The sequence below is a fragment of the Catenulispora sp. GAS73 genome (assembly GCF_041262085.1).
Lineage (GTDB): Bacteria > Actinomycetota > Actinomycetes > Streptomycetales > Catenulisporaceae > Catenulispora.
Map to the genome: position 1 here is coordinate 1 of NZ_JBGCCM010000007.1, position 115,343 is coordinate 115,343.

Consider the following 115,343-nt stretch of genomic DNA (forward strand, 5'->3'; position numbering starts at 1 on the left):
GATGCGGCTGGACACCACCGGACCGGGCTGGTTCCGTTTACGGCGACGACGCGGCGAGGGACCCAGAACCTCGGTGACCACAAGCAGCGACCGCCGCCGAACAACGCAACGCAGGCAACAGCGGATAGGAAGCCGACCAGTCCCGGACCGCCGCCAAACCGCCGGACGCGCGGGTCGCCCCCTCGCTGTAGAGCGCCCGCCGGAGGCCTCAAGGCGCCCACCACACACGACGATTGCCGCCTACGACATGCGCAGTGACTCGGACCGACGCGCGATCGTGCACACGCAAACCGCCAGCCGCCAACGCGCGCCGCAAATACCTGAGCCACCGCGCGGTCGTGTCCACGAACACCGGCGGCCGCCAGCGCGAAATGAGTCGCTCGACCGAACTGCGTCCCCCTGCGAGGTCATCGAACCATGTTCGAAGCCGTCAAAAAACGCCTGTAAATCCACAGACAAACCGCAGGCCGCCAGACACCAGCGCACCGCCTCAGCAAGCGCGCTGGTCCCGGCATCCCTGCCGCGAGTCAAGCCAAAGCTCGGCCCGAATCAAACCCCTGACTCAGCCCCAGCCCCTGCCTCAACCCCAACCACCCCCAACCGCCCCACGATCGCCTCCACCGCACCAATAATCGCAGGCCGCAGCTCCGCCGCCTTGATCACCGCGTCCACCGAGCCGACCTCGACGGCGCGGCGTATGTCGTGCACGCGGTCGAATTCCGCGGCCACCTCGCTCAGCTTCTCCGCGCGCACCTGGGTGCGCAGCTCGTCGAGTTCGGCGGTCATCGCGGCGCGGTCGGTGCCGGCGGCGGCTGCGGTACGGGTTTCGAGGCCGCGGATGCGGGGGTCGGCGGCGGTGCGGGCGTCGACGTCGGCGGAGAACACCACCGCGGCTGCCGGGGCGCCGCCGAGGACCGAGGCGTAGGAGCCCTCCAGAGCCAGCACCGTCATGTTCGGGTTCAGGGCCTTGGAGAACACGACGAATGCGCCGCCGTGGTAGCGCGAGATCACACAGAACACGATCGGGCCCTGGAAGTTCACGATCGCGCGGCCGATCTCGGCGCCGTACTCCAACTGGAGTTTGCGAAGCGACTCCGGGGAGCCGTCAAAGCCCGACAGGTTGGCCAGCACCACCAAGGGGCGGTTGCCGCTGGCGGCGTTGATGGCGCGCGCGGCCTTCTTCGAGGATCGCGGGAACAGGGTGCCGGCGGTGTAGGAGTCGGGGCCGTCAGCCGGAGGGAAGCCGCGGCGCGGCACCGGCTTGGACTCGATACCCAGCAAGCACACCGGACGGCCGCCGAGGCGCGCGTCCTGAACCACAGCTGTCTCGGCGTCGGCCATGCCGGCCCAGCGTTCCAAAACCGGGTGGTCCTGGTCGGACAACGCCCGCATCACTGTCCTGATGTCGAAGGCCTTCTTGCGCTCTGGGTTCGCGGTAGCCGAGAAGATATCGCCGACCGTCTTGAAGTCGCTGCCCTCGATCGCGTGCGGGAAGCCGGAGACGTCGCGGTCGTTCGGGTCGTCGGTGGTGGCGCGGCGCGGAGCAGTCTCGCCGGGGGCGATGTACGTGTGGTCGTAGTGCGCCATCAGCACATCGCGCGCCGCCGCGAGGTCGGGGGCCCAGTACTGCGCCTGGCCGTTGGGCCCCATCACCCGGTCGTAGCCGCCGATACCGAAGTTGTCCTCGGCTGAAACCCCGCCGGAGAAGTCCAGCGCCTGCTTGCCAGTCAGCACCATCGCCGAGTCCGGAGTCATCACCAGGACCCCGCGCGTGTGCATCAGCATCGTGGCCTCGGCGTTCCAGTACGGCTGCGCCCCGACGTTGACGCCCGCCGAGACGATGTTGATCTCGCCGCCGGCTTGGGTAAACTCCACGATCCGTTTCAAGGCCGCGGCGACCCAGTCCATGTTCTCAGTGCCCGACTCCATGGAGATACGCGCGCCAGCCGACAGCGCGTACCACTCCAGCGGCACCCCCATGCGCTCAGCCAGGTCCAGGGCAGCGATCACCCGGCGGCACTCCGGTTCGGAGAGCGCACCGAGGGATTTCGTGGGGTCGCCGAGCAGCAGGACCCGAGTAACACCCTCGGGATAGCGCTCGGTCGCGGTGCTGATGACGCCCGCCACGATCGCCGCCCGGTTACCACCCTTCGGACGCGACACCGGCACCAACACGTGCTCGTCGTCGAGGTCGTACTCGGTGAAGTCGCCGAGCAGGGTGGTCAGCTCGTAGGGGTAGACCGTGTTGCGGGCAGCCGCGCGCAGGACCTTCTGGCGATAGCCGTCAATCGGCTCGATGAGCTCGTCAGACGGAGCCTCGACGGTCAGCTCATGGCCGCCGGCCGGGTCGAAGGAGACGCGCATCGCCACCTTCGTCAACGCACCCGTGAGTGGATCGCCGGTGCGGCCGATGAACAGGATCTCCTCCAGCCCGGCCCCGTCGGTCGTAGGAAGCACCCGGCCGGCGATAGCCTCCAGCTCCGAGCGGGAGAAGACGATCGGCGGCCAGACGTAGACCACGATCCGGTTCGTGTTCGCGCGAAGCTTCGACGAACGCCGCGCACGAGCGTTCCGGATCGAGTCCAGGCAAGCAGCGACGGCGTTCTCGGCCGTCGGGAGCGCGACCAGGCGGCCGTCATCGTCGCGTAGCCCGGTCAGATCGCGGATCTGGGTGAAGGCGATGAGCCGGTCATCGGCGGCGTTCTCACGGGCCACACACTGGAACAGCTGAACGTCCTCATCGGAGGACGGCAACCGGGTCAGGTCGAACTTGCTCAGCCGCTCGATCTGCATGCGCTGCGCAATATATGGGTGCAGGCCGCGAATCAGCCGGTCCTCGCGCAGCCCCTCAGCCGACGGACGGAACGTCACGTGGTGGTGCGTCACCGAGCCGCGGTGCCCGGCGACGGTCGTGGTGAGACGCCGGATCCCGGGCGGCATCGGCAGCTCGGTAATGGCGTCGTACAGCGCGGCGACCATCGTGCCGTCGTCAGTGGGCTGCTTCTCCCACGACAGATATACATCGGCGTCGACCGGCGGTTCCTCATCACCGGCCACCTGCGCCAGGCCCTCCAGCGCGCGCCCGAGGTCTTCGAACCGAACAGCGACCGACACCATCCGTGCGTCGACGCGGTCGGCGACCACGAACCGGCAGCCAACAGCATCAGTGGTGCGAATGCCGGTCAGGCCAGTGTTCCCGTAGTACCGCCGGGTCAGCACCTCCAGCATCACCGTGTTGTCCAGACCAGCCCGAACCAGACGCTGCCCGAGCAGCCGGACCAGCGGCTCGGTGCTGCCGACCATCTCAGCGATCCGGTCGGCACGGTCCGCAGCCTGCGGATTCTGGTCCAGGTATCGCAGGTGCCTGCGAACCCGGTCGTAAACAAGAGCCCGGCGCCGACGCAGGAACGGCTGCCCGAGCCAGGCGAACACCACGCCGCGCGCCAAGTCGCTGACCACCGGGAAGCGAACCTGCGTGGCGGCCACCAGGTGCTCCAGCGCGAGCCCGACCCGCCGGCGCAGCGCCTCCGGCGGCGGCGCCTCCCGTAGCCACGTGCGCAGCAGGGTCGCGACAGCAGCAGCGTCGGAGGCGGCACGCTGCTGAGCCAGGAAGATGCGGAACACCGCGGCCTGCAGGTCCGGGCCCGGCTCCAGATCCGGCACGCCGTAGTGCGCCAGCGCCTTGGAGAGCTTGGCCTGGAACGCCGCCGGAAGCCCGGCGCGCTCGACATCAAGGCTCTGCAAATACGTGTGGAAGTACTCGCGGGCGCTGTGGACGTGGCCCTGGTTGTGGCCACCGAACTCCTCCCCCGCCGGGCGGTTGCGGCTGAGTTCGGCCAGGTCGGCGAAGACCTCGATGAGCGCGACCTCGGCGGCCAGCGGGCGGTCGCCGGCTTCGGCGGAGGCTTCCCGCGCGGCGAGGTAGTCGTCCAGGACGCGGCGCTCGTCGTGCGGGTCGACGTCGTAACCGAGCAGCAGGCCGCGCAGGTCCTCCTGGCCGCGGACCAGGCGCCGGGCAGTGGGGACGGCGTCGGGTTCGGCGGGCAGGTCCAAAGCGGCCAGCGCGGCGGATCCGGCACCATCGGAGGCAACAACGGAGGCGGCGACAGCAGCAGAATCAGAGTCCTCATCAGGCGCGGGCTCCAAACGCAGCAAGGCCTCACCGGCCTGCACCTGACTACCCACGGCCGCCGCGAGCTCCGCTAGGCGCGCCCGGAACGGCGCACGCAGCACCGTCTCCATCTTCATGCTCTCCAGCACAAGCACCGGCGCCCCAGCCGCGACCAGCTCCCCGACCCCCACCGGCGAAGCCACCACCAGCGCCGGGGCCGGGGAGCGGACCACGCCGCCCTCGTCGCGGCTCACGCGGTGCGCGACGCCGTCCACCTCGACCAGGTGGACCGGACCGTGGGAGGAGGAGAACAAGCGGTGCCGCCGGCCGTTGACGGTGATCCGGCCGAGGTGCTGGTCGAAGCGCTCGATCTCGACGTCGGCGGTCTGGACGGCACCGCCATCAGCCCCCGACTCGATCACAACCCGAAACCGCTGCGCATCGATCCGCGCAACCCGCACCCGATACCCCACCCCGCGCAGCTTCAGCTCCAGCGGACGCCCGCTGTCGTGGCGCACCTGCGGACGGCCGCCGGCGGCGGTGTCCAGCAGCCGGCGCCGCTCCAGCGCCTCGGCCTCGCCGTACGCCTCGATCGCGGCGGCCGCGAGCGCGACGCCGCTGTGCCGGTGCCGGACCAGGCCGCCGGCGGCGCGGACCCGGTCGATCCAGCCGGTGTCGGCGCTGCCGTCGACCACTTCGGGCCGGTCCAGCAGCTCCAGTACGAAGCTCTTGTTGGTGGCGCCGCCCTCGATCACGACCGTGGTCTCGGCCAGCGCCTGGCGCAGTCGGCCCAGGGCCTGTTCGCGGTCCCGGCCGTAGGCGATGATCTTCGCGATCATCGAGTCGAAGTCGGCGGGGATGACGTCGCCGACGCCGACCCCGGTGTCGACCCGGATGCCCGGTCCGGCCGGCAGGTCCAGCCGGAGGATCCGGCCCGGCGCGGGGGCGAAGTCGCGGTCCGGGTCCTCGGCGTTGAGCCGGGCCTCGACGGCGTGCCCGCGCTCGGTCGGCGCCGGGCCGTCCAAAGTGCCGCCGGAGGCCACGTGCAGCTGGGCCCAGACCAGGTCGAATCCGGTGGTGCACTCGGTGATCGGGTGCTCGACCTGGAGCCGGGTGTTCACCTCCAGGAACGCGAACGAGCGGCTCCCGAGGTGGTACAGGAACTCGACGGTCGCCGCGCCGCGGTAGCCGACGGCCAGCGCCAGCCGCTCGGCCGAGGCCTTCAAGTCAGCGGCCTGCTCCGGCGCCAGGACCGGCGAGGCCGACTCCTCGATGATCTTCTGGTTGCGGCGCTGGACCGAGCAGTCGCGGACCCCGAGGGCCCACGCCGTGCCCTGGCCGTCAGCGATCACCTGCACCTCGACGTGCCGGGCCCCGGTCACGAGTTGCTCCAGGAACACCACCCCGGAACCGAAGGCACGCGCCGCCTCAGCGCTGGTGCGCTCATAAGCGTCGACGAGTTCTGACTCGTCGGTGATCACGCGGATGCCGCGTCCGCCGCCGCCGGCGGTGGCCTTCAGCATCAGCGGATACCCGATCCGGGCGGCCGCCTCGATCGCGGCCGGCAGCGTTTCCACCGCGCCGCGGCTCCACGGCGCCACCGGCACGCCGACCTCCTCGGCCAGCAGCTTCGCGCCGATCTTGTCGCCGAGCTGCCGCATCGCCTCGGCGGACGGCCCGATGAACGTGACGCCGATCCGTTCGCAGAGCTCTGCGAACGCCGGATCCTCGGCGACGAAGCCCCAGCCCACCCACGCCGCGTCCGCGCCGGACGCCACCAGCGCGCGCTCCAGTACCTCAAGGTTCAGATACGGCCGGGCGGCGGCCGGGCCGAGGTCGTGGGCGATATCGGCCTCGCGCACGAACGTGGCTGCCCGGTCGACGTCGGTGTACAGGGCCACGGTCTCGATCCGCTCCCCGGTCTGGGCGGCCAGTCCCCGCACGGCTCGGATGAGCCGCATCGCGGGCTCCCCGCGGTTGACGATGGCGACACGCTTGAACACGTTACGGACCTTCCTCGGGGTGGATCAGGAAACGAGTTCGGGCAGGCACGCGCGGAGCTGGGTGCGGCGGCAGATGCCGAGTTTCCGGTAGGAGCTGGTGAGGTGCTGTTCGACGGTGCTGACCGTGATGAACAGCTTCCGGGCGATCTGCTCGTTCGTGGAGCCGCGGGCGGCCAGTTCGGCGACCCGCCACTCCGCCGAGCTGAGCCGGCGGGCCGGAGACGCCGGGGAGCCCTGAGGGATTGCAGAGACCGTGGATCCCGTGCCCGTGGACGCCGCCGACACACTCAGCGATCGCGCGGCCGGGCCTTCGTCGACCATCAGCTGCGGCGGTTCGGGCAGCGGCACCGCGAGGCAGCGTTCTGCCAGCGTCTTCGCCTTCTGGGCGTGCGCACGCGCCTGGGCGATCTCGCCCACCGACTCGTGCGCCCGGCTCAGATCGGCGAGCGTGTAGGCCAGGTTCAACGCGTCGCCGCAGCTGTCGAGCGAGGTCGCCGCCTTCTGCAACACCTGCGAACGCTCCTGCGGACGCAGGGTGGCGGCCAGGGCCCGATAGGCCAGGCCGCGGGCGCGCGGGTGGTCTGCGGGCAGCAGCGACAGCTGTTCGGTCAGCAGCTCCTCCGCCTGCTCGGACAGGCCTTTGTGCAGATAGGCGCGGGCCGCGTGGACCCGCCACGGCACCGCGGACGGACAGTCGACGCCCCAGACCTTCAGCAGGTGTCCGGCGGCCAGCAAGTCCTGGACGGCGGCGTCGTGGCGGCCGCGCGCCAGGTGGAACTGGCCTCGGGCGTCGAGGTAGGCGGCGCCGCCCAGGGTTCCGAAGGCTGCGCTGGGCACGGGGAAGGCGAGGTGGCTCTCGGCCTCCGCCAGGTCGCCCATCGCCGTGCAGGTGAGTACGAGCAGCGAGAGCGGGATGACGATGGCCGCTCCCCAGCCCTCGCGCGGCATCAGCGTGAACGCGGCGTGCGCGTTGGCCTTGGCGTTCGCGAGGTCGCCGAGGCGGTAGTGGATCTCGGCGCGCGCCGCGGTGAACATGGCGTACCAGACGATCCCGTGGGCCTCCCCCATGGAGGCACGCAGGGCGTCGCACCAGACCGCGGCCTCGTCGAGGCGGTCGGAGTAGACCAGGACCATGAGTGAGGCCAGCGCCGCGGCCGGGCCCGCGATGCCGGCCAGGGCCTGGCGCAGCACGAGTTCGGCGGCCGGGACGGTCTCCTCGTGGCCGGCGCCGCGCAGGAGCGCGCCGAGTGCGGCGGCGGCGCGGCTGTCGGGGGTGCCGGGGCCTGCTGTCGAGGAGTCCGCGGCCGCAGCTCCAGGGGCGGCCGCAATGCCGGGGTAGGTGAGCGGGAGCCAGGTGCGCAGCAGTTCGGCGTAGCGGACGGCGTCCCGGTCGGCCTGGCTCTGGTCGGCCCGGCTCTGGTCGGCCTGGGCGTGGGCGTCGTCCCGCAGCCGCACGATCACCCGGGTCGCCTGCTCCACCTGTCCGTTCCACAGCAGGCTGCGAACGACGGGGACCGACTGCGCGGCGGAGAGCTCGCCCTGCTCGGCGGCGGCGAGCAGATCGGGCAGGTAGCTCTTCACCGCCGCGGGGTTGTGTCGCCACATGACCTCGGCGAGCTTGGCGGCGGTGGCGATCCGGCCCGGCCCGCCGGCGGACTCCCGGTGGGCCCGTTCCAGGTAGCCGATGGCCGCCTCGGGTGTTCCGTCGGCGAGGGTCTGCTCGGCCGCTTCGCACAGCACTTGGCGGGCCCACGGAATCGCCTCGTCGATCCGCATCAGGTGTTCGGCCGTCACCATGGCCGGTGCGCCTTCCTGGTGCAGCAGGCGGGCGGCGCGCGAGCGCATGGGGTGCCGGTCGTGCTGCGGGATGCTGCGCAGCACCGCCTCCCGGACGCTGGGCTGCCGGAGCAGGTCGTAGTCCAGCAGCGCCCCGACGGCCGGGGACGCGGCGACGTGCCCGACGGCCTCGGGGTCCAGGCCGCACAGCCGCGCGACGACGGTCGGCGACCGGAACTCCCCCAGCGTGGCGGTGGCCTGCGCGATCTCCAGGACGACCGGCTCGGCCCGGTACAGGCAGCTGAGCACCGCGCGGCCGAAGGCCGGGCCGGCCATCGTCCGCCGTGCGGCGGACCCGCTGGGCGAGGCGGGAGAGGAGGTGGCCGAGGCGGCGATCGCGCTGGCGCGGTCCTCGGCCAGCGCGTGCACCAGCAGCGGCAGACCGCCGCTGAGCGCGCGGGCCTCGGTGGCGATCCGGCCCGCCGTCTGGAGGTCGAAGTAGTCCTCCAGCACCATCGCGACTCCCGTTTCCGAGAGCGGCTCGACGTCCAGCTGGGTGCAGTTCGGCATCCGGAGGAGTTCGGCCTGGATGACCCGCTGGACGCTGTCCCGACCCATGTCGGGGCAGTAGGTGACGACGAAGGAGACCGGCGCGCTGTCCAGCCGGCGCATGAGCGTGAGCAGGCACTGCAGCGACTCGGTGTCCATGAAGTGCGCGTCGTCGATCAGGATGATCACCGGCGGGCGGACAGCGAGGCGCTGGAGCGCGCCGTGCAACAGGCCGAGCGCCGGCGGGGCGGCATCGCGGTGCGCGCCGGCCCCGCCGACGCTCTCCACCAACGCGCGGACTTCGAGTTCCGGGCCGTCGGAATGAATCTGACACGCCCTCAGCAGCTGGTCGACGATCCCCAGCGGCTGATAGCGCTCCAGGCTCGACGCGGTGGCGGCCAGGACGGTCGCGCCGGCGCCGGCGGCCTCGCGGGCGAAGGACTCCAGCAGCGCGGTCTTCCCGCTGGCGAGCGGGCCGGCCAGGGCGACCAGCCGGCTGCGTCCTTCCAGGCACTCGTTGTGGATCCGGGCCAGGGTTTTCTCGACGACGTCTCGTTCGACCAGCTTATCCATCACGTCTCACCAGTTCGCAGCACAGGGACAAGGGTTGGCTCAGCACCCGACGAATGCACGCGATCACGGGGATGTCAGGAAGGGTCCAGAGCGCCGGTGGCGGCCGCCCGGTCGGGGATCCCCAGCGCCGTGGCGTCGCGCTTGTGGATCGCGGTGATGAGCGGCCCGGTCATGGCGGTGGTGATCAGGGCCATGAGGACCAGGATGGTGAACAGCCGGCCGTCGATGATGCCGGCGCGCAGCCCCACGTTGAGGGCGATGAGCTCGGTCAGCCCCCTGGTGTTCACCAGGGCGCCGATCATGGTGGAGCGCCGGTTGTCCATGCCCGCGAGCCGGGCCGTGGCGTAGCCGGCGGCGAACTTCCCGCCGATCGAGCACACCAGGATCGCCGCGAGCAGGGCCAGGTCCTCGCCCTTGAGCGCGCCGATGTTGGTCGTCAGCCCGGTGACCACGAAGAACAACGGCAGCAGCAGCCCTCCGGTCTGTTCCGTCGAGCGCAGCACTTCGGCGTCCGCCGCGCCTTCCGGCTTGGGCATGGCGAGCCCGGCGACGAAGGCGCCGAAGATCGGGTGCAGGCCCAGGTCCGCGGTGGCCCAGGCACCGGCCGTCGCGAGCAGCAGGGCGATCGGAACCTGGCTGACCAGCACCGAGCCGGGGCGCCGGTTCCACCACTGGAGCGCGGGACGGACCACCAGGAACATCACCGCGACGAAGAGCACGAGCAGCAGCGCCATCTCGGACCAGGGCCGGCTCCCGGCCCCCTTGGTGCCGATGAGGGCGACGGCCAGGACGAGCCAGGCCAGGACATCCATCAGCCCGGCGGCGGAGGTGGCGACGTCGCCGACGACGGAGCCGGCCAGTCCGCGTTCCCTGACGATCGCGGCGAGGACGGGCAGCGCCGTGATCGACGTCGCTACTCCCATGTAGAGCAGGAAGGAGCGGCCTACCGTGTGGTGGCCGTCGAAGGCGCCGACGTGCTCGACGCCCAGGGCCACGGCCGCGCCGAGCGCCAGCGGGACGACCATCGCGCCGATCGCGATCAGCAGCACCGGCTTGCGGTTGTTCCGGATCGACCGCGGCTCGATCTCGTAACCCACGCCGAACATGAAGACCACGACGGCGATCTGGGCGACGACGGACAGGAAGGGCACTGCGTCGGTCGTGAAGAGGCGATGCGACAGGTGGCCCGGGAACCTGCCGAGCAGGCTCGGCCCGAGGGCGATGCCGGCGACGATCTGACCGACCACCGTCGGCTGCCCGACACGGCGCGCCAGGGCGCCGAAGACATAGGAGGCGCCTAGGACGAGGGCGATATCGCCTATGACGTCTGCTGTGACTACATCCATGTTCATTTGCCACCCCAAGTGTTTGAGAGTTCAGCGCGCGGGACGATCGGCGCCGGTACGCGTCCGAAGGCGGGGAGCGGGCGGTGCACCGGATCGGCGGCAGACGTTTTGGCCGACGGCGGCGGGGGTCCGAACGGCGGCGGGCGTGGCCGACCCGCAACCCGTGCCCGACCTCGCGGTCGGCTCGGAAGACCCCCGGCACATCGCAGCCCGACTGCTTCGGATCGGCTCCGACCTGCTCTGGGAAGCGCACTTACAGCTCAGGCGAGACACCCCCCGATGCCCGGCGGCGGTCGTGCCGCCGACTTGAGGAAAGCTACCCGCTAGTCGATGTTGAGAGGATTAGCTACCAGCTATCTCGTATCGAGGCCTACAGTTCCGGAACTTGAGGAGGTTTGTCAACCGTCCGTGGCCGTCCTATCCTGTGAAAATTAGCTGACCGCGAATCCGGGATAGCTGGAGGTGAACGTATGCCCAGTACAGAGGACCCCGTGTCCGAGACCGAGGACCGCACCGACGCCGGGGACGGGCCGTCCTCCGCAGAAGAACGATCAACGTTTGCCGTCCGTCTGGACAGCCTGTTCCGGACGGTCCGTCCGCAGGGCCGGCAGTGGACCAACGCGGAGGTCGCCGAAGAGCTCAAGGTGCGGGTGCCGACCCTGAAAGTTGGCGCGGTGTACCTGTCCCAGTTGCGTACCGGCAAGCGGAGCAACCCTTCGCACGAGTTACTGTCGGCGCTCGCGGGGTTCTTCGGCGTGTCCGTCGCCTACTTCTTCGACGAGAAGCTGGCGGACTCGGTGCAGGCCGAACTCGCCGCGGTGGAGGCCATGAAGCACGCGGGTGTCCGCAGCGTGGCCATGCGTGCTGCCGGGATGAGGGAGGACACCCTGCAAGCCATCACCGCGATCATGGACCAGTACCGCCAGATGCAGGGCCTGCCGCCCATCGGCGACGGCGACAAGAAATGAAGCCCCCGGCGGGGCCCGAGGCGGCCGAAGGCGATCGCCGCAAACAACTGCGCCGGCTGCGGGGGCGCTGCGAGCGCCGGATCCGCGACCTGGACCTGCCGACCCCGTGCGACGTGGCCACCTTGTGCCACACGCTTGAGGACCAGCGGAACCGCCCGATCGCGCTGGTCCCGCTGGCGATACCGGCCGCGTACCCGTGCGGGCTGTGGGTCGCCGGCGTCGTGGAGGACCTGATCTTCTACGACACCAACACCACCAGCGCCCACCAGGACCACATCATCCTGCACGAGCTCGGCCACATCATCTGCGGCCACCACGGGCTGGGTCTGCCCGACGACACCAGCTCCCGGCTGCTCTTCCCCAACCTCGATCCGGCGATCGTGCGCGACATGCTCATGCGCACCACGTACGATGACGTCCAGGAGCAGGAAGCCGAGGTCGTCGCGCACCTGCTCGCCGAGCGCGTCGACACCTCGCTGCGGCCCGCCGGCCCGGAGTCCGGGACCGAGGAGAGCGTCATCGGACGCATCGAGCGCACCCTGCTGTAGGGCCTCTCCCGAAGCCCTACAGCACGATCTGATGCACGTTCTGGCGGCTCCCCCGACCCCGCGTCAGCCGCCGAGTCCGGAGAGCTCCTCGGTCAGCACATCCACCGCGTATCGGACTTCCTCGCTGTGGTGCTCGCTGGTCATGAAGAACCGCAAACGGGACAACTTCTCCTCCACCGCGGGGTGCAGGATCGGGTCGACGACGATGCCGCGCTCGAACAATCTGCTCGCGAGCCTCAACGTTTTTGCGGAATCTCCGATGATGCACGGCACGACCGGAGTGGCCCGGCTGGACCCGATGTTCACGTTCCCTTCCTCGGCCAGACGCCGGAACAAGTCAGCGTTCTCATGCAGGGCCGTCAGACGTTCCGGTTCGCTCCGGATGAGTTGGACGGCGGCGAGCGCCGCGGCGGCGTTGGCCGGCGTGAGACCGGCGCTGTAGACGAACCCCGGCAGCGTGTATTTCAGCCAGTTGACCGTTCTCGCCGATCCGGCCAGGTAGCCGCCGCAGCTGGCCAGCGACTTGGACAGGGTGCCCATCCACAGATCGACGTCGGAGCGGTCGACGTCGAAGAAGTCTCCGACACCGCCTCCGCGCCGCCCCAGAACTCCGACGCTGTGCGCTTCGTCGACGAAGAGCAGAGCGCCGTACCGCTTCTTCAGCGCGATCAGGCCGGGGAGGTCGGCGATGTCGCCGTCCATGCTGTACGCGCCCTCGACCGCCATCAGGACCCTGCGGAAGTGCGATCTGGTCCGCCGCAGGATGTCGTCCAGTTGCTCGACGTCGTTGTGCGCGAACGGACGGCGTGTGGCGCCGGACAGGCGGCATCCCTGCAGGATGCTGTCGTGGGCCAGCGCGTCGTGCACGATCAGGTCCTGCGGTCCGACGACGTGCCCGATGGCGGTGACGTTCGTGGCGTGCCCGCTCACCAGCGTGACGCAGTCCTCGGTGCCCAGCAGCCGGGACAGCTCCTGCTCCAGCTGCCGGGTCAGCGGCCGTTCGCCGGCCAGCACCCGGCTCGCCGAGACCGAGGATCCGTAGCGCTCCACCGCGGAGCGGACCGCTTCGGTCACGACCGGATGGCCGGACAGCCCGAGGTAGTTGTAGCTGCTGAACGATATGTACTGCTTGTGGTCGATGGTCGTGGTGTTGCGGATGTTGCCTTCGTGGATGCGGAAGTAGGGGTTGGGAAGGCCCAGGCTCCGGATCTCGCGGACTCGCGCCTCGAACTGGTTCAGCTCGGCGAAGCCCTCGATGCCGGCGCTGTCCGGCTCCCAGGTGATCCGCGGCGCGGGTTCCTCGGCGACCGGGCGAATCAGGGTACTGCTCATCCCGACCACGGCCGGATCGGCCTCGATCAGGGCGGCGATCTCCGCGATGGTGACCTTCCCGACCAGCTCGTCCAGCATCTTCCGCAGACCGGGGACGCGCTTCTTGATGCTGACGTCCAGTTCGCGGATCATCAGGGAGTCGAATCCGAGGTCTTCGACCAGCCCCATGTGGTCCTGGAGGTCGGAGACGGAGAACGCGCTGATCCGCGCGACCTCTTCGAGGACGAGCCCGGGGATGTCCACGCCGGCGGGCGCCGCCTCGGGCCGTGCGTCGGGCCCTGCTCCGGACGGTACTGCGGATGCTGATTCGCGCCCTGCTTCGGGAACACTCGGAAGAGTCGCTGTCGGAAAGGGCTCGATCTCGTCGATGCTCTGCTTGCTCTCGTCGACGATCCAGTAGTGCTTCGGGGCCAGCGGGCTGGGCGGCAGAGTGCACAGCTGCGGGGCCACGTCGGCGTCACCGCGCGGGACGTCCAGATCCGTCGGCACACTACCGAAGAACACCCCCTGCTCCGGCCTGCTTGTCGCCTCGGTTCCGACGAGCGCCGCAGCCAGGGTCAGCTTCCTGCTCGCATCCTGCGCGTCGATGGCGACAACCGCCATCTGCTCGCCCAGAGGCGACCGCCGGGCCAGGGTCTCGGCCACCGCCGAGAGCGGCAGGCAGTCCTCTGCGACGGCCTTAGCCACTCCCGCGGCGTATGTGGCCAGACCCGCGCGGTCCCGGGCGCTGAACACCAGCACTTCCGGTCGCGGAGCCAGCTGGGGATCCGGTTGGGGATCCGCCGCCGACATGTCCTGCTCGATGACGACGTGGACGTTCGTCCCGCCGAACCCGAACGCGCTCACCCCGGCCCGCAGCGGTCCCTCCGGCTCGACCCACTCCGTGAGCTTTTCGGGGACCGTCAGTCCGGCGGCCTCCAGGCCCAGGTTCTCGTCTGGCCGGACGTCGGGCTGGGGCACGATCTGCTTCTTGTGCACGCTCAACACCGACTTGATCAGCCCGGCGATGCCCGCCGCGCCGAGCGCGTGCCCGACCACCGACTTCACGGCGCCGAAGTGAGCCACGCGCGAGGTGTCCTGCCGGAGCTCTCGCAGGGCACTGATCTCGACCCGGTCTCCGACGGAGGTCCCGGTTCCGTGGGCCTCCAGGTACCCGACGGACTCCATGGAGACCGCGGCGTCCTGGTACGCGCGCCGTAAAGCCAGCATCTGCCCCTCGGCCTGAGGAGTCATACCGCCCTCGACCAGGCCGTCGTTCGACAGTCCGACGCCGCGGATAACGGCATAGATCCGGTCGCCGGCCGCCTTGGCGTCCGCCAGCGGCCTGAGCACGAGGATGCCGGCCCCCTCGCCGAGCACGAAGCCGTCGGCCCTGGTGTCGAACGGCCGACACGTTCCCGACGGGGACAGCGCACCGATCCGGCACAGCCCGATGAGCAGGTCGGGAACCAGGATGAGCTGCGCGGCCCCGGCCAGCGCGATCTTGCATCGGCCGGTGCGCAGGGCGAAGACCGCGTTGGCGATCGCCGCGAGCCCGCCGGAACACGCCGACTCGATGGCGTAGCTTTCGCCGTGCAGGCCCAGGGTCGAGCTGATCGAGCTCGGACCCATGTTCATCAGCAGCCCGGACAGGGCCGTGCCGTGGAGTCCTTCGACCGCCGCGCCCGCGGCCGTCCAGCCCGGGTCCGACGAAGCCGTCCCGAACTCGCCGCGGGCGATCTGCCGCAGCCGGAGGTTGATCGTGCTGAGCTCCCGGTAGCCGCTCTCGCCGAGCCCCACGATCACGGAGGTGTTCTCGCGGTCGAAGCCCGAGGCCTCCCAGCCGGCGTCCTGGATCGCTTCTCGCGCCAGGTCCACCAGCAGGCGGTGCTGCGGGTCGAGGGCCCGGGCCCGGCGCGGCGGGATCTTGTAGTGCTTGGCGTCGAACATGCCGGCGTCGGCGACCGACGCCAGCCGGTCGACGTACGCGGTGTGCGTATCTCGTCGGTCGTCGCTGAAGAAGGAGTCGTGAACCCACCTCGCCCGCGGGATCGGGGCGAACTGCGGTTCCGGATCCTTGAGCAGGTTCCAGTATTCGTTGACGTTCTCAGCTCCCGGAAAACGACAGCTCATCCCCACGATGGCGATGTCGTCCCGGTTCGGCGCACGGTCCAGCGATAGCAAGGTCTTCCCCTCCCTGCGAAACCTGCTCGAAGGGCAGTGGCGTCTGCCCGGAGCAGTGGCGAATGTTCACTCTCAACAGACGTGCGGATCCGCGGGCCGGGGGGTTCGCCCCGGCCGCCGGTCAGCCGGCCGTCGGAAGGCCGACACGCTGCCGCCACCAGGCGGCAGTGGTCTGAATCTGGTCGTCGAGCGGAGTCGGTCCCTCCCCGAACCTCGCGCTGTAAGCGCTCGAATCCACTACGAACGGCCGGTCGAACTGGTAGCGCACCTCCCGCAGCTCGCGCAGCAGAGGTGAGGTCACCGACCCGACGCGCAGGACGGCGGCCGGCACCGGCCGCAGCGGCGGCACGGCCACGCCGGCCTGCGCGGCGAGCTTCCCGATCATCGCCCGGGCGGACAGGGCCGGCGCGGTCGGGACATGCCAGGGCCGCCCCCAGGCCTGCTCTTCCTGTGCCAGGCGGGCCAGCGTCCGCGCGACGTCCGGCAGGTAGGTCCAGCTGTGCGCGGCATCCGGATCACCCATGCCCCGGATCGTCTTTCCCTGGAACAGCTGCGGCATGACCCGGCCGGCCAGGTGACCGCCGTCGGTCACCCCCGGACCGAAGAAGTCCGAGGACCGCGCCTCGGTCATCCGGACCCGCCCTCTCTGGTGGGCTTCCCAGGCCTGGCTCCACACCGCCGCGCGGGTACGGCCCTTCGGGCCGTCCGCCGCGAGCGGAAGGTCCTCGGTGAAGGCCCCGTCGACCGGTCCGTAGCCGTAGAGATTGCCGAGGATCACCAGCACCGCGCCCGAAGCCTCGGCCGCGGCGAGCACCGACGAGGCCAGAACGGGCCACTCCTGCGGCCAGCGGTGGTACGGCGGGGACGCGCAGTTGATGACGGCCGAGGCCCCGGCGGCCACCGCGGTGAGCGCGGCGGTCTCGGTCGCGTCCAGCCGCACGTGCTCGATCCCCGGTCGGGGCGGCTGGTCCGAGCGGCTGACCACCCGGACCCGGTGACCGGCGGCGGCCAGGTGCTCAGCCGTGGCCGCCCCGGCCGGACCGTTGCCGACCACGAGGTGGAAACTCATATCTCAACTCTCACTGTTCTCCAGCGCGCGGCCCTGAGACATGCCGTTCCAGGACCCCCTTGCCGCATCGAAGCTGGGCAGTTTCGCGTAGGCGGAGGAGACTTTCGCCAGCCAGGACACCTCGTCGGCCAGAGTCGTGGCGTCCCGCTCCTCGAATCCGGGCCGGCGGCGCTCGGAGTCCGGCGCGTGTCCGTCGCGCTTGGCGCGGATCGCGTCCCTGATCCGGACCGCCTCGGCGAGGGCCTGGTCGTTGTTCGGGCCCGGTGCGGCGCCGTTCGCGGTCCCGGCGTCGGGCTGCTCGGCGACGTCGGCGACGTCGGCGACTTCGGCGACGTCCATGTACGGACGCAGAGCCCGCCATCCGTCTCTGATCTCGACCACCCGCCGGTGCAGCCGGTAGTGCAGGTTGGACACCCCGGAGTTGCGGGGCTCCAGAACGATTTCCGGCGACTCCTGGCACACCGCGTTCCACAGCGGATAAAGCGCCCGGTAGGACAGGATGTTCTCGATCCACTGCCCGAGGTCCGACAAGCGCGGTCCCCAGGACGGCATGGTCAGGCCGATCGAGACCACGATGATGCCCAGACCGCTGAACACCGCGGGCACGATCTTCAACCCGTTGACGTTGGCGCCCGCCGCCGCACCGATCATGTTGATGGTTCGCGTCACGCAATACATGAACAACAGAACCGAACCAACCGTGAGGAACCGCAAAGCACGGCGCAGCCAGATCTTGTCCGTCAACTTCGCGTACGACAGGCATGCCCGGAAGATCGTCACGCAGGGGATCGTCTGCGAGACGATGAACACGACAAGGTAAGCCAGCAGAAGAAGATCTTTGCTGCCGGTGGTCAATGCCGCCGCCGGCTTGTGCGGGGCACCTGAAACGAAGAACAGCAGAACCAGGAGTACATCGGTTCCCAACCCGAAGAACACCCAGTTCCGGATACCGCTCCTGATGGCGGGCAATGGTTCTGCCCATTGGAGCAGCAGGATCTCGGCACCGACGCAGTAGGCCACGGCGGCCAGGTGCATGACGAGAATCGCCGAGTTGCCCACGCCGAGCAGGTTCGGCGAGCCCGTCGCCACCGCCCCCATGGTGAAGGTGAGGCACTGCAGGAAGAGCGTGGCCATCAGGGTCCGGTAGACCGCGTCGCGCCACCCCCGGCGTGCGTGGCTTGCCTTGTAGACGAAGGCGGCGTACGAACACACCGCCGTGATCATGAATAGAGCCATCCTGGAACTGAACACAGCGCCCCCTAGTGACTTTCGCCCGATCGAGATGTTCAGTTGTTCAATTGTCAATCAATGCGGTCGCCCGCCGGCACACTCAGCCCGATGTGCTCGGCGGTCACCGCGATCGCGTAGTCGAAGAACGCGCCCTGGTCGCGGACACTGTCATGGGTCCGACTGAAGACCTCGAAGACCAGCAGGCCGATGAGGTTGCTCCACAGGACGATGCCGCGCTCCAGCAGGTCGGAGTAAGGCTCCGGCGGCAGGCCGCCGAACACCTCGATCGCCTCCTGCCGGATCAGCGGCGGCCCGGGGATCGGGCGGCGCGGCGGCTCCAGCGCGCCCTCCTCCAGGGCTGCGCGCACGATGCCGGCGAGCACCGCTGGCGTGCGGGCCGCGGGCGGCACCGTCTCCGGCGGCGCGTCGTAACCGGGCACCGGAGAGCCGTAGATCAGCGCGAACTCGGCGGGGTTCGTGATCGACCACTGACGCAGTCCCCGAGCCGCGGCCAGCAGCCGCCCTCCGGGACCCGCCTGGCGTTCGTGGGCATCGCGATCGGCTTCTTCCATCGCGGTACCGGACGCGTCGTAGGCATCGATGATCAGTGCGGTGAGCAGATCGTGAGGATGTGCGAAAGTGATCCGATCCGGCGCCACGTCGAGTTCTTCGGCCACGGCGACAATTGACAGACCGTTCGCGCCGAGTTTGGCGAGCAGCCGCCGGGCGGCTTCCTTAACCGATTCCTCAGGAACTGCTTGCGACTGACTGATGTGCTTTTCGGACGCGTTCACGATGAGTGAGTCTTCCAGCACCGACGGCACTGCGGCAAGGACTCCAAGCGAAAATCTCGTGACTTTGGGTTGTCATCGGCGTTCTGGTTCACGTCTGATGATGTGTCACGGAACCGAACCAACCAAGGCCGGTCCGCGAATCTACTAGGCCGCCATATACGCGATGGAACGGACTTCCGCCAGGTCGGAGAGTCATATATGCGGACCCTCCGATCGGCAATCTCTGCCTGACAAATTCCCCGCGACGTGGGACCGAGGCCGGGATGCCCGAAAATGTCGGTTCCGCGCTCCGGCCTCGGCAGTCCACTATGCGGAATAGGTTGTCAAGAATTCACAGAACTGTCTGTCAAGTTCCGAACACCGCCGGGAGCCGGGCCGGACCCGCCGGCGGGCGGCTCGATCGCCAGATGCGGCATCCGGCGGTCCAGCCACTTCGGCAGCCACCAGTTGGCCGCGCCGCACAGATACATCACCGACGGCACGAGCACCGTCCGCACGATGAAGGCGTCCAGGGCCACGGCGGCGGCCAGGCCCACGCCGAACTCGGCGACGTCGCGCTGGCTGGTCAGGGAGAACGCGGCGAACACGGCGATCATGATCAGCGCCGCGGCGGTGATCACCCGCGCGGTGTGGGTCAGGCCGGCGATCACCGCCCGGGTGTTGTCCCGGGTGTGCGACCACTCCTCGGCCATCCTGCTGACCAGGAACACCTGGTAGTCCATCGACAGGCCGAACAGCACCGCCAGCACGATCTCCGGCATGTAGCCCATGATCGGGCTGGCCGCGCCCTGGCCGAACAGCCGGGTGCCCCAGCCCCACTGGAAGTACGCGGTCAGGACGCCGAACGAGGCCGCCGCGGCCAGCAGGTTCAGTGCCGCCGTCAGGGTCGGGATCAGCAGGCTGCGGAAGGCCACCAGCAACAGCAGGAAGCTCAGGCCCACGACGGTGACCAGCAGCAGCGGCAGCTTGGCGTTCGTCATCGCCGCGAAGTCGTCGTTCGAGGCCGTCACGCCGCCCACGTAGACCTTCAGCGCGGTGCCGTCCGCGTACTCCGGCACCACTGAGTCCCGCAGATGGTTGATCAGATCAGGGGTCGCCTGGGCCTGCGGCGCGGTCTTGGGCAGGACCTGGGTCACCTCGATCGCGGAGCCCGCGGCGGCCGGGGCGGGCGCCGGCGGGGCCTGCACGGCGGCGACCCCGGGCACGGTGGCCAGCGCGTGGTTGAGCCGGTCCAGCGCGGCCTGGTCGGCCGGGGAGTGGACCTCGGAGACCAGGAACAGCGGGCCGTTGAAGCCCGGCCCGAAGCCGTCCGCGAGCATCTCATAGGACTTGTACGAGGTGCTGGACGTGGCGTCGTTGGAGGCGTCCACGAAACCCAGCTTCAGGTGCAGCACCGGAGAGGCGATCAGGAGCATGGCCGCGAGCCCGACGGTCGCGAGCACCGGGGCGAACCGCGGCACGGCCTGCGCCCAGCGGGCCCAGAGGCCCTGGCCGCTCTCCGCCCGGCCCTGCTCGCCGGCCAGGAGCGCACGGCGCCGACGGCGGCCGAGCACGCGCAGGCCGAAGACCCCGAACAGGGCCGGCAGCAGCGTCAGGGAGGCGATCACGGTGCACACCACGGTCATGGCCGCCGGGACGGCCAGGCCGTTGATGAACCCCACGCCGATGGTGAGCAGGCCGAGCAGGGCGACGCACACCGTGCCGCCGGCGAACAGGACCGCGCGGCCGGTGGAGTTCAGCGCCTCCACCGTCGACTGCTCCGGGTCCAGCCCGGACTCCAGACCGCGCCGGTGCCGGGTCAGGATGAACAGCGCGTAGTCGATGCCGACGCCGAGGCCGATCAGCGCGCCGAGGACCGGCGCGACGCCGTTCACGGCCATCACGTGACTCAGGGGGCTGACCAGCAGCATGCCGCTGCCGACGCCGGCCACCGCGGTGACGATCGGCAGGGCCGTGGCCAGCAGGGATCCGAAGACCACGAACAGGATGACGGCGGCCGCGGCGATCCCGATCGCCGACGAGGTGGACGACGGCGGCGTCTGGACGCTCTCGATCGCCGCACCGCCGAGTTCGACCGCCAGGCCCGGCTCACGGGCCGCGGTGGCCGTCGAGATCACCAGCTTGACGTCGTCGTGGTTCAGGGTGTCGGCCTGCTTGGTGAAGTTCACCGTGGCGTACGCGGTGCGCTTGTCCGAGCTGAGCTGGACCTCGCCGCCGGCGCTGTAGGGGCCGGCGACCGAGGCCACCTCGGGCAGGTGCGACACCTGCGTGAGCATCGCCGAGATCCGCTGCTGGACCGCCGGCTCGGTGACGCTGCGGCCGGGACCCACCTGCCAGACGATCTGGTCGGCGTCACCGGCCTGCGCCGCGCCCGACCGCTGGAGCAGTTCCTGGGCGGAGTTCGAGCCCGTGCCCGGCAGCACGAGGGAGTTGTCGGTCTTGTTCTTCACCACCCCCGACATCACCCCCAGGCCGACGAGCAGCGCCACCCAGACGGTGATCACGACGAGACGGTGTTGATAACACCAGCGTGCGAGGGCAGACATGGTCAACCAATCCTTAGAGGGTGGAAAGTAGCGATTTGCCGCATACGGAACTGCCGGCTGGCCTCGAAAACGAGCGAAACGGTCTAGGAGCAAGCGTGGCTAGACAGGTGGCCCGCGCATCCTGGTTGGCTGTAAGGGCCACCTGGCGACGCCAGGCGCCGCTCATAGGCCACTGCGGCCTTGCCGCCATATGATTCAGCGCGCGGCGAATTGCCACTTTCCACCCTCCTAATTCTGCTTGCCGTAGAGGTGCAGGGCGATCGGAGTGCAGGCGAAGAAGACGACAGCGGTGGCGATGAGCGACCAGGCGACGGCGCCGCCGGTACTGCTCGTCCCGCCGGCACCGTTCATCAGGTCCCGGGCCGCGGTGGCGAGGTGGCTCAGCGGGTTGACGTCGACGAAGTCCCGGAGCCAGTGCGGCATGGTGCCGGGCGAGACGAAGATGTTGCTGGCGAAGGACAGCGGGATCAGGACGGCGTTGGCGATGCTGATGACGACCGCCGCGTCCCGCACGAGCAGGGCGACCACCGCCCACAGCACGGACAGCGCGATCCCGAAGGCGACGACCACGGCGACCGCGGCCAGCACGCCCGGCGCGCCGCCGTGCGGGCGGTAGCCCATGGCCAGGCCGAGGACGATCACGATGGCCGAGGCGAACAGGTAGCGGAAGGCGTCGCTGAGCAGGCCGCCGAGAACGAAGGCGCCGCGCCAGATCGGCAGGCCGCGGAAGCGGTCGAAGGCTCCGTTGTGCATGTCCTGGGCCAGGCGCGCGCCGCCGTACATGGTGACGATGGCGATGCTCATGGTCAGCACGCCGGGCAGCAGGGTCTTGAGGTAGTCGCCGGTGGAGCCGCTGATGGCGCCGCCGAACAGGTAGGTGAACAGGACGGTGAACAGGATCGGGATGGCGGCGGAGTCGACCAGCTGCTTGGGGTCGTGCTTGATCTTGAGCAGGGCTCGGCTGCCGAAGGTCGCCGAGGCGGTCACCGGACCGGCTCGGCGGCCGCGCTTGCCCGAGGCGAGCAGGGCGTCGATGCGGTCGGTCTTGGCCTCGGCGGGGGTGGGGGCGGCTGCGGGGCCGGTTCCGGGGCCGGGGACGGTGGTGGTGCTCACGCGTTCACGTCCTCACGGTTGGCGGGGGCGGGCCGGCCCGGCCGGGGGAACCGGGCCGGCCGCGGGGGTGGGGGCGGTAGTCAGGTCGGTGGCCGGGCCGGCGCCCGGATCAGTGGCCGATTCAGTAGCCGGATCAGTGGCCGAATCAGTGGCCGGGTCGGCGGTGTGGCCGGTCAGGGTGAGGAAGACCTCGTCGAGGCTCGGCTGGCCGAGGGCGAAGTCCGCGACCGCGACCCCGGCCTCGGCGAGCCGGACCAGGGCCTGCCCGACCAGCCGGTTGGCGTCGGTGGGATCAGCCGGCGTGCCCAGCAGCGTGGACAGGGCCAGTGGGTCGGCCTCCACGTGGACCGTCGCGCCCAGCGCCGTGGTCAGGATCTCCTGCGCCAGCGCGCGCTGGCCGCCGTCCAGGAGCCGCAGGTGCAGCGCGCCGGAGCCGACGCGCGCCTTGAGCTGCGTCGCCGTGCCCTGAGCCACGATCCGGCCCTGGTCGATGATCGCGATCTGCTCGGCGAGCTGGTCGGCTTCCTCAAGGTACTGAGTCGTGAGCAGGACCGTGGTCCCGGCCGCGGCGATCCGGCGGACCAGCTCCCAGACCTGGTTGCGGCTGCGCGGGTCCAGCCCGGTGGTCGGCTCGTCGAGGAACAGCAGGTCGGGCGTGACGATCAGGCTCGCGGCGATGTCGAGCCGGCGGCGCATCCCGCCGGAGTAGCCGCGCACCGGGCGGCCGGCCGCCGCGGTCAGGTCGAACGCGTCCAGCAGGTCGTCGGCCCGCGCTCGGCCGGCGGCCCGGGACAGGCCCTGGAGCCGGCCCAGGATCAGCAGGTTCTCGGACCCGGTCAGGTCCTCGTCCAGGGAGGCGAACTGGCCGGTGACCGAGATGCGGGCGCGGATGGCGTCGGCCTCGGTCGCGACGTCGTGGCCCAGGACGCGGGCGGTGCCGCCGGTGGGCCGGGTCAGGGTGGCCAGGATGCGGATGGTGGTGGTCTTGCCCGCCCCGTTGGGGCCGAGGAAGCCGAACACCTGGCCCACGGGGATCGTGAGATCGATGCCGTCCAGCGCGCGTTTCTCGCCGTAGGCCTTGACCAGACCACGCATCTCGATCGCCGGACGACCCTCGTCAGCGTTCTTCGTTGGCATGCTGCCAGCGTTCTCTATCTCTTACGCGCTGTCAAGGTTATCTCACCCTTATCTCTGACAAGTTGTCAAAGTTAAGCGCCGCGGGATATCCTTCCGAAGATGGCCGACCTGCGCGACACCACCAGCACCGGCACCGAGAACGGCACTGCCACCGGCACGCCCACCCGGCGCCGCCGAGCCGACGCCCGCCAGAACATCGACGCCATCCTCACCGCGGCGCGCGTCGTCCTCGGCCGCCAGCCCGACGCCGGCATGGAGGAGATCGCCGCGACGGCAGGCGTCACCCGGCAGACCGTCTACGCGCACTTCCCCTCGCGCGACGCCCTACTGGCAACGGTCGTGCAAACAGCAGCCGCCGAATACGCCGCCCTCCTCGACGACGCCGACCTGGACACGGCCCCACCGGCCGAGGCGCTGGCCCGCTTCCTCGCCGCCGGCTGGGAATTCATGCACCGCTACCCGCTCCTGCTCACCGCCGCCGCGTCCTCGGTCCCCCGGCCGGCCAGCGACGACCCGCACGACGTCGTGCCCCCGAGGCTGGAGCGGATCATCGAGCGCGGGCAGGAGGAAGGCGAGTTCGAGTCCTCACTCCCGGCGACCTGGCTCGCCGCCGCCGTCCTGGGGCTGCACCACACGGCCGCGGCGCAGGTCGCGGGCGGGCAGCTGAGTGCGGAAGAGGCTCAGTCGCTGTGTCTGGAGAGCACGCTGCGGGTTTGCGGTGCGGCGGGAGTGGGATCGCGCTGAACGCACGACATACCGGGCCGGCGCGCATCACGCGCCGGCCCGGTGTGTCGTCTGTGTCGTCTGAGTAGTTCAGTAGTCGAGGCGTCAGGTCACTCGGTGCCGGTGACACCTCCGTCGATCAGCGCGAACAGCTCGTCGTCGGTCGCGGAATCGACGGCGATCTCGCCGCCGGGCAGCTCCCCACTCGTCGGCTGGACTTCGTTCCATCGGCTCAGCAGCGTCTGCAGGCGCCGGGTGACTCCGTCGCGGAGGTCCGGCTCGTCGCGCAGGCGCAGGAGGGTCTTCTCAAGGTTCTCAATCTCGTCGAGCACCGGTGCTGATCTGGGCGCCGCCGCGTCGGGGACGACCTTGGTGCGCACGTAGGCCGCGAGTTCGGCCGGGGTGGGGTGGTCGAAGACCACTGTCGCCGGGAAGCGGCAGCCGGTCGCGCCCGACAGCCTGTTGCGGAGGTCGACCGCGGTGAGGGAGTCGAAGCCGAAGTCGCGGAACGGGCTGTCGGCGTCCATGGCCGCTGCCTCGCCGCCGCCGAGTGCGGCGGCGGCGTGCGAGCGGACCAGGTTGAGCAGGAACTCCCGCTGGTCGGGCTCGGCCAGCGAGGACAGGCGGCGCGCCAGGTCGGCGGCGGGGTCGGCGGACGCGGAGCGGGTTCGGGCGGTCGGCACGGTGACCAGGCCGCTCCAGAGCGCCGGGAGTGAGCCCTCGCGCGCCAGCGAGCGGAGCCGGGCCGCGCGGACGGGAGCCGCCAGCAGGACCGGTTCGGCGCTGCCGCGCGCGGCGTCGAACAGGGCCAGGGCCTGCTCGGTCGACAGTGCGGCGAAGTATCCGCCGACGCGCGCGCGGTGCGAGCCGGTCATGTCCGCGGTCAGCTCGCTGGTCTGCGCCCACAGGCCCCACGCGATCGACGTCCCCGGCAGGCCCAGCGACCTCCGGTGCCCGGCGAGCGCGTCGAGGAAGACGTTCGCCGCCGCGTAGTTGCCCTGCCCGGGAGCGCCGGTCAGTCCGGCGCCGGAGGAGAAGAGCACGAACTCGGCGAGACCGGCCTGCGCGGTGAGCTCGTGCAGGTGCAGCGCGGCGTCAACCTTGGGCCGCATGACCGCGTCGATCTTCTCCGGCGTGAGCGAGGACAGGATCCCGTCGTCCAGGACGCCGGCGGCGTGCACCACCGAGGTCAGCGGATGAGCGGCCGGAACCGCGGCCAACGCTCGGGCCAGATCCGCGCGGTCGGCGACATCGCAGGCAACGATCTGCGCCTCGGCACCCAACTCGGCCAGCTCGGCCCGCAGCTCCTGCGCACCGGACGCCTCAAGCCCGCGCCGGCTCAGCAGCAGCAGATGCCGCGCGCCCCGCCCCGCGAGATGCCGCGCGACGACGCCGCCCAGCGTGCCGGTGCCGCCGGTGACGAGCACCGTCCCCTCGGGGTCGGGCGTCGCCGGAATGGTCAGCACGATCTTGCCGACATGCCGCGCCTGGCTCATATACCGGAACGCCGAGACCGCGTCGCGGACGTCCCAGGTGGTCACCGTCGGCAACGTCAGCGCGCCGGCGCGGAACAGGTCCAGGACCTCGACCAGCATCTCGCGGACCCGGTCCGGCCCGGCCTGGCGCAAGTCGAAGGCCTGATAATCGATGCCGGGGTGGGCCGCCACGACGTCAGCGGCGGAGCGGATGTCCGTCTTCCCCATCTCGATGAAGTGCCCGCCCGGCTTCACCAGCCGCAGCGAGGCGTCGACGAAGTCCCCGGCCAGCGAGTTCAGCACCACGTCGACGCCGCCTCCGGCCGTAGCCTCGCCGAACCGCTGCTCGAAGTCGAGCGTCCGGCTGGACGCGATGTGCGCGTCGTCGAGCCCTGCGGCCCGCAGCACCGGCCACTTGCGCTCGCTCGCGGTCGCGAACACCTGCGCGCCGCGATGCCGCGCGAGCTGCACCGCGGCCGAGCCGACGCCACCGGCCCCGGCGTGGATGAGCGCCGACTGCCCGGCCGCGAGGCCGCCGAGGTCGAAGAGCCCGTAGTACGCGGTCAGAAACGCCACCGGCATCGACGCGGCCTGCTCGAAGGACCAGCCCTCGGGGATCTTGGCGAGCAGCCGGTGGTCGGTCACGGCCACCGGGCTGAACGCATTAGTCCAGAAGCCCAACACCCGGTCTCCGGGCACCAGGTCGGTCACGCCCGCGCCGACCGCGGTGACCACCCCCGCGCCTTCGCTGCCGAGCTCCGTCTCGCCGGGGATCATGCCCAGCGCGGTCACCACGTCACGGAAGTTCAGCGCGGCGGCGCGCACGGCGACCCGCACCTCGTCCGGGGCGAGCGGAGCGTCGAGCGCCGGGCATTCGGCCAGCGTCAGGCCCTCCAGGGTCCGGGCATCGGTGGCTTCCAGGCGCCAGGACGCGGCGCGCGCCGGGGGCAGCAGACGTTCGCCGCTCTCGGCGTCGGCGAGGCGCGGGGCGAGCAGTTGCCCGGAGCGGATGGCTACCTGGGGTTCGTCGGACGCCGCCAGGGCCGACCAATCGGCCGAGCCGTCGTCGTCGGCCAGGACGAATCGGCCGGGGTGCTCGGTCTGCGCGGTGCGGATCAGGCCCCATACAGCGGCAGCGGCCAGGTTCGGCGCTTCAGCTCCGGCCTCGACAGCACCCTGCGTTCGGATGACCAGCCGCCCGGTGCCGAAAACATCGCCGGCCAGCCACTGCTGAGCGACCTCCAGCGCGGCCGCCGTAGAAAAGCGAGCGCCTGCCGCCAGATCGTCGGCACCGGTGCCGCCTTGCCGAGCAGGCACCGACCACAGCACCAGATCCGGCGCCGGTGCTCCGGCCTCAATCGCCGCTCGCAGCTCGGTCAGGTCGCGATAGCCGGTCACCGCGGCGCCGGAGCCGCTGAGCTGATCGATGGTCTCGGTCCCATCTGTGCCGAGCACCGCCAAGCTCTGCCGAGCTGCCTGCGCCGGGGCAACGGGCACCCACGTGGGCCGGAACAGCGCGTCCCGCAGCGCGGTCGAGGTCGTGGCCCGCTGCTGCCAGGACGAGGCCGGCCGCACCACGATCGCTCCCGCCGAGACCACGGGCCGGCCGGTGAGGTCCGCGGCGGCCAGCGCGACGCGGTCCGGGCCGAGGCGCCGGATCCGGACCCGCAGGTCGGTCGCGCCGGGAGCGGCGAGGGTCACGTCGCCGAACACGAACGGCAGCACCATCGCCTCCCCCGGCACGGCCAGCCCGGCCACCTGCGCGGCGGCGTCCAGCAGCGCCGGGTGGACGCCGAACCGCTCAGCGTCGCCGCGCAGCTCGGAGGGCAGGGCGACCTCGGCGTAGATGTCGTCGCCGAGCCGCCAGGCCTTGCCGATCAGTTGGAAGCTCGGGCCGAACCCGTATCCGTGCTCTGCGAATCCCGCGTAGATCTGGTCCGTGGGCAGCGGTTCGGCGCCGGCCGGCGGCCAGATCACGAAGTCGCCGGTGTCCTCCTCGGGGGTATCGGTCGTGCCCGCCAGCTCGCCGACAGCGTGTGCCGTCCACTCGCCGTCGAGGGAGGCTTCCTCAGGCCTCGAATACACGGTCACCGGACGCCGGCCGAGCTGATCCGGGGTTCCCGCGACGACCTGGAGCTGGACGGCGCCGGCCGACGGGAGGATAAGCGGCGCCTGGAGCGTCAGCTCCTCAATCCCCTGACAACCGGCCTCCGCCGCCGCCCGCAACGCGAGCTCGACGAACGCCGTCCCGGGCAGCAACGCCTGGCCCGCGACCTGGTGGTCGGCCAGCCAGCGCTGCCCGTGCAGCGCGAGGCGACCGGTCAGCACCACGGACTCGCTACCGGCGACGTCGACCGCCGCGCCGAGCAGCGGGTGCGCACCGGCACGCAGCCCCGCCCTGCCGAGCGCGTCGCCCGACGGCACCTTGGGCTCCTGCCAGTAACGCTTCCGCTGGAAGGCGTACGTCGGAAGGCTGACAAAGTGGTCCGGCTCCGGCCCTAGCAGCTTCTGCCAGGCGACCGGCACGCCGCCGGCCCAGGCCTGCGCGACCGAACCGAGGAAGTCGTCCTGACCGCCACGATCGCGGTGCAGTGTGCCGACGGCGATCGCGGCGGCCTGTGCCTGCTCGATCGACTCCTGCAGCGCCACTGTCAGCACCGGATGCGGGCTCGCTTCCACGAACAGCCCGTAGCCCCGGTCGAGCAGGGTCCGGGTGACCTCGTCGAACCGAACGGGCTCGCGCAGATTGCGGTACCAGTAGTCCGCGTCGAGCCCGGCGGTGTCCAGCTGCGTGCCGGTGACCGCCGAGTAGAAGGGGATCTGCGAGGCAACCGCGTCGATGCCCTTCAGCTGCGCCAGCAGTTCCTCCTTGATCCGCTCGACGTGCGGAGAGTGCGAGGCGTAGTCGACCGGGAGACGCCGAACTCTGATATCGGAGTCCTGATACTCGGCGACCAGTTCCTCGATCGCGTCGATGTCGCCGGAGACGACCACCGATCCGGGCCCGTTCACCACCGCGATCGACACCTTGCCAGTCCACCGCACGAGCAACGCCGAAGCCGCCTCGGGCGTCACGCCCAACGACGCCATCGCGCCCCGACCGGACAGCGACGCCAGCGCGCGGCTGCGCAAGCAGACCACGCGCGCTGCGTCCCGCAGCGACAGAGCCCCGGCCACGCACGCGGCGGCGATCTCGCCCTGCGAGTGCCCGACCACCGCGGCCGGCACGATGCCCGCCTCCCGCCACAGCTCGGCCAGCGACACCATGACCGCGAACAGCACCGGCTGGACGACGTCCACCCGCTCCAGGTCCGGAGCCCCGGGCACCTCGCGCAGCACATCGCGCACCGACCAGCCGGTGACCGCCGCGACCGCCTCGTCGCATTCGGCGATCCGGTCACGGAAGACCGGGGACGCGTCGAGCAGCCCGAGGGCCATCCCCCGCCACTGCGTCCCCTGCCCGGGGAACACCAGTACCGCCTCACCGGGACGGTTACGCGCCAGTCCCTGGACCAGTCCCGCGCCGGGCCGTTCCTCGGCCAGATCGCTCAGCCCGGCGAGCAGTTCGGCGCGGTCGGCGCCCAGAACCACAGCCCGGTGAGTCAGCGCCGAGCGCCGGATCAGCGCGCTCGCGACGTCGCGCGGCTCCAGCTCGGGACGGTCCTGAAGGAACGCGGCCAACTGCGCGGCCTGGGCACGCAGCGCGGCCTCTCCCCGCCCCGACAGCACCCAAGGCACGGGGCCGTCCACAGGCACCGTATCAATCTGCTGCGACTCCGACGCAGCCTCTTCTGGGGCTTCCGGCTCAGGCGCCTGTTCGAGGATCAGGTGAGCGTTCGTCCCGCTGATACCGAACGATGAAACCCCGGCCCGGCGCGGACGGCCCGTCTCAGGCCACTGCTGCGCCCGGACCGCCAGCCGCACCGCGCCGGACGTCCAGTCCACGTGCGGACTCGGCTCGTCCGCGTGCAGCGTCGCCGGCACCACGCCGTGCCGCATCGCCAGCACCAGCTTGATCACGCTGGCCACACCTGCAGCCGCCTGGGTGTGGCCGATGTTCGACTTCACCGAGCCCAGCAGCATCGGCGCGGCCCCGGCGTGCGCCTGGCCGTACGTCTCCAGCAGTGCCTGCGCCTCAAGGGGGTCGCCGAGTCCGGTCCCGGTCCCGTGCGCCTCCACCACGTCCACCTCGGACGCCGCGACCCCGGCGTTCGCCAACGCCGCCTGGATCACGCGGCGCTGCGACGGGCCGTTCGGGGCGGTCAGCCCGCTGGACGCGCCGTCCTGGTTCGTGGCCGACCCGCGGATGACGGCGAGCACTTCGTGCCCGCGCCGCCGCGCCTGCGACAGCGTCTCGACGAGTACCAGGCCGACGCCCTCGGCGAACCCGAACCCGTCCGCACCGGCGCCGAACGCCTTGGACCGGCCGTCCGGAGCCAGCGCCCGCATCCGGCTGAACTCGATGAACACCTTCGGGCTCGACATGATCGCCGCGCCGCCGGCCACCGCCATGGTGCACTCGCCGGTCCGCACCGCGTGGCAGGCCTGGTGCAGCGCCACCAGCGACGACGAGCACGCCGTGTCGACGGTGACCGCCGCGCCCTCCAGCCCGAACACGTATGCCAGCCGCCCGGAGACGACGCTCGGCGTGGTGCCGGTGACGACGTACCCTTCCACGCCGGTCGGGTAGTCCGACGGTCCGGCGCCGACGAAGACCCCTGTCTTGCTCCCCTTCAGGGTCGCCGCATCGACACCCGCGTCTTCGAACAACTCCCAGCAGGTCTCCAGCAGCAGCCTCTGCCGCGGTTCCATGGACAGCGCCTCACGCGCGGAGATCCCGAAGAAGCCCGCGTCGAACTCCGTCGCGTCCTGCAGGAACCCGCCCTCGGAGACATAGGAGGTGCCCGAGTGGTCGGGGTCCGGGTCGAACAGCTCCGTCAGGTCCCATCCCCGGTCCTGCGGAAAGCTGTCGATGGCGTCGCGGCCCTCGGCCAGCAGCTGCCACAGACCCTCCGGGGACACCACACCCCCGGGATAGCGGCACGCCATGCCGACGATCGCGACCGGCTCGCCGAGCTTGGCCTCAAGTTCGTCGTTGCGCCGGCGCAACCGCCGGGTCTCCTTCACCGATTCCCGCAGGGCGCCGGTGATTTCTTCGATCGATGCGCTCATGGAAGCCTCTACTCCTCGGTGCTGTGAACGGCGCGGATGAGTTCGCCGAGATCCATGTCGTCCACGGCGTCGATCTCGTCTTCATGGCTCTGCTGGTCCTCGCCGCCGTCGTCCGTCGCGTCCGGCAGCTCCTCGGCCGGGCCGGACAGCTCGCCCAACCGTTGGGCCAGCGCGGTCGGGGTCGGGCAGTCGAAGATGAGGGTCGCGGGCAGCCGCAGGCCGGTCGCCGCAGCGAGGCGGTTGCGCAGCTCGACGGCGGTCAGGGAGTCGAAGCCGACGTCCAGGAAGCCGCGTTCGGCGTCGACGGCGGCCACCGAACCGTGCCCGAGCACCGCCGCGGCGTGCTTGCGGACCAGGTTGACCAGCGCCTGCCGGCGCTCGGCCGGGGCCAGCCCGGCGAGCAGTTCGGTGAGTCCGCCGGCGGCCTGGTCCGAACTCGTCTCAGCGGCCTGACGACCGCCGCGCGGCACCAGCCGGCTCAGCACGGCCGGGAGCGTGCCGGCCTCGGCCTGGGCTCGCAGCGCGCCCCGGTCGATGTGCGCGCCGACGACCATCGGCAGCCCGGACTCGATCGCCTCGTCCAGCATGGCCAGCGCCTCGGGCACGGACATGGCCTGCGCCCCGGCCCGGGCCAGCCGCTCCCGGTCCTGCTCGTCCAGCTTGCCGGTCATCCCGCTGTCCGGCGCCCACAGACCCCAGGCGACCGACGTGCCGGCCTGCCCTCGGGCGCGCCGGGCGGCGGCGAGCGAGTCGAGGAAGACGTTGGCGGCGGAGTAGTTGGCCTGCCCCGGATTGCCGATCACGCCGGCGGCCGAGGAGAACGTGACGAACATGCCCAGCGGCAGGTCGTCGGTCAGCTCGTGGAGGTGCGCGGCGGCGTCGACCTTGGGGCGCAGCACCCGGGCCAGCCGGTCCTCGGTGAGCGCGGTGAACACCACGTCGTCCAGCACGCCCGCGAGGTGGACCACCGCGGTGAGCGGATGCTCGGCCGGGATGTCGGCCAGCAGCCCGGCCAAGGCTGCGCGGTCGGCGACGTCGCACTCTGCGACGCGCACGTCCGCACCGAGCTCGGTGAGCTCCGCAGTGAGCTCCCCGACGCCCTCGGCCGCCGCGCCCCGACGGCTCGCCAGGACGATGTTCCGCATCCCCCACGGACCGGCCAGGTGCTTGGCGACCAGGCCGCCGAGGGTCCCGGTGCCTCCGGTGATCAGCACCGTGCCCTCGGGGTCCGGGGTCGGCGGGATCGTCAGGACCAACTTGCCGACGTGCCGGGCCTGGGCCATGTAGCGGAACGCCTCGGGCGCTTCGCGGACGTCCCAGTCGCGGGTCGGCAGCTCGGTCAGCATGCCCTGCTCCAGCAGCGGGACGACGTCGTCCAGCAACGAGCGCATCACCGCCGGAGTGGTATCGCGCACCAGGTCGATCTGCTCGTACAGCACGCCGGGATACGCCTGCCCGACCTCCTCCGGGCTGCGCACGTCGGTCTTGCCCAGCTCGATGAACCGGCCGCCCTTGGGCAGCAGCCGCAGCGAGGCGTCGACGAGCTCGCCGACCAGCGAGTTGAGGACCACGTCCACGCCCGCGCCGTCGGTGGCGTCGAGCATCAGGTCGGCGAACGCCGCGTCGCGCGAGGAGGCGATGTGCGCGTCGTCCAAGCCCAGCTGCCGGAGCACGTCCTGCTTGGCCGGGCCGGCCGTGGCGAAGACCTCGGCGCCGAGGTGGCGGGCGATCCGGATCGCCGCCATGCCGACGCCGCCGGTCCCGGCGTGGATCAGGACCCGTTGTCCGGCGCTCAGCGCGGCGGTCTCGACGAGGGCGTAGTAGGCGGTCAGGAACGCCGAGGGGATCGCGGCCGCCTGCTCGAAGGACCAGCTCTCGGGCATCGGGGCGAGCCAGCGGTAGTCGGTCACCGCCTCGGTGGCGAACGCGGCCGGGATCATGCCCAGGACCCGGTCGCCGGGCTTCATCCCGACGACGTCGGGACCGACCGCCTGGACGACGCCCGCGCCCTCGCCGCCGATGAAGTCGCCGCCGCCCGGGGCCATCCCGAGCGCCACCATGACGTCGCGGAAGCCGATGCCGACCGCGCGCATCCGCACCCTGACCTGGCCGGACGCCAGCGGCTCGGGATCGGCCGGGAACGGCTTGAGCGCCATGGCGTCGAGCACCCCGGACGGGTCCGGCTCCAGCCGCCACCGGCCCCCGGGCGGCACGGTCAGCGCGTGCCGCGAGGCGGCCAGCGGCGCCAGCCGGGGAATCAGGGCGACGCCGCGGCGGATCGCGAGCTGCGCCTCGTCGCCGGCCAGCGCCTGCACCAGCGGGGCGACGGCGTCGGTGCCGTCGAGGTCGGCCAGGACGATCCGGCCGGGGTTCTCGGTCTGCGCCGAGCGGAGCAGGCCCCAGACGGGAGCGGTGGTCAGGTCCGGCGCACCGCCGCCGGGCGCGGTCGCGACCGCGTCGCCGGTGACGACGACGAGGCGGGAGTCCGCGGTGCGGTCGTCGGCGAGCCAGGCCTGGACCTCGCGCAGGACGCCAGCGGTCGCGGCGAAGGCCGAGTCCGGCAGAGCGGCGTCGGCGGCCGAGCTGACGGGCAGCACGACGATGCTCGGGCACGGCCGACCTTCGGCCAACAGAGCACTGAGATCGGGATAGCTCTGCGGGGAGATCCCGGCCTCCGCCAATCCGGCGACCAGACCGAACGGATCAGCACCGAGCAAGTCAGCGCCATGCACGCCCGCACCAGCAAGGTCCGCACCGCGCAAGTCCGGGTCAGCCGGATCCGCACCGGCCAGGTCGGCGCGATACCTGCCGGCGCCGAGCAGCGCCCAATCCGCGGCGACCTTGCCGGTGGGCCGAGCCGGCGGCGCGATCCACTCCAGCTCGAACAGCGACCGGTCGGCCGGGGCCGCGGCCAGCGCCAGCTGCTCGGCCGGCACCTGCCGGCTGACCAGGCGCTCGATCACCAGGACCGGGTCGCCGTTCTCGTCGGTCGCGGTGATCGACACGGTGTCCGGACCGATCGGCGAGATCCGCGCCCGCAGGTCGCGGGCGCCGGGGGCGAACAGCGACACGCCGGTCAGGCTGAACGGCAGCCGGATCACCTTGGCCGCGCCCTCGGGCTGCCCCATGGCCGGGGCGAGCATCATCGCCTGGAACGCCGCGTCGAGCAGCGCGGGGTGCACGCCGTACCGGTCCGCCTCGTCGCGCACCCCGGCGGGCAGCGACACCTCGGCGTACACGTCGTTGCCGTGCTGCCAGGCCTGGCGCAGTCCGCGGAACGAGGGCCCGTAGACGTACCCGCCCTCGGTCTCGGCCTTGGTGTAGAAGGCGTCAGGGTCCTGCAACACGGGCTCGGCTCCGGCCGGGGGCCATTCGGCGGTGCGGGCCGGCGCGGGCAGGCTGTCGGCGGTCAGGACCGCCGAGGCGTGCCGCGTCCAGCTGCCGGGACCGCCGGACTCGCCGTCCCCGACCTCCGGCCGGGTGTAGACGGCCAGCGGACGGCGTCCCGGATCGCTCGGCGGGCCGACGATCAGCTGGATGCTCACCGCCTCGCTGTCGCTCAGGAACAGCGGCGCCTCCAGCGTCAGCTCCTCGACGCGAGGGTGCTGCGCCTGGCTGCCGGCGCGCAGGGCCAGTTCGGCGAAGCCGGTCGCAGGCAGCAGCCGCGCCCCGGTGACGCCATGGTCCGCCAGCCAGGGCCGGGTGCCGGCGGACAGCCGTCCGGTGAGCACCAGGCTGTCGCTGTCGGCGAGCTCCACCGCCGCGCCGAGCAGCGGATGGGTCGAGGCCTGCACGCCGAGCGCCGCCGGGTCCGCGGCGGTGGGCGCCTGGCCCCGCCAGAAGCGCTGCCGGTCGAAGGCGTACGTGGGCAGCGGAACCCGCTCACCGCCGGGGATCAGCTTGGCCCAGTCCAGGTCCACGCCGTTCACCCAGGCCTGCGCCAGCGAGGCGACGAACCGGACCAGGCCGCCGTCGTCGCGCCGCAGCGAGCCCACCGTCAGCGGCTCGGCCAGGCCCTCCACCGCCATGGCGGTCTCGGTCACCGCCGAGGTCAGCACGGAGTGCGGGCTCGCCTCGATGAACGCGGTGAAGCCGTTGTCGAGCAGCTTGCCGGTGGCGTGCGTGAACAGCACGGGCTCGCGCAGGTTGCGGTACCAGTACTCGGCGTCGAGCTCCGTGGTGTCGATCGGCTCGCCGGTCACCGCGGAGTAGAACGGGATCCGCGAGCGCTGCGGGGTGATGTCAGCGAGCTGCTTCAGCAGGTCCGCGTGCATCGGCTCGACCTGCGGCGAGTGCGAGGCGTAGCTGACCTCGATGCGGCGGATCCGGACGCCGCGCCGCTCGCACTCGTCGGTCAGCTCGTCCAGCGCGCCGGTGTCGCCGGCGACGACGACCTGCGTCGGGCTGTTGACGGTCGCGATCGTGACCCGCTCGCGCCACGGGGTCAGGAGGGTGGTCACCTGCTGCTCGTCGGCGTGCAGCGACGCCATGCCGGCCGAACCGGTCAGGCGGGTGATCGCCTGGGCCCGCAGAGCCACGATCTTGGCGGCGTCCTCCAGGGAGAGCGCGCCGGCCACATGCGCGGCCGCGATCTCGCCCTGGGAGTGCCCGACGACCGCCGCCGGGCTCACGCCGTAGTGCTGCCACAGCCGGGCCAGCGAGACCATCACCGCGAACAGCGCCGGCTGCACCACGTCGACCCGCTCGAAGCCGGGCGCGCCGTCGGCTCGGCGCAGCACGTCGGTCAGCGACCAGTCGGTGTGAGGCGCCAGAGCCTGCTCGCATTCGCGGATGGACTCGGCGAACTCCGGGCTGGCGTCGAGCAGTTCGGCGGCCATGCCAGACCACTGACTGCCCTGTCCGGGGAAGACGAAGGCGATGCGCGGCTTGTTCCGCGCGGTGCCGCTGATCAGTGCCGCGTCCGGCTCGCCGTCGGCGAGCGCGGTCAGCAGGCTGTCGTAGTCGTCCCGGTCGGCCCCGAGGACGACCGCGCGGTGCTGGAGCGCGGCCCGGGTGGACGCCAGGCTCCAGCCGATGTCGCGGGGTAGCACCTCGGAATCGTCGGCGAGCATCCGGCGCAGCTTCACGGCCTGCCGGCGCAGCGATTCCGAGGTCGCTGCCGAGATCGGCAAAGGAATAGGTGCGATAGGGGCCTCGGGCTCTCGCACCGGCACTTCTTCTTCCAGCGCCGGTGCCTGTTCGAGGATGACGTGGGTGTTGGTGCCGCTCATGCCGAACGCGGACACACCGGCCCGGCGCGGACGGCCCGTCTCAGGCCACTGCTGCTGCTCCACCGCCAGCCGCACCGCGCCCGAGGACCAATCGACGTGGGCGCTCGGCGCGTCCACGTGCAGGGTCGCGGGCACCAGGCCGTGCTGCATCGAGAGCACGAGCTTCATCACGCCCGCCGCGCCCGCGGCGGCCTGGGTGTGGCCGATGTTCGACTTGATCGACCCCAGCAGCACCGGTCGGTTCGCCTCCCGGCCCTGGCCGTAGGTCTCCAGCAGAGCCTGGGCCTCGATCGGGTCGCCGAGCGAGGTGCCGGTGCCGTGCGCCTCCACCACGTCCACCTCGGACGCCGCGACCCCGGCGCGCGCCAGCGCGGCCTGGATCACCCGGCGCTGCGACGGGCCGTTCGGCGCGGTCAGTCCGTTGGAGGCGCCGTCCTGGTTGACTGCGGAGCCGCGGATCACCGCGTGCACGTGGTGGCCATTACGGCGCGCGTCGGAAAGCCGCTCGACGAGGAACAGCCCGACGCCTTCGGCGAGCGCCATGCCATCGGCAGCGTCGGCGAACGCCTTGCAGCGTCCGTCCGGCGCCAGCGCGCCGAGGCGGCTGAACTCGGTCAGCTCCTTGGGGCTGGCCATCACCGCCGCGCCGCCGGCCACGGCCATCGTGCACTCGCCCGAGCGCAGCGCTTGGGAGGCCAGGTGCAGCGCGACCAGGGAGGAGGAGCAGGCGGCGTCGAGCGTCAGGGCCGGTCCCTCCAGCCCGAACACGTAGGACAGACGCCCGGACATCACGCTGCCGGTGGTGCCGGTCGCGGCGTAGCCCTCGGCCCAGTCCGGGACCTGGATCGCCGCCGACGCGTAGTCCGTGGGGTTGCCGCCGATGTAGACGCCGGTGCGGCTGCCCTTCAGGCTCGGCGCGGCGATTCCGGCGTTCTCGAACAGCTCCCAGCAGGTCTCCAGCAGCAGCCGCTGGCGCGGGTCCATGGCCAGGGCTTCACGCGGGGAGATGGCGAAGAACTGCGCGTCGAAGTCGGCTATGTCCTCCAGGAATCCGCCCTCGCGGACGTAGGCGGTCCCCGAGCGGTCGGGATCGGAGTCGAACAGCTCGGCCAGGTCCCAGTCGCGGTTCTCCGGCAGGCCGCCGATGGCGTCGCGGCCCTCGACGAGCAGCCGCCACAGCTCTTCCGGCGACTCCACGCCGCCGGGGTACCGGCAGGCCATACCGACGATCGCGATCGGCTCGCCGTCGTCGGCGACGAAGCCGACCTCGCCGGCATCGGCAGCCGACCCGGCCAGCTCGCCGAGGACCAGCTCCAGCAGGTGCTCGGCGACGGCGGTCGCGGTGGGGTAGTCGAAGGCGATGGACGCCGGCAGGTGCATACCGGTCGCCGCGTTCAGCCGGGTGCGGAACTCGACCGCGGTCACCGAGTCCGAGCCCATGTCGGTGAACGGCCGGTCGGGGTCCACGTCGGAGGCGCGGTCGTAGCCCAGGACGGCTGCGGCCTCGGTTCGGACCACGTCCAGGACCGCCCATTCGCGTTCGGACTCGGTCACCCCGGACAGCAGCCGGCCCAGGGCGGTCGCCCCGTCCACGCCGTCGCCGCCTGCCGCAGCCCGGGCTTCGGGAATGTCGTCGAACAACGGCTGCGGACGGATCGAGGTGAACAGCGACGCGAACCGGTCCCATTCCACGTCGCCGACCACGACAGAGGTCTCATCCTGGTCGAGCACCCGCTGCAGGGAGCGCAGCGCCTGCTCCGGATCCAGGAGCGGCAAGCCCTGGCGTTGCGACTGGCCTGCGAGCATCGCCAGCAGTTCCGGATCGTCGTCCTGTTCCCCGAACGGGTTCCACACACCCCATGCGACGGAGGTTCCAGCCAGGCCGCGCGCGCGGCGCTGGGTGGCCAGGGCCTCCAGGTGCGCGTCGGCGGCCGCGAAGACACCATGGTCGCCGGCCCCCCAGACGCCTGCGACGGACGAGTACAGGACAAAGGCGTCCACGGTGTCTTCGGCGCCCTGGCCGAGCAGTTCGTCCAGGACCTGCGCGCCGGTCACCTTGGCGTGCAGCGCGTTGGCGAGCTGGGCCGTCGTGGTCGTCGACAGCGGGTCGCGCTCGGGGGACACGGCCGTGTGGACGACGCTGCGCACCGGTCTCCCGGCGGCCCGCGCTTCGCGCAGCACCTCCGCCATGGCATCGCGGTCCGCCACATCGCAGGCCGCGAACGTCACCGCCGCTCCGGCGCGCCCCAGTTCAGCCTGGAGCTCGCGCGCGCCCGGCGCGTCCGGACCGCGGCGGCCGACCAGGATGAGGTGTCCGGCGCCCCGCGACGCCAGCCACCGGGCAAGCCGGCGGCCGAGCCGTCCGGTGCCGCCGGTGATCAGGATGCTGCCGCCGGGTTGCCAGCTCCGCGCGGCCGGGAGGTCGGTCACCGGGTCGCGGACCAGTCGGCGCACGTGCACATCGCCGTCCCTGATCGCCATTTGGTCCTCGTCGCCCAGGGCGCCACCGAGCACCGCACACAGATGCTCCAGGGCGTCCGCGCCGAGCGCGCCCGGCAGGTCGATCAGGCCGCCCCAGCGCTGCGGGGACTCCAACCCCGCCACTCGTCCCATACCCCAGACCTGGGCCTGTGTCGGCGATGCCGGATCACCGTCGGCCACGGCCACCGCGCCGGTGGTCGCCAGCCACATCGGGATGTCGGCTTCGAGGTCGCCGAGGGCCTGGATCAGGGCCAGGGTGCCCGCCGTGCCGGCCGGGACGTCCGGGAACTCCTGATGCGGACGCTCGTCCATCGCCAGCAGGGAGAGCACTCCGGCGGCCTGCGTGGCCGACTCGTTCCGCAGCAAGGCGGCGACGCCGTCGCGGTCCTCGCGCGTCGGGTCCAGTGTGATCAGCTTCGCGGTCGCGGTCCGGGCGGTCAGAGCGGCGCACACATCCTGCGCGGCGGCGGTTCCCGGGCCGTTGTCGGGGGCCACGATCAGCCAGGTTCCGGCCGGCGCGGCGCCGACGAGGCCGTCGGCGGGCCGCCAGGCGACGCGGTACCGCCAGGCGTCGAGTTCGTGGCCTGCGATGTCCGGGATCGCGGTGGCCTCGGCGGTGTCCGGCCCGAACGCCGGCTGCCAGTCCACGTCGGCGCCCCGGGTGTAGGCCTCGGCCAGGGAGGTCAGGAGCCGTCCGGTGCCGCCGTCGTTGCGGCGCAGCGTGCCCAACGCTCTGGCGGGGCTGCCGGCCTGCTCGATCGTCTCCTCGACGGCCGGGGTGAGCACCGGGTGCGGGCTGGTCTCGATGAACAGGTCGTGGCCATCGGCCAGCAGCGCGCTGACCGCGTCCTGGAAGCGCACGCGCTCCCGGAGGCTGCGGTACCAGTACTCCGGACCGAGCTCGGCGGTGTCCAGCAGGCCGCCGGTCGCCGAGGAGTAGAACGGAGTCGTCGAACGGCGCGGCGTGATCCCGGCCAGGACGTGTCCGAGCCGTTCCCGGATCTGCTCGACGTGCGGCGAGTGCGAGGCGTAGTCCACCTCGACGCGCCGGAAGCGAACGCCGTCGCCGTCGCAGATCGCCGCCAGCTCGTCCAGGGCCGCGACGTCGCCGGCCACCACGACGCTGCTCGGGCCGTTGATCGCGGCGATCGACACCCGGCCGGCGAAGGGCTCCAGCAGGCGGGTGACCGCCTCGGAGTCCAGGGCGATCGAGGCCATGCCGCCCTGGCCGGACAGCCGGGTCAGCTCGGCGCTGCGCAGGGCCACGACGCGCGCCGCGTCCCGCAGCGACAGCGCGCCGGCGATGTAGGCGGCGGCGATCTCGCCCTGCGAGTGGCCGACCACGGCCGAGGGCACGACCCCGCGCGAGCGCCAGAGCTCGGCCAGCGAGACCATCATCGCGAAGAGCGTGGGCTGCACGACGTCGACCCGGTCCAGCGACGCCGCTCCCGGCGCGCCGGCGATCACGTCGGCGAGCGACCAGTCGGTGAACTCCGCCAGGGCCTGATCGCACGCGCGCATCTGGTCGGCGAAGGCGGGTTCGGCGGCCATGAGTTCGGTGGCCATCCCGGGCCACTGCGCGCCCTGGCCCGGGAAGACCAGGGCGATCTTCGCGGCGTCGGTGACAGTGCCCTGAACCAGGTTCGCGTTGCTCTTACCGTCCGTGAGCGCGGTCAGCCCGTCGCCGAAGCCCGCCGACTCCTTGGCCAGCACGACGGCCCGGTGTTCGGCCGAGCCCGGCAGCGCGGCGAGGGCGGATCCGACCTTCTGCGGGTTGAGGTCCGCCTCGCGGGCCGTGTGGTCCCGCAGGGCCGCGGCGCGGGCGCGCAGGCCGGTGGCGCTGGCGGCGGACAGGACCCAGGGGACGTCCGGCAGGCCGGAGGTGTCGGCGAACTCGCGGTACCAGAACCGGCGGCGCTGCCACGGGTAGGCGGGCAGGCTGACGGGCCGGCGCGCGCCGGGAGCCGGAGCGGGCACGGCGCCGGTGGCGAACAGCTCGGCCGCGGTGGCGGCGAGCTCATCAGCATCCTGAGGCAGGACGTCGATGAAGACGTCGGCGTCGCCGCCCCAGCTGCCCCCGCTGTCCACGGCACCGCCTTCGGCAGCGAGCCGCAGAGCCTCGTCCAGCCCCAGCACTCCGGCGGCCCAGGCGGCTGCGATCTGGCCGGAGCCCTCGCCGGCCGCCGTGTCCGGGACGAGCCCGACCGTGGCCCACAACCTGGTCGCCGCAACCTGGTGGCAGAACAAATACGCCGCGCCGGCCGGCGGCTCGGTGGTCAGCTCGGTAGCGCGCGCCACGACAGAACTCAGTGCACTGGCATACTCCGGCAGCTCTGCGAGGCGCGCTCGCACCTCCGCGGAGGGCAGCTCACCGCCGAATCGGAATCCGACAGTGTTCTCGACTCCCTCGGCGACCGTCGCCATCCGGGCGGCCGGCGTGGCCTGGCCGCGCGCCGCCGCCTCCAGGGTGGCCACGATGGTCGCGGCGTCGGTGCCGGTGACGGCGAGCCGATGGCCGAGCCAGGTGCGGCGGTAGGCGCTGGTGTAGACGATGTCGTCCAGCTCGTCCGGCGCGGTACGCAGCCGCGCGGCCAGCCGTCCGGCCGCCTGCCGCAGCGCCGGTTCGGAGCCCGCCGTGACCATCAGAACGTAGGGGATGCGACGCGGCGCGCCGCTGGTCTCGCGGTCGGGCTCGACCGCCGGCGCCTGCTCGACCACCACATGCGCGTTGCTGCCGCTGAACCCGAACGAGCTCACTCCCGCGCGGCTGGGGCGGCCGCGCTGCGGCCAGGGCCGCAGCTCGGTCACCACCGAGACCGGGAGCCGGTCCCAGTCGATCTGCTTCGACGGGCTGCTCATCAGGTGCGGCGGCAGCTCGCCGTGGTGCAGCGCCAGGACCACCTTGAGCAGGCCGGTGACGCCGGCCGCCGCTTCCAGGTGCCCGATGTTGGCCTTGGCCGCGCCGATCAGCACCGCCTCGTCCGCGGCGCGCCCCGGGCCCAGGGCCTCGGCGAGGGCGCGGACCTCGATCGGGTCGCCGAGCTGCGTGCCGGTGCCGTGGGCCTCGACGTAGTCGACGTCGCGCGGTGCCCAGCCCGCGGTCGCGACCGCCTGCTTGATGACGTCGATCTGCGCGGAGGCGTTGGGGACGGTCATGCCGCCGCTGGCGCCGTCCTGGTTGACCGCGGTCCCGCGGATGACCGCGTAGACGCGGTCGCCGTCCCGCTTCGCGGCGCTCAGCGGCTTGAGAATCAGCGCCGCCGCGCCCTCGCCGCGTCCGTAACCGTCGGCCGCGTCGTCAAAGGTCTTACACCGCCCGTCGGGGGCCAGGGCGCCGGCCGCGGACATCGAGACCGACACCGTCGGCGCGACGATGACGTTGGCCCCGCCGACGATCGCGATCCCGCAGTCCCCCTGGCGCAGTCCCTGGCACGCCAGGTGGACGGCGGTCAGCGAGGAGGAGCACGCGGTGTCGACGGCGATGGAGGGCCCGCTCAGCCCCAGGAAGTACGACAGGTGCCCGACGGCCGCGGCGAAGGTCGTGCCGGTCCCGAAGAAGTGGTTGACCTCGGCCATGTCCCGGGTCAGGAGCTGCTGGTAGTCGGCGGTGTTGAGGCCGAAGTACACGCCGGCCGCCTGGCCTTCGAGGCGCGCCGCGCTCTGGCCGCCGTCCTGGAGCGCTTCCCAGGCGACTTCGAGCAGCAGGCGGTGCTGCGGGTCGAGCGCCTTGGCCTCGCGCGGCGAGACCCGGAAGAAGTCGGCGTCGAAGCCCTCGATCTCGTCGAGGTAGCCGCCGCGGGTCGGGACGCCGACGCCGGCCTCGGCCCAGATCGGGTCGGCCTTGCGGGCGGACGGCAGGTCGCGGACCGCGTTGCGGCCCTCGGCCAGCAGGGACCAGAACTGGTCGGGCGAGTCCGCGCCGGGCAGCCGGCACGCCATGCCGATGATCGCGACGGCGTCGTCGGACTCGTCGGTCTCGTCGGTCTCGTCGGGCGCCTCGCCGGACGCCACCGACGAGGCGCCAGTCTCATCGCGCGCGCCGGCGTCGGCGAAGAACGCGCTCAGCGCCTCGATCGTCGGCTTCTCGAAGACGATCGTCGAGGGCAGCTCCATGCCGAACTCGGCCGACAGCCGGTCCCGCAGCTCGACCGCGGTCAGCGAGTCGAGGCCCTGATCGAACAGGCCGCGGCGGCGGGGCAGGCTCTGCCCGGCGGGCAGGCCCAGGACCGCGGCGACGTGCGCCTCGACCCGCTGGACCGAACCGCGAGCCGAACCGCGATCGGGCTTCGCGCCGGCCTTCGGCGCGGCGGCCGAGGCCGGGACGACGGCGGGCACGGGCGAAAGCGTGGGGGTTGCCCGCGCGCCGCCGTCGTCGGGCGCCACGCCGGCCGTCGGGTGCGCGAGCACCTCGCCGACGACGTGGCCGTCGCTGTCGACCAGGCTCAGCCGGACCGGCTCGGACGCCGCTCCGGCGGCCGGGCCGCTCCCCTGGTCGCCGAGATCGACCCCCGGCAGCCAGTACGAATCGCCGCCCCAGGAGGGCACGGGCAGCGTCCGGTAGCGCCCCGGCCGGCCGGTGATCGCCGTCCAGTCCACTCCGACGCCGGCGACGTGCAGCTGCGCGAGGGTCCTGCGCAGCGAAAGCTCTCCGGACTCGCCGCGGCGCAGCGTCGCCACCGCCGGCCCGCGCCGCTCGCGCAGCCGGCCGGCGTCAGCGAGCTGACGGATCAGGGTCGGGTGCGGACCGATCTCGACGAACGCCCGGTCGCCCCCGGCGAGCAGCCGGTCGACGGCCGGCCACAGGAGCACGGGGTCGGTGAGGTTGCGCTCCCAGTACGCGGCGTCGAAGCGGACGTCCGACTCGTCCGGCAGCACGCTGGAGACCATCGGCACCGAAGGCGTGCGGGCGGTCAGCTCGTCCAGAGCCTGACGCAGCCGCGGGCCGCACTCGGCGACCACCGGGCTGTGGAACCCGTAGCCGCCGGCCAGCGCCTTGCATCGCAGGCCCCGTTGTTCGAACACCGCCGCAGCCGCTTCGACGGCCTTCACCGGGCCGCTGAGCACCACCGCACCGGGCCCGTTCACGGCGGCGACCACCACCGGCAGACCGGCCTCGGCGATCAGCGCCTCGGCCATGGCGCGGTCGGCGCGGACCGCGAGCATGGCGCCGCGGCCTGCGGTCTCCTGCAGGATCAGACCACGTCGAACCGCGAGCTGGACGGCGTCGGCGCGGGACAGCGCGCCGGCCGCGTGCGCGGCGGCGATCTCGCCGACGCTGTGGCCGACCACGGCGACCGGCCGGACGCCGGACTCGGCCAGCCAGCCGGTCACCGCGGTCTGCACCGCGAGCAGCGCGGGCTGGACGACGTCGGTCAGTTCGAGCCGGCCGTCCGAGCTGCGCAGTACGTCCAGCAGCGACCACGACACGTCCCGGCGGATCAGGGCGTCGCACTCGTCGAGGACGTCGCGCACCACCGGCGAGGTCTCATACAGGTCCGCGGCCATGCCAGCCCACTGCGAGCCCTGGCCGGAGTAGACGAACACCGTCTCCGGGGCGTCGTCGGGGTCGACCTCGCCGACGTAGACGCCGTCCGGCGCCTCCTCGATCTCACCGAGCGCGGCGGCGAGTTCCCGAGGTTCGGTGACGACGGCGGCAAACCGGTGCCGCTCGTGGGTGCGCCGGGTAGCGGCCGAGGCGAGGAGATCGTCGAGACCGTCCTCGTCCGCCGCCGCCCTGGCACTCATCCCGGCGACCTGCTCGGCCAGCCCCGACTCGTGGAACGCCGACGCGAGCAGCACGTAGGGACCGGCCGGCCGAGCACCGGCAGGCACGACCTCGGCCGCCGCGAACCCTTCGGCGATCACGTGCACGTTCGTCCCACTGAGCCCCGAAGAACTCACCGCTATGCGGACCGGTCGGTCCAGACCGTCCAGGCTCACCGGCGCGATCGGCACCGCCATCCGGCCCCGGTCCCAGGCCACCGCCGAGGTGAGCCGGCCCGGATCGGGCTGCGCGGGCACCTGGCGCGCGTTGATGACGTACAGGCCCTTGAGAAGCCCGGCGATGCCCGCCGCGGCGTCGGTGTGTCCGAACACTGCCTTGTTGGAGCCCACGTACAGCGCCGGCCGGTCCGTGTCGCGCGGCCGGCCGTAGACCTCGTCCAGCGCCATCAGCTCGACCTGGTCGCCGAGCGGGGTCCCGGTGCCGTGCGCCTCGACGTAGTCCAGGTCCGATGGTCCGATCCCGGCGGCGCCGAGGGTGGTGCGCAGCAGTTCGGCCTGCGCGGCGCCGTTGGGCGCGGTGATGCCGAGGCTGCGGCCGTCGTGGTTGGCGGCCGAGGCGCGCAGGACGGCGTAGACCCGGTCGTGGTCGGCCAGCGCGTCCGAGAGCCGCTTGAGCACCAGCACGCCGCAGCCGTCGCCGCGCAGGATGCCGTCGGCGTCGGCGGCGAAGGGGCGGCACCGGCCGGTCGGCGAGATCGCGCCGATCTGGTTCATGAAGGCGGTCAGCTCGGGGGTCAGCATCAGGCTGACGCCGCCGGCCAGCGCGACGTCGCTCTCGCCGCTGCGCAGGCTCTGGCTCGCCAGGTGTACGGCCAGCAGCGAGGACGAGCAGGCCGTGGTCAGCGAGGCCATCGGGCCGCGCAGGTCGAAGGTGTAGGCCAGACGGCCGGCCACGAAGCTGAACTCGTTGCCGCTGCCGTAGTGCGGCCCGACGCCGCCGAGACCGAGCGTCTTGGTGTGCAGGGTCAGGTAGTCGTGGGAGAAGACGCCGAAGAACGCCGCGGTGCGGGTGCCGCGCCAGGCGTCCGCGGGACGCCCGGAGTCGCTCATCGCCTCCCAGGCGACCTCCAGCATCAGCCGCTGCTGCGGGTCCATCGCGCCCGCCTCGCGCGGCGCGATGCCGAAGTAGGAGGCGTCGAAGCGGTCGATCTCGTCGAGGAAGCCGCCGAGACTGCCGTCGAGCCCGCTGTCCCAGCGGGTCGCGGGCACGTCGCGGAAGACACCGGTCCCGGCGGTGAGCGCCGCGCCGAAGTCGTCCAGGGAGCGGACGCCGCCGGGGAACCGGCAGCCGAGGCCGACGACGGCGATCGCGTCGTCGGCCGGGTTCATCGTCGTCAGTGGTTCTACCATCGGAGCTGTTCCTCGCTCTGCAGTGAACGTCCGCACGTCGGCGTCGGGATACCGGGAGGGTGACCGATGGGTGAGCCGCACCCCTCGGGGTCTGGCCAGGTGGCCGTCTGGGTGGCGGCCGGCCCGGCGCCCGGGGACCGGTCGCCGGGCCTGGAGGAGCGCGCTCGGCGACACCGTGAGACACGGGACGCCACGCGCCGGTTCGGCCGGGAGCTCGTGCGGGCGTACACCTCATGCCCGCCCGAGCAACAGCGCTGGGACCGCGACGAGCGGGGGCGTCCGCTCGTCCTGGATCCCGGCGGTCTGCACGTGAGCCTGAGCCACGCCGAGGCCGTGGTGGCCGCCGCGGTGTCCCGGGCCGCCCCGGTCGGGGTCGACGTCGAACGGCTGCGGCCGCTGCCCGATCGCGACGCGCTGGCCCGCACGGCGTTGTCCGCGAGCGAGCAGCAGGCCCTGGACGCCCTGCCGGACGAGCTCAGGGACACCCAGCTGCTCCGCTTCTGGACCCGGAAGGAGGCGGTCGCCAAGGCCCTCGGCACCGGACTGGCCACGCACTTGCGCGAGGTGGTCACCACTGCCGGAGGTGGCCTGGTCTCGCTTCCCGCCGGGTTCGGCGAGGTCGGTGCGTGGTCGTTGTCCGATGTCGCCGTCCGGGACCCCGGGGTGATCGCCTGCGTCGCGGTCCGGGCGCCGGGGATCAAGGTGCTGACCCGGACCCTCGGACTGCCCGCGGAGCACGGCGGACCCTTCTCGGACGGCGCTGCCGGTCACGGTTTCTAGGACTGGCTCTGGGACTGGTTTCTGGGACTGGTCTCCAGGACTAGGCGTCCACCGGGGCGACCCGCAGGTTGCCCAGGTGCGGGTGCCACAGGTGGGTCGGGTCGGCCTCGACCGCGGCCACCGTCTCCTGCATGACGCGCAGCGCCTCCGGCTTGCCGCCGTCGTACATCTCGCCCTGCAGCATCTTGATGACGTCCAGCCGGTACCGCGGGTCCGCCACGAACGTGGTGAACAGGATGTTCAGCCGGTAGTAGACCGAGATGAACTCGTACCAGTTGCGCACGCCGTTGCGGATCGTCTTCTCGTAGGTGGCGAAGGACGCCTTGGAGAAGTCGTCGTTCGCGAAGGCCTTGAGGATGTCGTCGGTGACCAGCCGCGCGCTGTTCAGCGCGACGCTCACCCCGGAGGAGAAGATCGGGTCGACGAAGCGCGCGGCGTCACCGATGAGCACGTACCGGTCGCCGCAGATCTCCTTCATCGCGTAGCTGTAGTCGGCCTCGACCTTGAAGTCGGTGACCCGCTTGGTCTTCTTCAGCGCCGCGGCCAGGTCCGGCCGGCTCTCCACGAACTTCCAGAAGAAGGCCTCGCGGTCCAGGTTCGCCTCGGCGAACTGCTTCTTCTGCGTCACGACCCCGATGCTGGTGACGGTGTCGGTGATCGGGATCTGCCACACCCAGGTGTCGGTGATCGGCAGGAAGTGGATGTAGATGTAGTCGACCTTCTCCGGGCTGTTGGCGACCTCGCTGCGGTCCAGGCCCTCGAACCAGGTGTGGATCGCGTACTGGTCGAAGACCGGGTCCGACTCCTTGGTCCCCAGCTGCCGGCCCAGGAAGGTCTGCCGGCCGGAGGCGTCGATCACCATCTTCGCGGTGACGCCGACCTCGTGGCGGCCCATCCGGGCGGTCACGGTGACCTTCTCCGGGTCGTCGAAGTCCGCACGCAGCACCCGGATGCCCTGGAACACCTTGGCGCCCAGGCTCTCGGCGTGCTTGAGCAGGATCAGGTCGAACTTGCTGCGGTCGACGTGGAACGTGTAGTCCCGGTCGGTGCCGGGCTGGTCGCGCTCCTTGAACAGGATGTCGGCGGTGCCGAGCTCGTGGGTGAGCGTGGCGGCCAGGTCGGCGTTGATGTTCGGCGAGGTGGTGGCGGTCCAGGCGGCGCCGTACTTCTTCGGGAAGCCCGCCGCCTCCACCTTGTCCATGGCGCCGGTCTCCAGCAGGCACCGGGTGGTGGCCGGCACCAGCGACTCGCCGACGTGCGGCCGCGGGAAGTTGTCACCCTCGAACACGGCCACCGACAGGCCGGCCTTGGCCAGGTAGGCCGCGGCGGTGGAGCCGGCCGGACCGCCGCCGACGATCACGACGTCATAGTCGACACTCATGGCTGTCAGACACCTTCCGCGGAGTCGGCCGTCAGGCCGGAGACGAGCAGGCTGATGGCGGCGACGGTCCGGAAGTTCGCGGCGTTGATCGAGGCCAGCGGGACGTCGACGTGCAGCTCCTCGCGCAGGTAGTTCAGCAGGAGCGCGCTGTTCATCGAGTTCAGGACGTCCCACTCCAGCAGCGGGGTGGTCTCCGTCAGCTCGCCCTTGGGGTCGCCCTCCAGGAAGCTCTCGCTGATGAATTTCATGATCCTTGGTGTGACCTCGTCGAGGGTCATCGCACCGGCCTTTCGGTTGGGAGGTTGGGGACGGCGCGCGCCGCCAGCGCGGTCCGGTCGATCTTGCCGTTGCCGTTCCTGGGCAGCGGGGAAAGGAAGCGCACCTCGTCGGCGACCATGTAGCGCGGCAGATGCTCGGCCAGGTGCTGACGCAGGGCCAGGACGCCGAGGTCGGCGCCGGGCCGGGCGGCGACGAACGCCACCAGGCGGGTGTCGACGCCCTCGCCGACCGTCACGGCCGCGGCCTCGGCGACGCCGGGGTGGTTCTCCAGCACCGCCTCGACCTCGCCGAGCTCGACCCGGTGGCCGCGGACCTTGACCATGTGGTCGCGGCGCCCGACGTAGTCCAGGGTGCCGTCGGCCAGGATCTTGACGATGTCGCCGGTGCTGTAGGGGCCGCGCTGCGGCGGGTGGCCCCAGTAGCCGGGCATCACGGTGGGGCCGTCCACGAGCAGTTCGCCCTCTTCGCCGGCGGTCGCGATGATCCCGTCGTCACGCACCACCCAGACCCGGTCCCCGGAGGCCGCGACGCCGATCGGCACCGGCCGGTCCCGGCCCAGGTCTTCTTTGCGGACCACGTGGTAGGTGCACACGTTGGTCTCGGTGGGGCCGTAGAGGTTCATCATCCGGGCGTTCGTCCAGGCCGCCAGGTCGCGCAGCTGCCCGATGGCGAACGGCTCGCCGGCGAACAGCACCGTGTGCAGCGAGTCGGGCGCCGGGCGGTCGAGCAGGCCGCCGTGCCGCATCATCACCGCGAGCGCGGAGGGCACCGAGTACCAGATGGTGATCTGCTGCTCGTGGACGAACTCCACGAGCTGCTTCGGTGCGAACGACAGCTCCGCCGGTATCAGGTGCACCGAGGCACCGGCGCGGAACGCCGCGTACAGGTCGAGGACCGACAGGTCGAAGGTGAACGGCGCGTGGTTGGCGAAGCGGTCTTCCGGCTCCGGGGCCAGCACGTCGCAGGCCCAGTCGACGAAGGCCCGCGCGTTCTCGTGGGTCAGGCACACGCCCTTGGGCACGCCGGTCGATCCCGACGTGTAGAGGATGTATGCGAGGTCTTCAGGAGCGGTGTCGGCGTTGACGGCCGGCGCGGGATCGTAGGGACCGTCGAGGTCCTCGTAGCGGACCTGCTCCCCCAGTTCGGCGGAGATCCGCGAGATCTTCTCGGCGGTGGTCAGGACGACGGCTGCCGCGCAGTCCCGGACAATGGTCGCGACCCGGGCCGGCGGAGTGCTGCCGTCGACCGGCACGTAGGCGGCGCCGAGCCGCAGGACGGCCTGCATCGCCGCGACCGTCGCAGGGCTCTTGGCCGCCCACAGCACGACCCGGTCGCCGCGGCCCACGCCGTGCCGGCCGAGCCGGGCGGCGATCGCGTCGGCCGCGGCGTCCAGCTCGGCGTAGCTGAGCGAGCCGGACGGCGTGCTCACCGCCGGCGCGTCGGGCCGCCGGGCGGCGGCGTCGATGACGAGCTGGTGCAGGCTCACAGGCCCGTCCCCCTCGCGATGAGTTCCATCTGGATCTCCGTGGTCCCGGAGAAGATGGTGGTGGGCAGGCTGTCCCGCAGCTGCGCCTCGATCCCGGTCTCGACCAGGTAGCCCATCGAGCCGAACAGCTGCATGGCGTCCAGGCTGTTGGCGATCGCGGCCTCGGACACCGCGGTCTTCGCCATGGCGATCGCGACGACGTCGGTGCGGCCCTCGTCGAGCAGCCAGCAGGCGCGGTAGAGCATCAGGCGCGCGCTCTCCAGCCGCTGCCGCATCCGGGCGATCTTGTGCGAGACGGCCTGGAAGCCGGCGATCTTCTGGCCGAACTGGCGCCGGTTGTTCACGTGGTCCACGCACTCGGCGAGCTGCCGGCCCATCTGCCCGAGGTAGCCGGCGAACAGCGCGCCGCGCTCCCAGGCCATGGAGTGCTGGAAGATCGCGCCGCCGCTGCCCTCGGCTCCGAGCAGGTACTCGGCCGGGACGACGCAGCCGTCGAACCGGACCCGCGAGGCCAGGCAGCCTTCCAGGCCCATCTTCCGCAGCGGCTCACCGACGACGACGCCGTCGAGCTCGCGCGGGACGGCGAACGCTGAGACGCCGAGGAAACCGGCGGTGGAATCGGTGACCGCATAGGTCACGTAGACGTCCGCGATCGGGCCGTTGCTGACGAACGACTTCTCGCCGTGGAGCACGTAGCCCTCGTCGGTGCGCGTGGCGGTGGAGCGGATCCGACCGATGTCCGAGCCGGCCTCGTCCTCGGTCATGGCGTTGCCCGCGACCACGTCGCCGGAGGCCATGCCGGCCAGCAGCTCCTTCGTCGCGGCCGTGCCGAAGTCCTGGACGGGCACGGCGCAGGAGAGAAGGTGTGCCGCTACCCCGAACACCAGGCCCATGTCAGTACAGGAACGGCCGAACGCCTCCAGGGCCAGCGCGGTGTCCAGGGCCCCCAGGCCGGCCCCGCCGTATTCCTGCGACACGCACAGCGCCGTGAGGCCGGCGGCCGCCGCGTCCTTCCATGCCAGGCGCACCTGCTCCGGGTCGGTGGACGTCTCGTGCTCGGAGAAGCGCTCGACGACGGCGGCGCTGATCTCGGCGCAGCGTTCACGCTGAATCGGTGACGGCTCGAAGTCCATCAGAGGTTTTCCGATATGTAGTCGACCGTTTCCATTTCAATCCCGCCTCGGTGATGGTAGGTGAAGGTCGTACTCGGAAGTGACAGCGCCCTGACATTCGATTATTCTCGGCCCGACACTTCGGCAACGTTAGATTCCCCGCGGGCCGGCTCCAACCCTTATCGCACCCTTATGCGAAAGGCGGCTGCGACCTAGGGGGCGGATAAGGGTGTCGGCCGGGACACCGCCGACGTATCCTGCGCGAGACGGGCCGAACCCCACCTCCCGCTCGACGCCGGGGTCCGGTAGGGGTGGAAGTGGGGTGTCGGCGATCAGGGCCGCCCCGTAAGGTCGGTGCGGGAATCTGGAATGGCACAAGAACTCCGTCCCGGATCCGCGAATCACTTTACCAATCGCAGGGGGCCGCATCAGTCATGGCCGATGAAGAAAAGCTGCGCCAGTACCTGAAGAAGGCCACCGGCGAACTTCAGCAAACCGCCCGGAGACTGCGCGAGGTCGAGCTCAGGGAATCCGAGCCCATCGCCGTCGTCGGCATGGGCTGCGTCTTTCCCCCCGGTCTGCGCTCTCCGGCGGAGCTGTGGCGGTTCGTGGCCGGCGAGGGCGACGGGATCTCGCCGTTTCCCGACGACCGGGGCTGGGGCTCCGGCTCCGGCGCGGGCCGGTGCGGCTTCATCGCCGGAGCCGACCTGTTCGACGCCGAGTTCTTCGGCATCGGCGAGCACGAGGCGCTGGCGATGGATCCGCAGCAGCGGCTGCTGCTGGAGACCGCGTGGTCAGCGCTCGAAGACGCCGGCGTCGACCCGGTCGGGCTGCGCGGATCCCAGACCGGCGTCTACGCCGGCGTGTCTTACTGCGATTACGGCGCAGGGCCCCGGGACGCACTCCCCACGAGCGTCGCGGACCAGCTGATCATCGGCAGCTCGCCGAGCACGGCCTCGGGCCGTATCTCCCACACTCTAGGCCTTCGCGGGCCGGCCATCAGCATCGACACGGCCTGCTCCTCCGCGCTGGTCGCCATCCACCTGGCGTGTCAGGCCCTACGGCGCGGCGACTGCGAGTTGGCGCTGGCCGGCGGCGTCACCGTCATGGCCACGTCCAGCGTCCTCGACGAGTTCAGCCGCCGCGGCGCCCTGGCCGCCGACGGCAGGTGCAAGCCCTACGCGAGCGCCGCGGACGGCATGGGGTTCGGCGAGGGCGCGGGGCTGCTGACGCTGGAACGGCTGTCCGTGGCGCAGCGCAACGGCCGCTCCGTGCTCGCGGTGATCCGCGGGACGGCGATCAACCAGGACGGCGCGACGAACGGCATGACCTCGCCGAGCCGTTCGGCGCAGGAGGCGGTCATCCGGCAGGCGCTGGAGGCCGCCGGACTCACCCCCGACCAGGTGGACGCGGTGGAGGGGCACGGGACCGGCACGGCGCTCGGCGACTCGATCGAGGCCGAGGCGCTGATCGCCGTCTACGGCGAGAAGCGGGATCCGGCCCGGCCGCTGCGGCTGGGCTCGGTCAAGTCGAACATCGGGCACACGCAGACCGCGTCCGGCGTGGCCGGAGTGATCAAGACGGTGATGTCCATGCGCGCCGGGATCCACGCGCGCACGCTGCACCTCGACCGGCCGTCCGACTACGTCGACTGGTCCGACGGGACCGTCGTGCCGACGGGCGAGTCGGTTCCGTGGCCGGCCGAGGGGCGGCCGCGACGGGCCGGTGTGTCCTCGTTCGGGATCAGCGGGACCAACGCGCACGTGATTCTTGAAGAGCCGGCTGCTGCCGAGACCGACAGCGCTCCGGGCGATACCAAGGGTTCGGCGGCACCCTGGGTGCTTTCAGCGAAGACCGAACCGGCGCTGCGCGCCATGGCCGCGGAGCTCAGCTCCTTTCTCGCCACTTCTCCGGCCGGTATCGCAGAGGTCGGGAACTCGCTGGCCCACCGGTCCGCCTTCAAGCACCGCGCGGTCATTCTGGCCGCGTCCGTCGAAGAACATCTCGCCGCGCTGGCGGCGCTGGCTCGTGGCGACGACGCGCCCGGTCTGCACACCGGCACGGCTGTCTCAGCGAAGACCGCAGTGGTGTTCGCGGGCTGCGAACCCGCCTCGGCCGCCGAACGTTTCCCGGCCATGGTGCAGGCCTACGAACGGCTCAGTGCGTGCGGAGTGGCACCGGAGCTCGTCGCAGGCTCGGGAATCGGCGAGATCGCCGCTGCGCACGTCGCCGGAATCCTGTCGTACGCCGACGCCCTGTCACTCGCGGCGAGCGCCTGCGCGCCCGACACCCTGTGCGCCACCGCACAGCGGATCGACTACGCCAAGCCGCGTCTCACCCTCGTCTCCACCGGCGGCGACCCGGCCGACCCGAGCTACTGGGCCTCGGCCGATTTCCTGCGCTCCGACGCCGAGGACGTCCGGTCCGAGGTGCGGGCACGGGGCGCGGCGAGCGTCCTGGAGCTCGATCCCGACATCACCGCTGATCAGCTGGTGACGCGTCTGGCCACGGCCTTCACCGCCGGGACGTCCGTGTCGTGGCAGGCGGTCTTCGCCGGGACCGGCTCCGGGAGGATCCGGCTGCCCGGCTATCCCTTCCAGCGCCGACGCTTCTGGCTCGACGGGCCGACCGGCCGGGGCGGCGCGGGGTCCGGGCCCGACATCGTCAAGGAATCCGTGCATCCGCTGCTCGGCGGCCCGATCGACCTCGCCGACTCCGACGAGCACCGATTCTCCCGCGCACTGACCGCGCAAGAGCCCTGGTACGCGCCCACCCTGCCGCTGGCCGTCGTCGCCGAATGGGCACTGGCCGCCGCGAGCCACAGTGGCAACACCCTGACGATCGAGGATCTCGCCCTCGGTGAGCCCGCCGCGCTCCCCCTCGTCCTCCAGACGACGGTCGACTCCCAGGGCGCGATCCGCGGTTTCAGCGCGGGCGCCGACCGCAGCTGGACCCCGCAGTTCACCGCCTCGGCAGCGCAGACGGACCAGCCAGTCCCGTCCGCCACATATCTGAACGGGCTGCGCGCTCGGTTGGGCGGGGACGAGGCCCTGGCGCTCATCGAGGCCGACACCGATCAGTACCTTCTGAATCCCGGCGTCCTCGAAGCCTGCTTCCGCACCGCCCTGCCGCTCGTCGATGGCGGCGACCAGACGTGGCTCCCGTCGAGCCTGTCGCGGCTCACCCGCCACCGCGAGCTCCCGCACCGACTGTGGTGCCACGCGCGCCGCACCCCTGACGGCCCGATCGACCTGGAGCTGTACTCCGACTCCGGTGAGCCGCTGGCGACCATCACAGGACTCAGACATACGGCCGCCGACCACCCCACCGCGGACACCGATTCGTGGGACGTCGCAGAACTGTCGCGCCTGGCCATCGAAGAGCCGCAGGCCGCGCGACAGACCTTCGCGGACATCCTGTTCACCCGGGTCACCACCATGGTCGAAGGACTCGACGACGACCGGGAAAGTCTGCGTGAGCGCTTCCCCGAGCTGCGGCTGGGCGATCTCGGCCTGGACTCGCTGCGCGCGATGCGGCTCCGGGAACAGCTGCGCTCCGTGCTGTCCGTGGACGTCCCGCCGCAGCGCCTGCTCGGCGACGCCACCGTGGCCGACGTCGTAGACCTGGTCTGCCGGTCCCTGGCTGCCCGAAGCCTGGTCGTCACCGGCGACGAAGAGCCGGCGGCCGCCGGCGAGATCGAAGAACTCATCCTGTAATCCGCCAGGAAGGCAGCCACGATGACCACGGACCTGTTCGCCGAGCTGTACCGCCGCGGGGTGCGGCTGAGGCTCGCCGACGGCAAGCTGCACGTGACGGCGCCGCCCGGCGCCCTGACTCCCGCGCTGCGCGAGGAGATGAGCCTGCGCAAGGACGAGCTCATCGAGATCATCTCGCGCGCCGAGCGCGCGGACGAGCCGGCGGGCCTGCAGGCGCAGCCGGCCGAGCGGCACGAGCCGTTCCCGCTGACCGACATCCAGCAGGCCTATTGGGTGGGCCGGACGCCGGCGGTGGAGCTTGGCGGGAACGCAGCGCACGGCTATCTGGAGTTCGACGCCGTGGATCTGGACGTCCCCCGGCTCGGCCGGGCCCTGAACCAGCTCATCCGGCGGCACGACATGCTGCGCGCCGTCATCCAGCCCGGCGGGTACCAGCAGGTCCTGCCCGAGGTGCCGGAGTACGACATCGCGGTCGCCGACCTGTCGGCACTGGACGACGCGGCGCGGGAGGCCGGGATCGAGCAGATCCGGGCGGAACTGTCCGACCAGATCATCCCCGCCGACCGCTGGCCGCTGTTCGAGATCCGGGCCACCAAGCTGGAGGACCGGCGGTGGCGGCTGCACATGAGCTTCGACATGCTCATCATGGACGGGTTCAGCATCGGGATCTTCCAGCGCGACTGGTTCACCTTCTACAGCCGCCCCGAGGCCGCGCCCGAGCCCCTGGACATCAGCTTCCGCGACTACGTCCTCGCCGAGAAGAAGCAGCAGCAGGGCGGCCGCGGGTTCGAGGAGGACAAGCGGTACTGGCTGGACCGGCTCGACCAGCTGCCGCCGGCTCCCGAGCTGCCGCTGGCGGTCCAGCCGGGGCAGCTCTCGCGCCCGGCGTTCGCCCGGCAGCACACGCGGCTGTCCGCGGGTCACTGGTCGGCCATCAAGGAGACGGCCCGCAGCAGGGGCCTGACTCCGTCGGCGGTGCTGCTGGCGGCCTATGCCGACGTGCTGCGCCGCTGGTCGAAGCGCCCGGAGCTGACCTTAAACCTGACGCTGTTCAACCGTCCGCCGTCGCATCCGCGGCTCGGCGAGGTGATCGGCGACTTCACCTCGGTGGTACTGCTGGAATCGCGGCCCGAGTCCGAGGACTCCTTCGCCGGGCGCGCCAAGCGGCTGCACCACCAGCTGATGGAAGACCTCGGCCACTCCTCGTTCTCCGGGGTGCGCGTCCTGCGGGAGCGCGCCAGGCGGCTCGGCGGCCGGCCGGGCGCCGCGATGCCGGTGGTGTTCACGTCGATGATCGGCTTCGACTCCGCGTCGAACATCACCGAGTCGGCGCAGATGTTCGGCGACGTCGTGTTCGGCGCGAGCCAGACACCGCAGGTCTGGCTGGACTACCAGGTGCTGGAGGAGCGCGGCGAGCTGCTGGTCAACTGGGACTACGTGGACGGGCTCTTCCCCGACGACATGGTGGCCGAGATGTTCGCCGCGCACCGCGCGTGCCTGGAGCAGCTCGGCGGCAGCGAGGGCGCCTGGGACGAGGCGGAGCTCGTGGTACTGCCGGAGGCGCAGGCCGTGGAGCGCTGCCGGGCCAACGACACCGAGGCACCGATCCCGGCGCGCACGCTGTGCGACCTGGTCGAGGAGCAGGCCGAGCGGGCCCCGGACGCGATCGCCGTGATCACGGCCGAGGGCGAGCACAGCTACCGCGAGCTGGTCGGCGACGCCTACCGCCTGGCCCACGTCCTACACTCGGCCGGCGCGGAGCGCGACACCCTGGTCGGCATCATCGCCGAGAAGGGTTACGCCCAGGTAGCCGCCGCCCTCGGCGTCACCAGGTCGGGGGCGGCGTATCTGCCGATCGAGCCGCACTGGCCGGCCGCCCGCCGCGAGCAGATCCTGCGGCAGGGCCGAGTCCGCACGGTGGTCACAACCCCCCGCCTGCGCGACGAACTGAGCTGGCCCGACGACATCAGCCTACTGACCCTGACCGACGCCGAGGTACGCTCCGCCCCACCCACCCCGCCACCGACCGGCCCGGCCCCGGACGACCTGGCCTACGTGATCTTCACCTCCGGCTCGACCGGCACGCCGAAGGGCGTGATGATCGACCACAAGGCGGCGGCCAACACCATCCAGGACCTCAACAGCCGCTTCCACCTCACCCCGCAGGACCGGGTACTGGCACTGTCCGCACTCAGCTTCGACCTGTCGGTCTACGACGTGTTCGGCCTCCTGGCAGCCGGCGGCGCGGTCGTCATGCCAGAGCCGGGCCGCTCAGCCGAGCCCCGCCACTGGAGCGACCTGGTAACCCGCCACCAGGTGACCCTGTGGAACACCGTGCCGGCGCTGATGCAGGCCTGGATCGACGCGCACGACGCGGCAGCCACCCCACCCGGCACAGCCCTACGCCTGGTGATGATGAGCGGCGACTGGATCCCGGTGACCCTCCCGGACCGCATCAGCACCCTGTACCCGGCGACGCGCATCATGAGCCTGGGCGGCGCCACCGAGGCATCGATCTGGTCGATCCACCACCCGATCGGCGCAGTACCCCCGGAGTGGACGTCGATCCCCTACGGCAAGCCCCTGGCCAACCAGACCATGCACGTCTACGACCAGTGGCTCGAACCGAGCCCAACCTGGGCAACCGGCGAGATCTACATCGGCGGCAGCGGCGTAGCCCGCGGCTACTGGGGCGACCCGGAGCGCACCACGGAACGCTTCATCGTGCACCCCCGCACCAAGGCACGCCTCTACCGCACCGGCGACCTCGGCCGCTACCTCCCCGGCGGCGACATCGAGTTCCTGGGCCGCGAAGACTCGCAGGTCAAGGTCAACGGCTACCGCATCGAACTCGGCGAGATAGCGGCCCCCCTCCGCCGGCACCAGGGCATCCGCGAGGCAATCGTCGCAGTGGACACACACCCCCGCACGGGCCGCCGCCAGCTAGTCGCCTACCTGGTCCCCGCCGAGGGCGAAGCCCCCGCAGGCCGCCCCCACCCGGACGCAGAGGCACTGCGAGCCGAGCTGGAGGAACTGCTACCGGAGTACATGGTGCCGCGGCACTACCTGCTGATCCCGAAGGTGCCACTGAGCCCAAACGGCAAGGTCGACATGTCGGCCCTGCCAGCACCCCGCGAGCAGCAGGCCTCTGCGACCCCATCAGAGCCGCGCGACGAGCTGGAGCGCACGCTACTCCGCTTCTGGCAGGAGGTACTGGAGCGCAACGACTTCGGCATCGAGGAAAACTTCTTCGAACTCGGCGGCGACTCCCTCCGCGCGATCGGAATCCAGGAGCGAATCGCAAAGCAGTTCGGCGCCGGCGGCAGCCAGGACGACGGGCTGCGACGGCTGTTCGACAACCCAACGGTCGCCCGCCTGGCAACGGCGCTACGCGCGGAGGGCGAGGTCGGGACCGCAGGCTAGCGCCACTCCCCGCTCGACGATCCGGCGCGATCTCCCCGTGGAGATCGCGCCGGACCAGCTTCCGGTGACAGGCCAGCCGGACCGGCCCCGTCGTGAGGGGGGTCCGACCGGACCATGCGGGGTGTTGGTTCTGGGTCCCTCGCCGCGTCGGCGGGCGAAGCCAACCTGGCCGGTTTGGTGGTGTCCAGCCGGACGGAGCCGGACCACAGCAGGTGTGATGCGGCTTGACGCCGCCGAACCGGGCTGGTTCCGTAAGGCGACGACGTGGCGAGGGGCCCAGAACCCGGTGACCACAAGCAGCGACCGCCGCCGACCAGCGCAACGCAGGCAACAGCGGATAGAAAGCCGACCAGTCGCGGACCGCCGCCAAACCGCCGGACGCTCGGGTCGCCCCCTCGCTGTAGAGCGCCCGCCGGAGGCCTCAAGGCGCCCACCACGCACGACGATTGCCGCCTACGACATGCGCAGTGACTCGGACCGACGCGCGGTCTTGCACGCGAAAACTGCCACCCGCCAACGCAACCCGGTGCGCGAGTCGGACATGCCAGGCATTTTGTTAGGAAATTATCGCCCCTTATGCACAGATATAGCACGCGCCACCGACACAACCACGGCACTGCCGGCCGCCAACGCAACCTGCGGGGCACAACCGAACTGCGTCTCCCTGCGAGGTCATCAAACCCTGCGCGAAGCCGTCAAAAAACGCCTGCACCCACGGCCCAACCGCGTCCTAGCAGCGCACTGAGCCCCGAGCAGCGCCCCAAGCCCCAACCCTCAGCCCAAACTCGCAATCCGCTCCCGAGCCGCACTCCAAGCCAGCGGCAGATCCCCGGCCCCGGCCGGCGTCTCAATAAACTTCGGATCCCCGACCCGCCCCTGCATCGCGACCAGCATCGCGGCGTGCGAGCCCTCGCGCACGAACTTGTCCATCGCCGCCTTGTCCGACCAGGCCGACAGCGTCCAGAAGGTCTTCTTCAGCAGCTTCGCGTCCAGCGCGTAGCCCGCGCACCCCGGCGCGGTGCGCAGCTGCTTGCGGATCCGCATCGTCCACATCAGGAACCGCGGCACATCCGTGTACCTGCGCAGCGGCAGGCGGGAGGTGAGCACGTGCAGCTCGGCGTCCGCGGCGGGCTGGAAGGGTCCCTTGGTCCAGGGCAGAGCGGGCATGGCGGGTTCCTTCGTGGTCTGAGAGATGTGCGGGGTCAGTGCGTAGTCAGTGCAGGGTTAGTGCAGCGTGCAAGGTCAGCGTGCGGAAAATTCGACCGGCGCGGCCGCCGGCCGAGTGGTCTGAGGCAGTACAGATTCGGCACGTGATTCGCGGATACCGAAGCGATCGTAAACCCGCCGCAGCGCCGCCGGCGCCCACCACCCGACGTGTCTCAGAAGTCGCATGATCGCCGGCACCAGCAGGATGCGAACAATCGTGGCGTCCAGCGCGATCGCGACCACCATCCCCCACCCCGAACAGGATCGACGAGCACCCCGAACGTCGCCGCCAGCGACAGCAGCTTCATCGCCATCGCCACCGCCTTCAGCGGCAGCAGCACCGAGCCGAACGCCAGGAACAGCGGAGAGAGAGTCACCCCACCCCGTCACGCCGCAGGCAAATACCCACGCCGCACGAAGTAATCCGCATACTTAGCAAACAAAACCTCATCAATCGCCGGGCACGTAATATCAGCCCCCTCCACCCCAACCCCGCGCAAAAACCCGCGCGTCACCTCATCACCAAACGGCGGCTGCTCCTCCTGCTCCATCAGCATCGCAGTACGGATCAGCGGGAACATCGCGTTGCTCACCCCCTGCGCCGAGATCGCCTTAAGCCACTTGATAATGCTGACCTCCTTGAGGTCGTACCCCGCGGCCCCAATGAACCCCTGAATCGTCGCCGACTCAATAGCCTCCGGCCCGATCTCGTGATAATTCCCGCCGATCGCAGCCTCCTGCCGCGAGATCGCCACGATCGCCGCGCACACGTAGTCAACCGGCACCAGGTTCATCTTCAGCCGGAAGTTCCGCGGGTACACCCCGGCCTGCACCGACCCGATCACGAACCTCCACACGAAGTCGTTCCGCTGACAAGCCCCCGAGCGCGAGTCGCCCCACACCTGCGTGGGCCGGTGCACCGTGACCGGCACGCCGCGCTCGCGCGCCGTGGAGATCAGCTCCTCGGCGACCCACTTGGCCTTGGAGTAGCCCAGCGGCATGTCATCCGCCGGCCCGGTCGGGTACTGCTCGTCACGCGGGGTGGTGTTGTCCCCGGTCCGGCCGTTGAAGATGCCGGCGGTCGAGACGTGGTGCAGCGGGGCCGCGGCCGCGCACGCGAAGCGCAGCACCTCGTGGGTCCCGCTGACCGTCGCCTTGCGCAGCCACTTGTACGGAGTCAGGAAGTTGACCTTCGCCGCGGTGTGGTAGATCGCCTCGACCCGGCCGGCGAGCGCCTGGTAGTCGGTCTCGGACAGGCCGAACCGTTCGAGCGTGATGTCGCCGGGGACGACCACGATCTGGTCGGCCACGTCCGTGACGTCCACGTCGAGCGCTTCCAGGTTCGCCAGCAGCCGCTCGCGCGCCGCCTCCGCGGAGTCCCCGCGGACCAGGCAGTGGACCGTCAGGTCGGTCGCCAGCAGTTCGCGCAGCAGGAACGAGCCGACGAAGCCGGTCGCCCCGGTGAGGAGCACCGACGTCGCCTGCGCCACGGGGGTGCGCGGGGTGAAGCCCTGGATGTCCGCCGCCAGCACGCTGTCCTCGGCGAGCTGGGCGGCGTCGCCTTCGATCTGGGCGGCGTCGCCTTCGATCTGGGTGGTGTCGCCTTCGATGTCGGCAGATGTCATGTCCTTGCCTTCCTTACTTTCCTTGCCATCCGTCTCGGGCTAGGCCACCGCGGCGCGGGCCTGTTCGATCGATCCGCGCAGCAGGAACAGGGCCTGCTCGATGTCCTCGGAGGTGGCGACGATCGGCGGGATCAGCCGCAGCACCTCCGGCCGGCTCAGGCAGGTCGAGACGACCAGCCCGCGCTGGGCCAGGCCGACCTGCACCTCGCCGACGAACTCTGGCGAGACGAAGTCGACGCCCCACAGCAGGCCCCGGCCACGCACCGCGGTGACGGACTCCGGGTGGTCGGCGGCGATCGCCGCCAGCCCGGCGGCCATCTCGGCGCTGACCCGCAGGCCGTCCGCGACGTGCTCCTCGATGGTGGCCAGCGCGGGCACGATCGCGGCGGTGGCCAGCGGGTGTCCGGAGAAGGTCGCGGTGTGCAGGACGAAGTCGGCCGCCAGCGGCGCGTACAGCTCCTCGGTGCACACCATCGCGGACACCGGGACGACGCCGCCGCCGAGCGCCTTGCCCAGCAGCACCGCGTCCACCGGCAGGCCGGCCGCCAGCGCCACGGACCGCTCGCCGCAGCGCCGGAGGCCGACCTGGATCTCGTCGGCGATGACGAACGCGCCGGCCGCCTTGGCGTCGGCGCACCAGCGCGCCAGGATCGCCGGGTCCAGCGTGGTCACGCCGTTCTCGCCCTGGACGGGCTCGAATATCAGGGCCGCGACGTCGTCGGTCTCGGCCAGCACCCGGGCGACCGCGTCGGGCTGCGTCGGGTCGATGTGCACGGCGCCGGGCAGCACCGAGTCCAGCCCGCCGCGGAACCGGTCGTGGTGGGTCAGCGCCAGGGCGCCGAGGGTCTTGCCGTGGAAGGCGCCCTCGACGGCGATCACGGTGCTGCGGCCGGTCGCCACGCGCGCCAGCTTGACCGCCACCTCGACCGCGTCCGCGCCGCCGCCGCCGAAGTACACCTTCTGCAGCGCCCCGCCCAGGTAGTCCACGACGGTCTCGGCGGCCAGCGCCGGCACCGGGTTGAGCACCGAGCGCGTCGAGGTGGGCATCCGGTCCAGCTGCTCGCGGACCGCCCGGACCACCGCGACGTTCCGGTGGCCGAGCAGCGCCACCGCGTAGGAGCCGAAGTCCAGCGCCTGGCGGCCGTCGGACAGCGTCACCCGGCAGCCCTCGGCGGAGGTCTCGACCGCGCCCTGGCCCATGAACTTCCCGGCCATCGCCAGCGACGGCGAGAAGTGCTTCTTCACCTGCTTGAACGTCGCCTTGGCGTCCCCGGATTTGATGTCGCTCATAGCCTGTCCCCGTCTCCTATTGCTCGGCGCGGGCCACGATGGCGCCCGCGTAACCCTCGATGGCCTTGGCCACGGCGGGGTGGATCATCTCGGCCACCAGCGGCAGGCCGATGTCGAACTCGACGCTGACCTCCAGCTCGTTGGCGTGCACCTGCCAGAAGCCCTGGTAGCTGTTCAGGTCGCCGTCGGTCTGGTGGAACTCGATGCGGCGGTCGTCGACGGAGATGAGGTCCTCCTGCTCCCACTCCATCTCCGAGCCCTTGAGCTCGACGATCCAGCTGCTGGTGCGGCGCTCGCCGTCCTGGTCGAGGATCTCGATCTCGTTCACGCCGGTCATGTATTCGGGGTAGGACTTGTAGTCCAGCAGCACGTCCCAGACCTGTTGGGGCTCGCACGACATGGGGAGTCGGGAATTCATCGAGTACATGGGTCCTTATTCCGTCTCTTCAGGGGTTCGGGCCTCGCCCGAGGCCTCGACCTGGATCTGCCAGTGCGAGAACAGCTTCCGCTCGCCGTGCAGGCGCAGCAGGACGTCGGTGACGCGGTCGATGGCGGCCACGTCGGTGACGGCGTCGGTCGGGTGGAACGTGCGCCAGACCCGCTCCAGGCACAGCAGCAGGACCGCGCCGTCCGGGAAGGGGTCCGCCAGCACGGCCTGGGAGTTCACGATCAGGTGGATGACCGCCGCGCCCGCGTGCAGGGCGCAGTACCGCTCGGCGAGCCGGTAGAGCTCGGCGGAGGCGCCGTAGGCGCGCCCGAGCAGCTCCTGCGCGGCGCGCTGGTCCTCGGCCAGCCGGTCCACCTCGACGAGCAGCCGGTCGGCGAGCAGGGCGGACTGCTCGAACCAGGTGCGCTGCTCGCCCTCGCGGGTCCGGGCCAGCTCGCGCAGCCTGGCGATGGCCTCCGGGAACGCCACCAGCACGACGTCGCCGTCGCGGCTGAACAGCTGCTGCTGGGCCGGCACCCACTCGGCGAGCTTGGCGTCGATGTCGTACATGAGCGCGGTCTTCGCGACCGCGGCGGCGCGCTGGTCGGCGGTCGCGGTGGCGGACCGGGTGAGAATCGTCTGCAGCTGCGCGCCGACGCTCTTGAGGTTGACGACCGTGTTGCCGTCGGCGAACACCGAGACCAGGATGTCGCGCAGCATCTTCTGGAAGATGCCGTAGTGCGGGTGCTCGCGCAGGTACAGCCGCGCCCCGAGCACCAGCGACAGCTGCGAGAGCGTGCGCTCCAGCGAGGTCGGGACGAAGTACTTCACGATCGCGGAGGTGATGCCGACCTGGTCCGGGCAGGCCTGCAGAGCCCGCACGCCGCCGGTCGCGACCGCCTCGGCCAGCAGCAGGTCGGCGAAGCTCTCGGCCATCTGGCGCCGGGTGTAGGGGATCTCGGCGACCGTCTTGCCGAAGATCTCCCGGGTCACGATGAAGTCGGCGGTCACCCGCAGCGCGGTGTCGGCCGCGCCCAGCGCGATGCCGCTGATGGTGGTCCGGGCAACCTGCGCGCTCTTCAGGACCAGTTCCAGGCCCTGGCCCTCGCCGCCGATGAGGTGGCTGTCCGGGACGAACACCTGGTCCAGCTCGATGCCGCTGAGGTCAAGGGCGCGCAGGCCGTGCAGCCGCTCGTTCGGCACCTCGCGCACGGATCCGGCCGAGCACAGGCGCTTCTCGACGGCGAAGATCGACCAGTCCCCCGGCCCGCCGCGCTCACCGGTGCGGGCGTGCACGGTCACCACGTCGGCCAGCGTCGCGATGCCGATCAGCCACTTCTCGCCGGTGAGCAGGTAGCCGCCGTCCACCTTCTCGGCGCGCATGTCGTTGGACAGCACGTCGCTGCCGTGGTGCCGCTCGGACAGGCCCCAGGCCATCTTCGCGCCGTTGTTGATCATGGAGACGAAGCGGGTCCGCTGCTCCTGGCTGCCGCCGATCCAGGTCGGCATGAACGCCAGGTCGGTGAGCATCAGGGCGCTGGCGGTCGTCGGGTCGCGCCGGGCCACCAGGCGCAGCAGCAGGAACCCGGTCTCGACGTCGCCGGCCCGCCCGCCCCACTCGGCCGGCAGGCAGTACTCGTGCACCGCCCGCCGCTGGAGCTCGCCGACCAGCTCGTGCGGGAACTCCTCCAGCTCGTCGTACCGCAGGATCCGCTGGAACGACAGCAGCGTCGCGGGGTCGTGGGGATCGCCGAGGTTCCGTTCGAGGTCCTCGGCGACGGCGACATTGTGCTGAACCGTCATGACAGCACCGGTCCTTTCGCATCGTCCTGATGTGGTCGCCGCCCGGCCAGCTGAAGCGGGACCGCGGAGAACATCCGCACGTCCTGCCACAGGCCGGCGGCGATTCGGTACGCCTGGTCGGCCAGCGGCGTGGAGAGCCGGGCGGTGCGCTCCGCAGCGCGGTCCAGCAGCAGCGCCAACGACGCCGTCAGCCAGCCGAGCGCGCCGGGCGCGCAGCCGTAGAGCGAGCGCTGCCGGTTGAACCACCACAGGTGCACACACGAGGCGGCCGCGTGCAGGAACGACACCCGGGCGGCCAGGTCCAGCTGCGTGGTGCCGCGCAGGGCGGGCGGCAGCGAGGCGGCGGCGCGGATGTCGGAGGCGGCCGAAGCCAGCTCGGCCTCCAGCTGCGCGAGCAGTTCCAGCAACCGGACCGCGTCGGCTTCGGGCACGTCGGGGTCCAGGACCACGGACGCTATCGCCGCTCGGACACCGATCAGAACATGCGACAGCTCGCCGGTGACGACGTCGCGTCCGCGCGAGGCGAGCGCGAGGCGGTCGAACTCCAGCGGCGGCAGCTGACGCCCCAGATCGAAGGTGGCGGCGAGCAGCGCCGGATCCGTGCCAGGATCCTTGCTCTCGGAGAAGGCATTCAGCTGCATCACCACCAGCCGCTGGTTCGCCGTCGGGCTGGTGTCGAAGAACCGGACCGCCGCGTTGTCGGCGCGCAGCACGTCGAACGCGCCGGCCGCGCCCTCGCGCAGCACGCTGCGGCTGCCGAGCACGTCGGCGCACCGCGCGAACACCTCCTCCGACAGCCCGGTGAGCACCGTCTTCAGCGTGCCCGACCACAAGCTCTGCTTCTCGGGGAAGGTGTGCATGGCGCGGACGCAGCCCAGCGCCGCCGCATCAGCGACGATCAGCGCGGCGGCGGCGGTCCCCAGCTCCCGGCGGTTGGCAGGGTGCTGATCCACCGGCTTGCCGGCCACCACGTGCCCGTGCGCGAAGTCCAGGGTCAGCCGCAGCGCGCTGTCAGCGGCGGCGAGGTTGGCGGCGGTGCTGGTGGCGCGGACGATCTGCATCGCCTTCATCGCGGTTTCCATGCCGTGCCCGACCTGGCCGACCAGCGCGTCGGCGGCGATCGGCACGCCGTCGTACCGGATCTCGGCGTAGTGCGCGCCGCGCATACCGGCCACCTGCTGGAACCGGACCGTGGTCGCCGAATCAGGGCTCTGGGAAGGGTCCAGCGGCTGGTCCACAAGCACCGCGCTGAACGCGGCGGGGCCACGTCCCCCGGTACTGGCGATCACCAGCGCGGCCTCGGCCGGGCCACCGAAGCCGGTCAGCCACTTCACGCCGTCCAGGCGCCAGCCGTCCTCGGCCGGGGTCAGCGTGCAGGTGTTGGCGAGCAGGTCGCTGCCGTGGTCCGGTTCGGAGAAGGAGAACCCGATGGAGCCGCCGCCGCGCAGCAGCTCCACCACCCGCTCCTGCTGCTCCCGCGACCCGGCCAGCAGCACACAGCTGGTCGCGGTGATGTCGATCATCGTGGCCGGCATGACCGTCAGATCACGCCGCGCTGCGACCCGCACCAGGGCGAACAGGTCGTCGTAGCGGACCAGGTCCCCGCCTTGCGCGAGCGGCACATAGGACAGCCGCAGCGCCGGCCCGGCCGCCTTCGTCAGCGCCTCGGGGAAGGAGCCGGACTCCGCGCGGTCGACCATGGCCTGGAAGCCGCACGGGTTGCCCGGGTCGGCCGGGTCCCCGAGCGCGGCGTCCAGGTCGGCCGCCGCCGAGTGCAGCTCGACGGCGGCGTCGATCAGCCCGACGGCAGTCACAGCTCGTCCCCGGCCAGCTCGGACGGGACCGGGCGGAAGTCGCCGCAGCCGCGCGGCATCCGCACCCCGGCCAGGGCCAGCTGCTGCACCCGGGCGGTGAACGCGGCACCCTGCATCAGGTTGCGGGCGACGTCGGCGACCCGGCGGTTCTCGGCCACGGCCAGGTAGGTGCCGCGCACCCACTCGTTGAAGCTGCCCATGGCCGGGCCGCACCAGATCTGGTAGTCCAGCCCGCGGTCGCCCTCGCCGACCACGGCCCAGCGCGAGGCCATGCCCAGGTACCAGCGGAAGATCAGCGCCATCTTGCGCTTCGGGTCGCCGGCGGCCCGGGTCAGCTGGTCGGGGTCGCGGCGGGTGAAGTACTCGGTGACGTCCTGCCAGACCTCGTCGACGGTGCGGCGCAGGATCTGCCCCTCCAGCCGCGCCAGCTCCTCGGCCGGCAGCGCCTCCAGGCCCGGGTAGGCGGAGTACAGCTCGTAGAGGCGCTTGGCGCGCATCGCGAACATGGTGCCCTTCTTCAGCACCTGGAGCTGCACGCCCATCTCGAACATGTCCGCCGCCGGCGCCATGTCCACGTCGGCGACACCGGCCTGGACCAGCAGGTGCCGCACCTCGCTGGAGGTGCCGGCCTCCAGGCAGGACTGGTTCACCGAACCGGTGACGATGTAGTCGGCGCCCATCGCGAAGGCCGCGGCGGCGGCCAGCGGGGTCCCGATGCCGCCGGCCGCGCCGACCCGCACCTCCAGCGGCAGCCGCAGCTCGTTCCGCAACTGGTCACGGCGGCGCAGCACCGAGGCGAACGCCGTGGTGAGCGGGCGCCGGTCGGTGTGGCCGCCGGAGTCTGCCTCGGCGGTGACGTCGTCGGCCAGCGGGACCTGGCGGGCCAGCTCGGCCTGCTCGGCGGTCACCAGCCCGGCGGCGACCAGGTCGGCGACCATGGCCTCGGGCGCCGGGCGCATGAACTTCTCGGCCACCTCGGCCCGGGAGACCTTGGCGATCACCCGGTTCGCGACGGTGATCCAGCCGTCCGAAGTGCGGCCGAGCCCGGCCACGCGGTAGCGCACGATGTTCGGCGTGATGTCCATGAAGGCCGAGGCCTCGACGCAGCGCACGCCGTAGCGCAGGAACAGCTCGACCGCCGCGCGCTCCAGCTCGGCCTCGCTGGGGCTGTGGATCAGGTTGGCGGCGTAGGGCAGCCCGGGGATCTCGGCCTGGAAGCGCTGGAGCGCGGACTCCACGCGGGCCGGCAGCAGCCCCGCCGCGCCGAACGAGCCGAGGTAGCCGGCCTTGGCCAGCGCGATCACGTAGTCCTCGGAGGCGATGCCGCCGGCCATGGCGCCGCCCATGTAGGCGTACTTGACGCCGTGGTGGGCGCGGAAGGCCTGCGAGCCCAGCCGGTCCGGGGTCAGCGGCCCGATCGCCGCGACCACGGTCTCGTCGTCGTCCGGCCGGCGGGTGGTGAGCCCGATGCCCTCGGGGCTGCGCACCACGTAGACCGGCGACTCCAGGTCGGTCAGGGTGCTGTAACAGCCTTCGACGGACGTGTGGACCACCGGTTCGACGAAGTCCTCGGTTCCCAGGGTGATGCTCATCGTTCGTCCTCTCGACGGTCGTGCACCTCAACAGCGATGTCGGTGATCTCGTAGATGCGCATTCCGGGCTTCCAGACGTTGGCGTCGGCGATCACCAGGACCCGGTCCGCCTCCCGCCGGATCTCCTTGACGTGCAGGTCGAAGGTCATCGGGCCCTCGGTCCGCAGGATCTGGCCGCGGTACTTCCAGGTCGTGGCGACGCCCAGCGGCATGGCGAACACCGGGTCGGCGAAGTCCTCCCCCAGCCCCAGGTCGATGGCGTACACCTGGAGCGCCTGGATCAGCGCCTCGACACCCAGCGAGCCGGGCATGACGGGGTCGCGGTAGAAGTGGCACTCGAAGTACCAGTCGTCGTGGGCGATCTCGCGGTGGCCGTACAGGTAGCCCTGCTCGTACTTGCCGCCGCCGGCGACGATGTCCACGGTGTCGACCATGCGCAGGTGCCCGTCGGCCAGGTGCAGGCCGGGCCGGGTGAACCAGTCGTCGACGTGGCGGATCGCCAGGGTCCGCTTCGCCGCGGCCGGCAGGCTCTCCTGCTGGTCCAGCCAGGGCGCCACGTACTTGCCGGCGTCCAGGCCGACCTGGTTGGCCAGGGCCTCGGCCGTGTGGTAGCCGAACATGGACTCGCCCTTGTAGAACAGCTCGCCGTCGGCGAACAGCTCGTAGCTGAACTTCTGCAGCGAGGTCCCGGGCATGATCTGGTTGAAGGTCATCCGGGTCTGCTGGCGGATCGTCTTGCCGCGCAGGTCGATCTGCTTGACCACGCTCGCGGTGCCGTCCAGGTTGCGGATGTTGAGTTCCTGCTCCGGCGTGGCCAGGGTCGCGCCGAGGTAGTAGCCGAGCAGGATCGCGGCCTGGAGCGAGGACTCCATGTACACGCAGTTCGGCATGCCCGGGAAGGAGTTCTCGTGGAAGTACCAGGCCTCGGGCGGGCAGTCGTACTCGGTCTCCATGGTGGCGCCGGACTTCAGCGTGCCGCGCACCCCGCCGAACTTCATGATCCGGTCGACGAAGCGGAAGTCCCCGTTGGGGATGTAAGGGGCCTTGCGGTCGGCGTAGATCTCGAACTCCGGGCCCATCGCGGTCGCCAGGTCGCCCTTGGCGGCGTGCGACAGGTGCAGCTCGTTGATGAAGGCCGGCTCGCCCTGGGCGTTGCGGCGGCCCAGGAAGGCCGGGATGCCCCCGGTCTCGGGCCGGTAGTGGGTGCCGGGCTTCTCGCGCACCTGCACGCCGAAGTTCTGCATGCTGATCATCGCCTTGTCGCCGTCGTAGACGACGATGTCGGCGATCACGGTCGGCCGCGGCAGCATGGTGAGCTTGGTGATCTCCACGTGGTAGCGCAGGCTCTTCTGGTTCGGCGTGATCTGGCCGCGCACCTTGACCTGGGTCTTCAGGCCCGGCACCGACTGGAACTCGGCGTCCGGCAGCACCAGGTGCATGCCCAGGTACATCGCGTAGACCTGGAGCAGCTGCACGCCGCCCTCGGCGACCAGCGAGCCGGCCAGGACCGGGTCGCCCGGGAAGTGGCACTTGAAGTACCAGCCCTCGGGGTCCAGGTGCTTGACCGCGCTGATCTCGCCGATCCCGCAGGGGCCGCCGAGCCGGTCGATCACCGTGATCTCGTCGATCATCCGGAGCATCGTGTCCGGCAGCCGCAGCGAGCGGTTGCTGCCGTCAGCGCTCTGATCCCAGGCCGGGCCGAACACCTCGGCGGGCCGGCCCTGCGCGAGCAGTTCGAGGTCCGCAGGGCCCAGCGACGTGCGGTCGGTCCGGGCCAGCGGCTTGAACCAGGTGCGGGTCAGGGCCTCGCGCCGGCGGCGGTCGGCGGCGCTGGTCACCACGCCGAGGGAGTTCTCCAGCTCGGCGGCCGAGAAGAACCCGGCGCAGGCGTTGAGCAGCTCCAGGATGAGCTCACCGTCGGCGTAGCACTTGTAGTTGAAGAAGAACAGCAGGCTGTCGCCGTTCCAGACGAAGCGCGAGATGTTGATGTCGTAGCGCAGGGTCTGGCCCTCGCGGGGCAGGCCGCCGTGGAACACCAGCTCGCTGTCCAGCAGCCGGTAGACGCGCTGGCCGCGGTTGCGGAAGTCGATGCCGAGGTAGCTGATCAGCAGCAGGTCGCACTGGCCGGCCTCGATGGTGACCGCGCACGGCACCAGGCCGTCCACGCTGTACCAGGCGCCGATCGGGACGTCGTACTCGGTGGTGATCGACGAGGGCTCGTAGACGCCCGGCGTGCCCTTGAGGTCGGTGACCCGGGTGACGAAGTGGTACGGCGGTTCGGGCAGGCGCACCCGGACCGGGAAGGTGTCGTATTCGGCGAAGTCGGGGCCGAAGACGTTGGCGACGTCGCCCGAGGCGAACTCCAGCAGTTGCGCCTCGTTCCAGATCACGGGGATCGCGGGCTGCTCGGGAGTCGCGAACTGCACCGGAGCCGCGGGCTGCACCGGAGTCGCGAACTGCTCGGGGGCGAACGGCAAGAACACACCCCGTTCGGCCTCAAGGGCATCCAGACTGGCGTGCGCCAACGTGCCCTGCACTCGCAGGAACGAGCCGTGGGCCTGGAAGACGGTATGGCGCATGGGACCCAGCACCCGGCTACGGGCCGCGACCGCGTAGTCGGAGACCGGGGCGGCCGCAGCAGCCTGGGGGACGTAGTCGGCGACCGGAACGGTCTGCTGGGCGGGGATCACAGGCTGCGCCACGGCAGCCACCTCCACGGGACGGCGAGCGGGCAGGTACACGAAGGGCTCCGCCTCGATGACGATGACATCGGGGTCGGCGGTGATCAGCAGCGGTCCGACCTCGGCGTCCAGCGCGCGCAGCTCGACGGCGTCGGCCAGGACGGGCTCGGCCCGCTCCCGGACCCGCTCGACCAGCGACTCACCGCCGCAGACGACGGTGGCACTGAACGCGGGCACGGACGCCTGGGCCGGAGCCGGGAACAGGCGGTCGAGGCGCACGTCGACACCGTGGCTGACCAGGCGGGCGACCATGGCGCAGACCGACTGGCCGACCGACGTGCCGCGGCGGTCCACCGCGACTGCGACGTGCGAACGGCCGGCCAGGGTCTCGCCGATCCACCGGGTGCAGGTCGCACCGGGGCCGACTTCGATGAACACCCGGAAGCCGCGCTCGTAGGCGTTCTCGGTGAGCCGGGCGAAGTCGACCGTGGTGCACAGGGTGTCGGCGATTCGACGGGAGATCACTTCCCGGTCCGAGGGATCGACGAGCCCGTAGTCGAAGCTCGACAGCAGTTCGAGCCCTGATGCGGACGCGCCGAGCGGGTGGTCGTTGAGGGCTGCGAACTGCGGGTGTGCGGACTGCACCACGGCGTTGTGCATGACGTGGTTGGCCGGGGCCTTCGCCGCCTTGCAGCCCAACCGGTTCTTGAGTTCTTCGACCTGTTCCGGGAAACCCGCGACGACCACCTCGTTCGGGGTGTTGACGTGCGTCAGGTACACCCGGTCCAGGCCCGGCATCGCGGCCCGCACCTCCTCGGCGCCGGCCAGGAACACCTGCGTGGTCCACACGTCGCGGTCCCGGATGGCGTCCGGCAGGCCCCACGCGGACCGGACGAAGCGCTTGGGCCCGCACAGCTGGTCCACGAACAGCGGGGAGGCGATCAGCGCGGCGTCGTCGCGCACGGACGCGTCCCACACGTCCATGGCGAAGAGCATGCTGCTCTCCCCCAGGCTGTAGCCGAAGCCGCCGTCGGGCCGGATGCCGAGCGTGTCGCGGAGCATCCGCGTCGCCAGCACCGCGGAGTTGGTGCCGATGGCGAGCATGGTCGGGATCGACTCGATCAGTTCGCCCTCGTGGCGCATCAGCGCTTCACGGTCCACACCCAGCGGAGCGCTCGGGAACAGCGCCGCGTGCTTCAGCTCCGACCACGGCGCGCGGGCGTCGCGTTCGAACTCTGACAGCAGGCCGGGGAACAGAGTGAACACGTCGCGGCCCGCGCCGGGGTAGGCGGTGAAGGCGCCCGGGTAGACGAAGGCGACGCGGCCGTCGGAGCCGGCCGGATTCGCCGTGCAGTAGCTGCCCGCCGGCGTCGTCCAGTCCCGGCCCTCGGCGACCGTCTGCGGCAGATGCTTCATCGCCGAAGCGAGTTCGCGACGCAGACCGGCTTCATCGGGGGCGACGATGGCGGCGACGTAGCGGCCGCTGCGGGGAGTCACCGCGTGCGCCCGAGCCAGGTCGATCGGCGCGCGGCCACTGTCGAGGGCTGTCAGGCATTCCTGCGCCGCCGCAGCCAGTTCCTCGCCGGAGTCGCCGGACAGCGGGATCAGCACCGGGGCACCGGCCCCGGTCCAGTCGATGGCCTCGATGCCCGGACGCGACGGCGGCGCGGAGAGGATGACGTGCGCCGCGGACGCGCCGTCCACCGCGTGCACCGCCGCCGCCAGGCGGTCGTCGACGCGGCGCGGCAGCCACGGCACCCCGGCGTCCAGCAGCCGCAGCGCGGACGCGCCGAAGCCGGCAGCGGCAGCGGCCGTCTCGAACAGTTCCGGCGCGGCCGGAGGCAGTTCGCGGTGCCGCAGACTCAGCGCCGCGCTGACCACCCCGACCAGGACGCTCGCCTGCTGGGTGTCGCCGACCAGCGGCGGATGAGCGGCCAGCACGCAGCCCGGGGTGTCGTCGCCGCGGCCCTCGTAGATCCGGCTCAGGGCACTGAGCTGCTCGGCGTCGATCCCGCCGGCCAGTTCCACATAGCCGATGTCCTCGCAGGTCAGTCCACTGCTCGCGAGCGCGTCCTCGACATGCGCGGCGAGCGACGGCGAGCCGGCGGTACCGGTGACCACCGCGTCCACGGTCAACGCCGAGCCCGCGGTCGCGCGAGTGAGGACGAGTGCCGCGGCACCGTCGGCCAGCACCGGCCGGACGCCGTTCGCCAGCGCCGTTCTGACCAAAGTGTTCTCGTAGCCGGCGGCCAGCTCGACGCCGCCGACCAGGACCGCCTCGACGGTCGGGTCCAGCAGCAGCAGACCGGCCACCTCCAGCGCTCGCGCGCCGCCGGTGGCATCGCCGGTCACGGTGAACGCCGGTCCCGTGAAGTTGTGCGCGGAGGCGATCCGCGCGGCCATGACGTTGCCGATGTAGCTCAGCACTTCGTTGGCGCCGATGGGGTCGTGCACGCCGGCCCGGACCGCGGCCTCCAGCCGGTCGAGCTCGTCGGCGGTGAGGTCCAGTCCGGTGCGCGCGACTTCGGCGCGCACGTGCGCGCCGATGTCGAACCGGGCGCGGTGGGCCAGCGAACGGGGCTCCATCTCCATGGCGATGACGACGCCGACCCGGCGCTCGCCGCGACCCTTGGCTCCGGCCGCCGTCAGCCGGGCCTCGGCCAGCGCCTCGTTCGCGGCCTCGAACAGCAGCAGATGCTGGGGGTTGGCCTGCGCGAGCTCGGCGGGCGGCATCCGGTAGCCGCGGACGTCCACCTCGACGCTGTCGACGTAACCGGCGTCCGAGTCGGACTCCAGTTCCGTGATGCCGAGGGATTCCGCGCCGTACCAACGGGTTGCCGGCCGCGCGGCGAGCGCCGGGCGTCCGGACCGACGAGTGCTACGCAGGGCACTGACACTCGCGACCTCGCCGACCCGCACGCCCATGCCGGTGATCGCCATCCGGACCGGCTGCGGCGCGGCGGGCTGCGCCGCCGGTGCGGTCCGGGTCGCCGATTCGACGGCGTCGGTGAGCACCAGGTGCGCGTTCGTGCCGCCGAATCCGAAGGCTGATACGCCCGCGCGCCGGGGCCGATCGCTGTTCTCCGGCCACGGCCGGTTCTCGATCACCAGGCGGTCGGCGGCGTTCTCGGCCCCGGCCGGCCGGATCGGACCGGTCTGCGTGGGCGTGGCCGGGATGACCCCGTGCCGCATGGCCAGGATCACCTTCAGGACGCTGGTGAATCCGGCGACGGTCAGCAGGTGGCCCACGTTGCCCTTGACCGAGCCGAGCAGCGGCACCCGGTCGGCGCCGAAGAATTCGGTGAGGCCGCGCAGTTCGATGGGGTCGCCCACGGGGGTCCCGGTCGCGTGGCACTCGATGTAGTCCACACTCTGCGGGTCCACGCCGGAGCCGTAGGCCTGCGCGTAGGTGGCCAGTTGGCCGGAGATGTTGGGCACCAGGGGGTGCGCGCCGGCTCCGTCGTTGCCCAGGCCGATGGACTCGACCACGGCGTGGATGCGGTCGCCGTCGCGGACGGCGTCGGCCAGCCGCTTCAGGACCAGCACGCCGGCGCCCTGGCCGGTGACGATGCCGGAGGAGGCCGCGTCGAAGGGCACACTGACCCCGTTGACCGGGTAGGCGTGCAGATCACTGAAGGACAGGTGGATCAGCAGCGGGTCGGGGGCGCAGACCGCGCCGGCCAGCACCACGTCGGCGGCGCCGGTGGCGAGGTAGTCCCGGCCCAGGCTCACGCTGTACAGCGCCGAGGAGCACGCCGCGTCGAGCGCGAGCCGCGGGCCGCCGAGGCCGAAGGCGTCGGCCACGACCGTGGCCGGCAGGCCGGACGGCCACAGCGAGCGGACCGGGACGTTCGGCTGCCACGAGCCGGACTCGCCGGCCTCCGGCAGCGGGAGCCCGGCCCGGCGCAGGCCGTTGCTGACGCCGTGCCGGTAGAACGGCAGGCACAGCTTGCCCGACTGTTCCGTGGGGAAGGAGTAGTTGCCCAGGACCAGGCCGGTGCGGGCCAGCGCCGGGTCGTCCTCGGCGATCCCGGCGTCGGCCAGCGCCTGCCGGATCGCGTACAGCGGCCACCGGACCACCGCGCCGAGACCGTCGACGGTCCGCGCGTCGACGCGCAGGTCGTCGTGGTCCATGTCCGGCTCGGTCACGAAACCGCCCCGCACCGAGGTGATCTTGTGAGTGTCGTCTCCCCAGCCGCCCGGGTTGGCCGGGTTGGCGCCGAAGGTGGAGATGTCACCGGGGCGGCGCAGGTCGGCACCGGCGAGCAGGTTGTCCCAGAACTGCTCGGGCGTGTTCGCGCCCGGCAGCAGGCAGCCGATGCCGACGATGGCGATCGGCGTGCCGCTGTACGTGTCCGACATGGGGGTCACGCTGTCCGATCTGTTTCGTCTGTCAGGAAGCGAACTTCGGGCCCAGTGCGGCGTCGGCGACCAGCTGCACCGCGCCGAAGCGCAGCAGCACCCGGCCGTCGGGGCGGCAAGCTGTGACAGTGCCCTGAGCCACCGAGCCGTTCACGGTGAGGGCGTCGACGACCACCAGGAACTCGCCGGTCTCCGGCAGGCCCTCGTAGACCTCGACCGCGCCGATCGCCGTCGGCAGGCTGTTCAGGCCCGTGATCCGGTGCACCTGCACCAGGGCCGCCTGCAGCAGCAGATCCGCCGATTCCGGGGAGTAGTCCCCGGCGGCGAACTCGCCCCGGCCGAGCCGGACCTCGACCGGACGGCACACCGCCACCAGCCGTCCGTCCGGCGCGGCGACCGTCCCGGTGATCCGGGCCAGCGCCGGACCGTGGAACAGCACACCGGTGTCGTACGCCGTGACCGGCTCGATCTCGGTCAGCGACGGCAGGGCCACGGTCGGCGCGGCACCGGCGGGTTCCGTCGGCACCTGCGCCCGGAAGCGCGGGCGGCCCGAGGAATCCGTGACCAGCACCTGCTTCCCGGTCACCATCAGGTCGAGGTGCTCCGGCGCGTTCTCGTCGAAGACCACGCCCTTCAGGACCGAGAAGTCCTTCAGCCTGGTCACCGCACCGCCGCGCAGGCGCTGCATCGTGCCGAGGATGGCGCCCACCGCCGCGGTGGCCGGCAGCACCGGGATGCCACCGATCGCGTGGTCGGCCAGGAGTTCGCTGTGCGCCAGCTCGGTCGTCGGCAGCCGCAGGACCGTCTTCGCCTCGCCGAGCTCACGCTCGGGACGCGCCGACAGCGGCTGGTTCGGACCGACCACGCACACCACGTCGTGCGAGCGCGCGGCGCTGAACTGCTCGGTGAAGAACTCCACACCGGTCTGCAGCGGGATCAGCGTCACGCCCCGCTCGGCGAACATCCGCTCCAGCGCCGGGGTCACCATGCCGCCGGCCCAGGCACCCCAGTTCACCGAGGTGACCCGGGTGGCCGGAAGCCTGCGGCGCAGCGTCGTGGCGATGCGGTTGAGCGCTTCGTTGGCGCTGGCGTAGCTGGACTGCCCGCGGTTGCCGAAGAACCCGGCGACCGAGGAGAACAGCACCACGTGCCTGAGCCGGTCCTCGCCGACGGCGTCCAGCGCCGAGCGCAGTCCGGCCAGCTTGGTGGCCAGCACCGGGCCGACGTCGGCCGCGCGCTGGTCGACGACCGCCTTGTCGGCGAGCACGCCCGCGCCGTGGATCAGACCGCTGATGCGGTCCCGGTACGGGGCCAGCGCCTTCGCGGTGGCCGCGGCGTCGGTCACGTCCACGGCCAGGTACTCGGCCGTGGCGCCCGCCGCCTCGATGGCGGCCAGCGTCTCCCGGATCTCCCGGGAGGCGACCAGGCCGCGGTAGACACGCTCCACGTCCTTCGGCAGCGGCTTGGCGCCGCCGGCCCGCAGGTCGGCCACGATGGCGCCCTTGAGGGCGTCGTCGGGGACTCCTGCGGCGTAAGCGGGCTCCTCGACCAGCGGGCTACGGCCCAGCAGCAGCATGCCGCTGCGGTAGCGCCGTGCCAGTCCGATCGTGCAGGACGCGGTCACGCCCCGGCCGCCGCCGGTGACGACGAACAGGTCGTCCGGCGTGGGCTCGGCCACCGACTCGCCCTGCGGGAGCAGCGGATCGGTGCCGTCCTCCAGCGTCGCGGCCGGCGTGCGGCGGCCCAGGTCCGCCGCCACGGCGACCTCGGTCACCGAGGTGTCCGCGTCGTTGAGCTCGGCGATCAGCTGAGCCACCGCCGCCTCGACACCGAGCTCGGGGCTCAGGTCGAGGGCGCGGCAGAACAGCGTGGGCGCCTCGATCGCGAAGGTCTTCACCAGGCCCGGCAGCCCGCCAAGCAGTCCGGCGGCGTCGCTGCCGCCGGAGTACCCGACCAGGCCGTCGATCCGGCTGACCGTGACGAAGGCGGCCCGGCCCTGCTCGGCCGCCGTCTCCAGCGCACGCTGCGCGGAGCCGGCGACCAGCAGCGCCGCCTGGAGCGTCGCAATGGACTGCGACCAGTCGGCCGGGGCGTCAGGGGCCGTGAAGACCACCAGGTCCAGCCGGCCGGCCGGCGGCTCGTCGCCGAGCCGCACGGTCCAGCCCGCCGCGGTGAGCGCGGCGGTGAGGGGTTCGGTCAGGGCGCTGCCGGCGCCGGCGAGCAAGGCCACCGGCTGCTCGGCGTACGCCCCGACCAGGGGGAGAACAGAGGGGATCTGAAGAAGGCGCGCCTGCATCCGTCCGATGCGGGACGCGCCGTCAGCTTTTGGGTGGTTCGCCTCCGCGCCGTTCGTCCCGGATATCGCACCGGCGATGAAGGTGACGATGCCGCCGAGGCTGCGCATCTCGCCCATCTGCTCCGGGCCCGCCTGCGGGCTGTCCGGGAAGCGTTCCTGGAGCGCGCCCATGATCTCGACGCGCTTGATCGAGTCGATGCCGAGGTCGGCCTCGACGTCCATGTCCAGGTCGAGCATGTCGGTCGGGTAGCCGGTCTTCTCGGACACGACGTCCAGCAGGACCTGCTTGACGGTCTCGGTGACGTCGCCGGCCGGGGCCGCGGGAGCGGCCGGAGCGGCGGCGGCCGGAGCCGGGGCGGGAGCCGGGGCAGCCAGAGCGACGGCGGCGGGAGCCGGGGCCGGGGCGACCGGAGCAGCGACCGGGGCCGGAGCGGCGGGAGCCACGACGGTGGCGACCGGAGCAGCCGGGGCGGCCTGAGCGACGGCGACCGGCTGGGCCGGCGCGATCGGGGCGGCCGGCGCGGCGGCGATCTGCGCGACCGGAGCCGCGATGGCCTGGCGCGGAGCGGAGTAGTTCATCTCCGTCCGAGGACGGGGCAGCTGCTCGACCGTGTGGCGGACCGGCGCCGGAGCGGCGCCGCCGAGACCGGCCTCCAGGTACGCGAAGCCCAGCAGCACCTCGCTGGCGTGGCTGTGCGCCTGGCCGATGGAGACACTGTGGTCGCTCACCGAGGTGAGCCCGGCGACCGTGCGGTCGTTCAGGGTCCCCTGCAGAGCGTCGTGCTCCAGGATGCCGCTGAGGCGCTCGGCCAGACGCAGCTGGCTGCTCATGTACTCCCGGTGCAGCGCGAGGTGGTCGCCGGCCAGGGTGTTGTCATACCCGGGCGCGGCGGCCGTCGCCGCCGGAGCGGGGTGGCCGTTGCCGTTGCTGTGACCGTTGCCGTTGCCGTTGCCGAGCGGGGCCGCGGCGGCCGGCGACGCCGGCACCCGGTACCCGTTCTCAAGGTCGTCCCGATAAGCGCTGCGGCGCTCCTCGGAGACGTAGTTGACGCCGTTCAAGGGAATCCTCATTCCTTTCTTGCCTTCGACTGCTTCCGGGGTCGGAACGCTGTAGCGGTTGAAGCCGGACAGCGGCAGTCCGAGGACCGCGAGCCGCGCTGCGAGTTGCTTGAGGGACCGGTCGCCGTCACCCTTCGGACCGGCGTCGGAGGACACGACGACCACGTCGTCGTGGTGGTCCAGGATCTTGCGCACCAGGCCGGAGAGCACGGTCTTGGGGCCGAACTCGACGAACACCCGGTATCCGGCCTCGTACATCTCCTGCACGCGCGCGGCGAACGCCACCGGCTTGGTGAGCTGGCCGACCAGGACCGCTCCGTTGGCCTCCAGGTCGTCGCCGTACCCGGCGCCGGCCGTGTTCGCGTACACCGGGATCTGCGGGGTGCCGACGGGCACCTCGGCCACTGCCGCCCGGAACGCCGGGACGCCGTGCTCGACGTAGGAGGTGTGGAACGCCGCGGACACCGGCAGCAGGGTCGCGCCCAGGCCAAGGCCGTTGGCCTCCTCGGCGAACTTGCGCACCGCCTCGGTGCCGCCGCCGACCACCGTCTGCTCGGGGGCGTTCAGGTTGCAGACCACCACGTCCGAGTGCTTCTCCAGCAGCTCGGTGAGCTTCTCCGGAGCGCACTTCAGCGAGGCCATGGTGCCCCGGTCCGAAGCACCCTCGGGGAGCTGAGCCATCGCCTTGCCGCGAGCCCGGGCCAGCGTGTGGAAGCCCTCGTCGTCCAGCGCCCCGGCCGCCCACAGCGCGGTGAGCTCGCCGAAGCTGTGGCCCAGCGCGCCCTCGGCGAGGAAGCCGAGCTCGGTCAGGTAGCGGTACTGGCCCGCGGACAGCGCGCCGATCGCGGGCTGCGCGTAGTCGGTGCGCCGCAACGCTTCTTCCTGACGCGCCGCGGTCTCGGCGTCGAACGCCTGCGGCGGGTAGAGCACGCGGTTCAGCGGCTCGTCCGGGTCGGAGATGCGGCTGGCGTGGTCCAGCGCCACCCGTACCGGCGGCACGGCCGGCGCGGTCTGTACACCCATCGCGACGTACTGGCTGCCCTGGCCGGCGAACAGCGCGGCGACCTTGCCCGGCACGCCCGCCTCGCGGCGGTACCAGACCCCGCCGGGAAGTTCGAACGCTGCGACGGTGCGGTCCGCGCGCAGCTTGTCGACCGCCTTGTCGCGCAGCGTGGCCAGCTCGGCCTCGTCGCGGGCGACTACCGCCAGCCGAGCCCGGTCCGCCGCAACCGGCGCATCCACGCTCTCGCCCTTCGGGCTCGCCGCGACGGCGGCCAGAAGTCCTTCGACATCCGCACCCTGCCACAGGTGCACCTGGTATCCGCGGTGCAGCACCCTGAGTTCGGCTCCAGCGGGGTCATACTCCTCCAGCACACAGTGGAAGTTGGTGCCGCCGAACCCGAACGAGCTGCTGGCCGCGCGCCGCTTCTCGCGGCGGGGCTCCAGGACCCACGGACGGGTCGAGGTGTTCACCCAGAACGGCGAGTTCGGGAAGTCGGCGGCTTCCTTGGGCTTGTCGACGTTGATGGTCGGCGGCAGCACCTTCTGGTGCAGCGCCAGCGAGAGCTTGATCAGCCCGGCCGCGCCGGCCGCCGCCTTCGTGTGGCCGATCTGCGACTTCACACTGCCGACCGCGACGAACTGCTTCTCCTCGCTGGCCGCGGCGAACACCTCGCGCAGCGCGGACAGCTCGGTGACGTCGCCGACCGCGGTGCCGGTGCCGTGGCACTCGACCAGGCCCACCTGCTCCGGGCCGAACCCGGCGTCGTTGTAGGCGCGCTGGAGGGCGACGACCTGGCCTTCCTTGCGCGGGGCGTAGATGCTCTTGAACCGGCCGTCGCTGGAGCTGCCGATGCCGCGCAGGACCGAGTAGATGCGGTCGCCGTCACGCTCGGCGTCCTCCAGGCGCTTCAGCGCGAGCATGCCCATGCCCTCGCCGATCATGGTGCCGTCGGACTTCTCGTCGAAGGGCCGGATCACGCCGGACTTCGACAGCGCCGGGGTCTTGCTGAAGCACAGGTACATCAGGATCGTGTTCTCGGCGTCGCAGCCGCCGCTGATCATCAGGTCGGCCCGGCCGGAGACCAGCTCGGCGACCGCCATGTGCACGGCCGCCAGGGAGCTCGCGCACGCGGCGTCCACGGTGCAGTTGGTGCCGCCGAGGTCGAAGCGGTTCGCGATCCGGCCGGCGACGACGTTGCCGAGCATGCCGGGGAAGGAGTTCTCCTCCCAGGGCGCGAAGGCCTTCACGAACTTGGCCGCGATCTCGTCGGCGTCCCGGTCGGACAGGCCGCAGCTGCGCACGACCTCCTTCAGGACCGGGGTCTGCAGCCGGGTGGCCAGCGGCTGGGTCAGCGAGTTGGCACCGGTGATGCCGAGGATGACGCCGGTGCGGCTGGAGTCGTACCACTTGGAGTCCAGCGCGCCGGCGTCGGCCAGCGTCTGCTTGGCGACCACCAGGCTCAGCAGCTGGAGGACGTCGGTGACCTCAAGCTGGTTCGGCGGCAGGCCGAACTCCAGCGGGTTGAAGTCGACCGTCGGGATGAAGCCACCCCGCTTGACATAGGTCTTGTCCGGGACGGTGGGATCGGGGTCGTAGTAGTCCTCGATCTTCCAGTGCGACTCCGGCACGTCCTCGATGCAGTCGGCGGCCTCCACCACGTTCGTCCAGAACTCGGAGAGGTCGGCCGAACGCGGGAACAGCGCGCCCAGACCGACGATGGCGATCGGCGTGTCGCTGAGCTTCGTCTGAGTGTCCATAGTGCTTATCCCTTGGTCGCCGGCGGTCGTGTCAGATCGCCGCGAGGCGGTCCTTGGCGGAGACGATGTATCGAGCGAGCTCGTCGATGGTCGGGTGGTACCAGAGCGCCGTGGTCTCCAGCTCGAAGCCCAGCCAGGACTCCAGCTCGTTGGCCAGCACGAGGGCTTCGGTGGAGTCCAGGCCGAAGGAGTCGAAGAAGTCGCTGATCGAAATCTCGGTGGTCTCGACCTGGAGCTTCCAGGCGATCTTCTCGATCAGCCAGCTCTGTACCTGCTCGACGGTCAGGCTGGCGAGGTCGACTTTGTCGGTCACGATCAAACTCCAAAGAGGTGTGGGGCCGGTCAGGTGTGGGGCCGGTCAGCCGGCGTCGCGGTCGGACAGGCTACGTACGACCGCGTCCGCCGCGGCCGCGCCGGAATCGAAGCCCGACTCGTGGCTGCCCACGATGTCGATGCCCATCTTCCGGGAGTGGAAATAGGAGCCCGCGAATTTCACGCGCGAATCTCCAGCGTTGATTTCGTGAATCGTCGACTGCAGATTCCGGGCCTCCACGGTGAATACCGGATGCCGGTAGTCAAATTCGCGGATGATCTGGTCCGGCTTGACGTCGAGGGGATAGTCCAGGGTCAGGAAGTAGTCCTTCTCGCTGGTGAAGTCGTGCAGCGAGTTGAGGTAGTACACGACCCAGGTGCTCATGTCCTGGTCGCTGCCGGAGCGCGCGTAGTTCCAGCTGCGCCACTTCTCCCGGTCGGCCGGCATGCACGCGACGTCGGTGTGCAGGGCGGCGCGCGTGGTGTTGTACTTGACCGCCTCCAGCATCCGCTGCTCCGGCGTGACCTCGGTCAGCATGGCCAGCGCGTCGTCGGCGTGCGCGGCGATGATGACCTCGTCGAAGCGCTCGTTGCCGGCGGCGGTCGACACCGTCACGCCGTCCGGGCCGGGGGTGACGCGCTCGACCCCGGCGCCCAGCCGCACGTCCTGGCCGGCTTCGGCGAGCTTCGCCAGCGCGGCGCGGACGTAGTTGACGCTGCCGCCGCTGACCGTACGCCACGGCGCGGTCCGACCGCCCAGGCCCTCCCGGCCGTGGCCGAGGAAGAACGCGATGACGGTCGCCGCCGGCATGTCCCAGATCCGGTCCGCGGGCACCGACCAGGCCGCGGTGGCCACCAGCACGACGAAGCCGTAGCGGAAGGCGTCGCTGTAGCCGTTGCTGGTCAGGTACTCGCCGAGCGACATCTCGGCCTGCTTGCGGATGAAGTGCCGGGGCGACTCGGTGTAGAAGCGCTCCGCCTCGGCCCACAGTTGCACGAAGTCCTCGGGGTACTTGGCGCGGATCGCGGCCTCGTCCAGCTCGAAGTCGTCGGAGACGTAGCAGACGCCGGTGTCGGCGTTGTGGAAGCTGAAGCGGCCCGGGTGGTCCTGGCAGGCGACCCCGAGGTCGGCGAAGAACTGGGTGATCCTCTGGTAGTGCGCCTCGTTGTAGACGATGAACGCGGTGTCCAGTCCGATGGTCCGGCCCGCGTCGGTCACCTCCACCGAGTTGGCGTGCCCGCCGGCGTTCGTCTCCTTCTCGAAGACCGTGACGTCGGCCCGTCCGCGCAGGTGGTACGCGGCCGAGAGACCTGATATCCCGGCGCCGACCACAGCAACCTTCGCCATGCCCATCCCTTTCTGCTTTGTTCGCGATCCCCACGGATCTCAGAGGGACCCCAGACCGACCGGCGTCCCCCGGCGGTCCCCGAGCACGGACGAGACCGTGTCCAGGACGCCGGCGCGACAGTCGTCCAGGTAGAAGTGACCGCCGGGGAAGATCCGCAGATCGAACCGGCCGAGCGTGTGCCCCGCCCAGGCCGCGGCGTCCTCGACGCCGGCCTTCGGGTCGTCCTCGCCGACCATCGCGGTGATGTCGCAGGACAGCGGCGGTGCGGAGTCGAAGCGGTAGGTCTCGATGGCCGTGTAGTCGGCGCGGATCGTCGGCAGGACGAGGTTCAGCAGCTCCGGGTCCGCCAGGACCCGCGGGTCGGTGCCGCCCAGCGCGCGCATCTCCTCGATGAGCGCGGCCGTGCCGGCCCGGTGCAGCTGCTCGTGCCGGTGCCGGGACGGAGCCCGCCGGCCGGACAGAAACAGATGCGCCGGCCCCGATGCGCCGTCCCGTTCGATCCGGCACGCCACCTCGAAGGCGAGCGTGGCTCCCATGCTGTGGCCGAAGAACGCGTACGGCTCGTACAGCCGCGGCCGGATCGCCGCGTAAATGCGGTCGGCCAGCTCGGGGATGCTCAGGACGCAGGATTCGGCGCGGCGGTCCTGGCGGCCCGGGTACTGCACGGCCACCACGTCGATGTCGGCGGGAAGCGCGCGGGACCACGGGAAGTAGTAGCTGGCGACGCCGCCCGCGTGCGGGAAGCAGAACAGGGGCATGCCTTCTGCGGACTGGCGGTAAACGCGGAACCAACTGTCACCGTCGATATCCGTCACCGCTATCACCTCTCCTGTTCCGGATACAGAAAGCCGATTTCTCGGTCACGATCGACCGTATCCGGCGAACCAATTCTCCGGACCCCCTATCAGACCCCTACTTCCCGGCCCCGCATTGCTGGGAGATCGGCACTGTTACTACGCTCGAAATCCAATGGCCAGGCGCCGGACACCGCGGACGGGACAGGCGAATGCTCACCATGGATGAAGTCGACGAACTGCTGGCCCGGCAATGGCACTTCCCCGACGGGGCGGATGCGGCGGCCCTGACGCAGCTGTGGGGGCAGGCCGCGGCGCGGGGGTGGTTCGGCGCGGGGGACGCCGGGGACCTCGACGGCCTCGACCGCGTTGTGGCGCTCGTGCGGGCTACTGGTGCTGCGGCGTGCCCGCTGCCGGTCATGGACGGCTTCGTCGCCGTGGAGCTGTTGACGAATCCCCCGGGGAACTCGGCCACGCGGGAGTTGTCCGCCGCGGTCTCGACGGGGGAGGTCAGGATCCTGGTGGTGGCGGGCGACCCGACGGTCGAGACGGTGCCGTTCGCGGAGGGCGGGATCGCGGCCTCTCACGTACTGCTCCTGCCGCCTGGGGGCGGATGCGCGTGGGTGCGGCCGGTGGAGTTCGCCGTTCCGGTGCCCGGGCTGGCCGTGCCGGCGTGGGCGCGGCTGCATCTCGGCGTGCCGGAAGCGGTGTTCGACGTCGATCCGGAGCCGACCGCTCGGGCGTTGTCGCTGCTCAGGCTCGGCCTGGCGGCGCGGGCGATGGCCGCGGCGCGGCGGACTCACGACGCGTCCATCGCGCATGCGAAGGTGCGCAAGCAGTTCGGTCAGGCGATCGGTGGTTTCGGCGCGGTGCAGCAGCGGACCGCTAGCCGCGAGATCGAACTGGCTGCCGGCGAACTTCTCATCGCCGATGCTGTTCGCAGGCACCAGCGCGCGGATCCGGACCGGATTCTGGCCACGGAGCTCGCGGTGTCCCATGCTGCGGTCGTCGCGCCGCGTATTCAGCTGAGCGCACACCACACGCTCGGCGCCGGCGCGTACTTCGAGGGACACGACGGGCCGTGGCTGTTCCGTCGGGTGAACGCCGACGTCACGCTGCTGGACGCCTGCCCGCCTCCGGACGGGACCGTGGCTGACATCCTGATCGCGTCCGCCGACGGCCTGCCCGCTGTGGATTCCCCGGCGGGCGCGACGGCGATTCGGGAGGAGGCGCGGGCGTTCTGCGCCGCACACCACACCGGGGACCGGCAGTTCCACAAGGGCGATGACGCGGGTGTGGTGGCCGCGATGGCGGCTCAGAAGTGGTTCGGGATGACGTGGCCGACCGCCGATGGCGGCAGCGAGGCGACGTTGACGGAGCAGCTGGCCGTCCACGACGAGATCGCGTATCGGCAGCTGCCGGTCGCCAACGCGGTCGCGGCGGTGTCGGTGGTCGGTGCGCCGCTGGTCAGGTACGGGACTGCCGAGCAGAAGGCTCGGTATCTGCCCCGGATCCAGGACGGGAAGCTGACGTTCTGCCTGGGCTACAGCGAGCCCGAAGCCGGTTCCGACCTCGCGTCGCTGCGCACCACCGCAGTCCGCGACGGCGACGGTTGGGTGATCAACGGGACGAAGGCCTGGATCACCAACGCCGGCACCGCTGAGTACATGTGGCTCGCGGCGCGCACGGACCCGGATGCGAACCCGCCGATGGCGGGTATCAGCATGTTCATCGTGCCGATGGCGACCGCGGGGATCAGCACGGAGCCGTACCAGGCGCTGTCGGGGCAGACGTGCGGCACGGTGACTTTCCGGGACGTCCGGGTGGACGACGATGCACGGGTCGGCGCGGTCAACAGCGGTTGGCAGGTCATCACGGAGACGTTGACCGGCGAGCGCCTTCTGCTGGCCACAGAGCTCGCGGGCATCTCGCGCCGCCAGCTCGACGAGCTTCTGGCTGCGGCGCGCGCCTCTGCTGGCGGGGTTGCCAGCATCGACTCCACTGGCATCGGTCCCAGCGGCATCGATCTCACCGGCATCGATCCCGTCGGCATCGGTCTTCCGGGATCCGCGAAGCGAGCCGCGCTCAGCGCCGTGGCCGTCCAGGTCCAAGCGGTATGCGTCCTGCTCGCCGAGGCGGCCCGCAAAGCCGAGTCCACCACCAACCCGCACGCGGCTCGCCTCACCGCGGCGATGGCCGGCGTCCTGGCCGCGGAAACCGGCGGACAGCTCGCCGAGGAAGCCCTCCGGATCCTCGGCCCCACGGCCGCCCTCAACACCCCCGACGCTCCGGGCGCTGGAATCTTCGAGCAGGGGCTGCGCCTGTCGGTGCTGGCGTTCCTCGGCGGCGGCACCAACGACGTGCAGCGCGGGCTGATAGCCCGTGGACTCGGCCTGATCTGATCGGCGCCTGCCCGATTAGGGGTCCGCACCCCTATTAGGGGTCGCCCGACTCGCTCTCCAACCCCATGCCGCCGACAGGGGGTGCACGCACCCCCTCGGTTTCGGCATGCCTGCACGATCGTGCCGCGGCCCCGGATTCCCGATGCTGGAAGAGCCTCCGGACCGGGCACGAGCGGGACACCGGAGGCCCGCGTTCCAGGGGGTTCCGGCATGCGAATCAAGGCCATACGTACTGCGGCTACGCCAGCCGACGCAAACGATCGGCGGCGTCATCGTGGCGGGCGGCACACGACACCCGCTCCGCCATCAGCGTCGGCACCAGCACCGGTGCCGACACCGCCGCCGACACCGCCGGACCCGACCGGCCTGGCCGCAACACTCGGCGCCCTCCTGCAAACCGTGCACCGCCCCACCACCCTGAAGGCCGCCAACCTGCCGCGCTTCCCAACGCACATCGAGTCCTGCGTCGACTTCTGCCTAGCGACCCTGCTACGCGACTGGCCCCCCGGCGAAGGCCGCCTCCTGATCTCCCTCTCGGCACAGGACGGCCGCCTCGGCGTCGTCCTGTTCGACCCGGAGGCCTCCGACTTCTCGCACATCGCCACCACAGCCCGCTGGCAGCTCGTCGCCAACCGCATCGCAGCCCTCAACGGCACCCTGACAGCAAGCCCCAACTTCGGCGGCCTGATCATCACGCTCGACATCCCCGCCACGGGGCATGCGCTGGCTTAGCGCTACTCGCCCGGTTCGGCGGACGGCGACAACGCCAGGCTGAAGAGCGTCACCGATCTCCGCCACTCGCCCGACCGAAATCCGTTCCGGCCATTACCCGGCCATCAGCGGCCCGGATGGTGTCCTCCGGGCGGCTGCTCAAGGTCGGGACCGCCACGGTGCGGCGTTTGGTTAAAGCCCTTGGCCGGCTGCGGCAACGCGTCGACGCACTCCTGCGAACACGCATTGACCAGCAGCGGCAGGATGTCCGCGCCCGACGTCCACAACGAGATCCAGACCTGGCGCAGGGTCGAGCCGTCGACGGCCCGGTCGCACACGCTGCACGTGCGGATCGTCGTGGCGCCCCATATCCCGGGGTCGAGATCCCCGAGGTCCACGTCCCGTGCCGCGACCGGATCGGCCAGCTGCGGGAAGTACGGACGGTACTTGTAGTTCCCGTAGATCCGTCGGGTGCTGACCGTGCTTCGTCGCAGGTTGGCACAGCGAGTGATCTCGTACGGAAACCAGTGCAGCCGCGGCGAGGTGTACGGGCTGAACTCCTCCAAGCTCTCCATGGCGCCGATCTCCGGCGGGATGCGCACCAGGTTGCTGCCATAGAGCACAAGGTGCTTCACTGCGGTCAGCTCGGCGATCGTCGGCGGCAGCGTGATGACCTGACGCCGTTGCTCCGCGGTGAGCTCGACGAGCGGCTTGAACACCTCTCGTCCGTCCGCCGCCGCCTCCTCGATCAGCTCCAGAAGCCGGATCCACCCCGGTGCGTCAGTGTCCTGACGCTCGGCATGGAACGCGTTCGGGTGTTGTGGGTTGGTCCCCGTCGGCTCGACGCAACGGCAGTAGTCCCGAGCCGGTCCGTCCCCGGCCGGACCTACCGCATCGGCCCAGCGATTCCCGAACACCCTCGCGGGCTTCTCCTCGGTCATCTGTTCACTCTAAAAGAGATCCCGAGATGGCGTTGAACACCATCTCGGGATCACCTGTGCCGCATCACACGGCGTCGTACGAAGGTTCCAGGTTCTGTCTGCTTTCTGTCGGAGCGGCGAACTCGCCGCGCGTGTTCGAAGCCCGCAGCGCAATGACCCCAGCCGCCACCAGGCACAGGGCGCTGACCAGCAGCGCCCGCTGGAATCCACCGGTGAGCGCCGCCGGCGTGGAGGCGCGCGCGGCCAGCAGGTGGCTGGTGCGGCTGGTCGCGATGCCGCTGAAGACCGCCAGGCCGAGCGCTGAGCCGAGTTGGAACGAGGCCGTGATCAGCGCTGCGGCCAGGCCGGCCTGGTCCTCCGGCACGCCGGCGTTGGCGGCGGTCTGTACGCCGGCGTACAGGAGTCCCAGGCCGACGCCCATGATCACCAGTGGTGCGAGCAGGTTGCCGAGGTAGGTGCCGTCGACCGGGATGCGCGACAGCCACAGGATGCCGGCGGCGGCGAGCAGTGCGCCGGAGACGATGATCGGGCGGGTGCCGGTGCGGACGAACATCTTCGTCGCCAGCGTCGAGCCGAAGCCGATGCCGACACTCACCGGCACGTACGCCAGCCCGGACCGCAGCTGGGAGTAGCCCAGGACGTTCTGCATATACAGAGTGACGAAGAAGAACATCGAGTAGAACCCGGCCCACGCGATCACCTGCGTGGCGTCCGCTGCTGCCAGGCCCCTGATCCGGAAAATCGATGGGGGGACCAGGGGATGCGCGCGCCGTTGCTCGTTCGCCAGGAACGCGGCCATCAGCGCCGCCGACGCCGCCAGGCCGCCGATCGTGCGGCTCGCGCCCCAGCCTGCGTCCGGGGCCTTCACCACCGTGAAGATCAGCAGCAGCATCCCGGCGGTGGCCAGCAACGCGCCGACCGCGTCGAAGCCGCCCGACGCGCGGCCTGCCGCAGACCGGCCGCCGTGGTCGTCCTTCAGGATCCGGAACGCGCCGAACAGCACGAGCGCGCATATCGGCAGGCTCACGAAGAACACCCACCGCCAGCCGAATTCCTGAGTGAGCACCCCGCCGACCAGCAACCCGACCGCCGAAGCCATCCCGCTGATCCCGGCCCACAGCCCCAGCGCCTTGTGCCGATCAGCGCCCTGGAACGTGGTAGTCAGGATCGACAGCGCCGCCGGCGACATCATCGCCGCCCCGAACCCCTGCGCCAGCCGGCCGCCGACCAGCAGCCCCTGGTCGTCGGCCAACCCGCAGGCCAGCGACGACGCCGCGAACAGCACGGTCCCGGCCACCAGCAACCGCCGCCGCCCCAGCAGGTCCCCGGCGCGGCCGCCCAGCAGCAGGAACCCGCCGTAGGTGATCAGATACCCGCTGACCACCCACTGCAGGCTCTGCACCGAGAACCCCAGGTGCGTCCGGATGGTCGGCAGCGCGACGTTCACGATCGCGCCGTCCATGACGTCCAGGAAGGTCACCGCGCACAGCAGCGCCAGCGTGACCTTCCCGCGTCCGGTCGCCAGGAACGACCCCGGGGGCGACGCCGCCGATGTGTTCACCGTGTTGACCGTATTCGCCGTGTTCACCGCGCCGCTCACGACCCGGGCACTTCCATCACGGGGCCGACCTCGACCCCGCCGCCGACCCGCAGCACCGGGCAGCCCTTGGCCAGCGCCAGCGCGGAACCCAGGTCCTGCGCGGCCACCACCGAGTAGGCGATCATCCGGGAGTCGCTGCCGCCGACCTCGCCGAGCGAGGCGTAGTCGGTCACAGCGTTGCCGATGTCCACCAGAGCCGAGCCCAGCGCGCCGAACCAGGCCTGCCACTCGGCCGTCGTCCCGGCCTCCGGCTTGTAGTCGGCGGGCACCCGGAAGGAGAAGACGTAGTTGGTCATGATCCGTGTTCCTGTTCTGTATCCGCGGGGCGCGCCCCGGGCTGGAACGGCCTCCAACCAGGTGGACGCCACCCCTGCCGCGGATTGGGCGCCGCGCCGCCGCCCAATTCGCGGGCCCGGCGGCGTCCGTACGGGTAAGCGGGCCGAACGCGCCCCGCGGAAAGAAGAAAGGCGAGGATGCATGCCGATGGAGACGGACACGGAGATCAATACGGAGACGGGCACGGCGGACCTGATCGCCCGGGCCCGGGCCGGCGACCACAACGCGTTCCGCGACCTGGTCCAGGACCACTCCCACGGGCTGCAGGTGCACTGCTACCGCATCCTGGGATCCCTGCAGGACGCCGAGGACGCGCTCCAGGAGACCCTCGTGTCCGCCTGGCGTAACCTCGGCGAGTTCGGCCAGCGGTCCTCGATCCGCACCTGGCTCTACAAGATCGCGACCAACCGCTGCCTGAGCATGCTGCGCGCCGACAGCCGACGCCCCCGCATCGCCGCCGCGCCGCCCGAGCCCGCCGTCGCCCTGCCCGACCCCACCGGCGCCGGCGACGCCCCGCCCTGGCTGGAGCCCTACCCCGACGTGCTGCTGGACCACCTCGTCGACCAGCGCCCCGGGCCGGAGGCGCGCTACGAGACCACCGAGGCCATCTCCCTGGCCTTCATCACCGCCCTGCAACTGCTGCCGCCGCGCCAACGCGCCGCGCTCGTGCTCCGCGACGTCCTGGGCTATCACGCCGCCGAAGTCGCCCGAATGCTCGACACGACGCAGGAAGCCGTGAGCAGTGCCCTCAAACGCGCCCGCGCCACGGTCGACAACCGCCTCGCCGACTCCGGCGGCCCGGACGGCAGTCCCGCGCGCAAGCCGGACACCGCCGCCGAACAGCGCCTCGTCGCCCGCTTCACCGACGCGCTGGAACGCGGCGACATGAACGCCCTGATCGACCTGTTCGTCACCGACGTCCGACTCTCCATGCCCCCGGCCATGCTGGAGTACCGCGGCGTCGAAGCAGCCCGGCGCGTCCTGGCCGCCGCCACATTCCGCCCCGGCTACGCCTACCGTGTGGTCCTCACCCGCGCCAACGGCCAGCCCGCTTTCGGCCTGTACCTGGCAGACCCCCACGCCGGCGTCTACCACGCCTACTGCTTCCTGGTCGTCACCGCCGCCGGCGACCGCATCGCCGCCATGACCAGCTTCACCACCGACGTCATGGCGCGCTTCGGACTACCCCGAACGCTCCCCGGGATGGAGGGCTGAGTCGAGCTCCGGGTCGCGGGCACCAATCCGGGGTGCCCGTCGGCGACGAATATCCGGCAAGGAATCGTCGCCGAAAGGACTCGTCCGTGGAGCAGCTCAGAGCGAAGGTGGCCGAATGATCGAGCGCCACTACGACCTGTCCGACGAGCTGTTCGCGCTGTTCCTCGACGAGACGATGACCTACTCCGCGGCGCTGTTCCCGCGCGATGACCTGGGCCTGCCGGTCGGCGGGTTCGACGTGCTCGCCGAGGCGCAGTGCCGGAAGCTCGACCGGCTGCTCGACCTGTGCGACGTCGGCAGCCGAACCCGGCTGCTGGAGATCGGGAGCGGCTGGGGCAGCCTGGCACTGCGTGCCGCTTCGCGCGGGGCCCGGGTGACCACGATCACGCTGTCCTCGAACCAGCAGTACGCCGTTCGCCGCCGCGCCGCCGCGGCTGGTCTGGGCGACCTGGTCGACGTCCGCCTCATTGACTACCGGGACGCGCGAGGTCAGTACGACGCGGTGGTCAGCGTGGAGATGATCGAGGCCGTCGGCCGCGAACACTGGCCGGCCTATTTCAGTGCTCTGCGTCGGCTGACCGCCCCCGGCGGGCGGATCGGGCTGCAGGCAAATCACCATGCCGCACCAGCGTATGCTTGCGGCAGCGGGCAGTCAGACCTGGATCACCAAGTACATCTTCCCAGGCGGCATCATCCCGTCGCAGGCCGCAATCCGTTCGGAGTCTCAGACCGCCGGCCTGCACCAGCTCCACGAGTTCTCGTTCGGCCAGGACTTCGCCCGCACCCTGCGGCTGTGGCGTGAGCGCTTCGCCGAGCACCGGGAAGGCGTCGCGGCACTCGGCTTCGACGAGACCTTCCGCCGAACGTGGGAGCTGTACCCGGCCTACTCCGAGGCCGGCTTTGCCGCAGGCTACCTCGACGTCCACCAGATGGTGTTCGGCATCGACTGAACATTGGAACCGAAACGGAGGACTTCGCCATGAGAGTCCAGCGCACGATCAGAGTCAACCGCCCCCAGGAGACCGTGGTCGGCTACCTCGCCGACTTCGGCAACGCGGTGCAGTGGGATCCGGGCACCATGAGCTGTCTGCGGACCGACCAGGGCCCCATCCGCGTGGGCTCCACCTGGCGGAACGTGTCGGACTTCAACGACCGGATCAGCGAGTTGGACTACCGCCTGGAACGGCTGGAACCGGCCCGCCTGACCTTCGTCGGCCGCAACAAGCAGGCCACCACGACCGACGACCTGCGGTTCTCCACCGACGGCGACACGACCACGATCACCTACGACGCCGAGGTCAGGTTCAACGGCGTGCTCAAGCTGGCCGGTCCGTTCCTGCGGAGCAACTTCGAGAAGCTGGCTGACGAGGTCGAGACGTCGCTGGCCGCTGTTCTCGAAACGCTGTAGATGTTGTAGACGCAGTAAGCAGTAGCCGCCCGGGGCGCCTACTGCGTCTGCCGTACATCGCATCGCCTGCCCCCACACGACGACTCCGCGCAGCTCAGAGCGGCAGTCTGAAGCCATTCCCGAGCTGAGTGGCGGCGCCGTGACCGAGGTCGCCGTCGGACCGCAGGTCGCCTCGGCTGCCGATCCGTTCCAGGCCGGCACGGTCAGCCCCGACGGCAGCACCGCCTACTCCGCGGTGACGTACAAAGTCACCGCGGCGAGCGACCTCACCGACGCGACGAAGACCGCCCTGACCGGCGCCGCGCAGCACGCCCGCGCCGCAGGCCGCCCGCGAACGCGAGATGATGACGCTGGCCGCCGAGGGCAGCTCCAACGACGAGATCGCCGAAGCCCTCGTCGTCAGCCCCCTGACCGTCCGCACGCACATCCACCGCGCCATGATGAAACTCGGCGCCAGAGACCGGGCGCAGCTCGTCGTCATCGCGTACCAGAGCGGGCTGGTCCGCCCGGCGCGGTGACTCAGCGCGGCAGGAGCCTCAGCGTGGCGGCACGCGCGGTCGGAGTGACCATCGGGTCGACGTAGGCCGCGCCGTAGCGCTGGTATTTGGTGCGGTACGCGGCATCGACCCGGTCGTTGACACCGGCGTCCGGCACCCCGGCGAAGGTGACGTCCGCATCAACGCCGCCGGCACTGACATGCCCCTGCGGCCTCGCAGCCGCAGCACGGTACCAAGCGCTGCCGTCGCCCTTGTAGGAGCGGACGTACAGGTCGTCGCCATCGCGCACGACCCAGATCGGCAGCGGCGTCCGCAACGTCCCGTCGGCCCGCGCAGGCTGAATGGTGAGCTCCTCGGCGGCGCCGATGCGGTCGAGTTGGTCGTCGGTCCAGGTGGTCATGTCTTCCTCCTCCCAGCATGATCATCACCGAGCGCGAGAGAGCGCCAGCCGAGCAGGGCCTTCCGGTGACGTCGGCGCCTAGTGTCGGCCCTAGTGCCGACGGCCTAGTGCGAATCTACGTTCACCCGCGGACGACACCGCGGCTCCAAGCACCAACGCTGGAGGTGTACCAACCACCAGACAGTCCGACGGGGAGTCGATCACCATGCGCAAGCTCAGCGTTTCCACCCTCGTCTCGCTCGACGGGGTCATCCAGGACCCCGGCGGCTTCGGCGAGGCCGAGTACGGCGGGTGGGCGAACCCGTACTTCACCGACTACGCACAGGCCGAGGCGTTGCGTCACCTGCGGGCCAGCGACTACTTCCTCATCGGCCGGCGCAGGAAGACGGCGGCGACATCGAGGTCTACGGCAGCGCCACCCTCGTCCAGACCCTGATGCGGCACGACCTGGTCGACGAGTACCGCGTCGCCGTGCACCCGATCGTCCTCGGACACGGCACCCAGCTGTTCCCGCAGTCCGGCGTCACCGCGACCCTCGAACTCGTCGCCGCCCGCACGCTCGACTCCGGCGTCGTCACCCTGACTTACGTCCCTCGCCGCCAAGGCTGACGCCGCGCGGTCGTGCCCGACAACGGCGTCCGCACGGAGAACGGAGAACAGGTGCCCTCCCCCTAACCGCAAGCAATCTTCCCCGCCGCCGCAACAAGCCGATCCACCAGCTCACGTGGCGCCGCGTCCGTCCAAGCCACAGCAAGCTCCACCGGCTCCATATCAGTCACCGGCACCAGCACCACCCCCGGGCACACGGCCCATTCCGCCATCGCGATCGGCGCGAACCACACGCCGTGCCCCCGGCGTACCTGCGTCAGGCAGTCCTCCAGTGTCTGCACCACCGGTCCGCGCACCGCCGGGCGGCCGTCCGGCCGCGGGTCCGCGATGCGGTGCGCCTGGACCGCCGGGGAGCCGAAGGCGTCCACGATCACCACCGGGTCGTCGGCCAGGTCCGCCAGTGTCACCGACACCGCGGCTGCGAGGCGGTGTCCCTCGGCCAGCAGCACGGCCCGGGCGTCGCTGCGGAACGTGGCCGTGCGCAGCTCCGCGTCGCCGGTCGGCAGCCACAGCAGTGCGGCGTCCGAGGTGCCCGCGTGGAGCTCGGCCATCGCCTCGACGGGGCGCAGGACCGTGCGGACCTCGATGTCGATGCCCGGGTACTCGGCCTCGATGACGTTCGCCAGCTCGATCGCGAGCTGCGTCGTCGGGTGCGAAGCCGTCGCCACCCGCAGGCGGCCGACCCGGCCGGCCGCCGCCGCGCGGACCGCGGCGTACAGCGACTCGGCGTCGTCCATGAGGGTTCGGCCGTTGCAGGTCAGCCGCTCGCCGGCCGCCGTCAGCCGGACCCCGCGCGAGGTCCGGACCAGCAGGGTCGCGCCGAGCGTGCGCTCCAGGTTCTGGATCTGCTGCGACAGCGTCTGCTGCGTGACGTGCAGCCGCGCCGCCGCCCGGGAGATGCTCGACTCCTGTGCCACGACCAGGAACGACCGCAGGTTGCGCAGGCTGATGTCGTCGATCACACGCCGACGATAGCCGCCGGGGTGTGATGAACGACGAGTCGAGGCGCGCTGGGTGGATCAGAACATCGCGCCGTTCGCCCGCACCGTCTGCCCCGAGACCCATCCCGCCTCGTCGCTGACCAGCCAGCCGACCACCGGTGCCACGTCCGAGGGCAGCCCGAGTCGACCGCGCGGGCTGTGGTGCGCCGCCGCGGCCATCGACTCCGCCGTCTCGGCGTGCTGATAGAAGTCGTCGTCGATCGGCCCCGGCGCCACGGCGTTCACCGTGATGCCCCGCGCCCCGAGCTCCTTCGACACCGCGAGCACCATCCGCTCCACCGCCGCCTTCGAGCCCGAGTACAGGCCGTACGGGCCCGTCATGATCGAGGTCAGCGTCGTCGACAGCACCACGTAGCGGCCGTTGTCGGCGATGTGCCGGGCCGTCGCGCGCAGCGTGTTGAACGCGGAGCGGGTGTTGAGGTCGATCAAGTGATCGAAGTCGGCGTCGGTGAACTCCACCAGCGGCTTCTTCATCACCGCGCCCGGGGTGTGCACGACGATGTCCAGCTTGCCGTGCCGGGCGACGACGCCTTCGAACAGAGCGTTGACGTCATCGGACCGCCGCGCGTCAGAGCGGATCGCCTCGGTGGTGACGCCGTGCTTGTCCAGCGAGACCAGCGTCTGCTGCGCGGCCGCGTCGTCGTTGGCGTACGTGATGATCGTCGTCGCGCCGCGCGCGGCGATGTTCTCGGCGAACGCCGCGCCCTGGTTGCGGCTGCCGCCGATGATCAGGGCGACCTTGCCCTGGAGGTCCCGCTGCGGTTCCGACATCGCAATGTCCTTCCATCGTCATCAGAGCTCGTGGTCCGAGCGCCGTGATCGATGGTGGCAGCGGCCGGAGCCGGTCCGGAAGCAGAAAGTCCTGGTGACGGCCACAAGCAAATCTTGTGGCCGGACACCAGGTGTTGCCGCCCCTCAGCCTCACCGCACGCCGTTCAGCGTCACCGCACGCCGTTCAGCGGCAGCCAGTCCTCGAATCGGGTGGCGGCCAACTGCGCGCCCTCACCGGGCAGCAGCGTGTCCTTCTCCAGCCGGACACCCCAGTAGAGCGCCTCCGGGTCGGTCACAACGGTGCGCGGGTCGCCGCGGTACGTCAGCGCCGTCCGGATCAGCTCGTCCAGGCCGAGCGGCTCGGGCCCGCCGATCTCGACCATGCCGTTCACCGGCGCGCCGACGGCGACGCGAGCGACGGCAGAGGCCACGTCCTCGGAGGCCATCGGCTGAATGAGCGCGTCCGACAAGCGGACGGTGTCCCCATGCGTGGCCTCGTCGGCGAGGCTCCCCACGAACTCGAAGAACTGCGTCGCGTGCACGATCGAGTAGGGCCGGCCGGCGTCCTCGATGAGCTTCTCCTGCACCTGCTTGGCGCGGAAGTAGCCGCTGTCGCCGAGGCGGTCGGTGCCGACCACCGAGAGCGCCACGTGGTGCCCGACCCCGGCCTTCGCCTCGGCCGCGAGGAGGTTGGTGGTGGAGGTGCGGAAGAACTCCATCACCGGGTCGTCGGCGAACGACGGCGAGTTGGAGACGTCCACGACCACGTCGGCGCCGGCCAGCACCTCGTCCAGACCCTCGCCGGTCAGGGTGTCGACCCCGGTGTTCGGGGCGGCCGGCACCGCCTCGTGGCCGTGCTCCCGCAGCTTGCCCACGAGCTTGGAACCGATCAGGCCGGTGCCGCCGATGACCACGATCTTCATGATGGTGCCCTTCCGTCCGGGTCCCGGCCGGTCCGGGACGTCGTCACCAGCTCAGACCGGGTAGCCCCGGGATCTGTGACAGGGGGTGGGTGACACGGGGATCTGTGACACGGGGCCGGAGTGACTGGCACCACAGGCCCCGGCTTAAGATCACGTACAGTCATGATGCGAGTGGGACGGAATCGGACAGAATCGGACAGGTGCGAAGTGACAGATTCCGACCTGGACCAGGCTGCGGCGGTCTTCACCACCGTGCGTCCCCGCCTGTTCGGCATCGCGTACCGCATGCTCGGCAGCGCCACCGAGGCCGAGGACGTGGTGCAGGAGACCTGGCTGCGGTGGCAGACCTGCGATCGCGACGCCGTCCGCGACCCCGCCGCCTTCCTGGCGACCACCACGACCCGCCTGGCCATCAACGAACTCCAGTCGGCACGGGTTCGGCGCGAGACGTACATCGGCCCGTGGCTGCCCGAACCGGTCGACACCAGCGCGGACCCGTACTTGGGCGCCGAGCGCGGCGAGGCGCTGCAACTCGCGGCCCTGCTGCTGATGGAGAAGCTCACACCCAATGAACGTGCCGCGTACGTACTGCGGGAAGCGTTCGACTATTCGTATCCTGAGATCGCCGACATCCTGCGCTCCACCGACGCCGCCGTACGCCAACTGGTCAGCCGCGCGCAAAAGCACATGGCGGGCGAACGCCGCGCCCCGGCGTCCGCCGGCGCGCAACGCGAACTGCTGTCCAAGTTCATCGCGGCCGCCCGCTCCGGCGAGATGGCCGCGCTGGAGCACCTCTTCGCGGCCGGCGTCACCAGCCTCGCCGACGGCAACGGCCGCTACCAGGTCTCCCGCCGCCCGGTGGTGGGCGCGGTGCCGGTGGCACGCTTCCTCGCCGCGATGTCTTGGTTCTGGGACGGCGTCGACGTGCGGTGGACAAGCGTGAACGGCCAGGTCTGCGCCGTCCTCTCCAGCGGCGGCGCCGTCTACGGCCTGGTCGGGATCACCGCCTCGGCCGACGGTATCGAGCAGATTCTGTGGATGGTGAACCCTGAGAAGCTGGCGTTCAGCTCACAGTGAAGCTGAACTTATAAGGCTCCTGCATCGGCATGTTGTCACCGGGATTCGCGCTGGCCACGTTCATCACGGTCACCGCGTACGTCCCGGATGGCAGCGTCCCGGACGGCGTCCAGGTGAGGACTCCGGACGCGGTCTTGGCCGTCGTTCCGGCCACGGCGGTCCCGTTGTCGGTCACCGCGACCGATCCGGAGTAGTCGCTGCCGGTCGGCGTGATGTCCTGCGCGAACGTGACGGTCACGGCCGAGGGCGCGGCGCCTGACGCTCCGCCGGCCGGCGTCGTGGACGTGACGAGCGGGTCGCGCCAGAACTCAGGCGCCTTCTGACCGTCCGGCACCGATGGATCCGACCAGTTCGTCGAGGTGTCGTCGACGAGCACCGTCCCGGTGGTGCCGCCGTTCACCACGACGTCCCGGTTGGTGACGCCGGTGATGCTCCCCCAGTCCTCGACGGTGTTCCAGCTGCCGCGGGTGAACTTGTACTGCAGGTCGGTGCCGTCGGTCACGGTGATCGTGGCCTGCCAAATACCGTTGCCCTCGTTGGTCATCGGGACCTTGCCGGGGTCCCAGCCGCCGAGTTGCGAGACGGCTCCGACGATGTGGAGCAACGCGTCGGACGGCGTGCCGGCGGGGGCCTTGGTGCGGAAGGTGACGGTGACCGGGCCGGGCGCGCGGTCCACCGTGGCGGACGCGCTTTCAGCTTGGCCGCTCGCGGCGTCGGTGTAGTCCACCTTCGCGACGACCGCCTCGACGGTCCCGATCTGGAGGTGCGTCGGCGCGGTCACCGTCCACGTGGTGGTCGTGGCGTTCGGCAGCGAGCCGAGGGACTGGCTGCCCGAGGGGGTGACGGTCCAGCCGCTGGGCACGCTCAGCGTGGCCGTTGCGTCCGACACGGTTCCGGGGCCCTCGTTGGTCGTCACCGCTGTCACCGTCGTCGGCACACCGGCCGGGAAGGTGGTGTCCGCGGAGGTGAGGGCGACGTTGACGGCTGCGGGCTCGGCCGCTTGGACCGTGTCGCCGCCGACTTCCGTGACCGTAACGCTGTGACGGACCGAGGACTTCGGCAGCGCGACGGCGATCGTGTGCGAGGCGCCGTCATAAGACCACTGCGACGCGGCCAGCGGCCTGCCGTCCACCAGCACTAGGTGCGGCCGGGACACGCCGTTCAGGTCCACGGTGTAGCTGCGCGTCGTGGGCGCGCCCGGGTAGCTGCCGTCGGCCGCCCCGATGGTCACCGTCGCCACGTCGCCGTGTGTCCGGGTGCTGATTCGGGTGGTCGTGGACTGACCCTTCGTGTAGCCCAGTCCGGTGCCCGCGTCCTGGTAGAGCGAGAAGCTGCCGTCCGCCCCGGCGTAGACCTTCAGCGTCAGTGGCGCCGAGTTCGCGGTCTGCGCCTGACCGGTGGACGGCTGAAGCGGTACGACGCCGCCGGCCTTGACGAACACCGGCTCGCGGTCGAGGGGAACCTCAAGGGTCTGCGACGACGGCCCGGTGAACGTGGCGCCGGTGAAGTAGTCGGTCCAGCGGCCCGGCGGGAACCAGACAGTGGTCTTGGCGACCTGGCCGGGCGTGGTGACCGGCGCGACGAGCATGTCGTCGCCGAACAGGTACTCGCCGGGGTTCGTGTAGGCCGCGGATTGGTCGGGGTAGTCCAGGTAGAGCGCCTTGGCCATTGGCAGGCCGGTCGTGTTCGCCTGGTGCGACAGGGTGTACGTGTAGGGCACCAGCGATTCGCGCAGCTGGAGGTACTTGTCGCCGGTCGCGGCAGTCGGCGCGTCGTACTCCCAGGGCAGCCGCGCGTTCTGGCTGATGTCGGAGTGCAGCCGCAGGATCGGCTGGAAGGCGCCGAGGCCGAGCCAGCGCAGGTACAGGTCGTTCGGGTCGTTCTTCGCTCGCGACGGCGTGCCCAGGAAGCTGCCGATGTCGTCGCTGACGTACGACTGGCCGATGCTGCCCTCGTCCTGGGCCAGCTGCGCCTCGGAGGCGAGGGTGTTCCAGGTGCCCCAGGTGTCGCCGGTGAACGCCAGCGTCGAGGTGTGGTCGGCCCACGCGCCGGTGGCGTATGCGCCGGCCTGGTCCTTCTGGTACGAGGCGCCGAGCCGGGAGAGCACGAAGCCGCGCTGGCCGGTGTTCAGCATCTGCTGCGCGTACAGGTGGTTGATCCAGCTGTCGGGCGTGACGCCGGGAGAGGAGACGGAGCTGCCGTCACAGCACCAGTCCAGCCAGGTGAAGCCCGCGCCGGCGTTCTGGATCGGCTGCGAGAGCGCGAAATACGCCTCGGCCTGTGCGACCCTGCTCCAGTCGAAACCGTCGCAGGTCCCCGGCGCGAAGCAGCTGCCCGGGGTCAGGGTGTTGCCGGCGATGGTCTGCGCCTCGGCATATTCGGGGTCTGCGGTGTTCACGCTGGCGTGGATATTGAACGCGGTCAACAGGTTCTGGGACTTGGCCCAGGACAGGAACGCGGTCGGATCCGCGAACAGCGACGGGTTGAACTCCCAGCCGTCCCACTGGTTCGGAGACTTCCAGTCCGTGTCCACCGACAGGGCGTCGAGCGAGACGCCGTTCGCCTTGGCGGCGGGCAGGATCGTGTTCTGGTAGTCGGTGGACGCGTAGGGGTAGTAGCGGGAGAACCAGTTGCCGAACAGGTTCTCCGGGAGCATCGGGGTCGGGCCGGTGAGCTTCGCCAGATCGGCGAGCGCGGTCTTGTAGTCCGTGCCGTAGCCGAACAGGTAGCCGTCTTCGACGTCGCCGTTGGCGGGACGCGACGCGATCCAGCCGTCCGCGGTCCACACGTCCGACCGGGTGTCGTCCAGGAGGTACCAGCCGGACTTGTCCAGCAGGCCCGGGGCCTCGGACGGGATCGCGGCGGTGCACGTGGCGTCGCTCTGGCCGGTCGCGCACGTGGTGCCCAGGGCGTAGGTGCCGTTCGCCGAGTCGTAGGAACGGATCGAGCCGCCGAGCGGGTCGGCCGGGGTGAACGGCTGCGCGGTGGTGCCAGGGGCGGTGACGGCGATGTCGTCGATGTTGACGTTGCAGCTGTCGGCGGTGCCGCAGTTCACTGCGACGGTGTTGGTGCCGGTGCCGGCGGCCAGCGTTGCCGGGATCGTGACGGTCGACCAGTCGTTCCACGTCGGTGTGGCGGGCAGCGTCAGCTGGGTGGTGGTGCCGTTGGCGACGAGGCTCATCGTGCGGGCGGCGCTGTTGCCGTTGCTGTACCGGACGGTGACTTGAGCGGCCCCGGCCGGAGCGCCCAGGACCTGCCACGCGGCGCCAGCGCCGGCGCCGCTGTATCCGCTGATGAAGCCGGCGTTGCTGACGTATCCGGTGTGATCGGCGCGTGCGATCGTCGCCGCGCCTGACTCGGTGGCCGCACCGGACTGGCAGACCTGGCCGAACGTGCACTCGCCGGTCCACGCCGGGGTCGCGGTGGTGGTGCCGTTCGCGGATGCGTGCGACAGCCGGACTTGCGTGTTGGCCGTGCTGAAGGGACCGGAGCCGACTTTGTAGCGCAGCACCATCGTGTCAGTGCTCAGAGTCAGCCAGCCGTCACGAGTGTCGGCGTCGAAGTGCGGCACCGGGAAGTTGCGGTAGAGCACGTCGAAGGTCGGGTCGTCGAGGAACGTGCCGCTCGGCGAGTACTCCATCCGGATCACGCCGTCGGTGAGCACCTCGAAGCGCGCGTCCCCGGACGTCACGGTCGCCCGGCGGGCGGCGACGGCGGCGGCCTTGTCGACGGGCGTCGACAGGTTCACCGGTGACGTGTCGGTCGTTGCGGCGGCGGTCGTGGAAGAGGCCTGCGATGCCGGGGCGGCCATGGTGAGCGCCGTGATCGCGAGGGCCGTCGTGCACAGGGCGGCGACGGGCCGCCACAGCCGGGATGATCTTCCTTGACGATTCACCGGGTGACCTTCCTGGCGATCCAGGGATGGGAGACAGCGCGATCAGCATCGAGAGGGCTCCCATTTTTGTCAATCCTTCAGCAAAAGACCGATATTTTGTCGAACCGCGTACGGAACTCGTTACCTCCGATGTCTGTGTCTGATGAATCTACAAGGGTGGAAGTTGATTTGCTGCGTATTGCGATACTTTGCGGCCCACTAAAAGTTTTTAGTTAAGGAGATTGCGCCGATGTTTATTGACTGACGGGAGTCGGCTCTCTAGACCGGATCTCAGACTCGCGCGGCCGGGCGCGCGCCGGAGTGAGGCGGAGTGAGGCGGAGGGAACATGTTGACGTACGCGAAGATCAGGGCCCTCATGGTGGTCGGCGCGGTGGCGGTGACGTCGTTCGCGGGACTGGGCGCTCCGGGTGCCGCGTTGGCGTCCTCCGCGCCGGCATCCTCTGCGACGGCGGGCACCGCGGACCACGGTCGGGGCGACTTCCTCGCGCCGCCGATGGGGTGGAGCAGCTGGAGCTCGCTCCGGGGGAAAATCAGCGCCTCGATCATCGAGGCGCAGGCCGACTCTATGCATGCTTCGTTGCAGCGCTACGGATATCAGTATGTGAACATCGACGCCGGCTGGTTCAGCGGTGTCGACCAGTACGGCCGTCAGACCTGGGATCCGGCTCGCTTCCCCGGCGGGATCTCGGCGGTGGCGGCGTACGTGCACCGGCTCGGGCTCAAGCTCGGCCTCTACCTCACGCCGGGCATCCCCGCCGAGGCGGTGGCCGCGAACTCGCCGATCCTGGGCACTCCGTACCGCATATCAGACATCGCCGATACCACCGTGCCGGGCAACACGGCGGGACAGGGCGCGGCGCGGATCGACTTCAGCAAGCCGGGCGCGACGGCGTACGTGCAGTCGCAGGCGGATCTGCTCGCGTCCTGGGGCGTGGACTACCTCAAGATGGACTTCGTCGGTCCCGGCGGCGGCCGGGTCAAGGCCGACGACCGGCCGGACATGGCGGCTTGGCACGCGGCGATCGCGAAAACGGGGCGTCCGATTCACCTGGAGCTGTCCAACTCGCTCAGCTTCGCCGATGCCGCGACGTGGGAGCAGAACAGCAACGGCTGGCGGATCGAGTCCGACATCGAGTGCTACAGCAGGTGCCCGGGCAAGCTCACGAACTGGGGGCAGGTGCTCAAGAGGTTCAACGACGTGCCGAAATGGGTCCCCTTCGCAGGACCCGGACACTGGAACGACCTCGACTCGCTGGAGGTCGGCGGCGGGACGGTGGACGGGCTCACTGCTGATGAGAAGCGGACGATGGTCACGCTGTGGTCGATCGAGTCGGCGCCGGCGCTGCTCGGGGTGGATCTGACGAAGCTGGATCCGGCGGATCTGCCGCTGATCACCAACCGCGAGGTTATCGCGGTGGATCAGGCGGGGCGGGCGGGGCGGCCGGTGTCGCAGGCTGCGGCGCAGCAGGTTTGGTTTGCGCGGGGTGGGGGGTGTGGGGGGCTTGGGGGGCGTGATGGGCGCGGGGGGCTTGGTGGGCTTGGTGGGCGTGACTTCACGGTCGCACTGTTCAATCTTGGGGATACGGCGTCGTCTGTTACTGCGAATTGGAGCGATCTGGGGCTGCCGGCTGGGAGTTCGGCGATGGTGCGGGATCTGTGGCAGTACGCGGATTTGGGTCGGCAGGTCGGTGGTTACAGCGTGACGCTCGCAGCGCATGCCTCGATGTTGCTTGATGTGGAGGGCGTCGGCTGACGGGTCATGGCTGCGGACGCGTCGTGGTGCGGGCGTGCGGTGCGGGCGTGCAGCGCGGGCGTGCGGGGCGTGCAGCGCGGGCGTGCGGTGCGGGCGTGCAGCGCGGGCGTGCGGGGCGTGCAGCGCGGGCGTGCGGTACGGGCGTGCAGCGCGGGCCAGTGGTGCGGGCGTGCTCACTGTGCGCAGGCGGCGCAGGCGTGCGAGGTTGCTGCGGGTCGGTGAGGGGCGGGGCTTCGGTGGTCCTGGTCGGTGCGTGGGTGCTGGTGGCGGGTGCGATGCTGCTCGGCGGCGGTACTGGTGGCGGGCGTGATGCTGCTCGGCGGCGGTGCTTGTGGCGGGCAGTTGCTGCTTGGTGTCGGTGCGTTGCCGGGTATGCGGTTGGGTTGTGGGTCTACAGGCGATTTTTACGGCTTCGCACAGGGTTTGATGACCTCGCAGGGGGACGCAGTTCGGTTGAGCGACTCGTTTCGCGCTGGCGGCCGCCGGTTTTGGCTGACACGACCGCGCAGCGGTTCAGGCTTCTGCGGCAGTACGCCGGCGGCTGCCGGTTTTCGTGTTCACAACCGCGCGCCGGTCCGAGTCACTGCGCACACGTTGCGTAGGCGGCAATCGTCGGGCGTGGTGGGCACCTTGAGGCCTCCGGCGGGCGCTCTACAGCGAGGGGGCGACCCTCGCGTCGGGCTGTTTGGCGGCGGTCCGCGACTGGTCGGCTTTCTTTACGCTGTTGCCTGCGTTGCGTTGTCGGCTGGCGGTGTTGCTTGTGGTCGCCAGGTTCTGGGTCCCTCGCCACGTCGTCGCCTTACGGAACCAGCCCGGTTTGGTGGCGTCAAGCCGCATCGCTGTTGCTGTGGTCCGGCTCCGTCCGGCTGGACACCACCAAACCGGCCAGGTTGGCTTCGCCCGCCGACGCGGCGAGGGACCCAGAACCAACACCCCGCATGGTCCGGTCGGACACGACTCACCACGTGGCCGGCCGCGCTGGCCCGTCGCCTATCCCCCAGCGCGCCGGGCCCTCACGCCGGAGGGCGCTCGTCCAGCACCTGCCGTAGCTTTCCGGTGCGCGGGTTCGTTACCAGCTCGCTGCGCGGGACCCACTCGATCGCCAGCTCGTGGATCACGCCGTCTGCGGCGTAGATCGGGTAGTCCGGGCGGGCGGCGTGGACTGCGTCGAGTAGGCGCTGGGTCAGTTCTGCGGGTGGCTGGTCGGTGTAGCCGAGGCGGAGGATTAGGCCGTCGCGGCCGTCCCAGCGGCGCTGGATCATCTGCATGCCGGTCATGAAGTGGTCTGGGTCGGCGGCGATGAGGGCTGCGCGGATGTCTTCGGTCGGCATGGCGATTGTGCCGACGCGGGCGCCTTCGATGGAGCGGCCGACGAGGCGGAAGTGGCGGTGGTTGGGGTCGGCCCATTCTGCGCGGTCGCCTACTGGGTAGCGGATGATGGGCATCAGGGTGCGGAACAGGTTGGTGACCAGGAGGCGGCCTGGGATGCCCGGGGTGGTGATGGGTTCGTCTGTTTCGTCGTCGACGATTTCTACGAGGGTGCGGTTCGCGAACTCCTCGTGTACCCGTACGTCGGGGCCTGGGACTGGGGCGGCGACTAGGCCGGCGTCGACTGAGGCTAGGCCGATCGAGTTCACCGTCGCCTTGGGGAAGGCGCGCGCCAGGATTGGGCGCAGGTCGTCGAACATCAGGTCGCCGGCGAAGAGGACCAGTTCCACTGAGGCGGCGTTTTGGCCGCGCTTGATCACGCGCTCGGCGACGGCGCTCAGCTTCATCGGCTCGCCGACGAGTACCTGGATCTGGAAGTTGGCGATCAGCTCGGCGATCGCGTCGTCCGGGGTGGCGGAGCCGACGGGGAATCGGACGTTCTCCACCGGCGCGGCGTGCAGTCCGTGCTCCATGAACAGCATCCCGCTGTAGAGCTCGCCGGAGGCCATCAGGTTCGCTACTCGGTGCCCGGGCTTCAGCCCGGCACGTACCATCCCCGCGCCGAACGCCGTCACCGCGTCGGCGTGCTCGCCGCGCGTCCACGGTGAGAACTTCGGCGCTCCCGTGGTGCCGCCGGTCTTGTAGACGCCGGCGTCGGTGAGCGGACCGGTCAGCAGGGTGTTCTCCGGCCACCGGTTCGCGGCCCAGAAGGCGGCCTGGTCGACGACCGGAAGCTGGGTGATGTGCGAGATCGTGGCCGGGACGTCCTTGTAGGCCTCCGCGTAGAACGGCGAGTGTTTCCTGGCGAAGTCGACCAGTTCCTGCAACGATTTCTGCGGCATCGCAATCTCCTTACGAAAGCTACTGGAGGCCGATCCAGGTACGAGCCAGCGACTGGATCACCGAGCCGTCCCCGTCGGCCAGCTTGGGGGCGATGTAGTCCTGGGCCCACCGGCTAGTGGGGATCCGGAAGGCGGGATGGTCCTCGGTCAGGGTTCGGAGGACGACCTCGGCGACTTCGCGGGACGGCTGCGCCGCCGTCTCCCACCCCTGCGCCGAGATCCAGCCGATGTAGTCGGCGAAGGTGGACGCGTACACGCCCGAGGCGGCCTGGATCGTCGAGCGGTCGGCGTCCGGGAAGATGCCGAACGAGGTATCGGGGACGAACCCCGGCACCACGAGCGAGACCGACACGCCATGGGCAGCGGCGACCGGGGCCAGCGCCTCCATGAAGCCCTCGACGGCCGACTTCGCCGCGCAGTAGGACTCGTTGAACGGCTGGCCGACCACACCATGAACGCTGCCCACTGTCACCAGGCGGCCCCGCGAGGCGCGGAGCAGCGGCATGGCCAAACGGCTGACGGCGATCACTCCGAAGAAGTTCACTTCCATGGTGGCACGCAGCGCGGCCATCGTGGACATCTCCATCGTGGGATCGGAGCTGGCGACCCCGGCGTTGTTGACCAACGCGTCAAGCCGGCCATAGGTCTTCTCCACGTCGGTCATGCAGGCCTGGACGGAATCCGGATCGGTGACGTCGAGCTGCCGCACGTCGACGGAAACCCCGGCATCCTGCGCGGCGGTGAGCAACGCGTCAGCGCGCCCGGGATCACGCATGGTGGCGACGGTCGCGAAGCCGTCGCGTGCGCAGGCGAGGGCTGTTGCCAGGCCGATGCCCGAGGACGTCCCGGTGATCAGTACGGTTCGGTCGGTCATGAGGCGCTGCCCGCCAGCTCTGCGCCGGATTCCACCGCGCGTTCTGCCTCAGCGGCGTCCAGCAAAGGTTGGATGCGGATCGCCGACAGGAACGAGAAAGCGGCTAGCAAGGTGCCGCCGGCCATCATCACCCGGGAGGCGTCCAGCACCCCTAGCGACCCCGTCAGCAGGCTGACACCCAAACCACCGACCAGCGCGGCCACCGGGATCACACCCCAGGTGAAGACCCGGTACGCGGCGTGCATGACGCCCTGGTTCTCGGCCGTCATGCGCGACTGCCGCGTCGGGGCGCTGCACACGTTGATGCACGACATGCAGAACCCGTAGCCGGCCATGGTCACCGCGATCACCGCCGTGGGTGGCAGCGCCGGTGCGGCGAGAATCCCAAGCCCGACCAGGTTGTGCGTCAGCAGTGACCAGGCGAAGGTACGGCCCAGACCGAAGCGCGCGGCGATCTTCGGGGCGACGACCGCGCCGATCAGCGCGCCCACCGCAGCGATCGACATCGCCGCGCCGAAGGCGCCGGTCGACAGGTGCAGGCCCCGGTAGGCGAGGATCGGCAGCACCGTGACGAAGACCGGGCCGCCGGCGTTGAGCGTCACCGCGGCCAGCACCACGCGCCGCAGCACCGGATCGGCCCAGTTGAGCCGGAAGCCGAGCGTCAGGCGCTGCCGGATCGAGCCGGCGGTGACCGTCTTGGTGCCCCAGGGCTGCATGAAGCGGAAGGAGGCTGCTGATATCAGGTAACTGGCAGCGTCGACGAACAGCGCGCCCACTCCGAGGGCGCTGTAGAGACCGGCGGCTATCGAGGGCCCGGCGACGTCGGCCACCGAGCCGCTGCCCTCCAGGCGGGAGTAGGCGCTGACCACGTCGTCCTCGGCGACGACGGCCGGTACCGCCACCAGGTAGCCGATATTGAAGAAGATCGTCGCGCCGCTGACCACCGCGACGCAGCCGAACAGCAGCGGCGTGGACAGGAAGTGCCGCCAATACGCGATCGGGATCACCGCCACCGCCGCCAGCCGCACGAGGTCGCACGTCAGCATCGTGCGACGCTTGTCCCACCGGTCGACCAGCACCCCGGCCACCGGCCCGACCAGCGGGATGCCCAGGTACTGCGCCATGGAGACGATGCCGACCTGCAGGGCGCTGGCGTGCAGCGCGAAGATCATCAGGGCCGGCACGACGAACACCGTGACCTTGTCGCCGGCCATGCTCACTGTCTGGCCGGTCCAGAACAGGTTGAACCCGCGCCCCAGATTCGCCGGCGACCGCCTGCTCACGCCTGCTCCCGGACCACGAAGTTCGAGGTCTTGCCGGTCCGGTCGTTGCTGATCAGGGCATCGGTGACGGTCACCCGGAAGTTGCCCGGGTCGTGCTGGAACGCGGTGCTCAGGGTGAAGGTCGAGGCCAGCAGGTCCTTGCGCAGCTGCTCGGTGTCGACGGAAGAACCGGTGATGGATTCGGCGTCGGCACTGGCAAGCACCAACACCTCGACGCTCAGCGCCCGGCCGTGGTTCTCGGTGATCACGACCTGCGCGCGGGACACCCCGGGCTGCCGCTCGGCCTGCGCCACGATGTCGTCGACATGCAGCCCGAGCCCGCGCACCTGCACCACGCTGTCCCGGCGTCCCAACACCCGCATGGCGCCGCCCGGCCGCCCGCACGGACACGCCACGATCTCCCCCGCGTCGCCGGTCTGGTAGCGCAGCACCGGGTTGAGCATCTCAGGGTTCAGCGTCGTGAAGTCGAGCAGTTCGTCGCCGCCGACGTGCACCAGCTGCTCGGGCAGCACGTGGAAAGTGTCGTCCGGGCACTCCGGCGTGTTGGTCCCGACGACCCAAGTCTCGGTGCTGCCGAACATGCCCCAGCGGCGCGCTTCCGGCGCGACCGCCGCCATGTCCGCCTCCAGCTGCGGTTGCCATGCCTCCCCGAGCCACAGCACCTTGCGCAGCGCGGGAAGCGTGATCCCGGCGGCGCGCGCGTTCGCGAACCACAGTCGCAGCACGCTCGGCGTGCCGCCGATCGCGGTCACCTTGCGCGCGGCGAAGAACCCCAGCCAGTCGGTGTACTCCTCGGCGGTCACCGAGCCGACCGCGATCACCTGGCAGCCGCACAGGTCGGCGAGGGCCGCGGCGAGAAAGTGCGCGCCCCACATGCGGCCAGCGCCCCAGGCGTTGACGAACACGTCGTCGCGGTCCAGCGGGGCCCACTGGGCATGGACTCCGGCCATGTAGAAGCCGGTCGGCGCGTAGCCGACCTTCGGTGCGCCGGTGCTGCCGCCGCTCTGGAACAGCCAGGTGGCGCCGACGTCGGCCTTGGGCTCCAGATGTGCCAGGGCCACGTTGAGATCGTCCTTGACCAGCGGCGGAACCGCGGCGATGGCGTCGAGGGCGAGGATCTTGTCGTGGCCGTCGTAGCGCGCCGCCAGCGCCGGCACCGTCTTCAGCCGGTCGAGCGAATGCTGGGCCACGGCCAGCCGGGACTCGGCCGCCTCTGGAGACTGCGAAAACGTCATCGTGCCGCCTCCGATTCTTCCAACCACGCGGCGTGGGCGTCGCGGTAGGCGGCGAATCGCGCGCGGGCGACGTCCTTTTGGATCGAGCGATCGTCGTCGGCCGCGCCGTCGGGCAGGATGACCCCGTCCAGCTCCAGCTCGGAGAACCAGTACCGCTCCCCGTCGTGGAGGAAGTCGACGCAGAAGAAGGGGATCGGGAGCTTCTCGGCGAAGTAGGCCGCCGCCTCCGCGAGCTCGTCCGGGACGGTGGCGAACATCTCCGTCTTCCCGGCCCGGCTGGCGTTGGCCACCAGTGAGCCGGCCTCGGGGGTCCGCTTGGCCATGGCGTACGGCTTGCCGCCGATGACGTAGACGCGGTAATCGATCGTCCCCTCGCCGAGGTAGGGCTGGACCACCAGCGTGGTGTCGCCGCCCTGGGCCAGGCTCGCCAGGCCCCTGAGATCCTCGGAGTCGCGCGCCAGGTTGATACCGCCTCCGCCGCACCAGCCGGTCGGCTTGACGATGGCCGGGAAGCTCACGTTCGGCAGGACCACCTCGTACAGGTGCTTGCCGATGTCCCGGCCGGAGCCGACGCGGATGGTCGGGATCGGCGGGATCGGGGAGCCGTCGAGGTACAGGACGGTGGCCAGCTTGTCGTTGCCGATCATCGACGTCCAGGCCGGGAACGGCAGATAGAAGCCGCACTGCTCCAGCACCGCGTACAGCGCATACTGGTTGAAGATGTCAGCCGACTGATACGGCAGCGAGTACAGGGCCGTGATGAACAGCGTGTCCTGCGGGGTCACCAACTGGTCATCCACATAGACCCGAGGCTCACCGCGGACCGTGGCGTCCACGGTCACCGCGTCGGGAGAGTGCCTGGTCCAGGTCATACCCAGCGCTTCGGCGGCCTCCGCGTACAGGTCCCAGAAGAACGGTTGCCAGAAGGCCTGTCCCCGGGTGGACTCCCGGTCCGGGAACACCCAGCACATGCGGCGCAGCGTGGAGGCGGTCATGGGGTCGAGCGTTCCAACCAGCGCTCCGAGACCGCCCCGGATCGGCTGCAGATCCGCTGCAAATCCGCTGTGACCGGGCCCCGCCGCGCGGTGCACGGCGTCGAGCGGATCTGAAGCGCTCTTGAAGCGCGGGTTGGAACGCTCGACGCAGTCCTCGTCCGCAGCCAGATCGGGGTATGCCGCCTATGTTGCCCGAGTTCCCCTCCACGGAGCCCGACGCACTCGACACCGTGCGCTCCACCCTGGCCAGGCTGCGCTCCGTCCCGGCGCTGGCCGACCGCTACTGCGACGTCGTCTCGCTGGACAGCCTCGAAGACCTGATCCACGTCCCGGTCACCGGCCGGGACGAGCTGAGCGTCGCGCTGGCGCATCTCAAGCCGAAGGCGCGCTCCGGCGCGACGTGGTCGTTCCAGCGGGACTGCGGCACCGGTCTGCCAGAGCTCGGATACGCGCCGACCGGCCTGTACATGAACGAGGTGTACGAGCGCTGGAAGCCGCTGGGGCCGGCCGACGTCTTCGTCAACGGCTGGGCCGCGGGCCGACTGTGGGACGCGCACTACCTCATGGGCGTCTACGCCGACCTGGCCGGCTGCACGGTTCTCGGGCTCGGCGCGGTTGAGCAAGGCGAGATCGGCTACTGGCTGGAGTTCTGCGCCGACCGCGACGTCACCTCCTTCGGCGGCGCCCCCGGCGCGTTGCGGCCGATCTTCGCCCGGGCCCGCGAGCTCGGCCTGAAACTGCCCACGCTGCGCAGCATCATCTGGCTCGGCGAGGAGTGGGACCCGACGATCGACGACGACCTGGCGTACGTGGCCCCGGACGCGCAGCGCTGGGGTCTGTTCGGCGGCGCCGAGACCCTGGTGATCGGCACCAACACCCCCGAGTGTGCGGCCGACATCTGGCATCCGCTGCCGTCTCAGCTGGTGCATGTCGGACGGGACCAGATGCTCGACGTCACCTCGCTCAAGCCGCACGGCCTCAACCCGGTCCTGCGCTTCCGGACCGGCGACGCGGGGCAGTGGGTCTCCTGCCCCTGCGGCCAGGCCGGACCCGCGCTGCGGGTGTTGGGCCGGCGGATGGGCGAGGTGAAGTTCCGCGGCCTGCTGCTCGACGTGGACGGCCTGGTCGCGGACGTCGCCGGGCAGCCCGGGGTGTCGCGGGTGCAGATGGTGATCACCGAGCACGCCGCCCGGGGGGCGACGGCCGAGGTGTTGGTGGTGCCGTCGCGCGATGCGGCGGGGGATCTGGCCGCGCGGGTGCGCGCGCACATCCTCGTCTCGGCGATCGGGCGGGCCTGCACGGCGTTCCGGAACGACCCGGACGCATTGGCGGTGCGATTGGTGGACAGCGTGATCAGCAACGAGCGGACCGGCCGAGCCGCCGATCTCGTGATGCGGCGGCACTCGTGACAGACGTGAACCTGAATCCAAGCCGGTATCTGATGAGGGCTTTCAGCGACGCGGTGCGCAGGCATCCGGACCGGCCGGCGATCGTGCACAACGGCGAGCCGCTCAGCTACGCGGATCTCAATGCACTGGTCCACGCGAAGACACAGGCCCTGGGACCCGACCCCGGGGTTGTCGGCGTCCCGGCGACGCGCTCGCCGGACACGGTGATCGGCCTGCTCGGCGTGCTCGCGGCCGGCGGCGCGTACATGCCGATCGATCCGTCGTTCCCTGCGGAGCGCGTCGAGGCCATGAATGCGGCGGCGCAGGGCCGACCGGTGATCGGTCCGGCCTATGTGCTGTTCACCTCCGGATCGACCGGCGAGCCGAAGCCGGTGCTCACTCCCGGCGAGGCGATCGGCGTCACGGTCGCCGCGCTGGCCGAGTTGTTCGAGCTGACCCCGGACGACCGCGTCCTGCAGTTCGCGTCACTGAACTGGGACACCTGCTTCGAGGAGATCCTGCCGACGCTCACCGTCGGCGCGGCGCTCGTCTTCGACGACGAGGCGCACACCGGTTCGTTCCGGCGCTTCCTGCGGATGGTGGACGAGCGGCGGATCAGTGTCCTGGATCTGCCGACCGCGTTCTGGCACGAGCTGGTGCGGCACCTGGTCGAGGACGACGCTTCGCTGCCGGACTGTCTGCGGCTGGTGGTGATCGGCGGTGAGGCGGCAGCACCGGCCCGGCTGGCCGACTGGCACCGGCTGGACACCGGCGCGGTCAGGCTGCTGAACACCTACGGCTGCACCGAGACCACGATGATCACGCATGCCGTGGAGCTCGACGCTTCCATGATCGAGCGGGTGCCGATCGGCCGGGCGCTGCCTCATGTCAGGGAGCTGATCGAGGACACCGGCGAACTGCTCATCGGCGGTCCCGCGCTGGCTTCCGGCTACCTCGGCAGGCCCGAGGCCACCGCCGAACGCTTCGTCGAGCGCGAGGACGGCCGCTGGTTCCGCACCGGCGACCGCGTCAGCCGGCGTCCCGACGGCGTGGTCTTCCATGAGGGCCGCATCGACCACCAGGTCAAGATCCGCGGCGTCCGGGTCGATCCCGGCGAGGTCGAGGCGCACCTGACGCGGCACCCTGCCGTGGTCGCCGCGGCGGTGACCGGTGTGACGCTCGCGGGCCGGACCGCCTTGGTGGGCTACGTCGCCGCTCCCGACTCAGGGCTCGAAGCCGGCGCCGACCTGCTCGGCTGGCTGCGGCAGCGGGTGCCCGCGCACCTGGTCCCCAGCCGCATCACGTTCGTCCCCGAACTCGTGCACACCGCGAGCGGGAAAGTCGACCGGGCGGGCACGCACCGGCGCTACGCACCCGGAGAAAGGCAGTGAACCCGCGATGACCGTCGACGACACGCTTGAGATCTTCCGGCGAGTGTTGGAGACCCCGGACGTGACCCCGGACAGCGACTTCTTCGACCTCGGCGGCGACTCCCTGCTCGGCACCCGCGTGCTGAGCGCGGTGGCGCGCACCACCGGCGTCGAGCTGACCTTCGACGACTTCCTGCTCGCCGCCACGCCCGGCGCCCTGGCCAAGCGCGTCGCCGAGATCGCGGAGCGGGGATGAGGGTCCTGATCATCGGTGCGGGGCTCGCCGGCCTCACCGCCGCGCGCCGCCTGGCCGACGCCGGGGTAGAGGTCACGGTGCTGGAGGCGCGCGACCGGGTCGGCGGCCGCACGCACGGCATCGAGGTAGCGCCGGGCGCCTGGGTCGATGCCGGCGCGGCGTATCTCGGCGACCGCCACACCGAGCTGAACGCGTTGCTCGCCGCGCTGGACCTGAAGACCTGTCCCACCGGGATGGTCGGGGACAGCCGGTTCGAGCTCGGCACCACTGAGAACGGTGTTGCCGAAAGCCGACCCGGCCGATTCCCGCCGTTGAACGCGGTCGCGCTCGGCGAGCTCTTCGACCTGCTGTCCGACCTCACCGCGCGGATACGGCCCGACGCGCCCTGGCTTACCCCGGACGCCGCCGAGCTCGACGGGACAACCGTCGCGCAGTGGGTCGACAGGAATCTGCGACACCCGGACGCCCGGCGTTTCTTCCCGCTGTTCCTCGGCGAGATGATGGCCGCGGATCCCGCCGATATCAGCGTCCTGCACATGGCCTTCTATCTGCGCTCCGGCGGCGGTCTCCGCTACCTCAACGCGTTCGAGGGCGGCGCTCAGCAGGACCGCGTCGACGGCGGCGCACACCAGTTGTGCGAACGGATGGCCACCGACCTCGACGTCCGCTGCGGCGTAGTCGTCCGCAGGATCCACGCCACCGACACCGGCGTCACCGTCTGGACCGCCGGCGGCGAACACCATGCCGATGCCGTCATCGTCGCCATCCCCCCGGTGCTCGCCGACGCGATCGACTTCGATCCGGTCCTGCCCGCGCCGCGCGCCACCGCGCACACCGCGCCGGGCTGCGCGGTGAAGGTCCACCTCGTCTATCCCGCACCGATCTGGCGCGAACACGGACTGTCCGGCTGGTCGGTCAACGCGAACGGCCCGCTGCTGTCCACCGTCGACGACTCGCCGGGCGAGGGTACCGTCGGCGTCCTGACCGGCTTCGTCACCGGCGCCGAAGCGCATCGCTATGCGGCGCTTCCGGCATCGGAGCAGCGGGCCTCAGCCGTCTCCCAGGCTGCGCGCCTGTTCCCGTTCCTGCCCACCCCACTCGGCTTCCACCTCACCGACTGGGTCACCGAGCCCTACAGCCGCGGCTGCTACGCCGCCCTGTTCGGACCCGGCGACTGGATGTCTCTCGGCCCCACCCTGACCGTTCCACACGGCCGCATCCACTGGGCCGGCACTGAAACCAGCACTGAGTTCTTCGGCCTGATGGAGGGCGCGATCCGCTCCGGCCATCGGGCTGCCACCGAAATCCTGTCCCGCACACCGGAAACGCCCTCCAGGAGGTCGCGATGAGCGACGAAAACACCGCCGCAGCGCCGAGCCCCATCGCCCCGATGGCGGTTCGCGAGCAGTTCATGACCGAGCCCGATCTGGGCGCCGGCAACTTCCTGGACTACGCCCTGGCGGCGAACCCGAACCGCGATGTGCCGTTCGCGTTCAGCCACAGCACCGACCACCGCGGCCGGGTGGTCCTGCGCGGCCACAGCCTCACCGACCTGGCGGCGCTGCGCGACCGCTACGCCAAGTGGTACCACGCCAACGGCGTGCGCCCCGGCGACCCGGTCGGCATCGTCGTGCCGGAGGGTCTGGAGCCGATCATCCACTTCCTGGCGTTGTCGGCGCTCGGCGCGATCCCGGCGATGATCAACGACGCGATGCGCCCGGACATCATGGTCCGCTACCTGGACCACGTCGGCGTGGTCGGCGTCGTGGCCTTCGACACCACCGGCCTGGCCGCCGCCTACCGCAAGGACCCGCAGCGCCGGCCGGGGTTCCTGGCGCTGGCCGCCGAGGTCCAGGCCTTCGACGCCGAGCACGCGGCGCTGCCGGATCAGTACCCGTACAAGCACCGGCACGAGGATGTCGTGGCCCTGATCCACTCCTCGGGCACCACTGGCACGCCGAAGTCGACGATCCTGGCGCACCGCCAGTTCTGGGACGGCAAGCAGCCCCGGATGACCCGCTTCCCGGCCGAGCCGTACGACAAGCTCATGTCGCTGATGCCGCACACCCACGCCGGCGGCCTGAGCTACTTCCTCACCGCGACGCTGCTCGGCCTGCCCACCGTCGTGATGGGCAGCTGGACCCGCGAGGGCGTCGAGCCGGTGATGGAGGCGTTCCAGCCCACGATGATCTCCTCCTTCCCGCGCACGTTCGTCGAGCTGGCGACCGGCGAGCTGCCGGTCAAGGGCGCGGCGAAGGTGCACTCCTGGTTCAACACCGGCGACAGCGCGCACTACGGGCACATCAGGAGGCTGATCACGCTCGGCGAGCGCCCGGCCGGCCTGATCAAGCCCTGGCTGCTGCCCTCGCAGGCGGCCGCCGAAGCGGCGCTGCCCGGCTCACAGTACGTCGACGGCCTCGGGTCCTCCGAGATGGGCATGGCGAACTTCGGCCAGGTGTGGACCCCGGAGGTGCCGCGCAACGACCGCTGCGTCGGCAAGAAGCTGGAGACCGTGACCCGGGCGGCGGTGCTGGACCAGGACGGCCAGGAGGTCCCGGACGGCACCGTCGGGCTGCTCGCGATCCAGTCGCCGTCCCTGACCCCGGGCTACTGGAACAACGAGGCTCTGACGAAGTCTTTCATGCTGAACGGGTACTGGCTCACCGGCGACGTCGCTTCCAAGGACGCCGACGGGAACTTCTACCACCTCGACCGCACAGTCGATGTCATCGACACCCTGTCAGGGCCCGCATATACCCTGCAGATCGAGGAGATCCTGCTGGCCGACTGCGACGAGCTGGTCCAGGACTGCTCGGTGTTCGGCGTGCCGGGCCCGTCGGGCCACGGCCAGGTCCCGGCCGCGATGGTCCGGCTCCAGGCCGGCGCCGCGGACGTGACCGAGGAGTCGTTGCTGGAGACCGCGAACAAGGCGCTCGCCGAGGCGGGCCTGACGGAACTCGCCGCGGTGCGCATCGCACGGGAGCCGCGGGACTACCCGCTCGGCCCCACCGGCAAGGTGCTCAAGCGGGAGCTGCGAACCCGGTTCGCGACCCTGTTCACCGCACAGACTTCCCGATGAGCACTGACTTCCCGGTGAACGCAGACCCCGTC

At 71.0% G+C, this 115,343-nt stretch carries 63 protein-coding genes and 2 pseudogenes (1 of these 65 running past the window's edge); 23 read left to right on the top strand and 42 right to left on the bottom strand.

Going from position 1 to position 115,343, the window contains the following annotated elements:
- Positions 1 to 549 precede the first annotated feature (549 nt).
- From ABH935_RS12305 to ABH935_RS12315, 3 genes are all read right to left on the bottom strand, one after another.
- Positions 550 to 6,114 (bottom strand): carboxyl transferase domain-containing protein, encoded by a 5,565-nt coding sequence (locus ABH935_RS12305; protein WP_370377978.1) that lies wholly within the window; start codon positions 6,112 to 6,114, stop codon positions 550 to 552.
- A gap of 24 nt (positions 6,115 to 6,138) precedes the next feature.
- Positions 6,139 to 9,012: an AAA family ATPase gene (locus tag ABH935_RS12310; protein ID WP_370377979.1), complete on the bottom strand. Its 2,874-nt coding sequence runs from the start codon at positions 9,010 to 9,012 to the stop codon at positions 6,139 to 6,141.
- Positions 9,013 to 9,086: 74 nt separating this feature from the next.
- Entirely contained in the window at positions 9,087 to 10,358 is a 1,272-nt protein-coding gene (locus ABH935_RS12315; RefSeq protein WP_370377980.1) for a cation:proton antiporter, read from the bottom strand.
- A 470-nt stretch (positions 10,359 to 10,828) separates the two neighbouring features.
- Between ABH935_RS12315 and ABH935_RS12320 the strand changes: the two genes are divergently transcribed.
- The gene (locus ABH935_RS12320) at positions 10,829 to 11,326 is read left to right on the top strand and encodes a helix-turn-helix domain-containing protein (RefSeq protein WP_370377981.1); all 498 of its coding nucleotides are present in this window, start codon (positions 10,829 to 10,831) and stop codon (positions 11,324 to 11,326) included.
- The gene (locus ABH935_RS12325; protein WP_370377982.1) at positions 11,323 to 11,874 is read left to right on the top strand and encodes a toxin; all 552 of its coding nucleotides are present in this window, start codon (positions 11,323 to 11,325) and stop codon (positions 11,872 to 11,874) included. The genes ABH935_RS12320 and ABH935_RS12325 overlap by 4 nt, the downstream gene beginning before the upstream one ends.
- Positions 11,875 to 11,937: 63 nt before the next feature.
- On the opposite strand, the gene ABH935_RS12330 is transcribed toward ABH935_RS12325, so the two are convergent.
- The 7 genes from ABH935_RS12330 to ABH935_RS12360 form a co-directional block, all read right to left on the bottom strand.
- A complete protein-coding gene (locus tag ABH935_RS12330) occupies positions 11,938 to 15,369 on the bottom strand; it encodes an aminotransferase class I/II-fold pyridoxal phosphate-dependent enzyme (protein ID WP_370377983.1) in 3,432 nt (1,143 codons plus the stop codon).
- A gap of 121 nt (positions 15,370 to 15,490) precedes the next feature.
- Positions 15,491 to 16,438 carry an NAD-dependent epimerase/dehydratase family protein gene (locus ABH935_RS12335; protein ID WP_370377984.1) on the bottom strand — a complete coding sequence of 316 codons (948 nt, stop codon included), beginning with the start codon at positions 16,436 to 16,438 and terminating at the stop codon, positions 15,491 to 15,493.
- 3 nt (positions 16,439 to 16,441) lie between these two features.
- Positions 16,442 to 17,674: an MAB_1171c family putative transporter gene (locus ABH935_RS12340; RefSeq protein WP_370377985.1), complete on the bottom strand. Its 1,233-nt coding sequence runs from the start codon at positions 17,672 to 17,674 to the stop codon at positions 16,442 to 16,444.
- 65 nt (positions 17,675 to 17,739) lie between these two features.
- Positions 17,740 to 18,492 carry a TetR/AcrR family transcriptional regulator gene (locus ABH935_RS12345; protein ID WP_370377986.1) on the bottom strand — a complete coding sequence of 251 codons (753 nt, stop codon included), beginning with the start codon at positions 18,490 to 18,492 and terminating at the stop codon, positions 17,740 to 17,742.
- A 293-nt stretch (positions 18,493 to 18,785) separates the two neighbouring features.
- The gene (locus ABH935_RS12350) at positions 18,786 to 20,966 is read right to left on the bottom strand and encodes an MMPL family transporter (protein WP_370377987.1); all 2,181 of its coding nucleotides are present in this window, start codon (positions 20,964 to 20,966) and stop codon (positions 18,786 to 18,788) included.
- 270 nt (positions 20,967 to 21,236) lie between these two features.
- Entirely contained in the window at positions 21,237 to 22,121 is an 885-nt protein-coding gene (locus ABH935_RS12355; RefSeq protein WP_370377988.1) for an ABC transporter permease, read from the bottom strand.
- 12 nt (positions 22,122 to 22,133) lie between these two features.
- Positions 22,134 to 23,258 (bottom strand): ATP-binding cassette domain-containing protein, encoded by a 1,125-nt coding sequence (locus ABH935_RS12360; protein ID WP_370377989.1) that lies wholly within the window; start codon positions 23,256 to 23,258, stop codon positions 22,134 to 22,136.
- Between the two features lie 99 nt (positions 23,259 to 23,357).
- Between ABH935_RS12360 and ABH935_RS12365 the strand changes: the two genes are divergently transcribed.
- Positions 23,358 to 24,002: a TetR/AcrR family transcriptional regulator gene (locus ABH935_RS12365; RefSeq protein WP_370377990.1), complete on the top strand. Its 645-nt coding sequence runs from the start codon at positions 23,358 to 23,360 to the stop codon at positions 24,000 to 24,002.
- Between the two features lie 89 nt (positions 24,003 to 24,091).
- Here ABH935_RS12365 and ABH935_RS12370 read toward each other — a convergent pair whose 3' ends face one another.
- Together ABH935_RS12370 and ABH935_RS12375 are read right to left on the bottom strand one after the other, a co-directional pair.
- Positions 24,092 to 30,628 carry an SDR family NAD(P)-dependent oxidoreductase gene (locus ABH935_RS12370; RefSeq protein WP_370377991.1) on the bottom strand — a complete coding sequence of 2,179 codons (6,537 nt, stop codon included), beginning with the start codon at positions 30,626 to 30,628 and terminating at the stop codon, positions 24,092 to 24,094.
- A gap of 8 nt (positions 30,629 to 30,636) precedes the next feature.
- Positions 30,637 to 45,474: an SDR family NAD(P)-dependent oxidoreductase gene (locus tag ABH935_RS12375; RefSeq protein WP_370377992.1), complete on the bottom strand. Its 14,838-nt coding sequence runs from the start codon at positions 45,472 to 45,474 to the stop codon at positions 30,637 to 30,639.
- A gap of 66 nt (positions 45,475 to 45,540) precedes the next feature.
- Between ABH935_RS12375 and ABH935_RS12380 the strand changes: the two genes are divergently transcribed.
- Positions 45,541 to 46,254, top strand: coding sequence for a 4'-phosphopantetheinyl transferase superfamily protein (locus ABH935_RS12380; protein ID WP_370377993.1), 714 nt, complete (start codon positions 45,541 to 45,543; stop codon positions 46,252 to 46,254).
- A 40-nt stretch (positions 46,255 to 46,294) separates the two neighbouring features.
- On the opposite strand, the gene ABH935_RS12385 is transcribed toward ABH935_RS12380, so the two are convergent.
- The 4 genes from ABH935_RS12385 to ABH935_RS12400 are packed head-to-tail and all read right to left on the bottom strand — an operon-like array spanning position 46,295 to position 50,533.
- Complete coding sequence (locus ABH935_RS12385) at positions 46,295 to 47,635, bottom strand: NAD(P)/FAD-dependent oxidoreductase (RefSeq protein WP_370377994.1); 1,341 nt, start codon at positions 47,633 to 47,635, stop codon at positions 46,295 to 46,297.
- A gap of 5 nt (positions 47,636 to 47,640) precedes the next feature.
- Positions 47,641 to 47,883 (bottom strand): acyl carrier protein, encoded by a 243-nt coding sequence (locus tag ABH935_RS12390; RefSeq protein WP_370351600.1) that lies wholly within the window; start codon positions 47,881 to 47,883, stop codon positions 47,641 to 47,643.
- A 26-nt stretch (positions 47,884 to 47,909) separates the two neighbouring features.
- On the bottom strand, positions 47,910 to 49,400 hold the full coding sequence (locus tag ABH935_RS12395; RefSeq protein WP_370377995.1) for an amino acid adenylation domain-containing protein: 1,491 nt from the start codon (positions 49,398 to 49,400) through the stop codon (positions 47,910 to 47,912).
- Positions 49,397 to 50,533 carry an acyl-CoA dehydrogenase family protein gene (locus ABH935_RS12400; protein ID WP_370377996.1) on the bottom strand — a complete coding sequence of 379 codons (1,137 nt, stop codon included), beginning with the start codon at positions 50,531 to 50,533 and terminating at the stop codon, positions 49,397 to 49,399. Before ABH935_RS12400 ends, ABH935_RS12395 begins: the two co-directional genes overlap by 4 nt.
- A 413-nt stretch (positions 50,534 to 50,946) precedes the next feature.
- On the opposite strand from ABH935_RS12400, the gene ABH935_RS12405 reads away from it, so the two are divergent.
- Complete coding sequence (locus ABH935_RS12405) at positions 50,947 to 54,228, top strand: type I polyketide synthase (RefSeq protein ID WP_370377997.1); 3,282 nt, start codon at positions 50,947 to 50,949, stop codon at positions 54,226 to 54,228.
- A gap of 21 nt (positions 54,229 to 54,249) precedes the next feature.
- On the top strand, positions 54,250 to 57,651 hold the full coding sequence (locus tag ABH935_RS12410) for an amino acid adenylation domain-containing protein (protein ID WP_370377998.1): 3,402 nt from the start codon (positions 54,250 to 54,252) through the stop codon (positions 57,649 to 57,651).
- Between the two features lie 774 nt (positions 57,652 to 58,425).
- On the opposite strand, the gene ABH935_RS12415 is transcribed toward ABH935_RS12410, so the two are convergent.
- From ABH935_RS12415 to ABH935_RS12475, 13 genes are all read right to left on the bottom strand, one after another.
- Entirely contained in the window at positions 58,426 to 58,818 is a 393-nt protein-coding gene (locus ABH935_RS12415; RefSeq protein ID WP_370377999.1) for a DUF3291 domain-containing protein, read from the bottom strand.
- 212 nt (positions 58,819 to 59,030) lie between these two features.
- Entirely contained in the window at positions 59,031 to 59,234 is a 204-nt protein-coding gene (locus ABH935_RS12420; protein ID WP_370378000.1) for a hypothetical protein, read from the bottom strand.
- A gap of 9 nt (positions 59,235 to 59,243) precedes the next feature.
- On the bottom strand, positions 59,244 to 60,482 hold the full coding sequence (locus ABH935_RS12425) for a thioester reductase domain-containing protein (RefSeq protein WP_370378001.1): 1,239 nt from the start codon (positions 60,480 to 60,482) through the stop codon (positions 59,244 to 59,246).
- A gap of 39 nt (positions 60,483 to 60,521) precedes the next feature.
- Entirely contained in the window at positions 60,522 to 61,772 is a 1,251-nt protein-coding gene (locus tag ABH935_RS12430; RefSeq protein ID WP_370378002.1) for an aspartate aminotransferase family protein, read from the bottom strand.
- A gap of 16 nt (positions 61,773 to 61,788) precedes the next feature.
- Positions 61,789 to 62,190, bottom strand: coding sequence for a type II toxin-antitoxin system RatA family toxin (locus ABH935_RS12435; RefSeq protein ID WP_370378003.1), 402 nt, complete (start codon positions 62,188 to 62,190; stop codon positions 61,789 to 61,791).
- A 15-nt stretch (positions 62,191 to 62,205) separates the two neighbouring features.
- Positions 62,206 to 64,002, bottom strand: a complete 1,797-nt coding sequence (locus tag ABH935_RS12440) for an acyl-CoA dehydrogenase family protein (protein ID WP_370378004.1) — start codon at positions 64,000 to 64,002, stop codon at positions 62,206 to 62,208.
- Positions 63,999 to 65,816, bottom strand: a complete 1,818-nt coding sequence (locus ABH935_RS12445; RefSeq protein ID WP_370378005.1) for an acyl-CoA dehydrogenase family protein — start codon at positions 65,814 to 65,816, stop codon at positions 63,999 to 64,001. Before ABH935_RS12445 ends, ABH935_RS12440 begins: the two co-directional genes overlap by 4 nt.
- Positions 65,813 to 67,408: a PfaD family polyunsaturated fatty acid/polyketide biosynthesis protein gene (locus ABH935_RS12450; protein ID WP_370378006.1), complete on the bottom strand. Its 1,596-nt coding sequence runs from the start codon at positions 67,406 to 67,408 to the stop codon at positions 65,813 to 65,815. Before ABH935_RS12450 ends, ABH935_RS12445 begins: the two co-directional genes overlap by 4 nt.
- Positions 67,405 to 74,451, bottom strand: a complete 7,047-nt coding sequence (locus ABH935_RS12455) for a beta-ketoacyl synthase N-terminal-like domain-containing protein (protein WP_370378007.1) — start codon at positions 74,449 to 74,451, stop codon at positions 67,405 to 67,407. The genes ABH935_RS12450 and ABH935_RS12455 overlap by 4 nt, the downstream gene beginning before the upstream one ends.
- A gap of 31 nt (positions 74,452 to 74,482) precedes the next feature.
- A complete protein-coding gene (locus ABH935_RS12460; RefSeq protein ID WP_370378008.1) occupies positions 74,483 to 80,566 on the bottom strand; it encodes an SDR family NAD(P)-dependent oxidoreductase in 6,084 nt (2,027 codons plus the stop codon).
- A gap of 31 nt (positions 80,567 to 80,597) precedes the next feature.
- The gene (locus tag ABH935_RS12465) at positions 80,598 to 80,879 is read right to left on the bottom strand and encodes an acyl carrier protein (RefSeq protein WP_370378009.1); all 282 of its coding nucleotides are present in this window, start codon (positions 80,877 to 80,879) and stop codon (positions 80,598 to 80,600) included.
- 45 nt (positions 80,880 to 80,924) lie between these two features.
- On the bottom strand, positions 80,925 to 82,226 hold the full coding sequence (locus ABH935_RS12470; protein WP_370378010.1) for an NAD(P)/FAD-dependent oxidoreductase: 1,302 nt from the start codon (positions 82,224 to 82,226) through the stop codon (positions 80,925 to 80,927).
- Between the two features lie 39 nt (positions 82,227 to 82,265).
- Positions 82,266 to 83,042: a thioesterase II family protein gene (locus ABH935_RS12475; RefSeq protein WP_370378011.1), complete on the bottom strand. Its 777-nt coding sequence runs from the start codon at positions 83,040 to 83,042 to the stop codon at positions 82,266 to 82,268.
- Positions 83,043 to 83,242: 200 nt separating this feature from the next.
- Here ABH935_RS12475 and ABH935_RS12480 point away from each other — a divergent pair, with 200 nt between their 5' ends.
- The gene (locus ABH935_RS12480) at positions 83,243 to 85,423 is read left to right on the top strand and encodes an acyl-CoA dehydrogenase family protein (RefSeq protein WP_370378012.1); all 2,181 of its coding nucleotides are present in this window, start codon (positions 83,243 to 83,245) and stop codon (positions 85,421 to 85,423) included.
- Positions 85,424 to 85,750: 327 nt separating this feature from the next.
- Positions 85,751 to 86,155: a hypothetical protein gene (locus ABH935_RS12485; protein WP_370378013.1), complete on the top strand. Its 405-nt coding sequence runs from the start codon at positions 85,751 to 85,753 to the stop codon at positions 86,153 to 86,155.
- Between the two features lie 104 nt (positions 86,156 to 86,259).
- Here ABH935_RS12485 and ABH935_RS12490 read toward each other — a convergent pair whose 3' ends face one another.
- The 3 genes from ABH935_RS12490 to ABH935_RS12500 all read right to left on the bottom strand — a co-directional run bounded on the left by ABH935_RS12490 (position 86,260) and on the right by ABH935_RS12500 (position 88,971).
- Complete coding sequence (locus ABH935_RS12490; RefSeq protein WP_370378014.1) at positions 86,260 to 87,075, bottom strand: leucine-rich repeat domain-containing protein; 816 nt, start codon at positions 87,073 to 87,075, stop codon at positions 86,260 to 86,262.
- 64 nt (positions 87,076 to 87,139) lie between these two features.
- On the bottom strand, positions 87,140 to 88,636 hold the full coding sequence (locus ABH935_RS12495) for an MFS transporter (protein ID WP_370378015.1): 1,497 nt from the start codon (positions 88,634 to 88,636) through the stop codon (positions 87,140 to 87,142).
- Positions 88,637 to 88,671: 35 nt separating this feature from the next.
- A complete protein-coding gene (locus ABH935_RS12500) occupies positions 88,672 to 88,971 on the bottom strand; it encodes a hypothetical protein (protein WP_370378016.1) in 300 nt (99 codons plus the stop codon).
- 181 nt (positions 88,972 to 89,152) lie between these two features.
- Here ABH935_RS12500 and ABH935_RS12505 point away from each other — a divergent pair, with 181 nt between their 5' ends.
- From ABH935_RS12505 to ABH935_RS12525, 5 genes and pseudogenes are all read left to right on the top strand, one after another.
- Complete coding sequence (locus ABH935_RS12505) at positions 89,153 to 90,226, top strand: sigma-70 family RNA polymerase sigma factor (protein ID WP_370378017.1); 1,074 nt, start codon at positions 89,153 to 89,155, stop codon at positions 90,224 to 90,226.
- Between the two features lie 115 nt (positions 90,227 to 90,341).
- Positions 90,342 to 90,773: pseudogene (locus ABH935_RS12510) on the top strand (cyclopropane-fatty-acyl-phospholipid synthase family protein); the annotation flags it as partial.
- An 85-nt stretch (positions 90,774 to 90,858) separates the two neighbouring features.
- Positions 90,859 to 91,176 (top strand): class I SAM-dependent methyltransferase, encoded by a 318-nt coding sequence (locus ABH935_RS12515; RefSeq protein ID WP_370378018.1) that lies wholly within the window; start codon positions 90,859 to 90,861, stop codon positions 91,174 to 91,176.
- Positions 91,177 to 91,205: 29 nt separating this feature from the next.
- On the top strand, positions 91,206 to 91,634 hold the full coding sequence (locus tag ABH935_RS12520; RefSeq protein WP_370378019.1) for an SRPBCC family protein: 429 nt from the start codon (positions 91,206 to 91,208) through the stop codon (positions 91,632 to 91,634).
- 323 nt (positions 91,635 to 91,957) lie between these two features.
- Positions 91,958 to 92,152: pseudogene (locus tag ABH935_RS12525) on the top strand (response regulator transcription factor); the annotation flags it as partial.
- A gap of 1 nt (position 92,153) precedes the next feature.
- Here ABH935_RS12525 and ABH935_RS12530 read toward each other — a convergent pair.
- A complete protein-coding gene (locus ABH935_RS12530) occupies positions 92,154 to 92,531 on the bottom strand; it encodes a DUF2255 family protein (protein ID WP_370378020.1) in 378 nt (125 codons plus the stop codon).
- Positions 92,532 to 92,736: 205 nt separating this feature from the next.
- Here ABH935_RS12530 and ABH935_RS12535 point away from each other — a divergent pair, with 205 nt between their 5' ends.
- Entirely contained in the window at positions 92,737 to 92,967 is a 231-nt protein-coding gene (locus ABH935_RS12535; RefSeq protein WP_370378021.1) for a hypothetical protein, read from the top strand.
- Entirely contained in the window at positions 92,967 to 93,140 is a 174-nt protein-coding gene (locus ABH935_RS12540; protein ID WP_370378022.1) for a dihydrofolate reductase family protein, read from the top strand. Before ABH935_RS12535 ends, ABH935_RS12540 begins: the two co-directional genes overlap by 1 nt.
- A 62-nt stretch (positions 93,141 to 93,202) precedes the next feature.
- On the opposite strand, the gene ABH935_RS12545 is transcribed toward ABH935_RS12540, so the two are convergent.
- The 3 genes from ABH935_RS12545 to ABH935_RS12555 all read right to left on the bottom strand — a co-directional run bounded on the left by ABH935_RS12545 (position 93,203) and on the right by ABH935_RS12555 (position 95,835).
- Entirely contained in the window at positions 93,203 to 94,102 is a 900-nt protein-coding gene (locus tag ABH935_RS12545; RefSeq protein WP_370378023.1) for a LysR family transcriptional regulator, read from the bottom strand.
- Between the two features lie 57 nt (positions 94,103 to 94,159).
- Positions 94,160 to 94,912: an SDR family oxidoreductase gene (locus tag ABH935_RS12550; RefSeq protein WP_370378024.1), complete on the bottom strand. Its 753-nt coding sequence runs from the start codon at positions 94,910 to 94,912 to the stop codon at positions 94,160 to 94,162.
- A 170-nt stretch (positions 94,913 to 95,082) separates the two neighbouring features.
- Positions 95,083 to 95,835, bottom strand: coding sequence for an SDR family oxidoreductase (locus ABH935_RS12555; protein ID WP_370378025.1), 753 nt, complete (start codon positions 95,833 to 95,835; stop codon positions 95,083 to 95,085).
- A 165-nt stretch (positions 95,836 to 96,000) separates the two neighbouring features.
- On the opposite strand from ABH935_RS12555, the gene sigJ reads away from it, so the two are divergent.
- Positions 96,001 to 96,912: an RNA polymerase sigma factor SigJ gene (sigJ, locus tag ABH935_RS12560; RefSeq protein WP_370378219.1), complete on the top strand. Its 912-nt coding sequence runs from the start codon at positions 96,001 to 96,003 to the stop codon at positions 96,910 to 96,912.
- Here the strand turns inward: sigJ and ABH935_RS12565 are convergent.
- Positions 96,899 to 100,807, bottom strand: coding sequence for a TIM-barrel domain-containing protein (locus tag ABH935_RS12565; RefSeq protein ID WP_370378026.1), 3,909 nt, complete (start codon positions 100,805 to 100,807; stop codon positions 96,899 to 96,901). The two genes, sigJ and ABH935_RS12565, sit on opposite strands and share 14 nt — an antisense overlap.
- 326 nt (positions 100,808 to 101,133) lie before the next feature.
- On the opposite strand from ABH935_RS12565, the gene ABH935_RS12570 reads away from it, so the two are divergent.
- Positions 101,134 to 102,561: a glycoside hydrolase family 27 protein gene (locus ABH935_RS12570; protein ID WP_370378027.1), complete on the top strand. Its 1,428-nt coding sequence runs from the start codon at positions 101,134 to 101,136 to the stop codon at positions 102,559 to 102,561.
- Positions 102,562 to 103,574: 1,013 nt separating this feature from the next.
- Here ABH935_RS12570 and ABH935_RS12575 read toward each other — a convergent pair.
- Genes ABH935_RS12575 through ABH935_RS12595 form a run of 5 tightly spaced genes read right to left on the bottom strand, consistent with a single transcriptional unit; the run spans position 103,575 to position 109,218 of the window.
- Entirely contained in the window at positions 103,575 to 104,831 is a 1,257-nt protein-coding gene (locus ABH935_RS12575) for a phenylacetate--CoA ligase family protein (RefSeq protein ID WP_370378028.1), read from the bottom strand.
- 19 nt (positions 104,832 to 104,850) lie between these two features.
- Positions 104,851 to 105,705, bottom strand: coding sequence for an SDR family NAD(P)-dependent oxidoreductase (locus tag ABH935_RS12580; RefSeq protein WP_370378029.1), 855 nt, complete (start codon positions 105,703 to 105,705; stop codon positions 104,851 to 104,853).
- Positions 105,702 to 106,988, bottom strand: coding sequence for an MFS transporter (locus ABH935_RS12585; RefSeq protein ID WP_370378030.1), 1,287 nt, complete (start codon positions 106,986 to 106,988; stop codon positions 105,702 to 105,704). The genes ABH935_RS12580 and ABH935_RS12585 overlap by 4 nt, the downstream gene beginning before the upstream one ends.
- Entirely contained in the window at positions 106,985 to 108,223 is a 1,239-nt protein-coding gene (locus tag ABH935_RS12590) for a phenylacetate--CoA ligase family protein (protein WP_370378031.1), read from the bottom strand. The genes ABH935_RS12585 and ABH935_RS12590 overlap by 4 nt, the downstream gene beginning before the upstream one ends.
- The gene (locus tag ABH935_RS12595) at positions 108,220 to 109,218 is read right to left on the bottom strand and encodes a RimK family alpha-L-glutamate ligase (protein WP_370378032.1); all 999 of its coding nucleotides are present in this window, start codon (positions 109,216 to 109,218) and stop codon (positions 108,220 to 108,222) included. Before ABH935_RS12595 ends, ABH935_RS12590 begins: the two co-directional genes overlap by 4 nt.
- A 176-nt stretch (positions 109,219 to 109,394) precedes the next feature.
- Between ABH935_RS12595 and ABH935_RS12600 the strand changes: the two genes are divergently transcribed.
- The 6 genes in view from ABH935_RS12600 to ABH935_RS12625 are tightly spaced (at most 32 nt apart) and all read left to right on the top strand, a layout consistent with a single transcriptional unit that may run on beyond the window.
- A complete protein-coding gene (locus ABH935_RS12600) occupies positions 109,395 to 110,627 on the top strand; it encodes a hypothetical protein (RefSeq protein ID WP_370378033.1) in 1,233 nt (410 codons plus the stop codon).
- A 32-nt stretch (positions 110,628 to 110,659) separates the two neighbouring features.
- Positions 110,660 to 111,997: an amino acid adenylation domain-containing protein gene (locus ABH935_RS12605; RefSeq protein WP_370378034.1), complete on the top strand. Its 1,338-nt coding sequence runs from the start codon at positions 110,660 to 110,662 to the stop codon at positions 111,995 to 111,997.
- A 7-nt stretch (positions 111,998 to 112,004) separates the two neighbouring features.
- Positions 112,005 to 112,232 (top strand): acyl carrier protein, encoded by a 228-nt coding sequence (locus tag ABH935_RS12610; RefSeq protein WP_370378035.1) that lies wholly within the window; start codon positions 112,005 to 112,007, stop codon positions 112,230 to 112,232.
- Positions 112,229 to 113,581 (top strand): flavin monoamine oxidase family protein, encoded by a 1,353-nt coding sequence (locus tag ABH935_RS12615; RefSeq protein ID WP_370378036.1) that lies wholly within the window; start codon positions 112,229 to 112,231, stop codon positions 113,579 to 113,581. Before ABH935_RS12610 ends, ABH935_RS12615 begins: the two co-directional genes overlap by 4 nt.
- Positions 113,578 to 115,311, top strand: coding sequence for a class I adenylate-forming enzyme family protein (locus tag ABH935_RS12620; protein ID WP_370378037.1), 1,734 nt, complete (start codon positions 113,578 to 113,580; stop codon positions 115,309 to 115,311). Before ABH935_RS12615 ends, ABH935_RS12620 begins: the two co-directional genes overlap by 4 nt.
- Positions 115,308 to 115,343, top strand: the beginning of a protein-coding gene (locus tag ABH935_RS12625; RefSeq protein ID WP_370378038.1) for a KamA family radical SAM protein. 1,344 nt of this gene lie beyond the right edge of the window; the window shows 36 of its 1,380 coding nt (coding positions 1-36); its start codon is at positions 115,308 to 115,310; the stop codon falls past the right edge of the window. The genes ABH935_RS12620 and ABH935_RS12625 overlap by 4 nt, the downstream gene beginning before the upstream one ends.

Coding starts and splice junctions, on each gene's coding strand:
- ABH935_RS12570 (WP_370378027.1), top strand. CDS start 101,134: ATGTTGACGTACGCGAAGATCAGGGCCCTCATGGTGGTCGGCGCGGTG.
- ABH935_RS12365 (WP_370377990.1), top strand. CDS start 23,358: ATGGCCGACCTGCGCGACACCACCAGCACCGGCACCGAGAACGGCACT.
- ABH935_RS12550 (WP_370378024.1), bottom strand. CDS start 94,912: ATGTCGGAACCGCAGCGGGACCTCCAGGGCAAGGTCGCCCTGATCATC.
- ABH935_RS12450 (WP_370378006.1), bottom strand. CDS start 67,408: ATGAGCATCACCCTGGGAACCGAGGACTTCGTCGAACCGGTGGTCCAC.
- ABH935_RS12425 (WP_370378001.1), bottom strand. CDS start 60,482: ATGACATCTGCCGACATCGAAGGCGACACCACCCAGATCGAAGGCGAC.
- ABH935_RS12325 (WP_370377982.1), top strand. CDS start 11,323: ATGAAGCCCCCGGCGGGGCCCGAGGCGGCCGAAGGCGATCGCCGCAAA.
- ABH935_RS12390 (WP_370351600.1), bottom strand. CDS start 47,883: ATGAAATTCATCAGCGAGAGCTTCCTGGAGGGCGACCCCAAGGGCGAG.
- ABH935_RS12600 (WP_370378033.1), top strand. CDS start 109,395: ATGCCGCCTATGTTGCCCGAGTTCCCCTCCACGGAGCCCGACGCACTC.
- ABH935_RS12440 (WP_370378004.1), bottom strand. CDS start 64,002: ATGACGGTTCAGCACAATGTCGCCGTCGCCGAGGACCTCGAACGGAAC.
- ABH935_RS12405 (WP_370377997.1), top strand. CDS start 50,947: ATGGCCGATGAAGAAAAGCTGCGCCAGTACCTGAAGAAGGCCACCGGC.
- ABH935_RS12595 (WP_370378032.1), bottom strand. CDS start 109,218: ATGACCGCCTCCACGCTGCGCCGCATGTGCTGGGTGTTCCCGGACCGG.
- ABH935_RS12470 (WP_370378010.1), bottom strand. CDS start 82,226: ATGGCGAAGGTTGCTGTGGTCGGCGCCGGGATATCAGGTCTCTCGGCC.
- ABH935_RS12400 (WP_370377996.1), bottom strand. CDS start 50,533: ATGGACTTCGAGCCGTCACCGATTCAGCGTGAACGCTGCGCCGAGATC.
- ABH935_RS12415 (WP_370377999.1), bottom strand. CDS start 58,818: ATGCCCGCTCTGCCCTGGACCAAGGGACCCTTCCAGCCCGCCGCGGAC.
- sigJ (WP_370378219.1), top strand. CDS start 96,001: ATGCGAGTGGGACGGAATCGGACAGAATCGGACAGGTGCGAAGTGACA.
- ABH935_RS12455 (WP_370378007.1), bottom strand. CDS start 74,451: ATGTCGGACACGTACAGCGGCACGCCGATCGCCATCGTCGGCATCGGC.
- ABH935_RS12610 (WP_370378035.1), top strand. CDS start 112,005: ATGACCGTCGACGACACGCTTGAGATCTTCCGGCGAGTGTTGGAGACC.
- ABH935_RS12540 (WP_370378022.1), top strand. CDS start 92,967: ATGCGGCACGACCTGGTCGACGAGTACCGCGTCGCCGTGCACCCGATC.
- ABH935_RS12530 (WP_370378020.1), bottom strand. CDS start 92,531: ATGACCACCTGGACCGACGACCAACTCGACCGCATCGGCGCCGCCGAG.
- ABH935_RS12480 (WP_370378012.1), top strand. CDS start 83,243: ATGGATGAAGTCGACGAACTGCTGGCCCGGCAATGGCACTTCCCCGAC.
- ABH935_RS12520 (WP_370378019.1), top strand. CDS start 91,206: ATGAGAGTCCAGCGCACGATCAGAGTCAACCGCCCCCAGGAGACCGTG.
- ABH935_RS12515 (WP_370378018.1), top strand. CDS start 90,859: ATGCTTGCGGCAGCGGGCAGTCAGACCTGGATCACCAAGTACATCTTC.
- ABH935_RS12410 (WP_370377998.1), top strand. CDS start 54,250: ATGACCACGGACCTGTTCGCCGAGCTGTACCGCCGCGGGGTGCGGCTG.
- ABH935_RS12605 (WP_370378034.1), top strand. CDS start 110,660: ATGAGGGCTTTCAGCGACGCGGTGCGCAGGCATCCGGACCGGCCGGCG.
- ABH935_RS12385 (WP_370377994.1), bottom strand. CDS start 47,635: ATGAGTGTCGACTATGACGTCGTGATCGTCGGCGGCGGTCCGGCCGGC.
- ABH935_RS12380 (WP_370377993.1), top strand. CDS start 45,541: ATGGGTGAGCCGCACCCCTCGGGGTCTGGCCAGGTGGCCGTCTGGGTG.
- ABH935_RS12335 (WP_370377984.1), bottom strand. CDS start 16,438: ATGAGTTTCCACCTCGTGGTCGGCAACGGTCCGGCCGGGGCGGCCACG.
- ABH935_RS12460 (WP_370378008.1), bottom strand. CDS start 80,566: ATGGACACTCAGACGAAGCTCAGCGACACGCCGATCGCCATCGTCGGT.
- ABH935_RS12590 (WP_370378031.1), bottom strand. CDS start 108,223: ATGACGTTTTCGCAGTCTCCAGAGGCGGCCGAGTCCCGGCTGGCCGTG.
- ABH935_RS12620 (WP_370378037.1), top strand. CDS start 113,578: ATGAGCGACGAAAACACCGCCGCAGCGCCGAGCCCCATCGCCCCGATG.
- ABH935_RS12500 (WP_370378016.1), bottom strand. CDS start 88,971: ATGACCAACTACGTCTTCTCCTTCCGGGTGCCCGCCGACTACAAGCCG.
- ABH935_RS12490 (WP_370378014.1), bottom strand. CDS start 87,075: ATGACCGAGGAGAAGCCCGCGAGGGTGTTCGGGAATCGCTGGGCCGAT.
- ABH935_RS12575 (WP_370378028.1), bottom strand. CDS start 104,831: ATGCCGCAGAAATCGTTGCAGGAACTGGTCGACTTCGCCAGGAAACAC.
- ABH935_RS12555 (WP_370378025.1), bottom strand. CDS start 95,835: ATGAAGATCGTGGTCATCGGCGGCACCGGCCTGATCGGTTCCAAGCTC.
- ABH935_RS12320 (WP_370377981.1), top strand. CDS start 10,829: ATGCCCAGTACAGAGGACCCCGTGTCCGAGACCGAGGACCGCACCGAC.
- ABH935_RS12430 (WP_370378002.1), bottom strand. CDS start 61,772: ATGAGCGACATCAAATCCGGGGACGCCAAGGCGACGTTCAAGCAGGTG.
- ABH935_RS12370 (WP_370377991.1), bottom strand. CDS start 30,628: ATGAGCGCATCGATCGAAGAAATCACCGGCGCCCTGCGGGAATCGGTG.
- ABH935_RS12435 (WP_370378003.1), bottom strand. CDS start 62,190: ATGAATTCCCGACTCCCCATGTCGTGCGAGCCCCAACAGGTCTGGGAC.
- ABH935_RS12535 (WP_370378021.1), top strand. CDS start 92,737: ATGCGCAAGCTCAGCGTTTCCACCCTCGTCTCGCTCGACGGGGTCATC.
- ABH935_RS12580 (WP_370378029.1), bottom strand. CDS start 105,705: ATGACCGACCGAACCGTACTGATCACCGGGACGTCCTCGGGCATCGGC.
- ABH935_RS12615 (WP_370378036.1), top strand. CDS start 112,229: ATGAGGGTCCTGATCATCGGTGCGGGGCTCGCCGGCCTCACCGCCGCG.
- ABH935_RS12375 (WP_370377992.1), bottom strand. CDS start 45,474: ATGGTAGAACCACTGACGACGATGAACCCGGCCGACGACGCGATCGCC.
- ABH935_RS12315 (WP_370377980.1), bottom strand. CDS start 10,358: ATGGATGTAGTCACAGCAGACGTCATAGGCGATATCGCCCTCGTCCTA.
- ABH935_RS12340 (WP_370377985.1), bottom strand. CDS start 17,674: ATGGCTCTATTCATGATCACGGCGGTGTGTTCGTACGCCGCCTTCGTC.
- ABH935_RS12505 (WP_370378017.1), top strand. CDS start 89,153: ATGCCGATGGAGACGGACACGGAGATCAATACGGAGACGGGCACGGCG.
- ABH935_RS12310 (WP_370377979.1), bottom strand. CDS start 9,012: ATGGATAAGCTGGTCGAACGAGACGTCGTCGAGAAAACCCTGGCCCGG.
- ABH935_RS12360 (WP_370377989.1), bottom strand. CDS start 23,258: ATGCCAACGAAGAACGCTGACGAGGGTCGTCCGGCGATCGAGATGCGT.